Raw genomic sequence first — 115,343 nt, forward strand, 5'->3', positions numbered from 1 at the left:
GTATGCGGAAATGAAGACATAGAGAAAGGCAAAAGCAAAGCTGAACAGCCAGTGGTAAAGCATGACGGCGCCGGGGATTGTCACCCCCTGATAAACGTAGTCCAGCGAGTGTGAATTAATGCCAAGCCAGCCGAGCCAGGCGTCGATATGCGCCGCCGGGGGCGATATCTCGCCCGCCACGCGGGGCGGCATATTAGCTTCCGTTCCCGACTTCACCAGAGAGCTGATGAACCCTCCAATGAGCGTCGTCCAGATAATAACCTGAAGATTAATCCTGTTTTTCAACATAACAGCGTTCCTCTTAAATATCGCTTATACGATGGGTCACCTCAGTTTTTTCAACCAACAATCTCGCGGGAAATAGCATTTATAACGCATCCATTGCTAAGTATAGTTTGAAAAAATTTTGTTCACCCTAAGAGGGGAAAATCCCCGTATCGCCCTGATCGCAATAAACTTTCGCCTTTTCTCAACAATTAATAAACCACATGAATTATATGCTTGGTTAATCATCTCTCTTCGCGAATAATCAGGCCTCATTTAACGATCTCGTTATGGCGAGGCTCCTGCATAAACATAAGTTACCGCCCTGTTGGTATCGAGAGAGACCACTCAGGGAAATACAGGCTTCCATCGAATCAAGGTGTTGCCAAGGTAACTTCTGACGGCGTTCATGCCGGGCAGATACGTTGTGCAGTGCTAAAACCAGGACGTAGGGATCTGCCTGTGCTCATCCTGTCTTGTTCGCCCCTATGAGTGATTTTTTATAGGGAATTACACCATGTCTTCCATTCAACTGTGCGCCGCACATCAGGCTACCGCAGCGTTCGACGGCGACGCGATCGCCCAGTACATGCGTACCGATTTCATTACCCTGCCGGAACATTTCAGCGTTCATGAAGCGCGTGAGCTGTTCGTTTCTCAGCTGGCCAGCGATGAGATCCCCGGCCAGGTTTTTGTCGTCGCCGGGAAAAAACTGCGCGGCAGTTTATCGATTAAAAAGCTGCTGCAGGAGAGCGATACCGCCCAGTCCATTCGTTATTTAATGGATAGCTGCCTGTTTCGCGTCAGGCCTGACGACCCGCGGCCGCAGGTGGTCGCCGAGCTGGCCGAGCGCGGGCTCGACCTCGTGCCGGTGGTCGAAAAGGGCGAGCTGGTCGGCTGCCTGATGGAAAAAGAGATCGCGCATCTGCTGGAAGATGACGTGACCGAGGATGCTCAGCGTCAGGGCGCGACGCTGCCGCTGGAAAAGCCCTACCTGGAAACCAGCCCGTGGGCGCTGTGGAAAAAACGTTCGGTATGGCTGCTGCTGCTCTTTGTCGCCGAAGCCTATACCAGCAGCGTGTTACAGCATTTTGAGGAAGCGCTGGAGTCGGCGATTGCGCTGGCCTTTTTCATTCCGCTGTTGATTGGTACCGGCGGCAATAGCGGAACGCAGATCACCTCCACCCTCGTGCGTTCCATGGCGCTCGGCGAGGTGCGGCTGCGCGATATGGGGCGCGTAATCCGTAAAGAGGTCTCAACCTCACTGCTGATTGCCATTACGCTCGGCCTGGCGGGCTGCCTGCGCGCCTGGATGATGGGCATCGGCATGGAGATCACCCTGATTGTCAGCCTGACGCTGGTATGCATTACCCTGTGGAGCGCGGTGGTGTCTTCGGTGATCCCCCTGACGCTCAAACGCGTCGGCATCGACCCGGCTGTAGTTTCAGCGCCGTTTATCGCCACCCTTATCGACGGTACCGGACTGATTATCTACTTCAAAATTGCCCAGTATTTCCTGGGGCTGAACTGATTATTTTGCCCGGCGGGAAGGACTTGCCGGGCTGTTTTATTCCCGCCCGAATATCCGCAATCGCATTAAGCAATCTCAGTAACTCTGGAGCAAGCCGATAAAAAGCGTGTCCTTTTTCCGTTAAGATAACTTTTCTGATATTCCTGCCGCGCTTAATCAGGTTGAAACCCAGTTCATTTTCAAGCGCACATACGCTGGTTGTTATCAACGAAGGCGCAATACTCAGCCGCTGCGATACAAAATGAATACTCCCCTCCCGAACCATAAGCATGAATATCTCCACCTGTGATTTATTCATTGCCGAAACCTCTCCAGATTAACCTTTGGCTTACGTTTTAAGTTGTCCACCGGGCAATGTCAATCGCTACAAGAAAATGCTCTCCGCATATAAATAAAATAAAGTGTGAAGCTCACCATTCGCACATTTAATCATGCATTTCAGCCATTTCATAATTAAATAACCGGCCTCACTTCGGCGTTCAGGTATGTGAAGAACATCACCACAACTCGTTGACCACAAAAACAAAATACACATAAATATCAAAGCATTACAAAAAACATCCATCTTGCATGAATGTATGGCACACGCCATGCAATTACCTCCACGTGATCAACACTGGAGATAGTTAAATGACGTACAAAATTTTACTCCCGCAGGAAATCATGGCAGAAGGGAGAGAATATCTGGAAAGCCGCGGTTATCAACTGATTAACGGCTCAGGGATGGAAGAAGAAGATATCATTCGCGACATCGTCGATTGCGACGGTATTATCGTCCGCCTTTCAAAAATGTCCGACCGCGTATTTGAAGCGGCTAAAAAGCTGAAAGTCGTTGCGCGTCACGGTGCCGGTTACGATACGGTCGATCTGGCGTCGGCTAAACGTCACGGCGTCGTCGTATTAAATGCGCCAATTGCTAACAGCATGTCCGTTGCCGAACTGGCCATATTTTATATGCTGCACTGCTCGCGTAATTTCAAGCTGGTACAGGAAAAGATGCTTGAAGATTATTACTGGGCAAAACTGCGCACGCCAAAAGTGGAGCTGGATGGAAAAACGCTGGGTTTAATTGGCGTCGGGAATATCGGTTCACGCGTGGCAATCAAAGCGCTGCATGGCTTTAATATGAAAGTTATCGCCTATGACCCGTATAAAACCCAGCAGCAGATCCCCGAAGGCGTAGAGCTTACCAACGATTTTGACCGTATTTTCAAAGAGAGCGACTTCGTTTCTCTGCACTGTCCGACGACGGCGGAAACCACCGATTTTGTCGGAGAGAAACAGTTTTCCATGATGAAGCCTACCGCCTATTTCATTAATACCGCACGCGGAAAGCTGTTTGATGAAAAAGCGCTGTATCACGCCTTGAGCACCCACGCTATCGCCGGGGCGGGCGTGGATGTTTTAAAGAAAGAGCCGTTTGATGCCAACGACCCGATTTTCTCGCTAAGCAATATCGTGATTGCCCCGCATATTGGCGCCGCCACCATTGAAGCGACCGACAGAGCCTCGCTCCATTCCGCGATTGGCATTGATGAAGTCTTATCCGGTAAGAAACCGTCCTGGCCGGTCCCGGGTTTTTAAGGAGAAAAAAATGACTATTGGTAACCGTATTTTTTTAAAGCGTCCGACCTGCAGCGTCGATCTTCTTAAAGAATTTGAACAGCTCCCGGCGGCGAATATTGCTGACACCATGAACCGTATTGCCGTTCTGGGTAACGGCATTAAACGTATCTCTTCGCCGAAAAAGCCGATTATGGCGGGGTTCGCCATCACCGTGAAAGTCCGCGCGGGCGATAACCTGATGCTGCACGCCGCGCTGGATATGGCGGGTGAGAACGATGTGATTGTGGTCTCCAACGAAGGCGACCGTTCGCGGGCATTAATGGGCGAAATCATGGTGGCCTATGCCCACTGCATGAAAAAAATCGCCGGTATCGTGCTGGACGGGCCTATCCGCGATATCGATGCGCTGTCGGTTCTCGATTTTCCGCTGTTCGCTACCGGCTCTAACCCCGCAGGCCCGTTTAAACAAGGTCCAGGGGAGGTGAACACGCCGATCGCCGTTGGCGGCGTCGCGGTTTGTCCGGGCGACCTGATCGTCGGCGATGCGGATGGCGTGATTGTTATTCCCCTCGGCGACGCAGAAGCCGTACTGAATAAAGCCAAAGAGTATGCAAAATTCGATGCCAGCAAAGTAGAGGCCGCCAAAAACGGCACCGCGAATCGCCTTTGGGTCAAAAAATCACTGGATGAGACCGGCGTTGAGTTTATCGACGACATGTATCGTTAATTTGATTAAATAATATCAGGCCGCGGTGCCCTGACGGGCCGTGGCTTTAAAGCAAAGGTAATAAAAATGCTTTATTTAAAACTCTTGCCCATTATCTTTTTCCCCGTTTTATTTTGGATAATACCGCACCCGGAAGGCGTCTCCGCACCGACCTGGCATATGGTTGGCATCTATCTGGCGATGCTGTGCGGGCTGGTTTTGCGCCCGTTTACCGATGCGGTCATTATGCTGATTATTCTCGGGTTTGCCTCTCTGGTTCTCGACCCCGCTCCCCTGTTTGCCGGTTTTGGCAGCCCTATGGTCTGGTTTATTATCAGCGCCTTTATTATTTGCAAAGCGTTTGTTATTACCGGACTGGGTAAACGTATCGCCTATCTGCTGCTAAAACGCTATGGAAAAAATACCCTCACCCTGGGTTATCTGATGATGGTGACTGATACCGTACTGGCCCCGGCAACGGGTTCAAATATGTCCCGTTCGGGAGGCATTACCTATCCCATCTTCAGGAACATTGCCGAAGCGCTGGGCTCGAAGCCCGACGACGGTAGCCGCAAAATCGGCGCCTATCTGACCATCCTGATGTACGTCGTCTCAATGGGAACCTCCAGCCTGTTTCTGACCGGGATGGCGACCAACTCAATTACCGTCTCGCTGGCCAACGAGATCATGAAGGTGAATCTCGAATGGATGACCTGGTTTAAAGCCGCCGTGGTGCCAGCCGGACTGGTGCTGCTGCTCGCGCCGTGGATACTGTATAAAATCTACGCGCCGGAACTGAAAGTTATCGATAACGTCAATGAAATTGCCGAGAAGGGCCTGCGTGAGCTGGGTCCGGTAAAACGTGAAGAGAAGCTGCTGATCGTGTTCTTTGTCCTGGGCGTGCTCGGCTGGATGACGGGTTCCATCACCGGCATCGCCTTTATTCCCGTCGGCCTGGCGTTCCTCGCCTGTCTGCTGCTTTTCGGCGTGCTGAGCTGGAATGACGTGGTGAGCGAAAAATCGGCCTGGCAGACCTTCGTCTGGTATGGCGCGTTTTATGGCTGTGCGGTTGCCCTATCAAAAGGCGGGTTCTACGTCTTTCTGGTGGACGTTATCAAAAACTATCTCGACCTGTCGCATCTCAATGAAATCAGCGCGATTGCCGTGCTGGTCTTTATCAGCCTTGCCGTCCGCTATTTCTTTGTCTCGAACAGCGCGTTCGTCGTCTCTTTCTATCCGGTACTCTTTACCCTGGGAATGACGACCCAGGCGCACCCGATGTACGTGGCGCTTTCTCTGGCTTTCTCCGCAGGCTATGGCGCACTGCTGACGCACTACGGCAACGGCGCGGGCGTATTTACGTTCTCCAGCGGCTACGTCCCGCAAAAAACGTTCTGGATGTTGGGCACCATCATGGTGGTGGTCAACGTATTAATCTTCTTCCTGATCGGTATTCCTTACTGGAAGTTTATCGGCATTTAACAGGAGCATAAAATGAAACTGGATATTCTGATTAAAAACGGTCTGGTCGCCGATCCCGAAGGTCATGATTATATTAATCGTAATATTGGCGTTATCGGCAATCGCATCGTGGACTTAAATACCGTTGACGATTTGCAGGCCGAAACGGTGATTGATGCCGCGGGTTGTATCGTGCTGCCTGGCTTAATCGACTTCCATGGTCATGTTTTTCACGGCGGGACCGCCATCAGCGTCAACCCTGACATCGTATGCTTGCCCAACGGGGTCACCAGCATGGTCGATGCCGGCAGCAGCGGCTGGGTGAATTATCAGCTTTTTCGCAATAGCGTGATTCATCCTGCCATGGTGAAAATCAAAAGCTATTTGAACGTGGTCAACGTCGGGCTTTCCACCCTCGGGGGCGGGCCGACCGGGTATCTGGAAAATACCAATCCGGCGAATTACAACGAGGAGAAAATCGCCCAAACGCTGAATAGCAACAGAGACAATATTCTGGGATTGAAACTACGCTACAGCCAGGATATCGCCAAAGGGAAACAGTACGCCAGCGACCCTCTTCTCTCTACCGTCTCCCTGGCGCGTAAACTGGATACCACGATTTGCGTTCACGTCACGGACTCTCTTCTCTGCGCCGATGAACTGATCCGCTATTTTAATGCCGATGATATTTACGCCCACTGCTTCCACGGTACCGGTCACTCGATTCTCGATGAACAGGGCGAGGTCTATGCGGCAATAAAAGAGGCGCAGACCAGAGGGGTTATCTTCGACTGTTCAAACGGCGTGGCCCACTTTGATTTTCACGTTGCCAGAACCGCCATGGAGCAGGGATTTTATCCCGATATCATCAGCACCGATCTCACCCTGAGAAATAGCTTACGGACGGATAAGGTCTACAGTCTGCTCCACGTCATGTCGAAATATCTCAACATGGGAATGTCCTTCTTCGATATCGTTCGCGCGGTAACCGCCACGCCGGCCCGCCTGATGAAAATGCAGGGGCAAATTGGTACCCTGGCGCCCGGCGCCAGTGCTGATATTTCCATTGTTAAGCTGCGAAAAGAGAACGTCATTTTTGAAGATACCCACGGGGTCAAACTCGAAGGTGACCGTTATATCGATAACTGCGCTACCTTATGCAACGGTCAAATTGTCTACCGCCGCCTGCGTTTCTAATCACTAATGACATAGCCTTACGCATTTGCTATGCGTAAGGCTTTTATTCTTAATATCGTATTATATGACCACCCTCATTGATTCTCCCTGTGCTCGCCATATAATAAACATTGCAAACCCAGAACACCTGAGCGAATAATATATGAAGAATAATGAAATTGTCATTTTTTCAGTTTCCAAAACAATAACCCAACGCATCATGAATGTTCTTATTGAGAGGAAGCTCGATGTTCCGGTATATGAATTTCGTTATTCTGACGTTCTCGATAAAGCGAATGAGATGATCCAGTCCGGCGCTAAGATAATTATTAGCCGAGGCGGCACCGCCGCCCTCCTGCGTAACAATATTAGTATCCCGGTCATTGAGATCGCCCATGATTTTCACGGCGTTTATCGCATTTTACAACAGGCCAAAATCAAATCACAAAAAATCGCCGCGGTTGGTTTCCCCCAATTTTGTAATGCCTTACGTCATTATCAGAACATGACTAACGAAGAGTTTAAAATTTGCCAGGTATACAACCACAATGATATTGAAAACGTTATAAAAAATCTTTCAGAGAACGATTACCATACGGTCATCGGCGGCCTTACGGTTGCTGAAATGGCTAAAAAATATAATCTCAATGCTATTATGGGAGATACCGATAATATTTCGATTGAGCAGGCCATCAATGAAGCCTATAGCCTATTAAAATATCTCAACCGAGAAAATACCAAGCTCATCATGAGCCACGCCGCGCTGAATCAAGCACGTGAGGGCATCATGTGTATTGATCAGTTGGGTGAGATCATAAATATTAATGCTATCGGCCTGAGCTTATTCCAGTGTCATGTCGGAGATAAAATATTCAAAAAAGAGGCATTTAAAGATATTTACCCCAGTATTATTAACGAATTAGATATTAAAGAACAGGCCGTTGATATTAACGGCCAAACTATTTTTATTTCCATACGTCATTTTTCCAACCGCCAAACATCTTATAGCATTATTACAGGATTAAACCAAGAGAGTTCACTTTGGCAAAATAGTATCAGCAAAAAAAGTAAACTCCGCGGTTTTTCCACAACCTGGTCTTTCGACGACATTATTGGCCAGTCTCCGGCGATACGCGATGTAATAAAAAAAGCTAAACTGTGCGCCCGCCACGAACTTCCCATTCATATCTTGGGCGATACCGGCACAGGTAAAGAGCTTTTCGCTCAGAGTATTCATAACCATAGCGCCAGAAGCCACGGCCCTTTTATCGCGATTAACTGCGCGGCCATTCCCGAGAGCATTCTGGAAAGTGAACTCTTTGGCTATGCCGACGGCGCATTTACCAGCGCGCGCAAGGGCGGAAAACCGGGGGTGTTTGAAATGGCGATGAACGGCACGGTGTTTATCGATGAAATCAGCGAAGCGCCGTTATCGGTACAGGTTAAGCTGCTGCGCGTGTTACAAGAGAAGCAATTCTCTCGTCTCGGCGGCGATACGCTGATCACCGCCGATTTTCGCCTGATCACCGCCAGCAATAAAGATCTGCGCCAGCTCGTCGCCAGCGGTGAGTTCAGGCAGGATCTGTACTATAGAATCAATATTCTTGAGTTGAGTCTACCGGCCTTACGCCAACGACCGGGCGATATCATGTTGTTGATTCAGCACCTGCTTTATCAGCAAGGTAAGCAAATCACATTTACCCCCGACGCGGTGGATTTTTTGCATCGCTATAGCTGGCCTGGCAACATTCGTGAACTTCAGGCGGTTATCTACCGGCTCATCGTCCTGCTGGACATCGATCGAGTGAGCAAAGACGTTTTGCTGCAGATCGGTCAAATTTCACCGGATGACGCCAACGAGAGCTCTCACTTCCCGGCCGCGGGCGTGGCATCAGATGAAACCGATTTATTAAAGAAACAAGAGAAACGGCTGATTAGCCATGTCATAGAAAAAACCGACGGGGACAGAACCAAAGCGTCGGTGATGCTCGGCATCAGCCCCACGACCCTGTGGCGCAAATTAAAGCAGCACAATATCAGCGGATAAGGCGGAGCCGGGTCCGCTGATACAGAGCAGGCGGTTATTTCTGTTCCGCTAAAGCCTGCGCGCATGCCCAGGCTGACGCCCACGCCCACTGGAAGTTATAGCCTCCCAGCCAGCCGGTGACGTCCATCACTTCGCCGATAAAGTACAGACCGGGCACCTTGCGGGCCTCCATGGTGCGCGAAGAGAGTTCGTTGGTGTCGACACCGCCGAGGGTCACTTCCGCCGTGCGATAGCCTTCGGTGCCATTCGGCTGGACGCGCCACGCGGTCAGCGTCTCAACCAGCGCCTGCTGCTCGCGAACGTTTAGCTGTTTCAGGGTGACGTCCGGCAGCTGCCCCAGCTGCTGCAGGCACTCAACCAGCCGCTTTGGCAGCTGTATTGCCAGGGTGTTCTTCAGGCTCTGATTGGGATGCGCCGCGCGCTGCTCGTTAAGGAAGTCATCAAGATGGCAATCCGGCAGCAGATTGATGCTGACGAACTCTCCCGGCTGCCAGTAGCTGGAAATTTGCAGTACCGCCGGCCCGGACAGCCCGCGGTGGGTAAAGAGCAGATTTTCCCGGAAGACGGTCCCGTTTTCCGCCGTGATGGTGGACGGCACCGACACCCCGGAAAGCACCTGCAGCTGTTCGAGCAGCGGCTTATGCAAGGTAAACGGCACCAGGCCCGCGCGGGTCGGCAGCACCTTCAGGCCAAACTGCTCGGCGAGCTTATAGCCAAACGGCGAGGCGCCCAGGCCGGGCATGGATAATCCGCCGGAGGCAACCACCAGCTTTTTCGCCGCCACCGTCTCGCCGTTAAGCTGTAGCGTATAGCCCTCATCATCCCGCTCTACGCTGATAATTTCGCTACGCAGGCGAATGTGTACGCCGCCTTTTTCGCACTCGGCCAGCAGCAGGTTAACGATTTGCTCGGCGGAATCATCGCAGAAAAGCTGGCCCAGGGTTTTCTCATGCCAGGCGATACCGTGTTTGCTAACCAGATCGATAAAGTCCCACTGGGTGTAGCGCGCCAGCGCAGATTTGCAAAAATGCGGGTTTTGGCTGAGATATGCCGCGGGTTCGATATACATGTTAGTAAAGTTGCAGCGGCCACCGCCAGACATCAGGATCTTCCGCCCGGGCTTTTTGCCGTTATCGAGCAGCAGCACCCGACAGCCTGCCTGCCCCGCCTGCGCTGCACAAAACATTCCCGCCGCTCCGGCGCCGATTACGATGGCATCAAACCTTTCCACACAACATTCCTCATATCCCGATTGTCGGGAATTGTAAATTTTTCATTCTGGTCGCACCAGACTGAAAAAAACAGATTTGCGTACCTCATTGAAAGATATAGGAATACTCCCAACAAGGTAAAACTTAAACAGGAAGAAAATCAAAAAAAGTCTATATTTCACTTTGCCCGCGCCGCGAAAGTCACTGATAATGCGCCGCGTTCATGTCCTCAAAATGGCGTAACGTCCTATGGTACATTTATTTGCCGGTCTGGATTTACATACCGGGTTACTATTATTGCTTGCTCTGGCTTTCGTGCTTTTTTACGAAGCGATCAATGGTTTTCATGATACCGCAAACGCGGTTGCAACGGTGATTTACACTCGCGCAATGCGGTCGCAGCTTGCTGTGGCGATGGCGGCTCTTTTTAACTTCTTCGGCGTTCTGTTGGGCGGTCTCAGCGTAGCCTATGCCATCGTGCATATGTTGCCGACCGACCTGCTGCTTAACATGGGTTCAGCACATGGCCTCGCCATGGTCTTTTCCATGCTGCTGGCGGCAATTATCTGGAACCTCGGCACCTGGTACTTCGGCCTTCCGGCCTCCAGCTCGCACACCCTGATCGGCGCGATCATCGGTATTGGTTTAACCAATGCCCTGATGACCGGTACGTCGGTGGTGGACGCGCTGAACATCCCGAAAGTCATGGGTATTTTTGGCTCGCTGATCGTCTCGCCAATCGTTGGCCTGGTCGTAGCGGGCGGCCTGATTTTCATTCTGCGTCGCTACTGGAGCGGAACCAAAAAACGCGCCCGTATCCACCTGACTCCAGCCGAGCGTGAAAAGAAAGACGGCAAGAAAAAGCCGCCGTTCTGGACGCGTATTGCGCTGATTCTGTCCGCCATTGGCGTCGCGTTCTCCCACGGCGCGAACGATGGTCAGAAAGGCATTGGCCTGGTGATGCTGGTGCTGATCGGCGTGGCTCCGGCTGGCTTCGTGGTCAATATGAACGCTTCCGGCTACGAAATCACCCGTACCCGCGATGCGGTCAACAACGTGGAAACCTTCTTCCAGCAGCGTCCTGAGCTGTTGAAAAAAGCGACCGGCGCCGAGCAGCTCATCCCGTCTCCGGACGCAGGGGCTGCCGCAAACGGCGAGTTCCACTGCCACCCGGCAAACACCATCAACGCGCTTGACCGCGTGAAGACGATGCTGACCGGTACCGAAAGCTACGACACGCTCTCCGTGGAACAGCGTAGCCATCTGCGCCGTATTATGCTCTGCATCTCCGACACCACTGACAAAGTGGCTAAGCTGCCGGAAGTGAATGCTGACGATAAGCGTCTGCTGAAGAAGTTGAAAACCGACATGCTGAGCACCATCGAGTACGCGCCAATCTGGATTATTATGGCGGTTGCGCTGGCGCTGGGTATCGGCACCATGATCGGCTGGCGTCGCGTGGCGACCACCATCGGCGAGAAAATCGGTAAGAAAGGGATGACCTACGCACAAGGTATGTCAGCTCAGATGACCGCCGCCGTATCGATTGGTCTGGCGAGCTATACCGGTATGCCGGTTTCCACCACCCACGTGCTCTCCTCCTCGGTAGCGGGGACGATGCTCGTTGATGGCGGCGGTCTGCAGAAGAAAACCGTCACCAGCATCCTGATGGCCTGGGTACTGACCCTGCCCGCGGCGATTCTGCTGTCCGGCGCGCTGTACTGGCTCTCGCTGCAGATTATCTAAGCGAATATCAGAAACAAGAAAGATAAACGGGTCAGGAAACTGGCCCGTTTTTTTTGTATCGTGAAGCTAGTGCCAGATAGCCAGGGCAATCATGCTGACCACCACCAGGCCGCATAGCGCGCTGGTGAGAATAAACTGCCGACGAACCCGCTCGCAGCGGCGGATAAATTCATCGTCGTGGTGATCGCGGTAGCGCTGGGCGTAGATGTACCACACCAGGCGCACCTGTTTGCCGGGCTGCCCGTGCGACGTAAAAAAACCGCCGCCGTCGACATATTGATAGAGCAAAGGGTCACAACCACGTAGCACAACAAGTAATGCACGCAGCGACGAGAAGTAGCGTGCCATATTCACTACACATACGATACACAGGGCCCAAAACAGCGCAACAGTGCTGATCATACCTCCTCCCCGGCGACCCGTCCTCGGAGGCTCCCTCCGGGACTACCGCTCCCCAATATCAAACCGACTGTACTGTGAAAGAGTGCGATTCCGATCACGTTTATTTATCCGACCGGCTCATTAAATAGTGTAGGAGATCAGTTAATTTTTTTACCACAACGTTAATCATTATCAATGCATAAGTCGGATATATTTGTTTAACTATTCGCTGAACAAGGTGGATTGACGGATCGCGAGGGGCGCTATAAGGTAGAAATATCTTCTACAATTAGGTCCTTAAGGACTCCCCCCGCGAATGTAGCACGCAGGACGCGGGCGAAGCGGCAGCGCTGGCTGTCAGGTCCAACGGTCATCGACAACTTATGGAAGGAGTAACACCATGGCTTACAAACATATTCTTATTGCAGTAGACCTGTCCCCGGAAAGCAAAGTACTGGTAGAAAAAGCCGTTTCTATGGCCCGCCCCTACAATGCAAAAGTTTCCCTGATCCACGTGGATGTGAATTACTCCGATCTCTACACCGGCCTTATTGACGTCAATCTGGGCGACATGCAGAAACGCATCTCCGAAGAGACTCACCACGCGTTAAGCGAGCTGTCCACCAACGCTGGCTATCCGATCACTGAGACCCTGAGCGGCAGCGGCGATCTCGGCCAGGTGCTGGTTGATGCGATTAAAAAGTATGATATGGACCTCGTGGTTTGCGGTCACCATCAGGACTTCTGGAGCAAACTGATGTCCTCGGCTCGTCAGCTCATCAACACCGTTCACGTGGATATGCTGATTGTCCCGCTGCGCGACGAAGAAGACGAATAACAGGACGTTATTTCATTTCGCTGATGACCAACGCCCGCCAACGCGGGCGTTTTTATTTCCCCCACCCGCCGCAAAAAGCATATAAATCCAAATAATCGCCACAATGCCAGGTTGATCAACCATTTCAAAAGCAATATAGCCATATAATAATTCGCCAAAATAGATAAACATCATATCATTACGCAAAATTAACCTTTTTCAGCGCGTTTTGGCATACGCGTTCATACTTTTCCGGACAGGACTTAAAGGCGAAGAAAGATGAATTCAACCGCACCGACAGGCTTGCTGCAGCAACCTCGCCCATTCTTCATGATCTTCTTTGTGGAACTATGGGAGCGATTTGGCTATTACGGCGTTCAGGGGATCCTGGCCGTTTTCTTTGTTAAACAGCTCGGTTTTTCTCAGGAGCAGGCGTTTATTACCTTTGGCGCGTTTGCCGCGCTGGTATATGGCCTTATCTCCATCGGCGGCTATGTCGGCGATCACCTGCTGGGTACGAAACGTACGCTGGTTCTGGGCGCGATTGTGCTTGCCGCAGGCTACTTTATGACCGGCCTGTCGCTGCTCAAACCCAATCTGATTTTCATCGCGCTGGGGACCATTGCGGTGGGTAACGGCCTGTTTAAAGCTAACCCGGCGAGCCTGCTGTCCAAATGCTATCCGCCAAAAGATGCCCGCCTGGATGGCGCCTTCACGCTGTTTTATATGTCGATCAATATCGGTTCGCTGCTGTCGCTGTCGCTGGCGCCGGTGATTGCCGACAAGTTCGGCTACGCGGTAACCTACAACCTGTGCGGCGCCGGTCTGATCGTCGCCCTGCTGGTTTACTTCGCCTGTCGGGGTATGGTGAAAGATATCGGCTCTGAGCCGGACCACAAACCGCTGAGCCTGCGCAATTTACTGTACGTGCTGGCCGGTACGGTGGTCATGATATTTCTCTGCGCCTGGCTAATGCATAATGTCAAAATCGCCAATCTGGTGCTGATTATCCTCTCAGTGGTGGTGACGATTTTCTTCTTCCGCGAGGCCTTCAAGCTGGATAAAACCGGGCGCAATAAAATGTTCGTCGCCTTTATCCTGATGCTGGAAGCGGTGCTGTTTTATATTCTGTACGCGCAGATGCCCACCTCGCTCAACTTCTTTGCTATCAATAACGTTCACCATGAAATACTTGGTTTCGCGATTAACCCGGTGAGCTTTCAGGCGCTAAACCCGTTCTGGGTGGTGGTGGCCAGCCCGATCCTCGCCGCTATCTACACGCGTTTGGGCAATAAGGGCAAAGACCTGACTATGCCGATGAAGTTTACCCTTGGCATGTTCCTGTGCGCGCTGGGTTTTCTGACGGCTGCCGCGGCGGGAATGTGGTTTGCCGACGCCCAGGGGCTGACCTCGCCGTGGTTTATCGTGCTGGTCTATCTGTTCCAGAGTCTGGGGGAACTGCTGATTAGCGCCCTGGGGCTGGCGATGGTTGCCGCACTGGTGCCGCAGCATCTGATGGGCTTTATTCTTGGGATGTGGTTTTTAACCCAGGCGGCCGCGTTCCTGCTGGGCGGCTACGTGGCGACCTTTACCGCCGTACCGGATAATATTACCGACCCGCTACAGACGCTGCCGATTTATACCGATGTCTTCAGCAAAATTGGCCTGGTGACCCTGGGCGTAACGGTGGTCATGGCGATCATGGTGCCGTGGCTGAACAGGATGATTAATACAAAAAGCGCGTAAAAACGGAGTGGTCGACGAGGTTTCCCGGATTGCGGCTAACGCCTTATCCGGGCTACAGCCCCCCCAGATCGCAAGAACCCGTAGCCCGGGCAGGCGTATCGCGCCGCCCCGGGAACAGAGCGCAGAGTGGCAGAATTTCCCGGAGGCGATGCTGCGCATCTGTTCGGGCTACCAGACCCGCAGACGGCGGTGAACCCGTAGCCCGGGCAAGGCGCATCGCGCCGCCCCCGGGAGCAGAGTGCAGAGTGGCCGAATTTCCCGGAGGCGATGCTGCGCATCTGTCCGGGCTACCAGACCCGCAGACGGCGGTGAACCCGTAGCCCGGGCAAGGCGCATCGCGCCGCCCCCGGGGAAAGGGCCCTGACGCAGGTTGCTTACCCCTGCGGCTCAACCGCCGTTCCGGCATAGATATCAAACCGGTGGCCTTTGGTCACCACCGCGTTCGGCGTCGCGACATCCGCCAGCGGCGGCGCGTAGTCCGGGCGCTTAACCACCACCCGTTTGGTCGCCAGCTGACGCGCCGGCGCCAGCAGACCGTCGGCGTCTAAATCCGGCCCCACCAGCGACTGAAATACCCGCATCTCTTTCTTCACCAGCGCGCTTTTCTGCTTATGCGGAAACATCGGGTCGAGATAGACCACCTGCGGACGCGGAGTGATATCGGTCAGCGCCGTCAGGCTGGAAGCGTGAATCAGCCGCAGACGCTCCCGCAACCAGGGGCCGATTTCAGCGTCGGCGTAGCCGCGCGCCAGGCCATCGTCGAGCAGCGCGGCAACCACCGGGTTACGCTCCAGCATCCGCACGCGACAGCCCACGGAGGCAAGAACAAAGGCATCCCTTCCCAGACCGGCGGTCGCATCGACCACATCCGGCAGATAGTCGCCTTTGATTCCCACCGCTTTCGCCACCGCCTCGCCGCGGCCGCCGCCGAACCTGCGCCGATGGGCCATGGTCCCGCCGACAAAATCAACAAAGATGCCGCCAAGCTTCGGTTCATCGCGCTTGCGCAGCTCAAGATGCGCCGGGGTCATCACCAGCGCCATCGGGTTATCCTCATCCTGCTCCAGCCCCCAGCGGTCAGCCAGAACAGATAAGGCGCCGTCTCCGGCGCCCGTTTCATCAATTAAACAAATTTTCACAACAGGATTAACTCTTAATACCGTAATGCTCAAGCATCGCGTCCAGCTGCGGCTCGCGACCGCGGAAGCGTTTGAACAGGACCATTGGCTCTTCCGAACCGCCGCGGCTAAGGATGTTGTCGAGGAACGACTGGCCGGTTTCGCGATTGAAGATACCCTCCTCTTCGAAGCGCGAGAAGGCATCCGCCGCCAGGACGTCGGCCCACAGATAGCTGTAATAACCCGCTGCGTATCCGCCGGCGAAAATATGGCTGAAGGCGTGCGGGAAACGGCCCCACGACGGCCCGGGGATCAGCGCCACCTGCTGTTTAATTTCCGCCAGCGTTTCGAGGATTTTCGCGCCCTGCTGCGGGCTGAACTCCGCATGCAGGCGGAAGTCGAACAGGCCGAACTCCAGCTGGCGCAGAATAAACATCGCCGCCTGGTAGTTCTTCGCCGCCAGCATTTTCTCCAGCAATTCCTGCGGCAGCGGTTCGCCGGTTTCATAGTGGCCGGAGATAAAGGCCAGCGCTTCCGGCTCCCAGCACCAGTTTTCCATAAACTGGCTCGGCAGCTCGACCGCATCCCACGGTACCCCGCTGATGCCGGACACGCCGGCGGTGTCGATACGGGTCAGCATATGGTGCAGGCCGTGGCCAAACTCGTGGAACAGGGTGATCACTTCATCGTGGGTGAACAGCGCCGGCTTACCGTTGACGGGACGGTTAAAGTTACAGGTCAGATAAGCGACCGGCTTTTGCAGCGAGCCGTCAAGCTTGCGCATCTGACCAACGCAGTCATCCATCCATGCCCCGCCGCGTTTATGTTCGCGAGCGTAGAGATCGAGATAGAAGCTACCGCGTAGTTCATTTTTTTCATCGTACAGCTCGAAGAAGCGCACCTCCGGATGCCAGACGTCCACATCGGTACGCTCTTTCGCGGTAATACCGTAAATACGCTTAACCACCTCGAACAGGCCGTTAACCGCTTTGTTTTCCGGGAAGTAGGGGCGCAGCTGTTCATCGCTGATGCTGTAAAGATGCTGCTTCTGTTTTTCGCTGTAGTAAGCGATATCCCACGGCTGCAGTTCATCCACGCCGCATTCGGCTTTGGCGAAGGCGCGCAGCTGGGCCAGCTCTTTCTCACCCTGCGGACGGGCGCGTTTCGCCAGGTCGGTCAGGAAGTCGAGCACCTGCTGCGGATTTTCGGCCATTTTGGTCGCCAGCGACTTGTCGGCAAAGCTGTCAAAGCCCAGCAGCTGCGCCAGCTCGTGGCGCAGGGCGAGGATTTCCGCCATTACCGGGCTGTTGTCCCATTTTCCGGCGTTCGGCCCCTGGTCGGAGGCGCGGGTGGAATAGGCGCGATACAGCTCTTCACGCAGCGCCTGATTGTCGCAGTAGGTCATTACCGGCAGATAGCTCGGGATATCCAGGGTCAGCAGAAACCCTTCCTGCTCTTTGGCTTCAGCCTGGGCTTTCGCTGCGGCAAGCGCGCTTTCCGGCATGCCGGAGAGCTCAGATTCATCGGTGACCAGCTTGGTCCAGCCCATGGTCGCGTCGAGCACGTTGTTGCTGTACTGATTGCCCAGCTCGGAGAGGCGGGCGGCGATTTCGCCGTAGCGTTTCTGCTGCTCTTTCGCCAGGCCAATACCGGAGAGTTCAAAATCGCGCAGCGCGTTATCTACCGCTTTTTTCTGCGCGGTATTCAGGGTGGCGTAATGGTCGCCGTCGCGCAGGTCGCGGTACGCTTTGTACAGGCCTTCATGCTGCCCAACCCAGGTGCTGTACTCCGAAAGCAGCGGCAGGGTCTGCTCGTAGGCTTCGCGCAGCTCCGGACTGTTTTTGACCGAGTTCAGGTGGCTGACCGGGGAAAAAATACGCCCCAGCACGTCGTCTACTTCCGCCAGCGGCTGGCAAAGATTTTCCCAGGTATACGGCGCCCCTTGCGCCACCGCGCGCTCTACCGCCGCCCGGCAATCATCCAGCGCTTTAGTGACCGCGGGGACCACGTGCTCGGGTTTGATGGCAGAGAATGGCGGTAATGAAAAAGGCGTCAGTAATGGATTGGTCATATGCGCAGTCCTGTTGAATTGGGTGAATGAAGCGCGCGTCCGGCGCTATAGCATGAGATCTAGAATGGGGGATAGTTTGCTGAATTTCAATGTCAGGCGCCGCGCGCAGGCGGGTATTACTGCGATAAGTCTGGCCGTTGTGGCCAGAGCGCATAAAAAAGCCGGGTTCGCCTCGCGGCGACCCGGCTCGTTTTAGGCTGACAAGCAGCTTATACCACCATCCCCAGCAGCAGACAGCCTACCAGGCCGCACACTGAGATAATGGTTTCCAGCACCGACCACGACTTAATGGTCTCGCCGATGGTCAGGTTGAAGTATTCCTTAAACAGCCAGAAGCCCGGGTCGTTAACGTGGGAGAAGATAACGCTGCCGGAGCCAACGGCGATCACCATCAGTTCCGGGCTCACGCCGGTGGTGGCGATCAGCGGCGCGGCGATACCGCCCGCGGTGATCGCCGCAACGGTGGCGGAACCCAGCGCGATACGCAGTACCGCAGCAATCGACCATGCCATAAACAGCGGGGACATATTGGATTCATGCATGATAGAAGCAATGTATTTATCCATGCCGCTATCGACCAGCACCTGCTTGAAGGCGCCGCCGCCGCCGATGATCAGCAGCATCATGGCGATAATTTTGATCGAGGAGGTCAGCGTATCGTTAATCTGTTCCATGGAACGACCGCGGTTAAGACCGAAGGTGAACATGGCGATCAGTACCGCGATCAGCGTGGCCATGACCGGGTCGCCGAAGAATTCCGCGATCGGCAGGAAGGCATGACCTTTCGGCAGAACCATTTCGGCCACGGCGCGCATAGCCATCAGAATAACCGGTATCAGAGAGGTCCAGACGCTGACGCCGAAGCCCGGCATCTCTTCCTCAGTGAACGTTTTCGGGTTATGCAGGCCTTCCGGAATCGGCTTATCGATACCTTTCAGGAAGCGTGCGTAAACCGGCCCCGCAAGGATAACCGTCGGGATCGCCAGAATCGTACCGAACAGCAGGGTTTTACCCATGTCGGCATGGAAAATAGTGGCAATGGCCGTCGGGCCCGGGTGCGGAGGCAGGAAACCGTGCGTGACGGAGAGCGCGGCCGCCATCGGGACGCCGATATAGAGCAGCGGGATACCGGCGGATGCGGCGATGGTAAAGACCAGCGGCAGCATCAGTACGAAGCCCACTTCATAGAACAGGGCGAAGCCGACGGTAAAGCCGGTGAGCACAACCGCCCATTGAATATGTTGTTTACCAAATTTGGCAATCAGCGTGGTGGCGATACGCTGCGCGCCGCCGCAGTCCGCCAGCATTTTACCGAGCATCGCGCCGAAGCCCATGATCAGCGCGAGGCTGCCGAGGGTTCCCCCAACGCCGTTTTTGATGGAGACGATAACTTTATCCAGAGGCATACCCTGCATGAGCCCGACGGCAAGTGCCACCAGAACCAGAGCGATAAACCCGTTCAGCTTGAAACGGATCATCAGCAACAATAACAGGGCAACCCCGATAGCAACGATGACTAATGGCATGATTTACCTGGCCTTAATTTGTTATGGGTAACGTCATAGTTTCAACATTGACTTCATCCGTTCCGACCGGAACAAAAAATGTCTGACGCCGTAGAAGCTGGCTTTATCCTTACCCAGAGAAAGGATAGCTGGCTATTTTTTTATCTGTGGCGCCTGAAGTGAATGATACGGGTAACATATGAAGTTTGAGAATCACCTGGGCGGTGAAAATTTCAAATATGAGACTTAAGTCATACTCTTTCCCGGGTTTCTGCCGGGTCGCTTAGCGGGAAATGTTGCGCGGTAACATGAGGGGAGTCGCCCGGCCGCGAAAAGGCAGCCGGGCGGGGAAATCAGTAGTAGGAGTGCTCGCCGCGCTGGTGTTCAGTCAGATCGCGTACGCCTTTCAGTTCCGGGAACTCGTTCAGCATCTGCTTCTCGATCCCCTCTTTCAGCGTCACGTCAACCATCGAACAGCCGTTGCAGCCGCCGCCGAATTGCAGAATCGCCAGGCCATCGTCGGTGATTTCCATCAACGTGACGCGCCCGCCGTGGCCGGCCAGCTGCGGGTTAATCTGCGACTGCAGCAGGTACTCAACGCGCTCCATGAGCGGGGCATCGTCGGACACTTTGCGCATCTTGGCGTTTGGCGCTTTCAGCGTCAGCTGGGAGCCCAGCTGGTCGGTAACAAAATCGATTTCAGCGTCTTCCAGGTACGGCGCGCTAAGCTCATCGACGTAGGCGGTGAGTTGCTCAAACTTCAGCGCGGTATCGGAATCTTCCACCGCATCCGGTGGGCAGTAGGACACGCCGCACTCGGCGTTAGGGGTGCCGGGATTGATCACAAATACGCGAATTTGTGTCCCCTCTTCCTGATTTGCCAGCAGTTTGGCAAAGTGCGCTTGTGCAGCATCGGAAATACGGATCATAGCGTTGGCCTAATAGTTGACTATTTTACTGGGTTATTATACGCCCATCAGCAGGGGTCTACAAGGTACGGCATATACACCATACCTGAACCGTCGCGGCGCCGTTTCGCAAAAGCAGGCGGGATATCTCGGCGACGGTGCTTCCGGTTGTGACGACATCATCCACAATGGCGATATGGTGGCCCTGGAGCGACAATTCAAGCTGGAAGGCGTTTTTCAGGTTCCGTTTGCGCAATCTGGCGCTGAGCTGATGCTGGGTGGCGGTGCGGCGCCGGCGGGTTAGCGCATCGCTGCACCAGGCGCAGTCCAGCCAGCGGGAGAGCGGTCGGCACAGCAGATCGCTCTGATTAAATCCCCTCTTCCACTGGCGACGCTGCCAGAGCGGCACGCTAATTATTCGGTCCGGGCGGGGAAGATCCCGACGCTGGCGAATGCGCAACAGCAGCAGACGCGCCAGCGCCGGGGCCAGCTCGGGCCGCTTATTGAATTTCAGCTGGTGAATCAGGCCGCTCAGCGGCGGTCGATAGTCATTCACCGTCACCAGCCGCTGCCACGGCGGCGGTTTTTGCAGGCAGCGCCCGCAGGGCAGCGTGCTGGATTGGGCCGGCAGGCCGCACTGCGGGCACAGCGGTGCAGACGCCAGCAGCGCCGACGCGCATCGCGAGCAGATCCCCCAGCTGGCGATGGCCAGCGGCATTTGGCATAGCCAGCATAAGCTGTGTGCTGTTAGCATATTTCCCCCTCGTATTGGTGGAAAGAGAACAGTAACTGATGAAAACGATCGCGTGGCAGACCACGGGCGAAGGAAATTGTCATCTTGTGCTGCTGCACGGATGGGGGCTGAATGCCAAAGTGTGGGATTGCATCACGCCGCAGCTGGCTTCGCATTTTACGCTGCACCTCGTCGACCTGCCTGGCTATGGCCGCAGCGGCGGCTTTGGCGCGATGTCGCTGGAAGAGATGGCCCAGCGGGTGCTGGAAAACGCGCCAGAGCGCGCTATCTGGCTAGGCTGGAGCCTCGGCGGGCTGGTGGCCAGCCAGGTCGCGTTATCCCATCCCGATCGCGTGCAGGCGCTGGTCACCGTGGCCTCTTCCCCCTGCTTTAGCGCTCACGACAGCTGGCCCGGGATTAAGCCCGACGTGCTGAGCGGATTTCAGCAGCAGCTGAGCGAAGATTTTCAACGCACCGTCGAACGCTTTCTGGCGCTGCAAACCCTGGGTACCGAAAGCGCGCGTCAGGATGCGAGAGCGCTGAAGAGCACGGTGCTGTCGCTACCGATGCCGTCGCCGGACGTTTTAAACGGCGGGCTGGAGATCCTCAAAACCGCCGATTTACGCCAGCCGTTGACCGCCCTCGCCATGCCTTTTTTGCGCCTGTACGGTCGGCTGGACGGTCTGGTACCGCGTAAAATCATTCCGCTTCTCGATGCGCTGTGGCCCAAAAGCACGTCGATTGTCTTCGATAAAGCCGCCCATGCGCCGTTCATTTCACATCCGCAGGCGTTTTGCGCTCCGCTGATCGAACTGAAGCGTGAGATCGATAAATTTTTTTAGCGGGACGTGGTAAAAACGCAGGGTGCAGCAATACTTAGGTTGTTGCGGGGGTTGACTATTTCACGCTGGCCCCGTGACCTAAAAAAAACAACCTAATGGAGAGTAGAGGCTATGAAACTTGTTACAGGAATTGTTGCATCTCTGGTGATTGGCTCCCTGTCCTTCGGCGCGTTCGCCGCCAAGGAAATTCAAAAAGACGAAGTGGCTAAGTTGAACCTGACCAAAATCGGTTCGATTACCACCTCCAGAACAACCTCTCCGATGGATGCAAAGCGCGATCTGTCGAAAAAAGCGGATGAGCTGGGCGGCACCTATTTTGTGGTGATTGCAGGCGAGAAGAACGAGAAAACGGTTCACGCTAACGCGGACGTCTACAAGTAAGCCGGAAAGCGGGTCTCAGGACCCGCTTGCGGTATATGCCGCAGTCGGTTTCCGGAGGCAGCGCGTTGCGCCTGTCCGGGCTACTCACCCCAGAACCGTACAAATCTGTGGTCGAATCTCCCGGGTCGCGGCGTAAACGCCTTACCCGGGCTACCAAGCCCAAAACCGCACAAACTCGTAGCCCGGATAAGGCGTTAGCCGCAATCCGGGAAACCTGCCTTCACAACCCAATCAGCGCAGCGACCACCACTCCCGCAGGCAGGCTTTGCCTTCCGGGCAGCTTTTACAGCTGCCGGAGAGGCAGCCATCGGCATCTTCGGTCACTTTCACCGCTTTCCCCATCGCTTGCAGGCGGCCCAGCATGGCGTCAATCAGCGGCTGCGGCGTATTCAGGCGGACGCTGAGCTGCTTTGCCTCCATCCTCCCCTGCAGGGCCAGCATATCGCGGACTTCAATTAATGACGCCATCATCGCTCCTTAGTGGCAATCGCCCGCCGGACTCTGGCAACAGGTGGACGGCGTTTTGCGCGTCGCCAGCAGCGAGACGTCCACCCGGCTGCGCGCTCTGCGCAGCAGGCCAAAGACCACGATATTGAACAACACCACCGCCAGAATGCACACCAGGCTATAGCGCGGATGCTGGCTAAAGCTGACGGTCTGGTAGTACAGCGTAGAGAGCGAGTAAGCGATATTCAGCCCCCACAGGACGGAGAACATCATCCAGCCGCGACTCGACTCGCGGGCAATCGCCCCCATTACCGAGATGCAGGGAATATAGAGCAGGACAAAAATCAGGTAGCTGTACGCCGCAGCGGCGCTACCGAATTTGCTGCCCATGACGCCCATCGCGCCGGTTGCCATTTCGCCGTCGCCTTTACTGGCTTCGATAGGGTTGGCCAGCACGCTCAGGCTGAACGTATCTTTCAGGCTCTGCCAGGTCTCATCTACCGCGGCCAGCAGCTCGTCGCCGAGGCTAAACGTCTGCGGATTAAACGCTTCGTTCTGGATATCTTCGGCGGTGTAGAGGGTGTTCAGCGTCCCCACCACCACTTCCTTGGCCATCGCGCCGGTGAACAGCCCGACGGTCGCCTGCCAGTTATCCTCATGTACGCCAATCGGTTTAAATACCGGGGTAATCACCCGGCTGACCGACGCCAGCGCCGAGTCGTTGATGTTATCGACGATCTTACCGCTCAGCGAGAAGCTGTTCAGCGCGCTGAGGAAGATACTGACGATAACGATCACTTTACCCGCGCGCAGGACGAAGCCTTTCAGGCGCTGCCAGGTCTGGATAATCAGACTCTTCACGTGCGGAACGTGATACACCGGCAGCTCCATCACGAACGGCGACGCTTCGCCGCGCATAATGGTATGCTTCAGCATCAGTCCGGTCGCAATCGCCATCACGATCCCCAGTACGTACAGCGAGAAGACCGCCAGCGCGCCGTTCTGGCCGAAAAAGGCGGCGGCGAAGACGGCGAAAATCGCCAGCCGCGCGCCGCAGGACATAAACGGCGCCATCATAATGGTCATCAAACGTTCGCGCGGCGCATCAAGCGTACGCGCGCCCATCACCGACGGAACGTTGCAACCAAAACCGACGATTAACGGCACGAAGGATTTCCCCGGTAGCCCCAGCGCCTGCATCAGGCGGTCCATCACAAACGCCGCCCGCGCCATATAGCCAGAGTCTTCAAGGAAAGAGAGGAACAGGTACATCATGCCGATCTGCGGTACCAGCGGCAGTACGGTATTAATACCGCCGCCAATCCCCTGGGCGAGGAACACCGTCAGCCAGTCCGGGAAATGCAGGGTATAGCCAACCCACTGAATACCGTGGATAAAGATAGCCACGGAACCGGCATCAAAAATGGGCTGCAGCGCGCCGCCGATATTAATCGCCAGCAAGAACATCAGGTACATAACGAACAGGAAGACCGGCAGGCCGAGGAAGCGATTGAGGATCACTTTATCCATCGCCGCGGTAAAGCGGCTGGGCTCGGCGGTAAGGGTGTTACTGACCGCATCGCAAATGGCGGCAATGCTTTGGTAACGGGCATCGGCGATATGCAGCGCGGGGTCATCCATCTCTTCGCTCAGGTGCGCCAGGGACACGTCCAGCTTGTGGGCAGCGTCACCGGCGTAGGCGCGGCTGTAAATATCGCCTTCAAGCATCTGTAAACCCAGCCAGAGACGCTGGCGCTGCGGAATATCAGCGGCCATGGCCTGCGCCAGCTTGTCCGCCTCCCGCAGCAGCGGCTGCGGATAGTGCACCAGTTCAATAGCCTGGTTCTGCTGGTGGCGATCGATCGCCATTTTTAAGGCCTCGATACCGCGCCCGCGGGTGGAAACCAGCGGGATCACCGGGCACCCGAGACGCGCGGCCAGCGCGTCGACATCAATGCGGATCTTCTGTTTTTCCGCGATATCGAGCATATTCAGCGCGACCACGCAGGGGATGCCAAGCTCCAGCAGCTGCAGCGTCAGATAGAGGTTACGTTCCAGATTGGACGCATCGACCACGTTAATCAGCATGTCGGCGTCGCCGCTGAGAATATAGTGGCAGGCAATCTGCTCATCCAGCGAGGTTTGCGAGGAGATGGTGGTCAGGGAATACGTGCCCGGAAGGTCTACCAGCGTGACCTGATGATCGGTGGTGTTGAAACCACCCTCTTTGCGTTCAACGGTCACTCCCGCCCAGTTACCGACGCGCTGGCGCGCGCCGGTGAGCTGATTGAACAGCGTGGTTTTACCGGAATTAGGATTACCAATTAAGCCAAGGGTTAATTTTTTCATATTCATACTCTTAGTGCCGGTCAGGCATTATTGTGCAACCGCTTCCAGCTCAATTAACGCAAGATCCTTTTTACGTAATACCAGGCTAACGCGTCGGGTTTCAATATGAATAGGGTCGCCGAGCGGCGCCACGCGAACCACATTGAAAGAAGAACCCGGCAGCATCCCGAGGGACAGCAGCTTCTGCCGATACGCCGGACTAATATCGCGGGAGAAACCGGTGATTTTCCACGCACTATCAGGTGTAAATTGCATAGGACCTACTTGTTTATCGCCAACTGAAAAGAGAGTTTTCCGTATGCGCCGGAGACGCGGCGCCAGGGACCGTAGCTAACGAAGAAGAAAAAATACTCAATGCAAATAATGATAATGAGAATAGTTTTTATCATCAATACATATAATGCGGCCGTTTCGCTTTTTAAAGAGAAAATTGAGCTTTTGTTGATATTGAGCAAACTCTTTTTTCTCGCCGTCGCGGAGGTGATGATTATTCTTAATGACTAAATGTTTAATTAAAGTTTCGATAGTTAACGAAATGAAAATAATAATATCGCCGCCCGTAATTCGCGCTTATTACGACGTTATAAGAAAATACTGATGCTTGTTTGCACAATATGGCGAATGCCGGAAGAAATGCGGCCCCTTAGCAAAAGGGGCCGGAAAGAATTAACGTTTTTTACCCATTGCCGCCGCCAGCGCATCCATCATCGCGCTGTTGCCCGCAGGCTGCGCCTCGCGACCGCGAGGTTTAGCGGCCTTCGCCGCCGGGCGGTTGCCCTGAGGACGATCGTTACCGCCGCCGCGGCGCGCATTGCTGTCGCCTGGCTGTTCGTCCAGACGCATCGTCAGCGCGATGCGCTTACGCGGCAGGTCGACTTCCATCACTTTCACCTTCACGATATCGCCCGCTTTGACCACCGTGTGCGGATCTTCAACGAACTTATTCGACAGGGAAGAGATATGCACCAGACCGTCCTGGTGAACGCCGATATCAACAAACGCGCCGAAGTTGGTGACGTTGGTCACCGCGCCTTCGAGGATCATCCCCGGCAGCAGGTCGTTCATGGTCTCTACGCCATCGGCGAACTGGGCGGTTTTAAACTCAGGGCGCGGGTCGCGGCCCGGCTTCTCCAGCTCTTTGATGATGTCGGTCACCGTCGGCACGCCGAATTTCTCATCGGTGAAATCAGCGGCTTTCAGATGACGCAGTTCACTGCTGTTGCCCATTAAATCTTTCAGCGCCTGCTGAGTCGCCGCCAGAATGCGCTCCACCACCGGATACGCTTCCGGGTGCACGGTTGAAGCGTCCAGCGGGTTGTCGCCGTGGTTGATACGCAGGAAGCCCGCGCACTGTTCAAAGGCCTTCGGCCCCAGACGGCTGACCTTTAGCAGCTGCTGGCGATTCTGGAACTGGCCGTTCTCATCGCGCCAGGAGACGATATTCTGCGCCATCATGCGGGTCAGACCGGCGACGCGGGTAAGCAGCGGGACGGAAGCGGTATTCAGATCGACGCCGACGGCGTTTACGCAGTCTTCCACCACCGCGTCCAGCTTACGCGCCAGCTGGGTCTGGCTGACATCGTGCTGATACTGGCCGACGCCAATGGATTTCGGATCGATTTTCACCAGTTCGGCCAGCGGGTCCTGGAGACGACGGGCGATAGAGACCGCGCCGCGCAGGGAAACGTCGAGATCCGGGAACTCCAGCGCCGCCAGCTCGGAGGCGGAGTACACGGACGCGCCCGCTTCGCTGACGATGACCTTCTGCGCGGTCACTTTCGGGAACTGCTTCTGCACGTCGAGGAAGAAGCGCTCGGTTTCACGCGAGGCGGTACCGTTGCCGATCGCCACCAGCTCAACGTTGTACTTTTCACACAGCGCGGCAACCGCCACCGCCGCTTTTGCGGCCTGGCCGGTATGCGGGTAAATGGTATCGGTAGCCACCAGCTTGCCGGTACCGTCAACGACGGCGACTTTGACGCCGGTGCGCAGGCCCGGATCGAGGCCCATGGTGGCGCGCAGCCCGGCCGGCGCGGCCATCAGCAGGTCGTGCAGGTTGCGGGCAAAGACGTTAATGGCTTCATCTTCCGCGCGTTCGCGCACGGTCCCCATCAGCTCGGTTTCAAGGTGCATCAGCACCTTGATACGCCACGTCCAGCTCACCACGCCCTTACGCCAGCCGTCCGCCGGCGCGTTATTCAGGCGCAGACCGAGATGGTCGATAATGATTTGCTCACCGTGGCTCTCTTTCGGCGGCTCGTCGAACTGCGGGTCGGCGTTTAAAGAGAGCTGCAGCACGCCTTCGTTGCGGCCGCGGAACATCGCCAGCGCGCGGTGCGACGGAACGGTGGAGATCGGTTCATGGTGATCGAAGTAGTCACGGAATTTCGCCCCTTCCTCTTCTTTACCGCTGACGACGGTCGCCACCAGGTGGGCGTTTTTCCACAGATAGTCGCGCACTTTCGCCAGCAGGCCCGCGTCTTCAGCAAAGCGCTCCATCAGGATATAGCGCGCGCCGTCGAGAGCGGCTTTTGTGTCCGCTACGCCGTTGTCGGCGTCGATATATTTAGCGGCTTCGGTTTCCGGGTCGTGAGAGGGTTCGTTCCACAGCAGATCGGCCAGCGGTTCCAGCCCGGCCTCAATGGCGATCTGCCCGCGCGTGCGGCGCTTCGGCTTGTACGGCAGATAGAGATCTTCGAGCTCGGTTTTACTCAACGTCCCGTTAATGGCTTTTTCCAGCGTCTCGGTCAGCTTGCCCTGCTCGCCGATGGACTTCAGGATCGCCTGACGACGGTCTTCAAGTTCACGCAGATAGCCCAGGCGGGTTTCCAGATTACGCAGCTGCGTGTCATCCAGACCGCCGGTGACTTCTTTACGATAGCGTGCGATAAACGGCACAGTATTCCCTTCATCAAGCAGGCGAACGGCAGCTTCTACCTGTTCAGCCCTGGCCTGAAGTTCACCCGCAATAATGCGGCAGAGCGAATCATTCATCATCGGTTTAATTCATCTTTAGGATCAAAAATCAGGGGGATAGTTATACGGACTGGCACGCTAAAATGCCAGCCGCGACCCAAGCCTCTCGGAATGTTCCGGACCTATTTGGCTTTGACGTATTCAATTTCGTTCACGTACCAGGCCGCCTCGCCCGCGGGGGTGTTCACGATAGCTAAATCACCGACCTCTTTTTTCAGCAGCGCGCGCGCCATTGGCGAATCAATGGAGATGTAGTCGTTGCGGCCAAAGATTTCATCGTAGCCGACAATCCGGAAGCGCTTCGTCTCGCCCGCATCGTTTTCAATCTCCACCCACGCGCCGAAAAAGACCTTACCCTCCTGCTGCGGCGAATAATCGACGATTTTCAGCTGCTCAAGGCACTTGGTCAGGTAGCGCACCCGGCGGTCGATTTCACGCAGGCGCTTTTTATTGTATTGGTAATCGGCGTTTTCACTGCGGTCGCCGAGGCTCGCCGCCCAGGTCACCTTTTTGGTGACTTCCGGACGTTCTTCGCGCCACAGGGTATCCATCTCTTTCTTCAGTTTTTCATACCCTTCACGGGTGATCAGCGGCGTTTTCATCGAAGGTTCCGGCTCCTGATTACAGATCTTTGTGCAATGCTGCGCACAATTCGTCGCACGTCATCATACCAACAGGATAAATAATGTGTCTTATGCTTAAATGTATACTTAAGCTGCTGTTAAATATGCTTTGTAACAATTTAGCCTGGAATATATACCAGATTTCGCTGGTGGGCGACCCGGGCTTTTTTGAGAATACGTACTGACAATTGCAGTGAACCTTTGGGAGTATAAACAATGCAAGAGAATTATAAGATTCTGGTTGTCGATGACGACATGCGCCTGCGTGCGCTACTCGAACGTTATCTGACCGAGCAGGGCTTCCAGGTTCGTAGCGTGGCGAACGCTGAACAGATGGATCGCCTGCTGACCCGTGAATCCTTCCACCTGATGGTGCTGGATCTGATGCTGCCGGGCGAAGATGGCCTGTCCATTTGCCGCCGCCTGCGCAGCCAGAGCAACCCGATGCCGATCATTATGGTCACGGCGAAAGGGGAAGAAGTTGACCGTATCGTGGGCCTGGAAATCGGCGCCGACGACTACATCCCAAAACCGTTCAACCCGCGCGAGCTGCTGGCCCGTATCCGCGCCGTACTGCGCCGTCAGGCTAACGAACTGCCGGGCGCGCCTTCGCAGGAAGAAGCGGTTATCGCCTTTGGTAAGTTCAAGCTGAACCTCGGCACCCGCGAGATGTTCCGCGAAGATGAGCCTATGCCGCTGACCAGCGGTGAATTCGCGGTACTGAAAGCGCTGGTGAGCCATCCGCGCGAACCATTATCCCGCGATAAGCTGATGAACCTCGCTCGCGGTCGTGAATATTCGGCCATGGAGCGCTCCATCGACGTACAAATCTCCCGCCTGCGCCGCATGGTGGAAGAAGATCCGGCGCATCCGCGCTATATCCAGACCGTTTGGGGCCTGGGCTACGTTTTCGTCCCGGACGGCTCTAAGGCATGAAACGCGTGCGCTTTTCGCCGCGAAGCTCGTTTGCCCGCACCCTGTTACTGATCGTCACCCTGCTGTTCGCCAGCCTGGTGACGACCTATTTAGTGGTGCTGAATTTCGCGATCCTGCCCAGTCTTCAGCAGTTTAATAAGGTTCTGGCCTACGAAGTGCGTATGCTGATGACCGATAAACTCCAGCTGGAAGACGGCACTCAGCTGGTGGTGCCGCCGGCGTTTCGCCGCGAGATTTACCGCGAGCTGGGCATTTCGCTCTATTCCAACGAAGCGGCGGAAGACGCAGGCCTGCGCTGGGCGCAGCATTATGAATTCTTAAGTCAGCAGATGGCGCACCAGCTCGGCGGGCCGACCGAAGTGCGGGTCGAGGTAAACAAAAGCTCCCCCGTGGTGTGGCTGAAAACCTGGCTTTCTCCCAATATCTGGGTGCGCGTACCGCTGACCGAAATCCACCAGGGCGACTTCTCGCCGCTGTTCCGCTATACCCTGGCTATCATGCTGCTGGCGATTGGCGGCGCCTGGCTCTTTATTCGTATTCAGAACCGACCGCTGGTCGACCTGGAGCACGCGGCGCTTCAGGTCGGGCGAGGGATTATTCCCCCGCCGCTGCGCGAATACGGCGCATCGGAAGTGCGATCGGTGACCCGCGCCTTTAACCACATGGCGGCTGGCGTGAAGCAGCTGGCGGATGACCGCACGCTGCTGATGGCCGGGGTGAGCCATGATTTACGCACTCCCCTTACGCGTATCCGCCTGGCGACGGAGATGATGGGCGAAGAGGACGGCTACCTCGCCGAGTCGATTAATAAAGATATTGAAGAGTGTAACGCCATTATCGAGCAGTTTATCGACTACCTGCGCACCGGCCAGGAGATGCCGATGGAGCTGACGGACCTTAACGCGGTGCTGGGGGAAGTGATTGCGGCGGAGAGCGGCTACGAGCGAGAAATCGCCACCGACCTGCAGCCGGGCGAGATCCCGCTGCGCGTGCATCCTCTCTCCATCAAGCGCGCGCTGGCGAATATGGTGGTCAACGCCGCCCGCTACGGCAACGGCTGGATTAAAGTCAGCAGCGGCAGCGAGGGGAACCGGGCCTGGTTCCAGGTGGAAGATGACGGTCCGGGAATTAAACCGGAGCAGCGTGAGCATTTGTTCCAGCCGTTCGTGCGCGGCGATAGCGCCCGTACGATTAGCGGGACCGGCCTCGGCCTGGCTATCGTTCAGCGCATTATCGATAACCATAACGGTAAGCTGGAACTTGGCTCCAGCGAACGCGGCGGATTATTAATTCGCGCCTGGCTGCCGGTGCCGATGCAGCGCGCCCTGCCCGCGATAAAGCCCGCCAAAGAGATCTAATTCTGCCGGTACGCCCGCATTAAAACGCCCGGCGGCGCCACGCTGTACGCCGCCGCATTGCCCTTGTATTCCGGAGAGGTGCGCCAGCACCGCCTCCGGACTGCACCAGGTTTAATGCGCTTTATTCGCCATCGCATACGCCGCTGGCAAATTCAGCCGCTGCCAGAACTGCTGCGCGTCGTTATCACCGGAAAGCGGATACCCTGCGGGCAACGCCGTTTTGACCATCAGCGCCCGACGCTGCGCGGCAGACAGATTCGGCAGCGCAGCCTCCAGCAGCACTTCAGCCCCTTGCGGCACCTTCAGGCTCTGTTTTTCGCCCTTCTGCTGCGGCAGATCGTAGGTCATGGTAAAGCGATAAAACGCGACCATCGCCGGGTCGCGATACGGATCGTCTTTCGCAGGCACTTTCGCACACTCCGCCAGCGTCGTGCCGCACTCTTTCTCTAGCGCGGTACGCAGCTGGTCGCGGGCCTCATTAAACATCCCGCGATACTTCGCGTCATTCAGGTAGTGGGCGACATTGCGCTGCGCCACCATCCGCGAACCCATCACGTCCAGCGGATAGTGCACGCCCAGCACGATGCGCGAATAGCCATAGCGGGCGCCGCGCGTCACCAGCGCGTCGAAGCGCTCCGGGATCATCTCCGCCATCAGCAGAGCGTCGGTATAGCCGGTGTTGGTGTGCCCGCTCGGAAACGAGCCGCCGTCGGCGGTATAGGGCTTATTGTCCTTAACGACTACATCGTCCGGCACCAGATGAATGGTATTGCCCTGAATCAGGAACGGGCGCGGGTTATTGAAGTGCTTTTTCGCCGCCCCGGTACTCACTTCCGAAGCTTTGATCAGCGCCGCCGCCTTACCGAGCTCGCCTTTGTCGTAGGCGGCGAGGAACGCCTTGCCGAGGCGCGGCCCCAGCGCATCGCTGAGGAAATAGAGATAGCTGATGCCTTCGGCATCCGCCAGCGCCTGGTGGCGAGCGCTCTGTGCGGCATCGCGGTTAATGGCGGTGACGGTCGCCAGGTTTTGCTGTATGACCGCCTTCGGCAGCGCGCTGAACGCTGAGAGCAGCTCGATTCCCGCCTGCTGGTTGGCTTTTGTCTGGAAGTCATAACCGCTGGCCTTCAGCCACGCGGTATCCGCCTGTGTTTTATTCTGTCTGGCGTGTTCAAGCTGGTCGCGAGTCAGGGTTGCCGCATCGCCCTTCAGCGCGTTGCGCAGCTGCGACAGGCTTTGGCTCTCCAGAGCATCAAACCCCGGACTGGCGGCGGCTGGCGTCACGCCGTTGGCGATTGCCCCCGCCTGATTCAAAGGAACCTCTTTCGCCAATGCCGGCAGCGCCAGCATGAGCGCCGATGCGAGAAGCGTGATGTGCAGTTTCATTATTTTCCTTTTATACCCTAAATAATTCGAGTTGCTTAAAGGCGGCAAGGGAGTGAGTCCCCGGGAGCATAGATAACTATGTGACCGGGGTGAGCGAACGTAGCCAACACATAAGCAGCTTGAAGTATGACGGGTAAATTCAAACCATTACCTTGCCTTTACGTGACGCTAGCCCTTCTGTTTGACGCTTTTATGACACGGTTATGTTTTGCAACGCTTTAAGCGGAATGGAAACAGCGCGGCGGTAATCCAGGCCGATCTGCGGTAAACTATCGGTCATCTTGTCTCAATCCCGGAATCACCATATCCATGCTCAGTTATCGTCATAGCTTTCACGCAGGCAACCACGCCGACGTTCTTAAACACACCGTTCAGAGCCTGATCATTGAATCGCTCAAAGAGAAAGAAAAACCGTTTCTCTATCTGGACACCCACGCCGGCGCAGGCCGCTATCAGCTGAGCAGCGAACACGCCGAGCGTACCGGTGAATATCTCGAAGGCATCGCCCGCATCTGGCAGCAGGATGACCTGCCCGCCGAGCTGGAGCCGTATATCTCCGTCGTTCAGCACTTCAACCGTAGCGGCCAGCTGCGCTACTACCCCGGCTCGCCGTTGATTGCCCGCCAGCTGCTGCGCGAGCAGGACAGCCTGCAGATGACCGAACTGCATCCCAGCGATTTTCCGCTGCTGCGCGCCGAGTTTCAGAAAGACGACCGCGCCCGGGTTGAAAAAACCGATGGCTATCAGCAGCTGAAGTCGAAGCTGCCGCCGGTTTCTCGTCGTGGACTGGTGCTGATCGACCCGCCTTACGAAATCAAAAGCGACTACCAGGCGGTCGTGACCGGTATTCATGAAGGCTACAAACGCTTTGCTACCGGCACCTACGCGCTGTGGTATCCGGTGGTGTTACGGGCGCAGATTAAGCGCATGATCAAAGAGTTAGAGGCCACCGGCATTCGCAAAATTCTGCAAATCGAGCTGGCGGTGCGTCCGGACAGCGACCAGCGCGGGATGACCGCCTCCGGGATGATCGTCATCAACCCGCCGTGGAAGCTGGAGCAGCAGATGAACAACGTTCTGCCGTGGCTGCATAAAAAGCTGGTGCCGATCGGCATCGGCCATACCACCGTCAGCTGGATCGTGCCTGAGTAATCGCAGTCATCGGTGGAAACTATTGATTTCAGGTATACAATCGCGCCAATCAGACATTAAGGATAAGACTCATGAGCAAGCATTATGACTATATCGCCATTGGCGGCGGCAGCGGCGGTATCGCCTCCATTAACCGTGCCGCTATGTACGGCCAGAAGTGCGCGCTGATTGAAGCCAAAGACCTGGGCGGTACCTGCGTGAACGTCGGCTGCGTGCCGAAAAAAGTCATGTGGCATGCGGCGCAGATCCGTGAAGCCATCCATCTGTATGGTCCGGATTACGGTTTTGATACCACTATCAATCGCTTCGACTGGGACAAACTGGTCGCCAGCCGTAGCGCCTATATCGATCGTATCCACACCTCCTACGATAACGTGCTGGGCAAAAATAAGGTCGATGTGATTAAAGGCTTCGCCCGTTTTGTCGATGCGAAAACCATCGAAGTTAACGGCGAGACGATAACCGCCGATCATATTCTGATCGCCACCGGCGGCCGCCCGAGCCATCCGAATATCCCCGGCGTCGAATACGGCATTGATTCCGATGGTTTCTTCGAACTGCCGGCGCTGCCGAAACGCGTTGCGGTTGTCGGCGCGGGCTATATCGCCGTTGAGCTGGCGGGCGTAATTAACGGCCTGGGCGCGGAGACGCACCTGTTCGTGCGTAAACACGCGCCGCTGCGTAGCTTCGATCCGCTGATCGTGGAAACGCTGGTTGAGGTGATGAACGCCGAAGGCCCGCAGCTGCATACCCATGCCATTCCGAAAGCGGTAGTGAAGAACGCCGACGGCAGCCTGACCCTGGAACTAGAAGATGGCCGCAGCCAGACCGTGGACTGCCTGATTTGGGCGATCGGTCGCGAACCGGCAACCGATAACTTCAACCTCGCCGCGACCGGAGTGGAAACCAACGATAAAGGCTATATCGTCGTCGATAAATTCCAGAACACCAACGTTCCGGGTATTTACGCCGTCGGCGATAATACCGGCGCCGTCGAGCTGACCCCGGTCGCCGTTGCCGCAGGCCGTCGTCTCTCCGAGCGCCTGTTTAACAACAAGCCGGACGAACATCTGGACTACAGCAATATCCCGACCGTGGTGTTCAGCCATCCGCCTATCGGCACCGTCGGCTTAACCGAGCCGCAGGCGCGCGAGCAGTACGGCAATGAAGCGGTGAAAGTGTATAAATCCTCTTTCACCGCCATGTATACCGCCGTGACCTCACACCGCCAGCCGTGCCGCATGAAGCTGGTCTGCGTCGGCCCGGAAGAGAAGATTGTCGGTATTCACGGTATCGGCTTCGGGATGGACGAGATGCTGCAGGGCTTCGCGGTGGCGCTGAAGATGGGCGCAACCAAGAAAGACTTCGACAATACCGTGGCGATCCACCCAACCGCCGCGGAAGAGTTTGTGACGATGCGGTAAGACGCGCACCATGCCTGAAAAAGAAGCTCTCCGGAGCTTCTTTTTTTTCCTCTACGCCACGCCGTTATTCCCGTGACGTTTAAACGCCGGCCGCTGATTCAGCGCCATATACCAGCGCTCCACTTCCGCCATTTCAGGATGGGCGAACGGCGTCATTTTCCAGCGATGCACCGACAGGCCAAGGACAATATCCGCCAGCGTAAACTCTCTACCGGCGACCCATGCCCCGGTTTGCTGCAGCTGCGTATTGACGATCTGCACGCAGCGGGTCCAGGCGGCAATGCTCTCTTTGATAGCCGTCGGATCCTGAAAACGCGGGTCCTTGCGTACCAGTCCCATAAAGGCATAGCGCCAGGCAGTATTAAATTCCGTCGCCTGCCAGTCCATCCAGTGCTCAACCTCGGCGGCAGCCCGCGGCGCCGTAGGGAGCAGGTCTTCCCGCCCGGCTTTGCGCGCCAGATAGCGGCAGATGCTGTTCGACTCCCATAACACAAAGTCGTCATCCCGCAGCACGGGCACCAGGCTGTTCGGATTAAGGGCGCGAAACTCCGGGGTCTCAATCGACTGAAACCCGCTACCGTAATCCTCCTGCTGATATTCAAGCCCCGCCTCTTCGCAGGTCCACAGCACTTTGCGCACGTTAATTGATGAGCGTTTGCCCAGTATTTTTAGCATTGTCAGCAATTCCTCAATCAAAAGAGATGGTTGTTTCACAATACTGCATCGGCGGCGCATGTACAGCCGGATAATGTGTATAGTGGATTGCACGATTTTTCTCCAGGACAGGTTACCCGACATGTTGACCTCTTTTAACGTTTTAACACCGGGCAATATCCGCTTTGGACGCGGCCTTGCTCGCAGCGCCGCCCCCTGGCTCGCCGCCCGCTCCGCACAGATACTGCTGATTCACGGCGCCAGCCTGCAGCGCGCGGCGTTCTTATTAAGCGAACTCCACGCTCACCAGCTGAACGTCACCACGCTGTCTATCGCCCATGAACCCGACCTGCAGGATATTGAACGGGGCGTTCGTCTGGCGCGGGAAAAAGGCGTCGGCGCGGTGGTCAGCCTCGGCGGCGGCGCGGTGATAGATGCCGGCAAAGCGATTGCGGCGCTGGTTCCCGCGCAGGGACCCGCGATCGAGTATCTGGAAGTGGTGGGTACCGGGCGCCTGTTAGAAGCCAATCCGCTGCCGTTCGTCGCCATCCCCACCACGGCCGGTACCGGGGCGGAAGTCACAAAGAACGCGGTGATCAACGTCCCCGAGCAGCAGCGCAAGGTCAGCCTGCGCGACGACCGCATGCTGCCGGGCCTGGCGATTGTCGACCCGTCGCTCACCGACAACACCCCGCGCGCGGTGACCCTCGCTTCCGGCCTGGATGCCCTCACCCAGGTGATTGAGCCCTGGCTGTGCGCCCGGGCGAATCCTTTTACCGACGCTCTCTGCCGGGAGGCGATCCCGCGCGGCATCAAAGCGCTCAGAACGCTGATGGCCAAAGAGTGTCCGGATAGCCGCGATGAGATGGCATGGGTCAGCCTGTGCGGAGGGCTGGCGTTAGCCAACGCCGGTCTCGGCGTCATTCACGGTCTTGCGGGCCCATTAGGCGGTCTGAGCAACGCCCCCCACGGTGCGCTTTGCGGCAGCCTGCTTCCCTTCGGCCTGGCGCTCAATGAAACGCAAATTAGCGACGAACGCCTCCGCCAGCGTTTTGCCGACGTACGCCAGTGGCTGGCCGCCGGACTGGACGCCGATCCAAACAGCGCCTGGGAGAGCCTGCGCGAGTGGAGCCAGCGATCCGGTCTGGGCAATCTGCGCGAGCTCGGCGTCCCCCGCGAAGCGCTGGAACCCGCGGCCCTCGCCGCCAGCAGCTCATCCTCCATGAAGGCTAACCGGTTATGCTGACCAGCGAGCAGCTGCTGGAAATGCTGGAGGCCGCGTGGGAGTAATGGCTTAATCGCTAAAGCGCCTGGAAATTTAGATTTTGTTGCAAAACGAAATCTCCGAATTTTTCGACGCAATACGAAGCGGTTAAAACGGTTTTAATGCGCCAGGTCAACGAGTTGAAGCAGAAACCCCGGGCAGACGGTTTAGAACAAAGCGTGATCTACCGCACACTTCTCTTTTCGTTTCCCGCTGCGAATGTCTAAGCTTAATAGACAGGTCGGGCGCGCCCGGCATCCTCTACTGACGCAATCCGGAGGTCCGTACCACTATGTTCAGCCAGAAATTACGCAACGTTGATGACGATGAGCTCAGGATCGAAATCGATCCGTGCTACGAAGCCGATCCGTATGAGTTAAAGCTGGATGAAATGTTCGACGCCGAACCCGAACCGGAGATCATCGAAGGGCTGCCCGCCTCGGATGCCCTGACCCCTGCCGATCGCTATCTGGAACTGTTCGCTCACGTCCAGAAGTCGCGAATTTTCGCCGATAGCAAAACCTTCCCCGACTGCGCGCCGAAGCAGGACCCGCTGGATATTTTGATTCACTACCGTCGCGTCCGGCGCACCCCCGGATTCGATCTCCGCCAGTTTGTTGAAGACCACTTCTGGCTGCCGGAAAACCGCGCCGAGGATTACGTCTCCGATCCCACGCGATCGTTAAAGGAGCATATTGATAATCTGTGGCCCGTCCTGACCCGCGAGCCGCAGGATCATATTCCCTGGTCGTCGCTGCTGGCGCTGCCGCAGTCTTATATTGTCCCTGGCGGGCGGTTTAGCGAAACCTACTACTGGGATTCCTACTTCACCATGCTGGGGCTGGCGGAAAGCGGCCGCGAAGACCTGCTGAAATGCATGGCCGACAACTTCGCGTGGATGATTGAAATCTACGGCCATATTCCTAACGGCAACCGCACCTACTATCTCAGCCGCTCGCAGCCGCCAGTGTTTGCCCTGATGGTCGAACTGTTTGAAGAGGATGGGGTTCGCGGCGCCAAACGATACCTTGACCATCTGCGGATGGAGTACAGCTTCTGGATGGACGGCGCGGAATCGCTGATCCCCAATCAGGCCTACCGTCACGTGGTGCGGATGCCGGACGGCTCGCTGCTGAACCGCTACTGGGACGATCGCGATACGCCGCGCGATGAGTCATGGCGGGAAGATGTCGAAACGGCGAAGCACTCCGGGCGCCCGCCGAACGAGGTCTATCGCGACCTGCGCGCCGGGGCGGAGTCCGGCTGGGATTACTCCAGCCGCTGGCTGCGGGATATCACCCGGCTGGCGAGCATCCGTACCACCCAGTTTATCCCCATTGATTTGAACGCCTTCCTGTTCAAGCTGGAGAACACCATCGCCAATCTCTCCGGCCTGAAGGGCGACCGGGAAACAGAGGCCGCTTTTCGCCAGAAGGCCAGCGAGCGCAGGGCGGCGGTAACCCGCTATCTGTGGGATGACGAAAGCGGCTGTTTCCGCGATTACGACTGGCGCCGCGAGCAGCTGGCGCTGTTTTCCGCCGCCAGCCTCGTCGCGCTGTACGTCGGCATGGCGACCCATGAACAGGCCGACAGGCTCGCCGACGCGGTACGCGCCCGCCTGCTCACCCCCGGCGGTATTATGGCGACGGAATATCAAAGCGGTGAGCAGTGGGATAAGCCCAACGGCTGGGCGCCGCTGCAGTGGATGGCGGTACAGGGTTTTAAAATGTACGGCCAGGATCCGCTGGGCGATGAGATAGCCCAAAGCTGGCTGCAAACGGTGAATCATTTCTATAAACGGCACTATAAGCTGATTGAAAAGTACCATATCGCCAGCGCCACGCCCCATGAAGGCGGAGGCGGTGAATATCCGCTCCAGGATGGCTTTGGCTGGACGAATGGCGTGGTGCGCCGGCTTATCGGCCTGTACGGCGAACCGTTGTAAAAGCGGACTATTCCCGCGGTCGATGTCCTGCTATGTTCATGACATCGACTTTCGCCGGAAGCCCAGCTATGCCTGAACTGGTTACCCCACGTCTGCGCTGCTCGCCGCTGCAGCTTGACGACTGGCCCTTTTTTCTCAGCTTACAGCAAGACCCCCAGGTGATGCTTTACGTCGCGGATCCCCGCCCAGTAGCGGACATTCGCGACGCTTTTTATGCCCGGCTTCCCGCGTGGTCGCCGGGCGCGGCCCACTGGCTGTGCCTGGTAGTGCGCGACCGCTACACCCACGCTCCCCTGGGCCTCACCGGCTATCAGCATCACGCTCCCGATAGCGCTGAAGCGGGTTTTCTGTTTGCTCCCCGGGCGCAGGGCAAAGGTTACGGCTATGAGTCTCTGCGCGCACTGTGCGATTACGCTTTCTCCGCCGGCGGCATCCGGCGGCTGACGGCAACCGTCACCGCGGGCAATCTGGCGTCAAAAAATCTGCTGCAAAAGGTCGGTTTTCACCAGGAGGGCGAGCTGCGCGACTGCTACTGGCTCAACGGTCGCTGGCACAACGATTGGCTGTTTGGCCTGCTGCGCCGCGATTACCACCAGCCTGGGCCATCTGGCGAATAGGGCGCGACGCGCTTTTCCTCTACACTGCAGGCCGACAACAGAGGAAGCGATAAATGTCCCCAACCATACCGCCGCTAAGCCTGCACGGGCTGGAGTTTATTAAGCGAATGCAGGGGTTAGCGCTCGCCCCCTATCGGGACGAAAGCGGCCTGCGCGTGATTGGCTACGGCCACGTTCTCAATGATTACGAATCGTTCCCTCACTTCACGCGCGAGATCGCGGAGACTCTGCTTATTGTCGATCTTCTGCAGTGCCAGCGCGAACTTAAGCGCAGGCTCCGGGTCACGCTTAATCAAGCGCAATATGATGCGCTGGTCTCTTTAGCCTTTAGCTGCGGGGCGGCGTCTCCGGCGCTTGATACCGTCCTGACCCATCTTAACCATCAGCGGTTCGCTGACGCGCTGAGCGCATGGGAAAATATTTGCAGCGGCCGCGAACAGCGGCGCGAAGAGTGCGCAAGATTCAAAACCAGAGCCGATTAAGTTTCGCTGACGCGATGAAAGACCATCGCCGCCTGGGTACGATTCTTCACGTCCAGCCGACGGTACAGCGACTCAAGATGGGCCTTTACCGTGCCGGTGCTGATATTTAACGTCCGGCTAATCTGTTTATTAGAGTCACCGGCGGCCAGCAGCTGCAAAATCTCCCGCTGGCGCTGGCTCAAATGAACTCGTTTATTATCGCTCACCTCCGCCATTATTAATCCATTGTCCGGCAAGCAGGGCAGCCCCCGCCGGAGACGGTTGATGGTCTGAGCGAAAGTGGGCAAACTTTCCTCGCGCTGCACGATGGCCCGCACATTATAAGACAGCGCGCGCTGTAGCCAGCCCTTATTATCGTCAGAAACAATCAGCAGGACCTGAGCGTGCGGAAAGCGACGCTGTTTTTCCTCCAGCAGCCAACAGCAAAACTCACCGTGCATATCCCCGTCCAGCATGAGCAGCGCGTCAGGATGCGCCGTCAGCTTCTGCCAGAGCTGTTCAGCCTGACAGGTGCCAAAAATATCAATCTCTGGAATGTATTGCTGGAGGCCAATTTTCATTCCATGAATAAATATCGACTGCCTGTCAAACATGAGTATCTGCATGGGTTTCGCTCCAATAAATAAATGCCCGATGAAAAGGCAAACATCAGCCAAAATAAATAACAACTTGCCGTTTGGCCTGGGGCATTTTACCGATAGGGATGCGAAACTAAATATCATAACAATGAATAGTTACAGGGCTTATTGGCCCCATTACTTATCCACAATATTTATTACATTTGAATTAAGGAAATCCTTAATGAAACTGGCAAGAAAAAATAAAAATAATACTAATTTTCTAGTTTAAACGAAGCCGGAAACGCAGGCGATGGCGAAATGAGAAAAGTCTGTTACGAAATAAGAAGCGCATGAAATACGTTAGCCCCTCCATACTCTATGGAGGGGCGCGGGATTACAAGAACATCCCACCGGAGACTTCTACGCGCTGGGCGTTCATCCAGCGCAGGTCATCGCTAAGCAGCGCGGCGATGGCATCGCCAATATCATCCGGCAGCCCCACTCTTCCGAGCGCCGTTTGCGCGGCAATATGCTGATTCACCTGCGCGTTATCCCTGACCACACCGCCGCCAAAATCGGTTTCAATCGCGCCGGGCGCAATAATATTGACCGAAATTCCGCGTTCTCCCAGCTCCTTCGCCTGATAGCGCGTCAGCACCTCCATCGCGCCTTTCATTGAGGCGTAGGCCGCATAGCCCGGCAGCGCGAAACGCGCCAGTCCGCTGGAAACGTTGAGGATCCGCCCCCCGTCCTGCAATAACGGCAGCAGGCGTTGGGTAAGGAAAAACGGCCCCTTAAACTGGATGTTCATTAATTCATCAAACTGCGCCTCGCTGGTTTCAGCAAAGGGGATATTCAGGCCAATTCCGGCGTTGTTCAATAAATAATCGAAGGTCTCCCGCTGCCAGCGCTGCTGAAGCACTTCTCTTACCTTCTGAGCAAAACTGTCGAAACTGCCAACATCACCGACGTTTAGCGGTAATGCCGCGGCTTTCACGCCTTTTTGCTCAATTTCAGCCACCACGTCCAGCGCCGCCTGCGGGTTACTGTGCCAGGTCAGAATAATATCGGTTCCCTTTGCCGCCAGCTTTAATGCGGCGTTTTTTCCCAGTCCACGGCTACCGCCGGTGACTAAAGCGATACGTTGCGTCATCAGAAAACCCCTTCTTGGTTGCGTTTGCATCGTTGAAGAGCTTATTAGCTGCTATAAAAACAATAAATATGGCAAATTACGTTTTACTGTTTCATTAAAAACAACAATAGGCCGCCGGCATGGATAAAATTCACGCAATGCAGCTGTTCATCAGAGTCGCGGAGCTGGAAAGTTTTTCCCGCGCTGCGGATACGCTTGGCCTGCCGAAAGGAAGCGTCTCGCGCCAGATTCAGGCGCTGGAGAGCCACCTTGGGGTTCGTCTGCTGCATCGCACAACCCGCCGGGTACAGCTGACGCAGGATGGTATGGTTTATTACGAACGCGCCAGAGATCTGCTCAGCAATCTTGAAGAGCTGGACGGCATGTTTCAGCTCGACCCCTCCAGCATTAGCGGGCGTCTGCGGGTTGATATGCCCGTCGCCGTAGCGAAAAAGCTGGTCATTCCACAGCTGCCGGCATTTCTGCAGCAGTATCCCGGCATCGAACTGGAGCTCAGCAGCAGCGATCGGTTAGTCGACGTGGTTCGCGAGGGCTTTGACTGCGTGGTGCGCGTCGGTACGCTGAAAGATTCCGGGCTCATCGCGCGGCCGCTGGGCAAGCTAACGCAGATCAACTGCGCCAGCCCGCAGTACCTGACGCGCTTCGGCTATCCGCAATCGCTGGACGATCTCGCCGATCATGCGCTGATCCACTACGCAAGCAGCCTCGGGGTGCGCCCGCTGGGCTTCGAAGTGGTCAGCGAGGGCACCGTCCGCTGGATCAAAACCGGCGGCGTCTTGACGGTGAACAGCACCGAGACCTATCAGGCGTCGTGCCTGGCGGGGCTGGGCATTATTCAGGTGCCGCGGGTGGGGGTTCGGGAATGGCTGCGCACCGGCGAGCTGATAGAAATTCTGCCCCACTACCGCGCCGAGCCGCTGCCGGTGTCGCTCATTTATCCGCACCGGCGTAATCTCTCGCGCCGGGTACATCTGTTTATGGAGTGGCTGGGCGGCTTGATGAAAAACTACGTTGATTAGGCCGAATGATGAAAAATCTGTATTTGAGAACGTGCCGATATTCCCTGCCGGGTGCTGGCTGACGCTTTACATGACGTAAAAACCAACAATATCATGCTATTATCAAATTCTCCCAGGCCGATACAAACGCAGCGCAGCCGGGGAATAACACAAGAACGCGCTTCAGTGATTCGCAGATTCCGACGCCCGCTCCCCCCGATACGCCCCATCCGTGATTTTACGTATATAATTTTTGAAGAATATCGCTGTAAAAAAGGAAGAAATAATTTATGACGCCGGAAAACGACGCTCAACGCCCAACCGAGGATCCGGGCCAGCAGCCGGATAAAAACAAAAGCGCGATGGCTGCGATAAACGACTCTACCGTGGCGAAAAAAGCCAACCAGGCGCTGAAAAGCGTCACCGGAACGGCGGAAAAAGTGCAGCGTAACCATATGGTCGCCCATATCATCCGCGCCGCGGAGCGCTTCAACGACAGGCTGGGTAATCAGTTTGGCGCGGCAATCACCTACTTCTCGTTTTTATCGATGATCCCAATCCTGATGGTCTCTTTTGCGGCCGCCGGTTTTGTTCTCGCCTCGCATCCCACGCTGCTACAGGACATCTTCGATAAAATCCTGCTTAACGTGAGCGACCCGACGCTGGCGGCAACGCTGAAAAATACCATCAATACCGCCGTACAGCAGCGTACCGCCGTCGGTATCGTGGGTCTGCTGGTGGCGCTCTACTCCGGCATTAACTGGATGGGCAACCTGCGTGAGGCCATCCGTGCCCAGTCGCGCGACGTCTGGGAACGCACGCCGCAGGATCAGGAGAAAATTTGGGTTAAGTATTTCCGCGACTTTATCTCGCTGATCGGCCTGCTGGTTGCGCTGGTCATTACCTTATCGATCACCTCTATCGCCGGCTCGGCCCAGCAGATGATTATCTCGGCGCTTTATCTTGATTATATCGAGTGGCTGAAACCGGCGTGGCGGCTGATTGGCCTCGCGATTTCCATCTTCGCCAACTATCTGCTGTTTTTCTGGATTTTCTGGCGACTCCCGCGCCACCGCCCTCGCCGTAAGGCGCTGATTCGCGGCACCCTGATTGCGGCCGTCGGCTTTGAGATAATCAAAATCATCATGACCTGGACGCTACCGGCGCTGGTGAAATCCCCATCCGGGGCGGCATTCGGTTCGGTGTTGGGGATAATGGCCTTCTTCTATTTTTTCGCCCGCCTGACGCTGTTCTGCGCCGCATGGATTGCCACCGCCGAATATAAAGACGACCGCCGGATGCCGGGCAAAGCCCACGACTAAACCATCACTGGGCTGAATAAAAGACGCAAAATTCAGCCCAACCTGGCATTTCAGCATATAAATCCAACATGTAACTTTTATTTAACCTAAACCTGGTTTTATCGACCATTATTTTAATTTTGTGAAGCATTTCATAGAAGTTATTTTTCTGGCACAGAAATTATTCACTTTTTGCTTCTTTTTTCGCCTCTCCCGCCCCTTGTTACAGATTGAAATGTCCCCAAGGCTGTGGCTATATGGCCTTTCGTTCGCAAAAAATAAGAAAGATCTATGCAAGCCACAGCCACAACACTCGACAACGCGCAGGACACCGTTCCGGTTAACTCACGCAATACAGTCGTCGTCGCCTCACTCATTGGTACCGCCATCGAGTTCTTCGACTTCTACATCTATGCCACCGCGGCGGTTATCGTATTCCCGCACATTTTCTTCCCGCAGGGCGATCCCGCCGCCGCGACGCTACAATCGCTGGCGACCTTCGCTATCGCCTTTATTGCGCGCCCTATCGGTTCAGCGGTCTTTGGCCACTTCGGCGACCGCGTAGGCCGTAAAGCGACCCTCGTCGCCTCGCTGCTGACGATGGGGATCTCCACCGTGGTTATCGGCCTGCTGCCCGGCTATGAAACCATTGGCATTATGGCACCGGTGCTGCTGGCGCTGGCGCGCTTTGGTCAGGGGCTCGGCCTTGGCGGCGAATGGGGCGGCGCGGCGCTGCTGGCGACGGAAAACGCCCCGCCGCGCAAGCGCGCGCTGTATGGCTCATTCCCGCAGCTGGGCGCGCCTATCGGCTTCTTCTTCGCGAACGGCACCTTCCTGCTGCTCTCCTGGCTGCTGACCGACCAGCAGTTTATGGAATGGGGCTGGCGTATGCCGTTTATCTTCTCCGCCGTGCTGGTCATTATCGGCCTGTACGTCCGCGTTTCGCTGCACGAGTCGCCGGTGTTCGCTAAGGTAGCCGCCGCGAAAAAACAGGTCAAAATCCCGCTGGGCACGCTGCTGACCAAACACGTGCGCGTCACCGTTCTCGGCACCTTTATCATGCTGGCGACCTATACGCTGTTTTACATCATGACCGTCTACTCCATGACCTTCAGCACCGCCGCCGCGCCGATTGGCCTCGGCTTGCCGCGTAACGAAGTGCTGTGGATGCTGATGATGGCGGTTATCGGTTTTGGCGTGATGGTACCGGTGGCGGGCCTGCTGGCGGATGCATTCGGCCGTCGTAAGAGCATGGTCGTGATTACGACCCTGATCATCCTCTTCGCGCTGTTTGCCTTTAAACCGCTGCTCGGCTCCGGCAACCCGCTGCTGGTCTTTGCCTTCCTGCTGATTGGCCTGAGCCTGATGGGGCTGACCTTTGGCCCCATGGGCGCGCTGCTGCCGGAGCTGTTCCCGACGGAAGTTCGCTATACCGGCGCATCGTTCTCCTATAACGTCTCGTCGATCCTCGGGGCATCCGTGGCGCCGTACATCGCCGCCTGGCTGCAGGGCAACTACGGTCTGCCTGCGGTAGGGCTCTATCTGGCCGCCATGGCGGCGCTGACGATGATCGCGCTGCTGCTGACTCACGAAACGCGTCATCAATCGCTGTAACTCTCCCTCCACGCCCCTGGCCATCCGGCGAGGGGCGTCTCCTTGCCGACTATTTTTTCATCTGCGACAGGATTGCCCGACACTGGTTCGCCTCGCCTTCGGCGGGTGAGATCAGCGCCAGCAGCGCGGCGGCCGGCGTCACCAGGGTCGCCAGCGCTGCCGCTACCGCGCCGCGGGCAATCAGCGGCCCCGCCTTCACGCCCGCATTCGGCGACTTAAAGGTGCCGCGCACGTAGAGCGGTGAACGCAGGGTGATAATGCGAAAGCCTTTGCTTTCCGGATCGATAGTGAGGTCCAGCTGCTCTGAGGCAAAGCTGGCGGTACCGGTGACGTTGATCAACGCGTTTTCCGTATCAAAGGCAAACACCTGCGGCCGGGCGACGCCGTTGACCACGTCGATATTGGCCGCCGCGCAGTTCACCCGCACCTCATCATCGCCAAAGATCTGCCCGATGATAAAGTTACCGACGTTCAGACCGAGGATCTCCATCAGGTTGCGGCTAATTAAACCGTCGTTCATCAGCAGCTTCAGGTTACCGTTACTGTTGCCCAGCAGCGCGGCGACGGAGTTGCCGGTACCGCGAAGCTGTACATCGCCGTTCATTTCGCCGAGGGTTTTCTGCATCATCTCCACGTTTGGCATCAGCGCTTTCAGCTTCAGGCGGCGCGCCTGCAGGTTCGCCGTCCCCTGCAGCGGTTTTTTATCCCCTTCAAGATGAATGCTGCCGGCAATCGTGCCGTTGGCCAGCCCCAGACGCAGCGGCTGCAGGCGCAGGTCGCCCCGTTCGAGGATCACGTGGGTGGAGAGGTCGCTGATGGGGAGCGTGCCGCCGTGCTCAATACGGCGTCCTTTAAAGCGCACATCGGCATCCATCACCTGCCACTTATCGGTTTCAAAGCGGTCATACGGCAACACTTTTCCGGCCGGCTGCGGGGAGGCTTCGCCTTTGCGCCGTTCGGTCTGGCTGCCTTTACCGCCGGAGTCGACGCCAATCAGCGGCCCCAGATCCGCCAGCCTTAGCTGTCTGGACTCAAGGTCGCCCTCCAGCTTAGGCCGGGGTTTACCTGTGCTGTAGGTCAGCGATCCGTGGATATCGCTCTCGCCGATGCGGCCATTAAAATCCTGATAGGCGAAGCGTGAACCGTTTTTCTCCTTGAAGGTGGCCCGCAGATGCCCGTCGGTCGAAAAGGCCGGCGTATCCGGCAGCAGCACGCCGGTCAGGTCATAGAGATCGCCCAGCGAGTCCCCGGAAAACTTCAGCCGCAGATCGACGCCGCCGAGGTTAAGCGGATCGCTGACCGTGCCGGTAAACGCGACCCGGGTATTGCCGGAACGAAAATCCCCCTGCAGGGGGAACGGCGTCCCTTCGCTGCGCAGCGCCAGCATGCCGCCGATTTTGCCGCTACCGGAGAGCGGCTGTCCGTTGTAGCTCCCTTTCGCCTGCAGGCCGAAGACGTAATCGCCTACTTTCTGCGGCTGCCCTTTCCCCTTCTCGCCGGTCACTTCACTGAACGCCAGCGGCTTACCGAGCGGATCAACCACGATCGTCACGTCAGCGCGCGACACTTTGTCATCAACGGCAATCTTGCCGCGATCGAAAAGAATATTGTCGAGGCGGAAAGACCAGCTGGAAGGCGCCGCATCTTTCTCCGACGACCCCGCCGAAGCCAGGTCGAAAGTCCAGTTGTTGGTCTTCTCCGACAGTCGGATCAGCCGCGCGTCGGGCTGTTCAAGCTTAATCCACGGCAGATAGACCGTTTTGCTGAGCAGCGCCAGCGGGGCGAGAGTCGCCTCAACGCGCGGCAGGTGGACCATTGTGACCTGCGGGATATCAGGGGGGTTGCCAAGGACGATATCTTCGGCATGAACGTGCGGCCAGGGGATCCAGCTTCGCCAGCCGCTCTCGCCGGGCTGGCGTTCCCAGACGACGCCCAGATCGCCGCGAATCGCGAACGGGCGGTTCAGCTCGGCAGAGACTTTCTGGTTGATCGTCGGCTTCAGGCGGTTCCAGTCAAAGGTCGCCAGCACGATAAAAAACAGAACGATCAGTACGACAATCGTTCCCAGGATAATAGCCACGGTTTTTCGGGTTCTGCTCATCCCTTCTGCACTCCTTTTGCGTCTCGTCACTCCTGAATATAGTTGAGAAACGCCATTTGCTCCGCCGAATGAGGTTTTCGTCACATAATCCGCGTCAGGTCAAAAAAATAATGGAACGTTGTTTTAATATCATTGACCATCAAAGCGCCCCAGCGCACACTAGGGTTAATATTGATTTAATTTCAGGTCATCACTATGTCGAAGAAAATTGCCGTCATTGGCGAATGCATGATTGAGCTGTCAGAGAAAGGCGCAGCGGTTAATCGCGGCTTTGGCGGCGACACCTTAAACACTTCCGTCTACATCGCTCGCCAGACCGACACCAGCGCGCTGGGCGTGCACTACGTTACCGCCCTGGGCACGGACACCTTCAGCCAGCAGATGCTCGAATCCTGGCAGCGCGAGAACGTTCAGACTGACCTGATTCAGCGCATGGCCGACCGTTTACCGGGCCTCTACTACATCGAAACCGACGAGAGCGGCGAGCGCACCTTTTACTACTGGCGCAACGAAGCCGCGGCGAAGTTCTGGCTGGAGAGCGAGCAGTCTGCGACCATCTGCGAAGAGCTGGCGACCTTTGATTATCTGTATCTTAGCGGGATCAGCCTGGCGATCCTCAGCCCGACCAGCCGCGAGAAGCTGCTGACCCTGCTGCGGGAATGCCGGGCGAACGGCGGCAAGGTTATCTTTGATAATAACTATCGTCCGCGCCTGTGGAGCAGCAAAGAGGAGACGCAGCGGGTTTATCAGCAGATGCTGGCCTGCACCGACATCGCGTTCCTGACCCTCGATGACGAAGACGCGCTGTGGGGCGAGAAGCCGGTTGCGGAAGTGATTGCCCGCACCCACGCCGCCGGCGTTGAAGAAGTGGTGGTTAAGCGCGGCGCAGACTCCTGCCTGGTGGCGATTGCCGGCCAGCCGCTGCGGGAAGTCCCGGCCGTTAAGCTGCCGAAAGAGAAAGTGGTTGATACCACGGCGGCGGGCGATTCGTTCAGCGCCGGCTACCTGGCCGTACGCCTGACCGGCGGCGACGCCGAATCTGCGGCAAAACGCGGACACCTGACCGCCAGCACGGTGATCCAGTATCGCGGCGCGATTATCCCGCGCGAGGCGATGCCGCAGTAATTTTCGATTGCGTTACGCCCGCCTGCGAGAATCCCGGCTTGCGCTGCGCTTAGCCGGGCTACTGTCTGGCGCTGGCATTAGACCGGACAAGGCGCGCCAGCGCCGCCTCCGGGAAAATCACCGGGCCAACCCAGCAATACGTAAAACAGATTAGCCATAAACCTCACCAGATAGCCACGCTATCCGGTTTTGCTTTACTGCGCTGGCGGGATATCCGTCGCTTCGTTACGCCCTTCCGCAACATCACCGGCGCCGCTCGACGCCGCTGCGGCCGCTGGCGCGGGCGCCATCAGCTTTTCCCACGTCGCCTGCAGTTCCTTCATGTTGTATTCCGGCTCACCCTGCGGCTGCTGCAGCACCAGCGCCATATCCTGCGACAGCTGCTGACGCAGGTACTGATTCAGCATGTCGACCGTCAGCGAATTGAGAAACTCCTGGCGCAGTTTCTGATACTGCTCGGGCGCGATATCCACCACCTGATTTTGCAACGAACGCATCCGCTGGCTAATCAGGATGTACGTATCGGTGCGCGCATAGGTGGCAAACAGCTTCTGCAGTTCGAGGTTTTTCTGCGCGATCAGGGCATCAAACTCCTCCTGCGGCAGGCCGCGATCGCGGACTTTCGCCAGCTCGCGCGCCACGGTCGTTAAGTTGGCGTTCAGGCGCTCGCCCGGCGATTCGATATTGATCGCGCACTGGGCGCGCTGGTAGAGCACGCGGCAGTCAAAGCCAAGGCCGATATCCTTGATATTACTTTTGCTCAGATTCTGCTGTACGTGCCAGAACAGCGCTTCCCGGGCAAGATCGTCGCGCCAGTAGCGCTGCAGCGCTACCGAGTCGCGGATCGGCTGCCACGGCGCATCCCACATCAGCGACAGCTTATCCTGGCGCACCGCATCGGTCATGATGCTGACCGGCGTCGTCGGCAGCGGCGACAGCGTAGGAACCGCCACCGGCGTTTCGCGCTTGCCCTTCAGGCCGCCGAAAGTTTTGTTGATTTGTTCCGCGACGCTGCGGCTATCCACGTTGCCGACCACAATCAGGGTCATGGCATCCGGGGTGTACCACTTGTGGTAATACTCTTTTAGCTGAGCAATATCCACCGGCTGCTTCAGCGGCGCCGCCGGATCGTGCCCCAGCATGGTGGAGCCTTTTAGCCGATAGCGCCACCAGCCTTCTTTGGTATCCGCAGGCCAGGTCGCCACCATGTCTTCGCCCTGCAGCGCGTGGTTGACGGTTTCCGGGGAGATCGACATTTTACCGCTGGCGCTGGCCAGCCAGCTCAGCGCCTCTTTCAGCAGGTCGTTACGGTTATTCGGTATGCTCAGGTTAAACAAACTGTAGTCATAAGAGACGATGGCGGGCGGCAGAGGACGCTTCGGGTCAATACTCTGCTGCCATAGCGAACGGGCCTGCATGGTCGGGAGGCCACCGTTTTGCGTCAGCGCGAGGCGCGGGATAAAGTGGCTAAAGCCGCTCTGCTGAGTGCTTTCGCTCAGCGAGCCAATATTCACGGACAGGCGAACTTCGATACGATCGCTGGGACGCTGCGGGGTGGCTAAAACCTGCCACTGAAACCCATTCGCCAGTGTCCCCTGTTGCCAGGCCGGGTCCGGCTGGAGCGCTTCTGCCTGCACATAACCGACCGTCGCCATCATCAGCAAACCACCGGTTAAGAGTCGAATTTTTGTGCCCTGCATGTGAACCCCTGATGAACAATCCTGGTTACAACAGCGGCCCACGGGAGGGCCGCCGAAAAAATATGGTGAGTTAAGTACGTCGGTTAGACCACACGGAGATGAAAATGTCGCATGTTGACGTGAAATAAACATAAGGGTCACCGCCGCGCAAGCGACAGTGACCCCTAATTATGCGCAGGAGCCCGTAGTCCAGCAAGGGACAACGGGCCTAACAGATGGATTTATGAGGATAATTCGTGCGATTTGCTTACCGGAGTACGGTTGTTCAGCACATCATCCAGCTGTTTCGCGTCCAGCTCTTTGACCCATTTAGCGACAACGATGGTCGCGACGCCGTTACCCACCAGGTTGGTCAGCGCGCGCGCCTCGGACATAAAGCGGTCGATGCCAAGAATGAGCGCCAGACCGGCGACCGGCAGGTGCCCGACGGCGGAAATCGTCGCCGCAAGGACGATAAAGCCGCTGCCCGTCACCCCCGCCGCGCCTTTTGAGGAGAGCAGCAGCACCACCAGCAGGGTGATCTGATGGAAAATATCCATATGGCTGTTCGTCGCCTGGGCGATAAACACCGCCGCCATCGTCAGGTATATTGAGGTGCCATCGAGGTTAAAGGAGTACCCCGTCGGGATCACCAGCCCCACCACCGACTTGCGGCAGCCCAGCTTCTCCATCTTATCGAGCATACGCGGCAGCGCCGACTCGGATGAAGAGGTCCCCAGAACAATCAGCAGCTCTTCGCGGATATAGCGGATAAATTTAAAGATGCTGAAGCCGGTGGCTTTGGCGATCGACCCCAGCACTACCACCACAAACAGGATGCAGGTGATGTAGAAGCAGACGATCAGTTGGCCAAGCTGCACCAGCGTACCGACGCCGTATTTCCCAATGGTAAAGGCCATGGCCCCGAACGCGCCAATCGGCGCCAGGCGCATGATCATATTGATGATGCCGAAGATCACCTGCGAGAAGCTTTCGATAACGTTAAAAATCAGCTGGCCTTTGCTGCCGAGGCGATGCAGCGCGAAACCAAACAGCACCGCAAACATCAGCACCTGCAGAATGTTACCGCTGGCAAAAGCGCCAATCACGCTGCCGGGGATAATATCGAGCAGGAACGCTACGATGCCCTGATCTTTCGCCTGTTCGGCGTAAACCGCCACGGCCTTCGCGTCGAGGGTCGCCGGGTCAACGTTCATTCCCGCGCCGGGCTGCACCACGTTTACAATGATCAGGCCGATGATCAGCGCAATTGTGCTCACGATTTCAAAGTAGAGCAGCGCCACCGCCCCGGTGCGGCCGACGGCTTTCATGCTCTCCATCCCGGCAATCCCCGTCACGACGGTACAGAAGATAACCGGGGCAATAATCATTTTAATCAGCTTAACGAAGGCATCGCCGAGGGGTTTCATCTGCGCACCCAGTTCCGGGTAAAAATGGCCCAGCAGAATACCGATCGCTATGGCCGAGAGAACCTGGACATAGAGGCTTTTAAAGAAAGAGATTTTCATAGGGTGTCCTTTGGAGATAACCACAGACCTTGAGTGGGTATTGCGTCCGTGGCTTAAAAATAACACCCATGAAACATTTCAGAAATAACGAGTGATGAAATTGCAATGCAATTGTTAATTTATTTGAACTGACTCGCATAAGCTAACAATGTTGTTACAAACTTGCATCCTCAACATCACCGGGTAAAAAACGGGCCATAAAAGCCTCAGGTGGCATGGCGCAGCCAAAAAGATACCCTTGCACCGTCTCGACGCCCGCCTCCTGCAGCCAGCGATACTGGGTATCGGTTTCGACGCCCTCCGCGACAATGTGCAGATTCAGCCCCCGCGCCAGCTGGATAATCGCGGGCACCATGCTGATGTCATCGGGCAGCATATCGATAAAGACTTTATCGATTTTCAGGATGTCTACCGGCAGCGATTTAATATGCTGCAGCTGGCGCAAGCCCGCGTAGCCCATACCAAAGTCATCGAGGGCAATCCGCACGCCCGCTTCACGCAGCGGACGCAGCAGGGAAATAATCGCCTGCGGGTCGTCTATCCGACGGCTTTCAGTGACTTCCAGTACCAGCGTCCCCGGCGCGATACGATAGCGCGCGAGCAGCGCCAGCATCTCCTCGCCGCGATCGTGATGCAGCAGTTGCAGCAACGACACGTTGACCGACAGCGGCAACATGATCCCCTGATTTTGCCAGGCGGCAAGCTGCCGGCAGGCCTCTTCCATCACCCAGTAGCCGACCGGCACCATCAGCCCGCAGGCTTCGATACGCTCAATCAGATCGCCCGGCAGCGACCAGCTGCCGTCCGCCTGACGCTGACGCAGCAGCACTTCCGCACCGCACACCTCGCCGCTGTGGGTATCCACCTGCGGCTGCAGCCAGATGGCAAACTGCTGGTTATCAAGCGCCGTCAGAATATCGTGCTCTTCCATTAAGCGGCGCTGCGCTTTTTCCATCTGCTGCGGATCGAAGAACTCAATCTGGTTTTTCCCTTTACGACGCGCGGTTACGGCGGCGGAAAACGCCCGCCGGTAGAGCTGTTCGGCGTTAATTTCGCCGTTAAACATCGCGATACCGACGCTGGCGCAGGGGCGCAGCTGGATGCCGTGCAGAGGCAAACGTTCATTTAAGACAGTGAGTACTTGCTTACTTAACGTCACCGCCTGCCAGGGTTCGTCAATACCGTGGGCCAGAATCGCGAAGTCGTAGCCGCTCACCTGAGCCAGCACCATCTGCGCCGGGATAATCGCCCGCAGCTTTTCAACCAGGGTTAGCAGCAGCATTTCACGCTGCGTCTCTTTCAGTACGCCAGCGGTATCCTGTAGCGTTTCGCAGGCGATAATCAGCAGCGCCGAGGCCTGCGGTCGCGCGACGGTTTGCTCCAGCATGGCCATTAGAAAGGCTTTGTTCGGCAGCTCGGATACCGGAAAACGGGTCGATTGCAAAGAGAGTTCGTCGTGCAGGCGCAGCAGCGTCTGCTGATTACGGTTGTAGCTGCGCACCAGCATGCCGATTTCATCGTCATGATGGAGACGCGGCAGCGTGAGCTGATGGCCCAAACGCTCGTGCTGCGGGACATCGTTTAGCTCACGGGCGATTTTACGCAGCGGTCGTACCATCAGACGGTTGATGCACCAGGTGATCGCCACCGTCAGCATCAGCACCAGAAGCAAGTAAGCGGTCACTAACGTCGCCAGCGCGCTCATGACGAATTTATACATGCGGTATGAGTCGGCCTGGAGCACCAGATAGGCCAGCGGCTGTGGGTTAGCGGGCCGTTCAAGGGAGTAGATAGGCAGCGAAATCTGTACCGGCAGTTCAAACATACGGGTGATGGTTACCGGTACCGGGCGCTCGGGGATAAAGCGCATCCGCAGCGCCTGGAACTGATTGGGCAGGACAACATCCGCCCGGCTGACGATGCCTGCGGGTTGAATACGGCTCAGAATGGCTTCCGCCTCAGGGATATCGGCTTTCAGGATAGCCGCTGACAGCGGTTCGCGAACGGAGCGCGCGATGCTTTCTAACTGCGTGGCCGTGGTAAAGCGACTCTGCTGAACAAAGTGGAACAGCAGAATAGAACAGAAGACCAGTACAAACGCCATGGACACGCTCGCGACCATCGCCATCTGTTTAATTGTAAGTGAACGGCTGACGCGCAACGGGGTTCTCCACTGAAACTGAACGCATATCGGGTATAGGTCCCTCTCACCGATCGTTATCAGGCTGATTATATACTCAAATTGTTCGCTCACGCCCGCAAGGCGCGAAGCAATGCCATCAGGCCGCTTTCCCGGAGGCGGCGCAATGCGCCTGTCCGGGCTACAAAACCCGCAGGCGGCGCGGCCGGTAGCCCCGGTAAGCATAGCGCGACCGGGGAACATTCCCGGGTCGCGGCTGACGCCTTACCCGGGCTACGAAATTGCCCGGCCTACACGTTCACAGCCGCCATCGAGCCGCTTTCCCGGAGGCGGCGCAATGCGCCTGTCCGGGCTACAAAACCCGCAGGCGGCGCGGGCCGGTAGCCCCGGTAAACATAGCGCGACCGGGGAACATTCCCGGGTGGCGGCTGACGCCTTACCCGGGCTACAAAATTGCCCGGCCTACACGTTCACAGCCGCCATCGGGCCGCTTTCCCGGAGGCGGCGCAATGCGCCTGTCCGGGCTACAAAATCCGCAGGCGGCGCGGGCCGGTAGCCCCGGTAAGTATAGCGCGACCGGGGAACATTCCCGGGTGGCGGCTGACGCCTTACCCGGGCTACATGGTCACAACCACCATCGGGCCGGTAGCCCGGACAAGGCGCCCCTGGCGCCGCCTCCGGGATGCAGCGCGCTATGCAGCTTCCGCGCCACCGGAGGGGAAATCGGGCTGCCTGGCCGGAGGCAACGAGTATACGCGAAGAGCGCCGTGGAGTGGCGCCCTGTCGCATAATTCAGCCTAATCTGCTACCAGTCGGCATAAGGAACCAACGGCTGCGGCGGCATATCCATATCGCCCTGCCAGCCGGAAGCCGAATAGCGAACGTACAGCAGCGCATGGCTCGGGGTGTAATCCTTCGCCTGCTGGATATCCACCGCCGCCCCGACAAACCAGTTGCTGGTCACCCGTCGTTCGATCAGCGCCCGCGCGGTATAGCCGACGCCAGAACTGCTGCTGCCTTCTTCCGTGAGCTGGCTGGCATCATGACGATACTGCGAAGGGATCAAATTGAGCAGCGGATAGCGCGCCTCGGTTTTGGTGCGCGAGTGGGACCACGACACCGAGCCCCCCAGCTCCCATGACCAGTTCGCCGTCCGCTGACGCCAGGTGACCGGCACCGAGAAGGAGACATATTCCTGCGGACTGTAGTAACCGCCCTGACCCAGCGTATAGCCGCTGAGATCCTTATCGTAGTGCCAGAGCATATTGTTCAGGCCGACGGTGACCCGGCGGTTATTTTCGTTAATCACTTTATAGTAGTAGCCGGTCATCCAGCGCACGCGCCAGTTGTCGGCGACGTTTTTCCCGGTCAACTGGTCGACGCCCAGCGAAGACCAGACGCCGTTGGCCTCGCCTTTATCGTAGCTCAGACTCAGGCCGCCGCCGTCGGCGCGCACCCCGCCCCAGGTCTTGCCGGTATGGCCGTCGTTAGGGTTATCCTTCTGCCCGCCAAAGGCCAGCAGCGAGCTGGAGATGGGGCGTCGGTGGAGGTTCACGGTGTAGCCCAGCGGGCCAACGTCGCTGCTGTAGCTCAGGCCGCCCACCACATCAACGACGTTAAAGCCCATCGGCGTGGTGCCGATATCGCCGCTCCAGGTATCGTTCTTCCAGCCCACCGCGACGCTGGCGCCGCTATCGCTCTGATGTTTGCTGCCGCCGCTACAGGCGATTTCACCGCAGGTGCCCCAGCTCGGCGAATAGCTGCCGTCGCTGTTCGTCGAAAAACTCCCGGCATCCATATTAACCAGATCGGTACGGAAGAACATTCGCCCGTCGGCCAGCGGCGCATCCACATGCAGCATCGTGGTATGGGCTTTCAGGTCGGAATAGCCGCCGGTACCGCTGGAGCCCCAGTAATCATGTTCGAGGGTGACGTTAAGATCCTGCTGACGATAAAGATCGGCGGCGTCGCTGCGGATCCCGCGCTTCAGCCAGTCATCGCTGCTGTCGTTACGCGTCAGCCGCGTAAACGTGTCGTTATCCTGCGGGCGCTCGCGGGCGACGCCGGAGGCCACCATTGCATCTTTATAGCCTTCCAGCGCCTGCTGCGGCTCGCCGTTCTGCGCCTGGAAACGCGCGGCGTCGCGCAGCACCAGCGCGCTTTCCATTGACGGCGGCTGCGCTTTCGCCTGCGGAACGATGCGGGCGAAGGTTTGCTGCGCCTGAGCGCGATCGCCCAACCCGGCCTGCGCCTGGGCGATACGCCGCTGCATATTGATAGAATCGATGTCTTCGCCCTTGAGCTGCGCCACCTGGGCGCGGGCGGCGTTGTTATCGCCATCGGCAAGATACACTTCCGCCAGGCCCAGACGCGCATCGCCGTTATCAGGCTGCTGCCCCAGCGCCCGCTGATATTCAGCAATCGCCGTCTGGCTGTCGCCGCGCTGCTGCGCCCAGTCCGCCAGCGTGAGCGCGTAGCGCACCGACGTCGGCTGCTGGTTAATCAGGGCGATCGCCCGGGCTTCCTGGCCGCTATCGCGCAGCTGATTCGCCTGGCGCAACACGTTATCGCTTTGCAGGCGCGCCTCCAGCTCGCGAATATTGTCCGTCCACTGCCCGCGCGGCAGGGCGTTAATCTGCGCCAGCGCCATCTCATCCTGATTATTCCCGGATAGATAGAGGCCGTAGGCGTAAACCCGGTCGGCATCGCCGGGCTGGCGGTTGACCATCGCGCGCATGATGGCATCGGCTTCGCTGCGGCTGCCCGCGCTGACCAGATCCCGCGACAGGCGGTAGGCGATCCACACGCTATCCGGATCCAGCGCCAGCCGTCTGCGCTGCACTTCCGCCGCCTGCGCCCAGTTGCCCTGGCTCTCCAGCGCTTCGGCCTGTTTCTCCAGCCGATCGTTCGTCAGGCTGCGTTCAATATCATCAATGCTGCGCCGCTGGCCCGGCGACAGGCTGGCGATGTACGCGCTGGCTTTTTCCGGCGATTCGGCGCGATACAGATTCGCCAGACCGCGCACCGCCAGGGTGTTGCCGCGATCCATTCGCAGCGCGCGCTGGTAGTAGCGCTCCGCCGCCGCGTTTTCTTTACGCGCCGCCGCCACGTCCCCCAGCCCCAGCACCGCATAGCTGTCGGTATTGTCTATGCGCTGCGCCTGGGCGTAATGATTTTGCGCCTGCGCCAGCTGGCCGCTTTTGAGGGCGCTATCGCCCTGCTTAATCAGCAGCCAGTAGCGGTTAGTCTTGAGCAGGCTGTCCCACTTATCGCGGCTCGGGCTATCCGGGTCCATTTTGATGGCTTTACTCAACTGGGCAACCGCCCGCGCCCGATCGCCGCGCTGGGAGTACGCCTGCCCCAATGCGCCAACCGCGTCGCTGTCTTTGGCATCCGCCCGCACAGCCTGCTGCAAATCGGCCACGGCCACCGAACCTTTCCCGGCCTTCACCGCCGCCAGCCCCTCCGCGCGATCGCGGAACGTCGGGTCTTTTAGCTGCGTCTGCTGCTGAGCGAGCAGGACGCGGGCATTCGCCGAGGTGGAACCGGTGGGAAACTGCATGAGAAAGCGCTGCAGCGCCTGCACGCTGGCCCGGCTGACCGGCATACTTTTCACTTCGTTAAACCAGATGTCCGCCGCGATACCGCGGCCCGCCGCCGAGCGGGACATCTGCTCCAGATAAGCAAATCCCTCTTCCGGCTTATTATCGCCAAACATCTGTTTCGCCAGCGCCGTTTGCAGCGGGACGTTGCCCGGCAAGCGGGCGTTGAGTTTTTTCAGCTGATTGATGCCTTCGTTATGACGGGCGGGCAGCCGCGCCACCAGCGTCCAGTACTCAATCGCAGCGTCATCATCATCAGGAACGCCGTTAAACAGCTTCTCGTAAGCGGCAATGGCCTCATCAACCTTCCCGGCCACGCCCAGCAGACGAGCCTGCTGCAGCTCCTGGCGACCATCGCCGGTGCTGCTTTTCATTTCGTCACGCGAGGCTTTCAGCTCGGGCGATTCCGGCGCCAGCTTCGCCAGACGCTCCAGCTGCTGCTTCGCGCCGGCGGTATCGCCCTGGCGGAGAAGATAGCGCATCCGCGCGGCAACAACGTCCGGGTTATTCGGGTCGATCAATTCCAGGCGATAGAGCGACTGGCGCACCAAATCCTCACGTTTGCTGGCCTCGCCGAGGCGGACCTGCTCCAGTAGATGTTCCTGAACAGGCGTAGTCGCGGCGTGCGCCAGCGGCATCAGCGCGACGCCTAAGGTGAGGGTGAATAAGCTTAGTGAGAACTTGTGCATTCCTGGTTCCAGTCAGGCCGTAATTCGCCACCGGCGGTGAAGCGGAAACGGTGTTGATCCCATCCCTGGCCGAAAAGGGTCAGGACCGCGCTGTAGTAAGCATCCGCGCCGGGATAGTTATCGGCGACGCGCTGGCGCTGAATGGCGCGTGCATCTTCCTTCTGCAAGAAAGGCAGTAGCGCAGCGGAGAAGCCAACCGGACCGTTGCCGGTAGTTTTACCGGTCGCGATGTTGGTTTTTTCCGGCGGCACGCCCTGGTCAATCGTCCGGGTCGCCATCGGTTTAAAGCGCGCCAGCAGGCGAGCTTTTTGCTTATCGCCGTCATCGAGCATACCGACCCACAGATAGACGCGAATGGCGTCATAGCTGCCGATAATGGGTTTATCCGCTTTCAGCTGCCAGCCTTTGCTTTTTTCGTAACGCACCCAGTCAGGCGAAAAACCTTTCGGCGCGGTTTCCAGCAGCAGACGCAGATTGCCGTCGCGTATCTTCGGCCAGGGAGCGCCAAACGCGGCAAAATAGGTCGCCAGCTGCGGCGGCAGATAGCTGGGATTAAAACGCCAGCCGCGGTCATCGACGAAGCCGACTCTCCCCGGCAGAATCATCGGCCCCAGCCCCGGTACGGTGGCGACCTCTTCGTCGGCAATGCGCGCCAGCAGCGCCTTGCCCACCTCGGTGTACTGAGGCGTGTCCCACAGACGTCCGGCCTCCAGCAGCGCCCAGGCTATCCACAAATCGGAGTCCGAGGCTGAATTGTTGTCCAGCACCGTCCACTCGTCATCGCTCTTTTTCCCCCACAGCCAGCCCGGGAGATGCGCGCGCAAATCGCCCTCGGCAAGGTTGTTTTGCGTCCACTCGAACAGCTTGCGGAAGCCGTCGCGATCGTTAGCCGCCAGAGCAAAGAACAGCCCGTAGCTTTGCCCTTCCGAGGTGGTGATTTTTCGCGCATCGCTGGGGTCGATAATTCGCCCTTCGGCGCTGACATACTCTTTTTTAAACTGCTCCCAGGCCGGCCACTGGCAGGCGGCGCTCACCTGCGCCGCCGCCAGCATCAATACCGATAACACCACACCGCGCACCGCGTTCATCATCAATTACTCATCATCAAGGTCGAGGCGGCGACGGCTGATAATGCGCAGCATGCGCCATAGCACCCATGCCAGCAGGACGATGCTGACCGCGGCCAGAATAGCCAGCAGCACCGGATGGCTGGAGAGCGCAAACCAGATACGTTCGAACCACGGCAGGTGCCCGATATAGTAAATATCGCCCACCCTCAGGCTGTTGACGCCCGACTCACGAATCACCGCAACGGAACCAAACATCGCCGCGCGTTTACCGCTGTCGTTAAGCGCCTGGGTCAGCAGTTCGTTGCCGCGCGGGCTGTCGGCCAGCAGCGCCACGACGCTGCGCTGATCGTTGTACGGCGACTGGAAGCCAATAATCGCCGCCATCGGCCCGGTGGACGTGACGTCGGTGCGGGTATTCGGCGTTCTGGCCTCGGTATCGGGATAGATGCTGGCCAGATCGTAGTGGCGCATCGGCGTTTTCACCCAGCTTTTGGTCGCTTCAACCAGCAGGTTGATTTTCGTGTCGTCCTTCAGCGCCTGCGGAATGGAGCCAATCAGCAGCAGGTCGGCGTCTTTGTCCTTAATCTGGCTGCCGTCGTCGGTCATGCGCAGGTTAATGGCCGCCAGGCCGGTTTGCGCGCCAATGCCGCCGGCCGTCTCCAGCAGCGTGGCAACCTGGCCCTCGGTCGGCGATTTGGGCACCACGACCAGGGTATCGGCGAGATCGGCCATCCGGCTGTACGGGAAGCCCGCGTTAGCAAATACGCGCAGATCCGGCATCGCCATAAAGTGATAGTACTTCGAGAAATCGATGGTCGAGTCGTCGCCTATCACCACGTGGTTCTGCACCGGCTGGAAGGTAATACAGTTATCGATAGAACCGCCCGGCATCGGGTTCATATACTGAAAGTCAAAGCGCAGCTGATTCATGGCGCCGAGGCGCAATGCCGGGATCGTCACTTCCGTTTTGCCGTCCAGCAGCCCCTGCAGCACCGGCAGGCGTAGTATCAGCTTATTCACATCCTGCGAGCTGTTGAGGCTGAAGGACTGTAAGAACCGATCGTTCAGGCTGATATCCATGCGCGAGCTGTCCTTGATAGGCGGCATGGTGTAGCGATAGTTCAGGTTCATATCGATGCCGTTGGCGCGCAGCAGGTAGAGGTCCGGCGGCAGGTTCAGCGCTACGTTGATGGAGTCCGGCACCAGGCCGCTGGATTGCAGCTGCTGTTCGTAGGTTTTCAGCTCGGCAAAGGTCACCGCCCGATCGGTACGCACCCAGTTCGGCGCATCGTAGGGTTTACGCGCCTGCAGCTGTTTGACATCGTCAACCGTCACGCTGCTGCCGCGGAACAGAATATTGCCCTGGGCTATCCCCTTCGCTGCCTGCAGCAGGTCGTTGTCATCCCGTCCAAAGACCACCAGCAGCTTGACGTACGGATTATCCGGGTGGTCGATCATTTCAATCGTCGGCGCCTTAACCGGCGGATGCTCGCGCAGGAAGTCAGGGCGCTTATCGTTGGTCGCAAACACAATGGCGTTACGGTCCGGCAGCGCGTTGAACTGCACCGGGAACTGCTGGCCGCGCCAGCCCGCCTTGCTGCCGAACCAGGAGGCGACGATGGCCGCTGCCTGCTGCTGCAGGACACCCGGCGCGGAGGCGAAGACCATCGGTAGCGTCAGCTGGCGGTTATCGCGCGAATCGTAGAACGGTATCGGGAAATGCGAAAGATCGTTGCGCACGTTCAGCGACTGGTAGGTTAAATCCAGATAGCTTTCGCGACCGACGTCCAGCCACAAGGTGCTGCTGGCCGGGTTTTCACAGACATCGCGATAGTGGCCGACAAACTCAAGGCGCACGCGGTTAAAGTCGGTGATATAGAGCGGATCGATAGGGATCTGCGCGCTGACTTTTTTACCCAACTGCTCTTTGGTGACCGGCAGCACGCCCATCAGCTCATCGTTAAGATACACCTTCAGCTGCGACTGCACCGGCAGCAGCGACGGAGAGGGCGTGTAGTCGAGATTCAGCAGCGCTTTTGCCACCACTTCATCGCTGCGCATACCGAACTCTACCGACCCCTCAGGGCGCGCGCCGCGCAGCACCATGCTGCCCGGAGGCGGGGCGATTTTGGCGAAGGTCAGCTTCACGTCGCGGGTCGGAGCGTTATCCAGCACCACCACCGGCGCTGCCGGATTGGCAAGCGTCGCCGTGGGCTGGCTGTCCCCCACCGTACCAGCGATACCGGGGACCGTCGTCGTCGGCGCGGCCTGAGTCGCCGCCGCCGTCGGTTCCGCATACGAAGCGAAGGGAGACCATCCGCTAATACCCACCGCTACTGCACAAATCAAAGAGAGTTTTCTGTTCATCGCATTATCATCATTGTTGAGCCATCGCCGGTTCTGCCGAGAGTGTCGCCGCTGCGCGTTCCGGACGGCGCGGAATAAACGAGACAAACCAGGCCACCAGCATGGTGAGCGAGCGGAAAATAACCTTCACCGACGGCGGAGAAAACTCCGCCAGGTGACGATATCCACGGAACCCCAGCTTCAGGATATCCAGCAGGCTTTCCATCGGCTTATCTTCCGGGAAGCTATCCTGCCAAAGCGCCCACGTATCTGCGCGGGCAAACGTACACTGTACAAAATCAATATGCTGTTGATTGCTTAACGGCAGCAGCTGTAGCCCGACCTCGCTGCCGTTGACCCGCGCGACCCGCACCGGGAAGGCGTACTCCTGCTGCCCGCGTTTCAGCAACAGCTTGACGTGCTGGCTTTCCAGCACCTGCGCCTCGCCGTGAATCTTGACCCCAAGGCCCCCGTCTGAGTAATCATGGACGGTACAGGAGAACAGGTGCCCGTCATCGCGGGCAATCGCCGCCGGCATCGACATCTCCACGCGGTGCGATCGCCGCACCTGCTTGCTTTCAACCGAGACCGCCACCGCGCCGCCGAGAATAATCAGGTTATAGAACACCCAGATAATGCTCACCCAGACGGTCAGAATTTCGTTTTCCGGGCCGTACATAAAGCGCCAGATCCCCACCCCGACGCCGACCAGGTTCAGCAGCACGAGATAGATATAGGGACGAGAGATTACCCAGTCGACGTACTCGTCCTCCACCAGTCCGCCTTTTGCCGTCACGTTGAATTTGCCCTTATGCGGGTTAATCAACGCGACAAAGGTCGGCGGCGCGATATACCACGCCAGCACCGTTTCATAGATCTCGCTCCAGAAAGAGTGGCGGTATTTGCCCTGAATCTTCGAGTTGGTCAGGCTGGCGTGAATCATATGCGGTAGCACGAACAGGGCGATCATCAGCGCTGGCGCATAGATGATATAGGCGTGCAGCAGCAGAAACGCCAGCGGCGCGGTCAGGAAGATCAGCCGCGGAATACCGGACAGAAAGTGCAGCATCGCGTTGACGTAGCAGATGCGCTGCGCCAGCTTCAGCCCTTTGCCAAACAAGGGGTTATCAAGGCGGAAAATTTGTACCATCCCGCGGGCCCAGCGGATGCGCTGGCCAATATGCGCCGACAGGCTCTCCGTCGCCAGACCGGCCGCCTGCGGGATACGCATGTAGGCTGAAGTGTGCCCGCGACGGTGCAGGCGCAGAGAGGTGTGGGCGTCTTCAGTCACCGTTTCCACGGCAATGCCGCCGATTTCATCCAGCGGGCCGCGGCGGATCACCGCGCAGGAGCCGCAGAAGAAGGTCGCGTCCCACATGTCGTTCCCGTCCTGCACCAGGCCATAAAACAGCGTGCCTTCGTTCGGGGTTTTGCGGAATCGTCCCAGGTTGCGCTCAAACGGGTCCGGGGAGAAGAAGTGGTGCGGCGTCTGCATCATCGCCAACTCTTTCTCTTTCAGGAACCAGCCCATGGTCATCTGCAGGAACGAGCGGGTCGGCACGTGGTCGCAGTCAAAAATCGACACGAACTCGCCCTTGGCGTACTTCAGGGCGTTGTTGATATTCCCGGCTTTCGCGTGTTCGTGGGTGGTGCGGGCGATGTAGTGCACCCCGACGTCTTTGGCGAACTGGCGGAACTCTTCGCGCCCGCCGTCGTCGAGGATCCAGATATTGAGCTTGTCCTTCGGCCAGTCGATCCCCTGGGAAGCGTAAATGGTGTTTTTCACCACGTTGAGGTCTTCGTTGTAGGTCGGCACGAAAATATCGACCGTCGGCCACTGCGCCATATCCTCCGGCAGCGGGACCGGCTGACGGTTCAGCGGCCAGACGACCTGGAAATACCCCAGCACCAGCACCACCCAGGCGTAGGTTTCGGCGAACAGCAGAATTATCCCGCACACGAGGCTCACGGGATCATCCCAGTTGAGCGTCGAGGTGTAGCGCCACCAGATGTAGCGGCAGGAGACGGTCAGCGACAGCACAATCAGCATCAGGGCCGAAAAGCGTCCCGGAATGCGGCGCACCAGCAGCGCCACGCCCCACAGCAGCAGCAGGAAAATAAACTGCGAGAGCGGGTTAAACGGCTGGGTAATACAGAGCAGCGCGAGGATTAGCGAGAAAAAGGTTATCGTGCCCAGAATAAACCGCCGCAGCTTTGGCGACAGGTGAGCCAGCTCTTTATGCTTATCCAGGTGACCGGTGCGGGCGTTAACCTTTTCCGGCAGCTTTTCCAGCCACTGGGCATAGCGCCCCTGGACGCCTTCCAGCGCCGCCAGCGAACGCCAGTTGATCTTTTTATCCGGCTCCGGCACCCGCGTCGCCAGCAGCCACACGCACTGCAGCAGGTAGCGAATCGGGTCCAGCGGGCGCGGCCGATGCGGATTAATATGCGGGAAAAACTCGCCGTGACGTTCGCGAATAGCCTGCCAGCGCGGCGTTTCCAGCGGCATAAACGCCCATGCCAGAGATGCCCACAGGCAGCCCAGCGCGGCCGACAGCCACGACGCGCCGTGCTGGCGATAGTCGCGATAGCGCTCGTTCAGCCGTTTCCCGACCGGCGGCGCCAGCAGTAAGGTGCTCAGGCGAATCATTCCGCCCCCTTCCCGGCGTAGTGCAGCAGACACCAGTTGGCCAGCGTCAGTATCTCCTCCGCCGCCAGAGAGTCCTGCCGGTACTCGCCGAGCGGCTGCTTCGCCGCCAGACACTCCGCCATCGCCTCATCACGATGGATAGTCACCGGCAGAATGCGGCGCTGGCTCTCCAGCCACAGCTGATACAAATCCTCCTGCAGCTGGCTGCCGACGCGCAGATCGTTAATCAAAATATCGCTATTGACCGGCAGCGCCTGCTGATGCAGGCGAATATGGCTGTTGCCGTCCGGATGCACGATGACCAGCGTGCGGTCGCAGACGTTAATGAGGGAGCGGGTCAGCGGCGAGTAACCGTCCGGCAGGTCAATCAGCAGCCAGCGGTGATCGCCCTGCTGATGGAGCTTCTGCACCATCCCAGCCATCGGCGCCAGCGTCGGCTGAAGCTGGTCAATGTTCGCGCGCTCGCCCGGCGTCAGCTGACCAAAGGGCAAAAGATCGATATGCGAGGTGTAGCGCAGACCGGCGTCGCGCCAGTCGCTGCCGTCGATCGTGGCGCGCGCCCAGCCCGCTTTGTGGCTGAAATCGACGTTGAAAAAAAAGCGCAACATGTTGTCCGGGCTGGCGTCCACCACCAGTACGGTTTCACCGAGTAATTGCAGCGCCCAGGCCAGCGCAGCGGTAATCGACGTGGTGCCGGTACCGCCGCGCACGCCCTGTAATCCCAGAATCGCCATCGACGGCTTCCTTACTTTTTCTCTGCTAATTCAGCCAGTAATGGCCAGCGTTTTAGCGCCGCGGTTAACTGCTCGCGTCGGGAAATATCGTGGTAGTGAATATCAGGCAGGGAAAATGCCCGGCTTAACGCCAGGAAATCATTTTGAAACGTGTAGCCCAAAGTCGCATCGGTGGGTACAGCAGGCTCTTTTGCTGGCATTTCTCTGTCCGTTGGAAAATACAATAAATTAAACCGAGAGGCGTAAGATCATCCTTAAAATATGTTTACATGCTAAAACTGATGTCCTTTAATTTCAATGTTAGGTTTACTCTGACGCTTTCGCTAGTAAACTAATCAAGTGTAAATCAAGTCTCACGAGGGACGCCGTGGATATCGTATATTCTTTGGGTATTTCATCATTATGGGACGAAGTACGCCATATGCCCGTGGGTGGAGTATGGTGGCTGAATGTCGACCGCTATGCCGACGCGGTAAGCCTGCTCAACCATACGCTGGCGGCCCAGGATAAACAGAGCCAGGTTGCGGCGATAGTCATGGGTGATAACCCAAATAAAATCATTGAACTAGAGAAAAATTGCGGGCCAGAAAAGGTGGCGTTATTTAGCATGCCGAACCGTGCTGAGGGGCTGCAAGAAATGCACCGCGATTTAGTTTGTTCCCTCGAACCTGGCAATTATTTGTTTATTCTGCTATGCGCTGAAAATGCCTGGCAGAATATAAAAAGCGATGATTTATGCAATTGGGTTGAGAAATCGTATCGATGGACTAATTATCATCGTTGTTCATTACTAGTACTTAATTCCGGGCACGATATCGATAAGCAACTCTCCCCTTTATTACGCGAGTACCGTTCGCTTTCCGGCCTGGCAAGTATTCGTTACCAGGGGGATAACCACCTGTTCGATATCGCCTGGTGGGGGAGTGAAAAAGGCATCAGCGCCCGGCAGCAGCTCATTGTTCTTCAGGATGAAAACGGCTGGCGGCTGGCACAGGATGAAGAAACGGTGGTGCAACCGCGCAGCGACGAAAAAGTCATTCTTAGCAATCTGCGCGTACTGGAAGGTGCCCCCGCGCTATCCGAATACTGGACGCTGTTCGATACCAACGACGCCGTTTTCAACGCCGGGAGGATGGCGCAGGCGGCAACGCTGATCTTCTCCATTACCCAGAACGAACAGATTGAACAGCTGGGACGCTATATCCATACCCTGCGCCGCCAGCGCGGCAGCGCGTTAAAAATCGTCGTCCGCGAGCAAACGCCGAGCCTGCGCGCCACCGATGAACGCCTGCTGCTGAGCAGCGGCGCCAATATGGTTATTCCCAGCGGCGCGCCGTTATCCCGCTGCCTCACGCTTATAGAAAGCGTTCAAAAACAGCAGTTTACTCGCCATATCCCGGAAGATTTTAATACTCTGCTGACCTGGAGCCAGCCGCTAAAACTGCGCGGCTACCAGAAATGGGGGGACTTCTGCGAAGCGGTGCACAATATTATGGCCAACACCATGCTGCCCGCCGATGGCAAAGGCGTAATGGTGGCGCTGCGCCCGGCGCCCGGCCTGCGCGTAGAGCAGGCGCTGACGCTGTGTAAGCCCAACCGTATGGGCGACATTATGACCATCGGCAACAACCGCCTGGTGCTGTTTCTGTCATTTTGCCGGGTGAACGACCTGGATACCGCGTTAAACCATATTTTCCCTTTACCAACCGGCGATATTTTTTCTAACCGTATGATTTGGTTTGAAGATAAGCAAATAACGGCTGAAATCATGCAGATGCGCGGGATTCTGCCGGAGAACTGGAACACGCCGCTGCCCATTTCGCTTGGCAAAAATGAAACCATCAACGCCACCCATGACGGGCGAAGCTGGCGGCGCAACCCCGAGGCGCACCGTCTGTCCATTGATGGGGAGCCAACCTTATGATGTCTATCGCCGATATTATTCAGCTGGTCGTCCTGTGCGCCCTGCTGTTCTTCCCGCTGGGATACCTGACGCGCCACTACCAGCGGCGTATTCGCACCACATTAAGACTGATGTTCTTTAAACCCCGTTATGTCAAACCGGCTGGCGTGCTGCGCCGGGAAGCGACATCCAGGCAAGGCAAATCAACGAAATGACCAAACCCAAAACACCCACCGCGTCGCTTCCGCTCTGGCGGTACTGGCGAGGCTTATCTGGCTGGAACTTCTACTTTCTGGTGAAGTTCGCATTGCTATGGGGCGGATACCTCAATTTTCATCCCATGTTAAACCTGGTGTTTCTGGCCTTCCTGCTGGTGCCAATTCCACAGTATAAGCTGCACCGTATCCGCCACTGGATAGCAATCCCGCTGGGTTTTATGTTGTTCTGGCACGACACCTGGCTGCCCGGCCCGGAAAGCATTGCCAGCCAGGGCTCGCAGATTGCCGGCTTCAGCGCCGACTATATCTGGGATCTGGTGACCCGCTTTATTAACTGGAATATGGTCGGCGCGTTCTTCGTGCTGCTGGTCCTGTGGCTGTTTATCAGCCAGTGGCTACGAGTGACGGTTTTCGTCTCGGCGATCGTGGTCTGGCTGGTGGTCAGTCCGCTGCTGCCCTCTTTCAGCCTTTGGCCGGCAGGTCAGCCGACGACCGCGGCGGCGAACACCGCCGTTAATACGGCCGGCGGAACGGCCATCGCGACCAATACTGCGCCGGCGAATAACGATATTCCGCCGCAGACCGAGCCGCCGACGTCGGCCAATCTCACCAACTGGCTGAATGCCTTTTACGCTTCTGAGCAAAAACGTAAAACCACTTTCCCGGATGCGCTTCCGGCCGATGCCCAGCCGTTTGATGTGCTGATAATCAACATCTGCTCGCTCTCATGGTCGGATATTGAAGCGGCCGGGCTGATGGATCATCCGCTGTGGAAGCATTTCGACCTGCTGTTCAAAAACTTTAACTCGGCGACCTCTTACAGCGGGCCGGCGGCGGCGCGTCTGCTGCGCGCCAGCTGCGGCCAGCTCTCTCATGCGAACCTTTATCAGCCATCGGGCAGCGAATGCTATCTGTTTGAAAACCTGGCGAAGCTGGGCTTCACCCAGCAGCTGATGCTCGGCCACAACGGTATCTTCGGCGACTTCCTGAAGGAGCTTCGCTCGCTGGGCGGGATCCAGAGCCCGCTGATGGATCAAAGCGGCCTGCCGGTCATTCTGCAGGGCTTTGACGGCTCTCCGGTCTATGACGACCAGGCGACGCTGAACCGCTGGCTGCAGTCGCTGGATAAGCTGAATACGCCGCGCACGGCGACCTTCTACAACACGCTGCCGCTGCATGACGGTAACCACTATCCGGGCCAGAGCAAAACCGCGGACTATAAAGCCCGTGCGCAGAAGTTCTTCGATGAGCTGGATAATTTCTTCACCGAACTGGAGAGATCGGGGCGTAAGGTGCTGGTCATCGTCGTACCGGAACACGGTGCGGCATTGAAAGGCGACAAAATGCAGGTTTCCGGCCTGCGCGATATTCCCAGCCCATCCATTACTAACGTACCGGCGGCGGTGAAATTTTTCGGCATTAAGGCAAGACACCCCGATGCGCCGATTATCATCAACCAGCCAAGCAGCTACCTGGCGATTTCTGAGCTGGTGGTCCGCGCCCTCGACGGCAAGATGTTTGACGAAAACGACATCAACTGGCAGCAGTATATTGCCAACCTGCCGCAGAGCGCGGCGGTGTCGGAAAACTCCAACGCCATCGTCATTCAATACCAGGGGAAACCGTATGTTCAGCTGAACGGCGGCAGTTGGGTCCCTTATCCGCAATAAACGAAAAAGGCCGCAGGATGTTATCCCTGCGGCCCCGTTCGGGCGCATGCTGCCACTAAGGTAGGCAGATACCCACCGGCCGGCTACTTCCGGTTATCCATCCGGCTCACGATAATGCTGACCAGAATGCCAGCAATCACCGGAGCCGCCAGATCGTCCCACAGCAGCAGGCCCAACTGAGCGAGCGTCATACAGCCGCCTTGTTGCAATGGCAACCGTTCGCGGCTATTCTCGAATTGTTGAGGTTCGAGATTAGCCCCCGATACGTTGCCAGGTTGATACCAAACAACGTGCGGGGGATTTCTCTTTCCAGCAACCCATCCATCGATGCCGCCGGGGTTCAAGCCCCCGCAACATTGCGCCTCACCGGGCGAGCCCGGCTTGCTGACGATTCTACTGGCCCGATCGGGTACCCGCACTCCGCCATTACGCGCGGTGCGAGACGCATTCCAGGAAACTTTTTTGTTGCAGCAATACAACGAAAAAGGCCGCAGGTTGTTACCCCTGCGGCCCCGTTCGGGCGCATGCTGCCACTAAGGCAGGCAGATACCCACCGGCCGGCTACTTCCGGTTATCCATCCGGCTCACGATAATGCTGACCAGAATGCCAGCAATCACCGGAGCCGCCAGATCGTCCCACAGCACCAGGCCCAACTGAGCGAGCGTCATACAGCCGCCTTGTTGCAATGGCAACCGTTCGCGGCTATCCTCGAATGGTCTAGATGCGAGGTTAGCCCCCGATACGTTGCCAGGTTTATACCAACAACGTGCGGGGGTTTTCTCTTTCCAGCAACCATCTCTCTATGCCGCCGGGGTTCAAGCCCCCGCAACATTGCGCCTCACCGGGCGAGCCCGGCTTGCTGACGATTCTACTGGCCCGATCGGGTACCCGCACTCCGCCATTACGCGCGGTGCGAGACGCATTCCAGGAAACTTTTTTGTTGCAGCAATACAACGAAAAAGGCCGCAGGTTGTTACCCCTGCGGCCCCGTTCGGGCGCATGCTGCCACTAAGGCAGGCAGATACCCACCGCCCGGCTACTTCCGGTTATCCATCCGGCTCACGATAATGCTGACCAGAATGCCAGCAATCACCGGAGCCGCCAGATCGTCCCACAGCACCAGGCCCAACTGAGCGAGCGTCATACAGCCGCCTTGTTGCAATGGCAACCGTTCGCGGCTATCCTCAAATTGTTCAGGTTTGAGAGTAGCCCCCGATACGTTGCCAGGTTGATACCAAACAACGTGCGGGGGTTTTCTCTTTCCAGCAACCAATTCATCTCTGCCGCCGGGGTTCAAGCCCCCGCAACATTGCGCCTCACCGGGCAAGCCCGGCTTGCCGACGATTCTACGGCGCCCTTCAGATTTCAGCACCCGGCTCGACTGCGTTATTCGAGGCGCATTCCATAGTTTACGCCTGGTCTTTATTTGCCAGCCATACCAGCAGCTTCAGGCTGGCGGAGTAATAGTCGTCCTGGGGCGTAATCTGCGGATCGGCCTGCGCTTCGCCAAGGGTTAAATCGCGTACCGCCAGCAGCCCGCCGGTCATAAACCACGGCGCCACTTCATCGGTATTCACGTTTATCCACGCCGGCGTCTGCGGACGCGGATAGCGCTGGAACCAGTTTTTCCACGGCGTCAGCAGGCTGCTTTTCGAGTCACTCCAGTAGACATACAGCGGAATACGGATCGCATCGAAGCTCATTCGCGTCGGCCACTCTTTTGCCGGCTCCATCTTACCGTCCGCTCTTAAGGCCACCCAGTCGCTGGGAAGCTGCGATTTCCCCCACGCCATGTTTCCCAGCAGCGCCTGGCCATCGCTCTGCAGCTTTCTCCAGGCGGTTAGATGCGTACGCGCGGCGAAGGCCTGCCACGCCGGAAAGATAAAGTAGGAGGGGTTAAGATTCAGGTGGTCGTTGAGATAGAATCCCTTTGCGCCCGGAAGCATCACCTGACGACCGGCAAACGTGACCACCGTAGACTTCAGGAGCGAAGCGGTTATCGCATCCGACGCGCTGCCGTAGGATTTTTCATGCCACTGCTGCTGCGCGCGCAGCAGCGCCCAGGCAATCAGGGTATCACCATCGGTGGCATCGTTTTTGTCCGCCACCGGATTGGGCGCCACCGGGTTATAGCGCCAGTAAAACAACCCGTTATCTTTGTTACGTAGGGTTTTATCGGTCCACTGCCATAGCTTGTCAAAGGCGGGGCGATCGTTATTAGCCACCGCTAACAGCATGGCAAAACCTTGCCCTTCGGTATGGGAGACGTTGCCGTTGCCGGTATCAATAATGCGTCCGTCCGGCATCATAAAACGCGATTTATAGCTTTCCCACGCCGTATCGGCCCACGCGTGGGGAAGCATCATCACCGTCGTCACCACGACTGTCGCTAAAGCACGCAAGGACATAAATTCACCCTTCAGGGATGGAAGTAAAGAAACTGAACGTCAGAGACCGAAAACAGCCGCTCGCGCTGTAACACCACGTGCGCCGCGCCGCCCTGTCCCTGTAGCCAGCGGGAATAAAGCCCCTCGAGTATGGCACAAAACGCATTACACCAGCGGACGCGGCGCGCTTCATCGCGGCTCACCGGCAGCGCCTGATGGCGTAACCGCAGGCCGTCATCGCTAACCTCAACGCTCACTACGCCCCACTGAAACCGGCTTAGCTGCGCATTCATATTGGCTTCCAGCTCACCGAGCGTTTCCGACTCCGGTAGCGGATGCTCATCGGCCAGCGCCTCGCCCATTTGCCGCAGAAAGGGCTGGCTCTCCAGCTCGCCCGCGTTATTGACCATGCCATCAACCATAATCAGCAGCAGATCGAACCACCCGGCAGGGGTTTGCTGCTGCTGAAACCAGGCCATTACCAGCGCATTATTATTGTCCGTCACGATCAGCGATCTCCCAGCATGTAGCGGATATAGAGGCCGGCGGTGCTCTCGTTGTAATCGCCGAAGGTGTCATAACCCACCTGGCCGCCGAGCGTCATCTGTTTATTGACTTTGTAATCCGCGCCGGCGCGCAGGGTATAGCCGATGCCGCTCTTCGAGGTGGCTGAATAGTAGGCCTCTTTGGCAAAACCGTTGCTCACAGCGGTCTCGAGCGTTTGCTGCCACTCGGCGTTGGTCGGGAAATAGGCGCTCTTATCCTGGCTGTAAGATTGATACCCCACCGAACCGCCAAGCTTCATCGTCCAGTTATCATATTTCTCCGTCAGGCTTACCGGCAGCGACACGCTGACGTAGTTCTGCGGGCTGAAGTAGCCCCCTTGTCCGTAGGTGAAGTAGCTCAGGTTTTTCGAGTAATCCATGTAGCTCATACTCAGCCCGGTCTGCAGCTGACGATACTCATCGTGGTAAGGCCGCAGATAAACCCCGGCGTTGGCGTTGATGCTGGTATTGCTGGCGACGTTTTGTCCCAGGTAGCTATAGCCCCCGCCGCCGACGTAGAAACCGGCATCGCCGTCGTCATAGCTGAGCTGCAGGGTACCGCCGTTTTTGGTCACCTGACCCCAGGTTTTGCCGGAGTAGGAATCCTTCAGCCCCACCCAGGAGAGCAGGCTGTCGGTCAGCGAACGACGCTCGCCGGTAAAAATCAGCGACAGATAGTTAGTCAGCTTCGGCGACCACTTCACGCCGCCCACAACGGTATTCAGATCCTGACCCAGCGGCGTGCTGCCGATATCGACGCGATATTCGTCGCCGCTCAGCGCCAGCGCCAGCGCCACGCCGTTGGCTTTTTGCGAATCGGTTGAGCCGCTGGCCCGATCAACGTTAGGTTTCAGATTTGAAGAAGCCAGATAGCTGGCGACCTGCCCGGAATCGTAAGCGCCCAGCTTCGCCAGATTCTCCATGCCGCTGCTGGTGGTGGCGTTAAAGTCTGAAGCATTCAGCGTGCCGAGACCGCTCAAGGTCTCCGCCCCCGGATTGTTGGCAAAGTACGTCGTGCGCTCGGTATCGGTCATCGCCGCAATCGCCGCCTGCTCGCTGGTGGCGGTGGAGATCATATTGGAGACCGCGTTTGATAGCGGATTCGCGCCATAGCGCCGCCAGGCGTCCCCGGTTGCCGTCCCTGCGTTCAACGTAATCGGCGTCACGGTAAAGTCGAAACGCGAATCACCGAACGGCGAGGAGGACCAGGTCAGCGGGGTTTTGATTTCGGTCAGCTTACTGGTGCCGGATTCGCCATCGCGGCCGCGAACCTCCATGCCCCCCTGCAGCCAGGTGCCGGTTTTTTCCTGCAACGTCTCCATCATGGTATCCACCTGGCGCAGCATCCGGGTCTGCGCGGTTTCGACCGGCAGATCGGTGCGCTGGATCCCCGGCAGCGTACTGCCATCGCCCGTCGATACCTGTGAAACCTGCCACGGCATATATTGCCCGTAGCTGGAGGCGGTACGCGTCGCCGCCGGCGTGCGCGAGACGCCGACGAACGGATTATCCGCCGCCAGCACGCCGCCCACGGTCGGCGTTTGCGTGCCGTTGCTGCTCTGTAACCCCAGCAGCCTGCCGCGAGCGCTGCGCAGATAGGTCATCGCCTGCTGATGATGGCCCTGCGATTCGGCCACGCGCGCCAGCAGCAGCAAACGGTCCGGCGAATTATCCGGGCGCAGCCCGCTTGCCAGCTGCGCCGCCCGGTCGTTATCGCCCGCCGACAGCGCGACATCAATAGCCCCGCTGCGCGCGTCCTGGGTCGGCGTATCGCGGGTCATCAGGTAGTCATAGACGACCCCGGCCTCTTTATTCATTTTGCCGCTCTGATAGAGACGCGCCATGGCGAACATCAGGTCGGTATTTTGCGGGTCGCTCTGCATGGCGCCCATCAGCTTGTCATACGCCGCCGCGTAGTTACCCTGCTCGCGCAGGCGATCCGCGTCGTTAATCACATAGCCGTTGCGAATGCTGGCCAGCTGCGTCGGCGTACTGCTTGCCTGCAGCTGCGGGTTGGTGAGCAGCCTCTGCGCTTCGTTGGTCAGGCCAGCCTGGTTAAGCACCGTCACCTGATCGGCGTAATCCCCGGCGTTGCCGGAGATGCCGCCGTTAATATTGTTACGCACCAGCGATACCGCGGTAGTGACATCGCCGCTCTGGGCCAGCAGGCGCGCCAGTTTACCGACATCCGCCGGGGCTTTTGGCGGCGTCGCGGCCATCGCCCTCAGCGTATTGGACGCCGCGACGGAATTACCCTGCGCCAGATACCCCTCGGCCGTCGCCAGCTGCAGGTTGTAGTTCACCCGCTGGTGCAAATCGCGCATCTGGCTGGTCTGGCTGGCGGGGGGAATTCTTGCCAGCAGCGTTTGCGCCTGCTGCCAGCCGCCGTTCTCGCTGGCGAAAAGGGCGGCGGCGTACAGCGAGCTGCTGCTGGCGCCGGGACGATACGCGGCGCCCATAATCGCATTCGCCTCGCCGTCGTTGCCGGATTTTTGCAGCAGTCGGGCCAGATCGAGGCGCATCCACGCATCGTCCGGATAGCGAGAAACGCCCTGGCGCAGCGTGGCGATCGCCCCGGACACGTTACCGCCGCTGGCCTGCTCCTGGGCCTGTCGACGCAGGGAGTCTCCCGGCGTCCCGGTGACCACGCGCGGCTGCAGCTTTTGCTGCAGGCTTTCCGGCAGCGTTCGCAGCATCGACTGGGCTTCTGCGGTTTTATTCTGTTCACGCAGAACGTAATAGAGATTCTCCCGGGCGGGGCCATTTTGCGGCTGCTCGTTGAGCAGCGCCCGCAGCGTTTGTTCGGCCTGGGGCAGGTCTTTGTTGTGGCGCAGAACGTCGGCGCGGAACAGCTTCGCCGCCGAGCCCTGCGTCCCGCTCTGCTGCGCCAGCGGCGCGGAGAGCGCCAGCGCCTGGCTAATGTTGCCTTGCTTATAGGCCTGCTGCGCCTGAGCAAGCTGGCCGTAAAACAGCGCATCCCCTGCCTGCTGACGCCGGGTTTCAGAGCCCTCGCCGCCGAGATCCGCCGCCCGGCCCAAATACTGAGAGGCCGCCTGAAAATCGCCGCTGCGCTGGGCGATATAGCCCATCCCGGCAAGCGCGTCAGCATCCTGCGGATTGGTTTGCAGGACCTGTTCAAACTGCTGCTTCGCCGCGGCGGTATTGCCGCTGTTCAGGTCAGCGTAACCCTGACCGCGCGCCTGGCCGCTGCGCCGTTCGCGGAAGTAGTTCTGCACTTCGCTATCCTGCGGGTGGCGCTGCATCCAGGTATCGTAAAACGGCTCATCTCCCGGCTGCGGCCCCATCCACAGCAGCGCCTGACGCAGTCCCGCATCGGCTTCTTTGCTGCCGCTGGCCATCGGCTCCAGCATGGCGATCCCTTCCCGGCGGGTCTCTTCGCGCCATGTCAGCGCCTTACCCAGGGCCACGCGCGGCCCGTTCTCCTGCGGATGCTGAGCGACGTACTGACGCAGTTCGCTCAACGCCTGCGGATAGAGCGATTTGTCGCTGGCCATCGTCATGTAGTATTCCGCCGCCAGTCCGGAAGGCGGAACGCTTCCGTTGAACATACTCCGCCAGGTCGCCAGCGCGGCGGGCACGTTGCCGCTGCGCGCCTGCTGTCTGGCCAGGTTGAGCTGCCCCTGCGGGACCTGCGCCATTTTTTTGGCGCTATCCAGATCCTGCAGGCCGGGACTGTTGGGCGCCGCTTTCTCCAGTCGCGCCCGCCACTGGGCCGCGGCCTGCAGGTTGCCCCCCTGCTGCGCCCACAGTGCCATCAGGTACAGCGCCTGAGCGTTGTTGGCATCCACCGATAACACTTTTTGCAGCGATTCCATCGCCAGCTCGTCGTGCGATTTTTCGTGCCAGTAGTTGGCCTGCGCAAACAGCGCCTGCAGCGCCGCATCGTTACCCGCCGCCTGCGCCTCGCCGAAGGCGCCAAGCGTCAGCGCGCCGGACAGGCACAGCGTGGAAAATTGACGGGCCGCCTTCGTATTCATTTTACTGACTCTTTTCATTGGCTATCTCCCGACTCCAGGCGCTTGCGGGCATGACGTTTGAACATCGCGGTCAGCGCCAGACCCAGAATGGACGTGGCGATTAACCCCAGCACCGCCAGCAGGCCGGAGTGCTGGTTGGCATACCACACCGCCATCATGTACCACGGCATCTGGCCGCTGGGGAACGGCGTACTGACCTGGAAGCTACGCACGCCGTTATCGCTGGTAATCACCGCCGTATCGCCGCGAATACCGGCATTGATGCGCGGTGAATTAAGATCGTCTTCCAGTTTCGCCAGCTGATCGTCGCTGCTGGCCATCGCCACCACGACCACCCGCTGCGGGTTCCACGGCGAGCGATAGCTAATAAACCCGCGCCAGGCGCTGCTGGAAGAGAAATAGCGATCGGCATCCACGCCGTCGGAGGCCCAGTCGCCGCTCAGCCTGCGCTGAATTTTTGTCCATAGCGCCGGTTCACGTACGCTCAGCAGGTTATCGACCGGTTGATAGGGAGAATCGGCCAGCAGGCGCTGATTAAACGCTTTCTGATCGAGGGCGCTCACCGCCAGGACATCGCGAGCGCGCAGGAACAGCGCATTCGCGCCGTCGTCAGGAACGCCCAGCATCACGCGGTTATTGGCCAGCGCTTTACCGGTCGAATTACCCGAACGGGCGGCCAGATTCAGCATCGTCGCGACCTGCGTTTCCGAAGGCTGTTCCGGCAGCAGCAGCGTGGTTTGCGAATAATCCGCCAACCGGGAGAACGGGAACGACGCGCCGACAAAATAGGAAAGATTCGGCAACAGCGAGAAGTGCCGCGTACCGCTCAAATCGATCCACGAGTCGTCGGTGATGCGGCTTTTAATCGTGCTGTTCAGCAGAACCGAACAGGGCGCGCTGTCCTTCGGCACCAGATTGAAATAGAGCGAGAGCTGGTTATCGCCGTAAATCAGATACGGCGCCAGCGGGATAGTGAAACGCTCCTGACGCGCGTCGCCGCCCAGGTGACGCCAGAGCTTCTCCAGCGGACCCTGTTTATTCATCGGCAGGTTGTTGAGGAAGGTGTTGTTGAGCGTCACGCTCAACAGCGACTTATCCTCGTTAATCCAGCTCTCCGACGGGAAACGGTAGCCGATCTGCAGGGGAATGGTTTCGCCATCCCACAGGTAGAGGTCCGGCGCGGCGCGGAAGGCCACGCGTAGCGGTTCATGCCATACGCCGCTGACGGTCATACTTTGATCCTGGCGGATCAGCTCGCTGATTTTTACCGGCCGATCGGTGGCGATCCAGCGCGGGGCGTCGTACGGCTTGCTGACGGCTATCGTCTGCGGATCAACATCCATGCTGGCCGTCTGCGGGGCGAAATCGCCGCGGGTCAGTCGCCAGGCGGCCATCCGCAGCGCCGCGTCGTTCTGGCCGACGATGAGCAGCAGCTTATAGGCCGGATTGCCGGGGTTCTCAACGATCCGCAGCAGCGGCCTGTCGGTTTGCGGCAGCGTCAGGCCGCCCACCCGATCGCCGGGGTGGCCGATGATAATACCGTGCTTCTCGGGCAGGCGATCGCGCAGCGCGTCAAAAGCGATACCGCGATAATCGGCCTGAATACCCAGCCATGACGATACCAGCACCGCAGCGCTGAAAATATCCGCCGTTGGTTTCTCCGGATACGCGATAGCGATATCAGCCGGCGTCATCTGCATGCTGTCGAAAAACGGGCGCGGGAAATGGCCTAAATCGTTGCTGATATTAAGCTGCTGGCTCTCCCAGCTAAAGTGGGAGGCGGGCAAAATGGTCACCCGCGAGGTGTCGTGAATATCGAGCCGGCACTGCATTGCATCGCCGTCGTTAATCTTAAAGCTCAGGTTGTTGCTGGAGACCATCAGCGCCGCCGGAATATCCAGCTGATAGTGCGAGATCTCCTCGCCGTCCGCGCCCAGCGGTAGCGTGCCGAGCGGCTGGCCGTTGAGCATTAACTGCAGCGTGGCGTTGCGGGACGCCATCTCCGGCGAGACCTTAACATCCAGCATCAGCTGGGCATGGGTGACCACCTGATCGGAGGGCAGCGTAAAGCTGGCGCCGCCCTGGTTTTGTCCACCGCTAAGGATGATGCCGTCCGGCATGCCCATCTGCATGAGGTTCAGGTCTCCACCGACAATCGGCGTTAGCGGCACCGTATCAGCGACCCCAGAGGCAACCGGCGACGGCATCGCGGGTAGCGAAGCCGGCTGAGGGACGTTTGCCGGCGCGGGCTCCGTCGTGGCGGGCGAATTCGACTCGCTGGCAGGCGCCGACGCGCCGCTGGCTTGCGCATCAGGTAGCGGAAAATTAAGCGGCGGCAATGCGTCAGAGGGCGTTTCCTCGCTATGCAGCGCTGGCGCAGAGAGCATACCGGCCAGCAGCGCAAGCGTCGTTAAACGTTTCATAGGCTGCCGTCCTCCTGCGCGGGATTCGCCGCAGGCGGCTGACGACGCTGGCTACGGCGCGTCTTCCACGTCAGCCAGAACAGTTCGAATACGCAGCGCAAAATGGTGGCAAAAGAGCGGAACGGGTTGTCCTGCGGGCGCGGCGGGTTAATCCACGCATCGGCGCGGGCCAGCACCACGCGCACCAGCTCGCGGCGGCGGGAGAGCTGAATGTTTTCATCAAATTGCAGACGAATAAACTGGTCGTCAGCGGTAACCTGGCGCACCGGGATCGAAATCGCGCCGGACTGGAGAATCAGCTCAATCTCTTCGATTTCATCCTGCAGGTGACGCTTATCCGGCGCGCTTACGCGGCAGCCGCCCATGGACAGGTCCGCAGTGTGGCTGCGGGAGACAATGCCGCTGGTGTAGTGGATCAGTACCGGAATATCGACATCAATACGAATCGTTTTTCGCACCTGACGGGTTTCGCGCGCCACGGCAATGGCGGCCAGCAGGAAGATCAGGCTGTAAATCCCCCAGCCGACGTTCAGCGCGATAACGTTCGGGTCTGAGCCAAAGTAGTCGTGACCGATAGCGCGGACGATACCGACCACCACCCCCAGGCCCAGCAGACAGGCGACGACCAGGTGCGGTCTGACGACGGTAAAGTCGAAGTAGCCCACGTCCAGCAGGCCGCCTTTATCGGTCACGTTGAATTTCCCGCGTTTGGGGAAAATCATGGTCACCAGCGTCGGCAGCACCAGGTGGAACGCCAGCACGATATCGTAGATTTCGCCCCAGAAGCTGTAACGATAGCGGCCGTTCATGCGCGAGCCGACATAGATCGCGAGGAACAGATGCGGCAGCGCGTAGGAGACAATCAGGCTGGCCGAGGAGTAGATGATATTCAGGTTGAACAGCAGGTAGGCCAGCGGTGCGGTGACAAAGACCACCCGCGGCAGGGCGAACTGATAATAGAGCATGGCGCTGAGATAGCACAGGCGCTGCTGGAACGTCAGCCCACGGCCCAGTAGCGGGTTATCCAGACGGAATATTTGCGTCATCCCGCGCGCCCAGCGGGTACGCTGAATCACGTGCACTACCAGACGTTCGGTAGCTAAGCCGGCCGCCAGAGGAATATCCAGGAACGCCGACTTCCAGCCCAGGCGCTGGAACTTCAGCGCGGTATGGGCATCTTCGGTCACGGTCTCTACCGCAAAGCCGCCGATCTGTTCCAGCGCGGCGCGGCGAATGACGGCGCAGGAGCCGCAGAAAAAGGTCGCGTTCCAGTTGTCGTTCCCCTGCTGAATCGGGCCATAAAACAGCATCCCTTCGTTAGGAATATTGCGGCCCACGGAGAGGTTGCGCTCAAAAGGGTCCGGCGAATAGAAGTAGTGCGGCGTCTGCACCAGCGCCAGCATCGGATCGTTGAGGAATCCGCCCACCGTCGCCTGCAAAAAGACGCGGGTTGCCACGTGGTCGCAATCAAAAACGCAGATAAGCTCGCCGTGGGTCAACGTCATCGCGTGGTTGAGGTTGCCCGCCTTGGCGTGTTTGTTATCGTTACGGGTGATATACCCAACCCCAACGTCGGCGGCGAATACCGCGAATTCATTGCGCTTACCGTCATCCAGCAAATAGATTTTTAATTTATCTTTTGGATAATCAATACACTGCGCAGCCAGCACCGTATCACGCACCACCTCAAGCGGTTCGTTATAGCTGGGAATATAGATATCCACCGTCGGCCATTTGCTCATATCATCCGGCAGCGGGACAATTTCACGCTTTAGCGGCCAGACCGTTTGCAGGTAGTTAAGCAGCAGCATCACCCAGATATAGACTTCCGCCAGAAACAGCCCCATCCCCAGAATCGCTTCGATGGTGGAGTTAAAATGCAGGGTCTGCGTTAAACGGAAATACATATAACGGGTCGACATCAGCAGCGATGTCACCACCATGATGACGGAAACGCTGCGGTTTTTACTGAACCCCATCACAAAGAGAATACCGATGCTCAGGAGGCCAAAAATATACTGCTTTTGGCTGTCCATCGGCGTGATCACCACCAGCACGGCAATGGGCGAAAGTACCAGTACCAGCAACCAGAAAAGCGTCTTTTTCATTCAGCAGCCCTGCAATTAAATTAAAGCCCTGACCTGCGAGGCTGGCTATGCACCTTGCCGTCACCAATATTGATACCCAACTGCGCAGAGATTTTTTTGGCAATAATTTCAATATCAAAGGCGGCTGCGGAGGAGGAGTTAAAGTCCAGGATCGACTTCTGGGAAGCATTAGCTTCCACCACGCTTTCATCACGATGGATGATGCCCAGCAGACGATCGCCCAGCTTTTCTTCCATTAACGCCGTAACATCGCGACTGACCTGGCGACGGTTATCGCTCTGGTTAATCACAAAATAGTGTCCGAGTTTATGGTTGAGTTCGCCCCCGGTCAGACGCTGCTTTTCGACGTGCGCCAGCGCGGACGTCGAGGCGGTATCCGCCAGCAGCGGTACCAGATGCATATCGGCAAGCGAAGTGAGCGCCTTTAGCGCGGGCGAAGGGCCCGGCGGCAGGTCGGCAATCGTAATCAGCCCCGGATAATTGAGTAATGCCGCCAGGCCACGGGTCAGGAAATGCTCGTCATGGCTCAGGCGTTCATCGAAGGCCTGCCGCTGCGCGTCGCTCACGTCGCCGTAGGGCAAGACGAAGATATTGCTGCCGGCGCTTAATACGCACTGGCTCCAGTCATGGAGCTCCAGCGCTTTCGCGACATAGCCGCGCTCGTCGCTGAGGGGGACGCCAAAATGCAGGCGCAGGGCGTTCTGCACATCAAAATCGAGGGCCAGAACTTTACTGCCTGCGCGGGCCAGCGCCCAGGCCAGATTTGCCGCCAGGGTCGTTTTTCCTACGCCGCCTTTCGGTGAACACACGCAGATCAACGGCATGTCGCAATCCTCTCCAGGAGTGATTTCAGTGACTGATCTTTATCTTTTGCTACCGGCTCCGCGGTTTTGGCCGCAAAAAGATGGGCAAAACCCTCCGTCGTCGGCGCGGCCGCCGGACGAGGCCTGACTGCCGGAGCAGGGACGCTGACCGGTACCGGCTGCGCAGCAGCCTGAGAAACCGCCGGCTGGGGGGCGGGCGCAGCCGCTGCCAGGCTTTGCGGCAGCGCAGGCTCTACGGCCGCCGCAGCAGCAATGTCCGTCAGGGGGGCGGGCTGCGGCGCGGAGGGCGGGATAATCAGGGACGGTGCAGCCAAAGAGGGCCCCGGGGGAGCCTGAACGGCCGCAGGCTCCACCTTGTGAAACATATCGGCAGGAACCCGCTGCGGCAGAGGTAAGGAAACTGACCCACCCATGGCCAAAGAAGACGCTTCCTCCGCCGGAATAAGTTGATTGAGAATAACCCAATCCCCTTTTTCACCGGCGGCGGCTTCTGATGAGAGGTCCTTAAATTTTAGACTGTGTGTCCGCGTCTTTTCCTTGAAGCGCTGCAAATCATCATAATGGTTCATAGATAACCTCATGATTTAAATACGTCATATTTAATCTGTTTTAATTGTCATCCCACGCCACTAAAGCGTAGTTTAATTTGTTGTTTTTTGGGCATTTACCCGGCGTTACGGCCGTCACAATACGCTAACTTTAGTCGCGTTTTGATTATTTTGGATAGGTCAGGCTGGTGTAATTCCATAGTGGTAGTGCGGTTACACTAACAGTTCTTTTTCAAAATGATAGCCCCATTTTTTGGGCGGCTGCGCCGTCAATCCCCCCGCAGCCTGCCAGGCTATTAGCAGATCGTAGTTTTTTATACTGTCTGAATTTTAAAAAACGGCGTAATACACGCCAGGGGAAGGCTAAAGAGAATACATTTTAATATTTTTTAAGGCGTTTAGAAATCACTTACCGCGCTTAATTAAAATAATAAAATATTGTTCCCGTCCAAAATAAATAGCTCAGGATGTTAGCCAAAAACCAGGAATATAAAGCGTTGACCGAACAACAAGGAACAGTTTTATGCATCGCTTTTGCTGTTAATTTGCTCCGGCTAAAGAAACAATCAAGATAAAGTAAAATACATTCATGTAGTTATCCCGGACTCCCGAGATAGCAATGGTTGTGGCGTAAAATGCCAGTATTGTTCGTTGTCGGTTGTTCCAACAGTGCTGAGTTATGGTTAAAAAAAAGCCGAAGCACAGGCTTCGGCTTTGATTATCGATTGCCTGAATCAGCTCAGGGGCTTCTCGCCGTTCTGATCCTGGTCGACCGCAAAGCAGGCTACCAGCTGGCCGCCGTAGTCCTTCAGCTGCGGCTGAAGCTGGGTGCACGGGCCGAAACGGCGACGGCAGCGGGCGTTAAACGCGCAGCCCGGCGGCGGATTCAGCGGGCTCGGCAGCTCGCCGGTGAGCTTGATGCGCTCGCGGCGGTCATCCGGATTCAGACGCGGCGTTGCCGACAGCAGCGCCTGCGTGTACGGATGCTGCGGGTTGTTGAAGATTTGATCTTTCGTCCCTTTCTCCACGCAGCGGCCTAAATACATCACCATCACTTCATCAGCGATATGCTCCACGACCGACAGATCGTGGGAGATAAAGACGTAAGAAAGCCCCAGATCCTGCTGTAAATCCATCATCAGGTTCAGCACCTGCGCGCGCACCGAAACGTCCAGCGCGGAAACCGGTTCGTCGGCGATCACCACGTCCGGGTCAAGCATCAGACCGCGGGCAATGGCGATACGCTGACGCTGGCCGCCGGAGAACATATGCGGATAGCGGTCGTAGTGCTCGGTTTTCAGGCCCACTTTGGCCATCATCGCCAGCGCCTTCTCCCGGCGCTGCTCTTTGCTCAAGCTGGTGTTGATCTGCAGCGGCTCTTCCAGAATCTGCCCCACCTTTTTACGCGGGTTCAGCGAACCGTAGGGGTTCTGGAACACAATCTGGATTTTCTGCCGGCGCAGCTTCTGCGCCTGCGGATCGTGCTTAAGCAGGTCCTGTCCCTGGTAATAGAGCTCGCCGCCGGTGGGGATTTCAATCATCGTCAGCAGACGACCGAGCGTGGATTTACCGCAGCCGGACTCCCCCACTACCGCCAGCGTTTTACCGCGTTCAAGGGTAAACGAGACGCCGTCCAGCGCCTTGACCAGGCGTTCCGGCGTGAAGAGCCCCTTCTTCACCGGATAGTATTTTTTCAAATCGGTGGCCAGCAACAGAGGCTGTTGCGTGGTGGCCTCATGCGTACTCATAGCCCAGGCCTCCCGGCATCATCAAGTGGGTAATGACATTTCGACTGGCGACCGCCGTTAAGCAGGTTCAGCTCAGGTTCTTCGCTGCGGCATTTGTCGGTCGCATAGGGGCAGCGCGGGTTGAGCAGACAGCCGCTCGGACGGTCGTATTTGCCCGGCACCACGCCCGGCAGCGAGGCAAGACGCGCTTTATCCTGAGCGAACTCCGGCAGCGCGCGCAGCAGCGCCTGCGTATAGGGGTGGCGAGGCGCGCGGAAGATATCCTTCGCGTCGCCGGTTTCCACCACCTGCCCCGCGTACATGACGATGATTTTGTGCGCCGCTTCGGCCACCAGCGCCAGATCGTGGGTAATCAGGATCAGCGCCATATTCTCTTTCTGCTGCAGCTCCAGCAGCAGCTCGATGATCTGCGCCTGGATGGTCACATCCAGCGCCGTCGTGGGCTCATCGGCAATCAGCAGCTTTGGCCGACAGGCGATGGCCATCGCGATCATCACGCGCTGGCTCATACCGCCGGAAAGCTGGTGCGGATAGACGTCAAGACGCGAAGCCGGATCGGGGATCCCCACCAGCGTCAGCAGGTCAATCGCCCGCTGCACGCGGGTTTTCTTGTTGCCGCCCTGGTGCACCTTAATGGCTTCCATAATCTGGTAACCGACGGTATAGCACGGATTCAGGCTGGTCATCGGGTCCTGGAAGATCATCGCCACTTCCGCGCCCACCAGTTGGCGGCGCTCTTTTTCGGAAATGCGCTTCAGGTCGCGACCGTTAAATTCCAGCTTTTCAGCCATCACCCGGCCGGGATAGTCAATCAGCCCCATAATCGCCAGCGAGCTGACCGATTTACCCGAGCCGGACTCGCCGACGATACCGACCACTTCGCCCTGATTTACGCTGTAGCTTACGCGATCTACGGCGCGGAACGGCGTCCCTTCGTCGCCGAAGTGCACCGAGAGTTTATCTACATTTAATAACGCCATCTCGAACCTCTTACTGCTTCAGTTTGGGATCGAGCGCGTCACGCAGACCGTCACCCATCAGGTTAAATGCCAGCACCGTCAGCAGGATAGCGACACCCGGAAAGGTGACGACCCACCAGGCGCTCTGCGCGAACTGCAGCACGTCGGAGAGCATCGTGCCCCACTCCGGTGTCGGCGGCTGCGCACCCATGCCAAGGAAGCCAAGAGCGGCCATATCGAGAATGGCGTTAGAGAAGCCCAGCGACGCCTGAACAATCAGCGGCGCAAGACAGTTAGGAAGAATGTTGATGAACATCTGACGCATCGCGCCTGCCCCCGCCACGCGGGAAGCGGTCACGTAGTCGCGGTTTACCTCTACCAGCACCGCCGCGCGGGTCAGACGCACATAGTGCGGCAGGGCGACAAAGGTCAGCGCTATTGAGGCATTGACGATCGACGGACCGAAGATGGCCACCAGCACCAGCGCCAGCAGCAGGCTCGGCAGCGCCAGCATAATATCGACAACGCGCATAATGACCGAGTCAACCACGCCGCCAAAGTAGCCCGAGACAAGACCGAGCACCACGCCGAGGATCAGCGACAGTACCACCACCAGACAGCCGACCAGCAGCGACAGGCGCGCGCCGTACATCAGGCGCGACAGGATATCGCGGCCGACGTCATCGGTGCCGAGCAGGTGGCTCACGCTGCCCCCCTCCTGCCAGAACGGCGGAGCCAGCAGCGCATCGCGGAACTGATCCGCCGGATTATAGGGCGCGAGGAAGTTGGCGAAGATGGCGATGATAATCATCACCACGACATAGGCCAGCCCCACGACGGCGCCTTTGTTGCGTTTAAAATAGTGCCAGAACTCCTGCAGAGGGGTCATTGGCACCGGCGCGGCGACAACTTTATTTTCAGTAATTTGTGACATGATGGCCCCTTACTTCTTATGCCGGATACGCGGGTTCACCACGCCGTACAACAGGTCGACCAGCAGGTTGACAAGAATAATCATCGTCGCCACCAGCAGCACCCCGCCCTGCACCACCGGATAGTCGCGGCGCTGCAGCGCGTCAATCAGCCAGCGGCCAAGGCCCGGCCAGGAGAAGATGGTTTCGGTCAGGATGGCCCCCGCCAGCAGCGTACCGACCTGCAGACCGATCACCGTGACCACCGGCAGCATCGCGTTACGCAACGCATGAACGATGATCACCCGCATCCGCGTCAGGCCTTTCGCGCGCGCGGTACGGATATAATCCTCGCCCAGCACTTCCAGCATCGACGAACGGGTCATACGCACAATCACCGCCAGGGGAATCGTCCCCAGCACCACGGCGGGCAGGATCATATGCATTACCGCATCAATAAAGTCGCCCGGCTCGCCCCAAATCGCGGTATCGATCAGCATAAATCCGGTCAGCGGCAGGGTATCGTCAAGGAAGACGGTATCGCTGATGCGCCCGGAAACCGGCGTCAGGTTAAGCTGTACCGACACCAGCATGATCAGCATCATGCCCCACCAGAAGATGGGCATAGAGTAGCCTGTCAGCGCGAGGCCCACGGAGGTGTGGTCGAAGATAGAGCCGCGTTTAACCGCCGCCAGCACGCCCACCGGGATCCCGAGATGACGGCAAAAATCATCGCGCAGACGCCCAGCTCCATCGTGGCCTTAAAGCGCGGTACAAACTCTTGCCAAACGGGAATACGGCTTTTCAGCGAGATGCCCAAATCGCCGTGCATCACGCCCCAAATATAGTTGACGTACTGCTGCCACATCGGTTTATCGAGGCCCATTTCGGCCAGCAGCTGCGCGTGACGTTCAGGGGAAATACCACGTTCGCCCGCCATAATCATCACCGGGTCGCCGGGGATCATATGAACGAAGGCAAAAGTGAGAAGGGTAATACCGATAAATGTTGGGATGACAAGTCCCAAACGTCGGAGAATGAACTGCAACATAACCCGGATTCTCTCTGGAGACGGCCCGCCTGGTGACAGGACGTCTGTATTGCTCACAAATGTCAATTCCCTCTCCCCAAGGCGGGGAGAGGGGAAACACGCTGTTATTATTCGATAGAGACGTTATCGAAGTGGTGTTTACCTAATGGATCGACCACGTAGCCTTTGACCTCTTTACGCACCGGCTCATAGACGGTGGAGTGGGCGACGATCAGCGCCGGAGCCTGATCGTGCATCACGACCTGAGCCTGCTTATACAGCTCAATGCGTTTGTTGTGGTCATCCGTGGCGCGAGCCGGCTGAATCAGGTCTTCAAACGGCTTGTAGCACCAGCGGGAGTAGTTCGAACCGTCTTTTGCCGCCGCGCAGCTGAACAGGGTGGCGAAGAAGTTATCCGGATCCCCGTTGTCGCCGGTCCAGCCCATCATGACGGTCTGATGCTCGCCCGCTTTCGCGCGCTTGAGGTATTCACCCCACTCGTAGGTCACGATCTTGGCCTGGACGCCGACTTTCGCCCAGTCGGCCTGAATCATCTCAGCCATACGGCGCGCGTTCGGGTTATACGGACGCTGTACCGGCATCGCCCACAGGTCGATGGTGAAGCCTTTTTCCAGGCCTGCTTCTTTCAGCAGCGCTTTCGCTTTCTCTGGATCGTAGGTGTAGTCTTTAACGTCGTCGTTATAGCCCCACATGGTCGGCGGGATCAGGTTCTTCGCGGCCTGGCCTGCGCCCTGGTAAACGGCCTTGATAATCGCTTCTTTGTTGACCGCGTAGGTCAGCGCCTGGCGAACTTTGACATCATCCAGCGGCTTCTTCTCGGTGTTGAAAGAGAGGTAGCCGACGTTCAGGCCCGGCTGTTCCAGCAGCGTGATGTTTTTGTCTTCCTTCATGCGCGCGATATCTGCCGGGTTCGGGTACGGCATAATCTGGCATTCGTTTTTCTGCAGCTTAGCGTAGCGCACGGAAGCATCAGGGGTAATGGAGAAGACCAGGCGATCGATTTTCGGCTTGGTACCCCAGTAGCCCGGGAAGGCTTTATAGAGAATACGGGAGTCTTTCTGGTACTGCAGCAGCTGGAACGGGCCGGTACCGATTGGGTTGAGGTCCACTTTCTCCGGCGTACCGGCTTTCAGCATGTTGTCGGCATACTCTTTTGACAGAATAGAGGCGAAGTCCATGGCGAGATCGGCAAGGAACGGCGATTCCGGACGGGTCAGCACGAACTGGACGGTGTTATCGTCCACTTTCTTCACTTCGCTAATCAGGTCAGGTAATCCCATCCCTTCAAAGTATTCATAGCTGCCGCCAGACACTTTATGGTACGGGTTATTGGTATTTTTTTGTCTGTCGAAGGAGAAGACAACGTCATCGGCGTTCAGCGTGCGGGTCGGTTTAAAATCTTTATTATCCTGCCACTTCACGTCTTTACGCAGATGGAAGGTATAGGTTTTCCCGTCTTCGCTAACTTCCCATTTTTCAGCCAGGCCCGGGATGACTTCCGTGGTGCCGGTTTTGAATTCCACCAGGCGGTTATAAATCGGCACTGAGCTGGCGTCATAGGTGGTACCAGAGGTGAAGAGCTGCGGGTTAAAGCCTTCCGGCGAACCTTCTGAACAATAAACCAGGGTCTTCGCTTGTACGCTTGCTGCGACGGTCATGGCAACCAGGCTCAGACCAAGCTTCAGCATCCCTGATTTCTTCAAGGAAATACTCATTATTCTGCTCCAAATGTGATGTTGTTTGCATATATCCGCCAGACCTTTATTTATTTTTATTCGTCATATTGCGAACTACGGATGCGTTGGCTGCGCTCGATAACCCCGGTCACATAGTCATCTATGCTCCTTGGGATTCTCACGCTTGCCGCCTTCCCGCAGCTCGAACTATTTAGAATATACCCGGTCCGGTCGGTGGTGCCCGAAAGCGTTGAGAGAGATGGGGATTCCTTTCACAAAAACGACTGAGTTGCAGTACGGATTCTCCATGAAATGCCCCTCATGCCCTACAATCTGTCAACAGAATGGGGAAACGTCAATACAGCCAACCTGGTTTTACATCCGGTGTGAGAATTGGCGGGCAAAGATTAAAAAAAGTGCAAAGCGCTATTTCCAGCAGAGAAATTTATGCTAGCGGCCAATAGACAGAATAAACGCCTTAATATTTTCCAGCAGCCAGTGATAAGCAATTATGGTAAATGGTAAAAATTTCTTGCGATGTGACCAATATGTGAGCGATAAATAGCGTGAACGTTAAAACGCACAGCGGAAAATGCTGAAGTTATCCATAAGCTTCGCGAAAAAAGATCGGAGTATATATAAAAAAATACAATGGAAGATGTCACAAAATAGGGAATTGGCGCCAGGAAATGAGGGTGGAGGCGTTTTCTTACACTCTTAGCAAGCAGCGTATTTTCCCGGAGGCGATGCTGGCGCATCTGTCCGGGCTACCGGCCCATAGACAACGCTGAACCCGTAGCCCGGGCAAGGCGCTTTGCGCCGCCCCCGGGAGCGGTGTGCGGTGCGGCTGGATTTCCCGGAGGCGATGCTGGCGCATCTGTCCGGGTTACCGGCCCGTAGACAACGCTGAACCCGTAGCCCGGGCAAGGCGCTTTGCGCCGCCCCCGGGAGCGGTGTGCAGTACGGCAGCATTTCCCGGAGGCGATGCTACGCATCTGTCCGGGCTACCGGCCCGTAGACAACGCTGAACCCGTAGCCCGGGCAAGGCGCTTTGCGCCGCCCCCGGGAGCGGTGTGCGGTGCGGCTGGATTTCCCGGAGGCGATGCTACGCATCTGTCCGGGCTACCGGCCCGCAGACAACGCTGACCCCGTAGCCCGGGCAAGGCGCTTTGCGCCGCCCCCGGGAGCGGTGTGCAGTACGGCTGGATTTCCCGGAGGCGATGCTGCATATCAGTAAGGACGACAGAAACAAAAAAGCCTGCTCGTTGAGCAGGCTTTTCGAATTTGGTCGGTGATAGAGGATAACTCGCCACTACGTGGCTCGCCCTGCGGGCCGTTGCTGACGCAACGTTCTCTCGCTCCGCTCGAGTCGAACCTCTACCCCCGGAGGTTCTCATCCTCACAAACCTCAGATGCAAAAAAGCCTGCTCGTTGAGCAGGCTTTTCGAATTTGGTCGGTGATAGAGGATAACTCGCCACTACGTGACTCGCCCTGCGGGCCGTTGCTGTCGCAACGTTCTCTCGCTCCGCTCGAGTCGAACCTCTACCCCCGGAGGTTCTCATCCTCACAAACCTCAGATGCAAAAAAGCCTGCTCGTTGAGCAGGCTTTTCGAATTTGGTCGGTGATAGAGGATTCGAACCTCCGACCCCTTCGTCCCGAACGAAGTGCGCTACCAGGCTGCGCCAATCACCGAATGCGGGCGCATCTTACTGCTGCGATACACACCCGTCAATGCCTTATTATGAAAAAGTCGCTCAAGCGGCGAGAAACTCGCCACTCTGCTACTCCTTCTTCGCCGCAGCGTCAGGAACGTGGCACCAGTTGTTATATTGGTTAATCCCGCCGTCCGGCGAAGTATAGCCAAGACAGCCCATAATGGTGTCATAAAGCTCTACGTGACGACGCGGTACCTTCATGGCCGCCTGCTGCTTCAGACGCGCAAAAGAAGCTGCGTGGTCGGGCGACGCCAGATACTTATCCGACATCCACACCAGCATCGGCACGCGGAACTGCTCCGGCGGCGCCATCTTGCGCGGCGTACCGTGCAGGTGTTCGCGCTCGTTGATGGACTCGCCGTGATCGGCCGCATAGAAAACAATCGCCTTCTTGTCCCGCAGCTGATCCAGCACGCTGACGATAAAGTGATCGACGTAGGTCACGCTGTTATCGTACGAGTTAATCAGCTCAGCCTTCGAGCATTTATTATCGACGCCGACGCACTCCGGCTTCCACTGCGCAAAGCTGCGCGGATAGCGCTGGGTATAGTTAAAGTGCGATCCTTTGGTATGCAGAATAATCAGGTGCTTACCATTGGGATTCTTCGCCAGACCGCGCTTCATTTCATCCACCAGCAGCATGTCGTCAACGCTCTTGCCGCGGTTACTCGGCTCAGCGCCAATCTGCTCGCGATAGGCGATATTGTTCGCCATCGTGTTGCTGTAGAACCACATCTCGCTCTGCATGGCGTACAGGTTGCCGGTAAAGCCGAGCTGGTGCAGGACGGCAAAGACGTTCTGTTCTTTCAGCGTCCGCTGCGGGTTATCATCCGCCCCGCCCTGACGAACGAACATACAGCGCAGCGACAGCTTCGTGGCGGTATCGCAGGAGTATCCGCGGAAAGCGACCAGGTTTTTTTCCTGCGCCAGCTTAGGCGTGGTATTGCGGCTATAGCCCAGGATGCCCATATGGTCCCAGCGGGTGGTTTCGCCGATGATAAACACCACGTAAGTATCATCCAGCCCTTGCGGCTCAACGTAGGTGAATTTTTTCGCCGGATTGATCAGGGATTTATTATCGGAAGACTCGTCCACCTGCGCCCACGCGTAAAGCCCCAGCGCTGATAGCCAGTTAGACGGCAGATAGGAGTTAGCCACCACCCCGCCATAGCTTGGCAGATCGACTTCGGAACTGCGCTCAAAGTTCTTCTGACGAACCTCCAGCAAGCGAATAGGGCCCCAGACCATCAGGCCAGCCAGCAGCACGATAGTAATATTCTTCATCCGCTGGCCGGGCGTACGAATTTGACGCAGCAGGGTGAAGCGACAGCGGTTGCTCCAGATAAGCACCAGCGGCAGCGCGCTCATCAGCACCAGCCAGAGAATCAGGTGCCAGCCGATAACCTCTCTGGACAAGTCGATGTCAGTGGTCATCACCGAGGCAATAATCCCGTAGCCGATCACCACATTCAGGAAGGTCATGTAATAGCTGGCGGCGGCGGAGAAGAGTACGACGATGGTCGCGAGAATACGCCAGACCCGGCGGCCAAACAGCGACAAAATACGCAGCAGAAAGAAGGTGACCAGAAAGGTCCCTATCAGCTCAACTGCACCTGAGAGTCCTTTCCAGATGGTAAACTCCTGAGCGTACCCCTCGAAGCGGCGGAAGAATACGGCGGCGTTCATAAACCAGCCGATGTACAGCGCCAGCCAGATACTGAGCTTCAGCTGCGTCATCGTTTTAATGTATTTCATGCAAAAAACCTGGAAAACGAAGAGATAAAACCGCCCGACTTAAGCGATATAAGTAAGCAGGTTAATAAAGTGCGTTTAGCTTGGTTATAAGAAACCTCTACAAAGCGCGATAAGTAGACCACAGCGGAAGGAAAAAGTATCAGGAGGGAATGTGATCCAACCAAACATTTACAAAACATTTGGTTGGATTGGCACTATTAGCTTAGGGAATTAATCATCGGGGCCGGGATAACACCCGGTTTCAGGCGTGAGCCTGGTGGTAAATTTCACTTTTCGGCTGACGAATCGTTGTCGAAAGCGCCAGAGAGAGAATCAGCAGCGCAAAGATGACGCAGAAGGTCACGTAGAAACCGCCGAACAGGGAAGCAATCAGCGAACCGCAGATGCTGCCGATACCAAAGCCGAGATAAATCACGCCGTAGTTTTTCGCCAGGTTATTGAGGCCAAAGAACTCGCTGACCAGCGACGGGAAGACGGTAATCGTACCGCCGAAGTTAAAGGCCACGCAGGCGATAGCGGCGAAGAACGTCATGGCGTTCAGCGGAGCGAACAGCAGCGCCGCCATACCGATAAGCGAGACAACCTGTCCGATGGTAATCACCCGGATGCGGGACATTTTATCGGACAGAATGCCCAGAACCAGGCGCCCGCTCAGGTTAGCGATAGAGATCACCGTCACCGCGTTGGCGGCCGTCGCAACATCGAGGTGCACCATCCCCTGGGCGATGTCTTTCGCCACACCAATCACGTACAGGCCGCTCATGCAGGCGGTCAGGAACATCACCGCCAGCATCCAGTACTGAGGTTTACGCATCGATTCGGCGAGGGTGAAGTCGTTTTCGACGACGCCGTTGTTGGCGGTAGCGGTGTGGTTCGGCGCGTCTGTCATCAGCGTCGCGCCAAAAACGATCATCACCAGCACGATAGTGCCCCAGATAATAAAGGTTTTTTCCAGGCCGACCGTCGCCAGCAGATGGGAGTCAATAAATTTAAAACCCAGGCTGCCAAGCCCGTAAGCACCGATGGAAAAAGCCGAAATCAGTCCCTTACGTTCCGGGAACCATTTGACGCAGTTCGACAGCGTCAGCAAATAGCCAGCACCGTCGGCCAGCCCAACCAGCAGACCCGCGCTCAGCCACAGCATCATCAGGCTGTTTGAATGCGCGGTAAGGAAGAATCCGAGGCCCAGCAGGACGCCGGAAGCCATGGTGACGCGTTTAACGCCGAAACGTTCCTGTAATTTACCTGCCACGGATGAAGAGAGCGCCAGGCCGAGGCTTAACAGGCCGAATGAAAACGCCACCTGGCTTACCGGTTCGTCCAGCTTGGCGGAAAGCGAACTATTGAACAAACTCCATGTATAAACCGATCCCAGCGCAAATTGCGTAATGATAGTGCCGAGCAGCGTAAGCCAGCGGGTGTATTGACGGTTTGCAGCGTTCATAGCAGTTGTCCTGAATAATTAACTGCCGCCACCATAACGAAGTCCCCTGTAAGTCTGGGGAAAAAAGGCATGAGCTGCCGCTACCGCGGAATGAAATGCATTAAAGGCGGAATGAATGACATTGCAAAACATTCCCGCCTTAACGATTTATCGGAAAGTTAGTGCCCGCTACCGCTGGAAGATGCGTCATTACTGTAATGATAAAGTAAATTAAACGTATCAACTATGCTACATATTTAGCCTGAATAACTCGAGTGGCAAATGGCGGCATGCCGCAGCCCCATCCGGGTGAGGCTCAGGGATGAGCCGAATCACAAGCGCCGCCAGCGTATCCGCAATAAATTAAAAATTGGCGCTCACGCCCATTAAATAGAGATAGTTTGCCCCGGTGGGTAAATTGTCCGCCTGGGATAGCGCCGCCCAGGCGGCAAGATGAGAGTTGAGCGACATATCTGCGCCCAGCGTCACGTCCCGCCAGGCACCGTCCTGCGCGCGGTTCGCCCCGCCGAAATCCGTCGTCAACTCCTGGTTATAGCTCACCTGAGCCCACGGATGTACGCCCCATAGCTTCTGATAATCGACCCGCCAGCCCAGCGTATTCACATAGCCGGTTCCGGCCGCATTGCGGGTAAGCGGCGGCGACGTCAGATCGGAATGTAAACTGGCGACCGGGCCGGACGTCATCCCCTCGGTCAGAGAGAAATTCCAGCCGACGCTCATACCGCGTGCGCTATCCACCGGAGAGACCGCCTGATTAAACGCCAGTCCGGAAGGATCGTCGGACGCATTTATCCGCTCCGCGAGAATATCTTCATAGCGCGGTTGGTGATCGCTGTCCCATGTATAGCGTTCCGCAGTATTACTTTTTGTATCGATAGCGATATATTCCTGTTGCCAGGCATTCGCCCCGGCAACACACGACGCCCAGACGGATACGCACGCCGGGACCAGGAATACCCGGAGGCCATTGCATTTCTTTATTATCATTAATGCGACTCCAAAAAGAGCCGAAACGGCAAGGTTGCTGTGTTTTTTTTATGGGTGTCCTATCCCTGCTTGGGGAATAATAACCCTGTATTAACTATTATCTTTATCTTTCAGCCGTCAAGTTGAACGACTGAGTTTTTATCACAAAAGGGAGAGACAGATGCAACGTTGCGGATGGGTCAGTCAGGATCCTTTATACATTGAGTACCACGATAAGGAGTGGGGCGTTGCTGAAAAGAATCCCCGCAAGCTGTTTGAGATGATTTGTCTCGAAGGCCAGCAGGCCGGACTGTCGTGGATCACCGTGCTGAAAAAGCGTGAAAACTACCGCCGCGCTTTTCACCAGTTTGATCCGGTTCGCGTCGCGGCAATGGACGAAGAAGACATTGAACGTCTGGTTCTCGACGCCGGTATTATTCGCCATCGCGGTAAAATTCAGGCCATCATCGGCAACGCCCGCGCCTTCCTGGCGATGGAAAAAAATGGCGAACCTTTCGCAGATTTCGTCTGGTCATTCGTCGATAATCACCCCCAGGTGACGGCCGCCGCCACGCTGGCGGAGATCCCGACAACCACCCCGGCTTCTGACGCATTGTCGAAAGCGCTGAAAAAACGGGGCTTTAAGTTTGTCGGCTCCACTATCTGCTACTCCTTTATGCAGGCCTGCGGTCTGGTCAACGACCACGTCATCGACTGTTTCTGTCGCTCAGGAGGCCAGGATGATTCGTAACTGGGACGCTAACGAAACCGGCCCGCTGCTCGAGCTGTGGCTTGAGAGTACGATCCACGCGCATCCGTTTATCGCCGAAAGCTACTGGCATGACAGCCTGGCGATAGTGCGCGACGTTTACCTGCCCTCCGCGCAAACCTGGGTATGGGAGCAGGACGGCGTGCTGAAGGGTTTTATCAGCGTGATGGATTCCCGCTTCATCGGCGCGCTGTTCGTCGCGCCGGATGCCGCCAGGCAGGGTATCGGCAGCGCGCTGATCGGCGAAGTCAAAAAACACTACGGTTGGCTAACCCTTGAGGTATACCAGAAAAACGTTCAGGCGGTGAATTTCTACCATGCGCAGGGCTTCCGCATTGAAGACTGCGCATGGCAGGATGAAACCCAGCATCCGACCTGGATTATGCATTGGTCGGCGGATCAAATGCCGTCAGCGTAAGCTCGGGCCCGGTATACTTTTCCAGCCAGGCCAGCGCCGTATTTCCGGCGCAGCCGTTACCCAGCCGCGATGTCGGAATATCTTTGGTCAGCACGTTCACCGCACCGTTTTTGCAGATCCCCGCCTGAGGGTCGAGATCGGGCCACGCCCCTTCATGCAAGCAGATAACCCCGGGACGAATGCCGTCGGTCACTACCGCGCCGGCCAGCACCTGGCCGCGTGAATTCCATACCCGCACCAGATCGCCATCGGCGATATTGCGCGCCTGCGCATCGCGCGGATGAAGGGTTAACGGTTCACGGCCCGCCACCGCGTACTGTTCGCGCAGCGGCGTATGGTTGAGCTGGCTGTGGAGGCGGTGCGCCGGATGCGCTGACAGCACCTGGAGCTGGCCTTCCTGCGCATTGCCGTGCCATTCGTCCGGCTCCAGCCACATCGGGTGCGGCGGGCAATCCGGATAAGCAAACCCGGCGATGGTCGGCGAGTGAATTTCAATTTTACCGCTGGCGGTTTTCAGCGGATTCGCCTGCGGATCGGCCCTGAAGGCGGCAAAGCGGGCGAAGCGCGCGTTTTCAGGGTTCTCCGGCATTTCAATCAGCTGATTATCCTGCCAGAACCGGGCGAACGGCGGCAGCGTAACCTGCTGCGCCGCCCCGCGCTGGGCGGCAATCTGGTAAAACGTCTCCAGCCACTGCAGATCGTTTTTACCCTCGGTGAAGCGCTCCCGCCCGCCCGCTTCCCAGCGCTCGCTGAGGTCGGCGAAGACCTCGAAATCATCGCGCGCTTCATCGCGCGGCGCGACCACCCGCTTCATCGGCACCAGATGCTGGTTGCTGTAGTCGCCGGTCATGGTCATATCGTTGCGTTCAAATGAGGTCGTCGCGGGCAGCACGATATCGGCATGGCGCGCCGCGGCGGTCCAGAAGCATTCGGAAATGACGATAAGCTCCGGTTTTTGCCAGGCGCGGATCAGCCGGTTGGTATCCTGATGGTGGGTAAAGTTGGCGCCGCCCGCCCACCAGATAAAGCGGATATCCGGGAAGCGGCGTTCCATACCGTTATGTTGATAAGACGCCCCGGGGTTTTCCAGCGCTTCAACGATACGCGCGACCGGGATTTTTTCCACTGCATCGGTCCCGCCCGCCACGCTGCCCTGCATTGAGGCCAGCACCGCCGCGCGGCGCGTAGGGTTGCCGCCGTTGGCAAAGTGATAGGAAAGGCCAAAGCCCCCGCCCCGGGTGCCTATCTGGCCGAGCATGGCGGCGAGGGTCACCAGCATCCAGTGTTTTTGTTCGCCAAACTGCTGGCGCTGCATTCCCCAGCCGGACATCAACATGGTGGTGTTTTCGTGGAAAAGTTGTGCCAGTTCGCGAATTTTCTCCGCGCTAATGCCGCAGATCGCCGCCGCCCATTCCGCCGTTTTTGCCGTTCCGTCGCTCTCCCCGGTCAGATAGCGGGCGAAAACGTCATAGCCGCTGGTGCAGCGGGCCAAAAACGCGTCATCCTGCCAGCCGTTTTCCACCAGCGTATGGGCGATACCGAGCATCAGCGCCACGTCGGTGCCCATATGCGGGGCGATCCACTCCGCCGCGTCGCCAAAGAATTCCGCCGTTTCCGATCGCATGGGATCGATGCAGATCACCCGCTTCCCACTCTGACGCAGACGATCGAACCACGGGATGCCCTGCTCATCGGAAGCGTTCCAGGCAATTTTTAGCGTATTTAATGGGTTAGCGCTCCACAGCACCACGACATCGCTATGTTCCAACACCATTGGCCAGCTGGTCTGCTGCTGATAAACCTCATTACCGCCAACCACGTACGGCATGATCGCCTGGGCCGCGCCGGTGGAATAATCGCCCAGATGCCCGGTATAGCCGCCCGCCAGGCTCATATAGCGCTGGAGCAGCGTCGCCGCTTTGTGCAACACGCCATTTGAGCGCCAGCCGTAGGAGCCCGCAAAAATCGACGCCGGGCCGTAGCTTTCGCGAATGCGCCGGTGCTGGGCGTGAATCAGATCCAGCGCCTGCTCCCAGCTCACCCGCACAAACTCATCCTGCCCGCGCACGCCTTGTGGGCTTTCTGGCGAGGCGAGAAATCCCTTACGCACCATCGGATAACGTACGCGGGTTTTGCTATGCACCTGATCGCGCACTGCGGTTTGCAGCGAGTTGGGGAAAGGGGTATCAAGCGCCCCGCGCGAAGAGATGACGTTCTCGCCATCGGTTTCGACCAGCATTGGCCCCCAATGGGCTGCGGTCAGGATAGTTTTGGTAGCAGATGAGGTTGGCAATGCGGGCTCCTGGTCAGCGATAGCAGGTGTGGTGACGGCACGTTATTCAGCCGTTCAATGTTATTTACAAATTGAGATGCTCTCTGCGGAATTTTCTCCGGTTTCGGGCGTCATAATCAACCGTCACGGTCGCTGTGGCAAAGAATAAAAAGGATTAAGGAAATAAGATGAAAAAACGCGTACTCATGATTGCGGCTGTCGTTAGCGGCGCACTGGCCATTTCTGGCTGTACCACCAATCCCTATACCGGGGAGCGCGAAGCGGGTAAATCCGGGATCGGCGCGGGCATTGGTTCGTTAGTCGGCGCAGGCGTTGGGGCGCTCTCCTCTTCCAAACATGACCGCGGCAAAGGCGCGCTGATCGGCGCGGCGGCCGGCGCGGCGCTGGGCGGCGGCATCGGTTACTATATGGACGTGCAGGAAGCGAAGCTGCGCGAGAAAATGCAGGGAACCGGCGTAAGCGTGACGCGAAACGGCGACAATATCGTGCTGAACATGCCGAACAATGTGACCTTCGACAGCAGCAGCGCCAACCTGAAACCCGCGGGCGCCAATACCCTCACCGGCGTGGCGATGGTGCTGAAAGAGTATGAGAAAACCGCCGTTAACGTAGTGGGTTATACCGACAGCACCGGCAGCCAGGATCTGAACATGCGCCTCTCTCAGCAGCGCGCGGAGAGCGTCGCCAGCGCGCTTATTACCCAGGGCGTGGCGGCTAATCGCATCCGCACAACCGGTATGGGCCCGGCGAACCCGATCGCCAGCAACAGCACGGCGGAAGGCAAAGCGCAGAACCGCCGCGTTGAAATTACCCTCAGCCCGCTGCAGTAATGCCCTCTTTGCCCGGCGACTCGCCGGGCAAAATGCTTGATATAGAGAATTTTCGCGCTAAGGTGTGTGCAGATTTCAGCAAAGGAAGCCACCATGGCGAAAGCGGCGCGAGCAACCATTAGCGATGTGGCGAAAGCCGCAAAGACCGGCAAAACCAGCATTTCACGCTATCTGAACGGCGAGAAGCATCTGCTTTCCGACGATCTGCTGGGGCGCATTGAAAAAGCCATTGCCGAGCTCGACTATCGTCCCAGCCTGATGGCCCGCGGCCTGAAGCATGGCCGCACCCGGCTGATCGGCCTGATCATCGCCGATATCACCAACCCCTACTCCGTCAACGTGCTCAGCGGCATTGAAGCCGCCTGTCGCGAAAAAAGATTTACCCTTCTGGTATGTAATACCAACAATGAGCTGGACCAGGAGCTGCACTATCTCGACCTGCTGCGCAGCTATCAGGTGGAGGGGATCGTGGTCAACGCGGTCGGGATGCGCGAGGACGGCCTCAACCGCCTGCAGCAGTCGGCGCTGCCGATGGTGCTTATCGACCGCAAAATTCCGGAATTCGCCTGCGATGTCGTCGGCCTCGATAATACCCAGGCCGCCACCACCGCCACCGAACACCTGGTGGAAAAGGGCTTCGAAGCCCTGCTGTTCCTTAGCGAACCCCTCGGCTCGGTCAATAACCGCCGCGAGCGCCTGAGCGCGTTTCGCCAGACCCTCCTGCGCCATACCGGTATTGTCGCGGAAAACGCCGAAGTACCGTTGAACGATGGCGCGATGCTGGATAACGTCCTGCGTCACTTCCACTCCCACCATCGCGGCATGCGCAAGGCGGTGATTTCCGCCAACGGCGCGCTGACCCTGCAAGTGGCACGCTCCCTTAAACGCGTTGGCCTGATTTGGGGCAGCGATATCGGCCTGCTGGGCTTCGATGAACTGGAGTGGGCCGAGCTGGCGGGCGTGGGGATCACCACGCTCAAACAGCCGACCTGGCAGATTGGCTTCGCCGCCGTCGAGCAGGTGGTGCGTCGGATTGAAGGCAGCAACGACCCGGTCTGCGAACGGGTGTTTTCCGGCGAGCTGATCGTCAGAGGCTCCACCTCCCGCTAACGATCCTTCGTGATGGCGATCATAAATTAGACATCCTGGCCTTTGCTTTGGAACCGATACCATCTAGCGTAATAAACAACGCATCAGATTATCGTCGGGAGTATTGGGATGGCCAGAAAGATTATTGTCGTTACCGCCGCGTACGGGAATGACCATGTTAAAGCGCTGGGCGGGCAGTCCGCCGTCCTGCCATTTATCGCCGGCTCCGGCGCCGACGGCGTAGAGATCCGCCGGGAACTGTTCAGCGCGGATGAGCTGAACCGCCTGCCGGAACTGGCCGCCGATATTGAGCGCCGCGGCCTGCTGGTTTGCTATTCCGCACCGGAAGCCCTGTTTACCGCTGACGGCTCGCTCAACCCGCGCCTCGCCGACTTTTTGCAGGAAGCGCAAACCCTTAACGCGCTGTGGCTGAAGCTCTCGCTGGGCCGCTTTACCCACCAAAACGATCTGGACACCCTGCGCGATATCCTGCGCGAGAGCGGCATGGCGCTGGTGGTGGAAAACGATCAAACCGACTGCGGCCAGCTGGCGCCGATGCAGCGCTTCAAGGCCGCCTGTCGGGTTAACCAGCTGCCGATCACCCTCACCTTTGATATGGGCAACTGGCTGTGGGTTGGCGACTCGCCGGAAGAGGCCGCGCGCCACCTGGCGCCTGCCGTCAGCTATATTCATGTAAAGGCGGCTGAGCCGCACCATTCGCAGTTTCGCGCCGTACCGCCGGATGAAGCGTCCGGGCGCTGGCTGGCGCTGCTCGACAATCTGCCCGCAGACGCCCCGCGCGGGATCGAATTTCCGCTGACTGGCCATGACCTGACGGCCGTGACCCGCCGCTACGTCAACCTGTTACGCGAGGATTAAGTTATGCAAAAAGCGTTAGATGTCATCACGATAGGCGAAGCCATGGCGATGTTTGTCGCCACCGAAACCGGCGAACTGGCTGAAGTAGAACATTTTATGAAGCGCGTGGCGGGCGCGGAACTGAACGTCGCGACCGGGCTGGCCCGCCTCGGCTTAAGCGTCGGCTGGGTAAGCCGCGTCGGCGCGGACAGCTTTGGCCGCTTCGTCCTCACCGCGCTGGCGAAAGAGGGGATCGACGCCCGCGGCGTGAGCACCGATGGCCGCTACGCTACCGGCTTTCAGCTGAAATCTAAAGTCGAAAATGGAACCGATCCCATCGTGGAATATTTTCGCAAAGGCTCTGCCGCCAGCCATCTGTCGCCGGATGATTTTAACGAATCATACTTCGCCAGCGCCCGTCACCTGCACTTAAGCGGCGTGGCCGCCGCGCTGTCGGAAAGCTCATACGCCCTGCTGGACCGCGCGGCGCGCACCATGAAAGCGCAGGGAAAAACGATTTCGTTCGACCCCAACCTGCGGCCCACGCTGTGGAAAAGCGAAGCCGAGATGGTCGAGAAGCTTAACCGCCTTGCGTTTCAGGCCGACTGGGTTCTGCCGGGGTTGAAAGAAGGCATGATTCTGACCGGCCAGCAAACGCCGGAAGCCATTGCGGACTTTTATCTCAGCCACGGCGTTCGCGCGGTCATCATAAAAACCGGCTCCGACGGCGCCTGGTATAAAACCGCCGATGGCGAACAGGGGGCCGTTGCGGCGATAAAAGTGGATAACGTCGTCGATACCGTTGGCGCCGGCGATGGCTTTGCCGTCGGGGTGATTAGCGCCCTGCTGGAAGGAAAACCGCTGCCGCAGGCGGTGAAACGCGGAAACAAAATCGGCTCACTGGCCATTCAGGTCCAGGGCGATAGCGAAGGCTTACCCACGCGTGAGGCGCTGGGCGAGTAAGCAGATTCAGCACAACGTCAGGCCGTTCTGTACCCTACATGCAGCGCGGCGTAACGGATCTTTTCTATGATGAGCGTCACCTCACTCACAGAGGCAAACCTATGAATAGTTCGACGAATGCAACAAAACGCTGGTGGTACATCATGCCTATCGTGTTTATCACGTATAGCCTGGCATATCTTGACCGCGCTAACTTCAGCTTCGCTTCGGCGGCCGGTATTACTGAAGATCTGGGGATCACCAAAGGTATCTCCTCCCTGCTGGGGGCGCTGTTCTTCCTCGGCTACTTCTTCTTTCAGATCCCCGGCGCGATTTACGCCGAACGCCGCAGCGTACGCAAACTCATTTTTATCTGCCTGATCCTGTGGGGCGCCTGCGCCTCTCTGACCGGGATGGTGCACAATATTCCCGCGCTGGCGGCGATTCGCTTTATTCTCGGCGTCGTCGAGGCCGCGGTCATGCCGGCGATGCTGATTTACATCAGCAACTGGTTTACTAAATCTGAACGCTCTCGCGCCAATACCTTCCTGATCCTCGGCAACCCGGTGACGGTGCTGTGGATGTCGGTGGTGTCCGGTTACCTGATTCAGGCCTTCGGCTGGCGGGAAATGTTTATTATCGAAGGCGTTCCGGCGGTGATTTGGGCCTTCTGCTGGTGGGTGCTGGTAAAAGACAAACCTTCGCAGGTCAACTGGCTGGCGGAAAGCGAAAAAGCCGCGTTGCAGGAGCAGCTGGAGCGTGAACAGCAGGGAATCAAACCGGTGCGCAACTACGGCGAAGCCTTCCGCTCCCGCAACGTTGTCCTGCTGTGCATGCAGTATTTCGCCTGGAGCATCGGGGTTTACGGTTTCGTTCTGTGGCTGCCGTCAATTATCCGCAGCGGCGGCGAGAATATGGGCATGGTCGAGGTCGGCTGGCTCTCATCCGTCCCCTATCTGGCGGCGACCATCGCGATGATCGTGGTCTCCTGGGCCTCCGATAAAATGCAGAACCGCAAGCTGTTTGTCTGGCCGCTGCTGCTGATTGCCGCCTTCGCCTTTATTGGTTCCTGGGCCGTTGGCGCCAACCATTTCTGGGTCTCTTATACCCTGCTGGTGATTGCCGGCGCGGCGATGTACGCCCCCTACGGACCGTTCTTCGCCATCATTCCTGAGATGCTGCCGCGCAACGTCGCCGGAGGCGCCATGGCCCTGATTAACAGCATGGGCGCGCTGGGTTCGTTCTTCGGCTCATGGTTTGTCGGTTACCTGAACGGTACCACCGGCAGCCCCGCAGCCTCGTACATTTTCATGGGAGTGGCGCTTTTCGTCTCGGTATGGCTTACTTTGATTGTTAAGCCTGCTAATAATCAAAAACTTCCGCTCGGCGCACGTCACGCCTGAAACCTTAACGCAACGGAGAACCGCATGAAGCCGTCAGTCATTCTCTACAAAACGCTTCCCGACGACCTGCAACAGCGTCTGGAACAACACTTTACCGTCACCCAGGTGAAAAACCTGCGTCCGGAGACCGTTTCACAGCACGCCGACGCGTTCGCTGAAGCGGTAGGTCTGCTGGGTTCCAGCGAAAAAGTCGATACCGCGTTACTGGAGAAAATGCCCAAGCTTCGTGCGACCTCGACCATCTCCGTCGGCTATGACAACTTCGACGTCGATGCGCTGAATGCGCGTAAAGTGCTGCTGATGCACACCCCGACGGTACTGACCGAGACCGTCGCCGATACCGTGATGGCGCTGGTATTGAGCACCGCGCGTCGGGTGGTTGAGGTGGCTAACCGCGTGAAGGCCGGCGAGTGGACCAAAAGCATCGGTCCGGACTGGTTTGGCAACGATGTGCACCATAAAACCCTCGGTATCGTCGGGATGGGGCGTATCGGAATGGCGCTTGCCCAGCGCGCCCACGCGGGCTTTGGTATGCCGATCCTCTACAACGCCCGCCGCCAGCACCCTCAGGCAGAGGAGCGCTTTAACGCCCGCTACTGCGATCTCGATACCCTGCTGGAGGAAGCGGATTTTGTCTGTCTGATCCTGCCGCTGACCGACGAGACTCATCATCTGTTCGGCAAAGCGCAGTTTGCCAAAATGAAGTCCTCCGCCATCTTTATTAACGCCGGGCGCGGCCCGGTGGTGGATGAGAAAGCGCTGATTGCCGCACTGCAGGAAGGTGAAATTCATGCCGCCGGCCTCGACGTTTTCGAACAAGAGCCGCTGGCGAAAGACTCCCCGCTGCTGAATATGCCAAACGTGGTCGCCGTGCCGCATATTGGCTCAGCCACGCATGAAACCCGCTATAACATGGCGGCCTGCGCGGTGGATAATCTGATTGATGCCCTGAACGGCAACGTTGAGAAGAACTGCGTGAATCCGCAGGTGAAGTGAGAAGTGAAAAAAGAAAACCCGGGCTAAGGTGAAGCCTTGCCCGGGCTGTCAGAGCCGTTAACGCGTCGCGTTAACTGCCGCGGTCCACGCCTGATTAAAGGCCTGGTGCTGAGCGGCCAGCGGCCCAATCAGCGTATTGTACTGACTGGCCTGCTGCGAAGTCGGGAACTGAATACCGTTCGCCACGAAGCTGACCTGGGTTTCTTGCTGAGCGATAAAATCACCCACCTGCACCAGCTGTTGGGTAAATACCTGCGCTGCCGGAATTAACGGCTGTAGCGCATTCGCCGGCGCCGTCACGACTTTGTTATAGACCTGGTCGAAGACCGGCTTGAGATCGTCGCCCTGTTTCAGCGCGCCGTGGGCGGCATCCGCCTGTATTTTTGCGTTCTCCAGCTGCTGGCTCAGTACGCCCAAAGCGCCGTTTGCCTGACGCAGCGGCTCGCGTTGGGTAACATAATCCTGCGGTACGCGGATCGCGTTCACGCTATCAACCACCGGACGTAAACCCGCATCCATCGCCTGGCTTACCTGCTGTGAATAGCCGTAAATCACCGCGTAATCGGAAACGAAAGGCCCGAACTGTTTTTTCTGATCGGCGGTCAGCGTCGGCAGACGTTCGCCGCTACGCATTGCCGTATTTTGCAGGAAGTCGATAAACGCTTTGCGCTGATCGCCTTCTTTATCAAAACACCCACTCAGGCTAACCACCATTAACAGGGCCGCAATAGCCGCAAACCAGCGAGAGCAGGACTTTCCTGTCGCCATTTTTTTACTCCTTTCAGCCAAAAAAAGCGCAAACAGACACACACGTGCCAGACGCTGACAAGGATAGTCCAGGTCGGCCTTGCAGGATACCTTTTCCTGACAATCTTCCTCCCTGAAAGCCGGTTTTTTAGCGTTTTAGCGACCAGTCGCGTCGGCTGTTAAGTTCATCACAATTACCGCTATCATCCGGCATTCGGCTGAAACGCTTAACAAATTGATTTTGTTATTATTAATTTATTCTCTCTTCTGCACGGGTCGCAAAGTGGACGATAATCGCACGCTTCCCTTTTCGCCTGCATTGCCTGAACCGCCGTTCGATGATTTTATTAAATGAGCGATTAACGGCTTTTTGTTCGATAATCGCACAAACAACATCAACGACCGCGAGGGAGATAACAATAATCTATCTCTGTCCCCCGCTCTGCCTGCCAGGAATGCCGCATGAAGAAAACAACCATCGATATTCAGGCTTTTATCAATGAACATCCCTTCACGAAATACCAGTGGATGATTCTGGCCTTATGTTTTATCACCGTCGCGATGGACGGATTCGATACCGCGATAATCGGCTTTATCGCCTCTGACCTGGTGCAGGAATGGGGCGTCGAAAAATCGGCGTTAGGCCCGGTTATGAGCGCCGCCTTAGTCGGGCTCGCGGTCGGTGCGCTGACCGCCGGACCGCTCGCCGACCGCGTTGGGCGGAAAAAAGTTCTGATTATGTCCATCGTGGTTTTCGGTGGCTTCAGCCTGCTGACCGCCTTTGCTACCAGCCTTAACCAGCTGACGTTGCTGCGTTTTCTTACCGGCCTTGGCCTGGGCGCCGCCATGCCGAACGCCGCGACGCTGATGAGCGAATACGCCCCAGAGCGGCGTAGGGCGCTGATGGTTAACCTGATGTTCGTCGGCTTTCCGATGGGCTCCTCGCTGGGCGGCTTCCTCTCCGCCTGGATGATCCCCCATTACGGCTGGCAAAGCGTGCTGGTGCTTGGCGGCGTGATGCCGCTGCTGCTGGCGGTAGTGCTGATCTTTCTTCTGCCGGAATCCGCGCGCTATATGGTGGTCAAACGCCAGCCTGCCCAGCGTATCGCCGCGATCCTGCGCCGCATCGCGCCTGTTCCCGAGCAGGCGGAATTTGAACTACGCGAAGCGGGCCAGGTAAAGGAGAAATCGTCCATCGGCGTGATTTTCTCACCGCGCTACGCCGTCGGCACCGTCATGCTGTGCCTGACCTACTTTATGGGCCTGCTGATCTTCTATTTGCTGACCAGCTGGCTGCCGCTGCTCATCCGCGAAACCGGCGCGACGATGAGCCAGGCCTCTATTATCACCGCGCTGTTCCCGCTGGGTGGCGGGATTGGCGTGCTTATCCTCGGCGCGCTGATGGATAAGCTCAACCCAAACAAAGTGGTGGCCGTGGGCTGGCTGCTGACCGGCGTGTTCGTTTGTCTGGTTGGTTTCTCGACCCATAACCTGCTGCTGATGGGGATAATGGTATTTATCGCCGGCAGCATTATGAACGGCGCGCAATCATCAATGCCTGCGCTGGCCGCCGGTTTCTATCCCACCCAGGGACGCGCGACCGGCGTGGCCTGGATGTTAGGGATTGGTCGATTTGGTGGCATTCTCGGCGCCTTTAGCGGTGCGTTCCTGATGCAGGCCCAGCTCTCTTTCGAAACAATTTTCTCCTTGCTGGCAATCCCGGCCTTCCTGTCGGCCACCGCGCTGCTGGTCAAATATAAGCTTGGCCAACGGCAACCTCCGGCGGCCCAGGGTGAAGTGGAGAAGCTCCAAAAGGCGTAACTCACCGGCCAGCGGGCGCGCGCTGGCCTTTTCCGCTTTTCTTCTTATCTGTTTACAATAATTTGCTTATCGGCTCTCTCTATTACTTTTCAGCATGTTATATCGTCCGACGCGGCGCGAAAGAACCTCGGGTGATAAATAATTACCAGGGTAAGCATTCCTGGCCTTTTTTTCCGACTATTCTTAAGAGGCTCTACATAATTCACCCTCCGCCGTATGAAAGAGAGGAGTTCTCAATGGAATATAAAGATCCTGCATTTGAACTGCTGAGCAACCTTGAACAAATTATTTTTAAAGATCAGGCTCAGGCGGCCTCGCTGACGCGTAAGCCCGCCGCATGCATTGAATTTGACCAGCTACGCAAAGGTACCGGGCTGAAAATAGATGATTTTGCCAACGCCATGGGCGTCAGCGTAGCAATGGTACAAGAGTGGGAATCGAGACGCGTAAGGCCTTCTCCCACAGAGCTTAAGCTGATGCGCCTGATCCAGGCGAATCCGCAGCTTTCAAGACAGCTTATTGATTCATAATTTTAGCGTTTATGGGTTTCGGCTAGCGGTCCTGCCAAAGGACCGTTTTCATGCCAACGAAAAAAAAGTTTGCTATCACAACGTGAACATGCGTTAATGCTCGCAGGTTTGAAGTAAAGACCACAGAGCATTCGAATAGAGCAGTCCTTCAAAGGTTATCCGTTGATACCCCGGTAGTGAACTTTCCCTTTATCGCTTTAAATCTGTAGTCCAGACCGTAACGCCGCAAGGCTCATTTATTTTTTTAAAGGTAATTCACTATGTCCGGTAAAATGACTGGTATCGTAAAATGGTTCAACGCTGACAAAGGCTTTGGCTTCATCACTCCTGACGATGGTTCTAAAGACGTGTTCGTACACTTCTCTGCTATCCAGAACGAAGGCTACAAATCTCTGGACGAAGGTCAGAAAGTTTCCTTCACCATCGAAAGCGGCGCTAAAGGCCCGGCAGCTGGCAACGTAACCAGCCTGTAAGCTTAAAAAGCTCAAAATTATTAAGTCCCTGCCAAACGGCGGGGATTTTTTTATTTGCGCCTTAAGTCACCGCCATCCATCGATGGCGGTTTTTTGCATTTATAGCCTCTCAACGCTCCAGCCCTCTTCCCGCCATGCCAGGCAATGGGTCAGCTTCAGCGCCCGTAAAAAAGCTTCATCATGCGACACCACCAGCATCGCGCCGGGAAACTGTGCCAGCGCTTTTTCAATCGCCAGAGTGGACGCCAGGTCCAGATGGTTAGTGGGCTCATCCAACAGCAGCAGCTGCGTAGCCTCCCGTCGCCAGAGCACGCAGGCCAGCGCCGCTTTTAATCTTTCGCCTCCGCTCAGAACCGATAGCGGTAGATGGACTTTGTCCGCCCCCAGCTGTAGCTGCGCCAGCTGGCTGCGCAGCACACCTTCTTCTAAGGGCGTATCACCGAGATTCAGGTGCGCCATGATGGACAATGACAGGTCCAGCTGGCTCAGATGCTGATCCAGATACGCCGCGTTGACCGATAAGCGGCAGCTTCCTGAGAGCGGCGGCTGCAGGCCCAGCAGCGTTTTAAGCAACGTTGTTTTACCGCAGCCGTTAGGGCCGCGCAGCGCCACGCGCATCGGCCCATCTATACGCCAGTCCAGCGCTGCCATCGGTGAATGGGTCAGCCGCAACGCGTCCAGCTCCAGCACCTGCTTTCCCGCAGCGACCTGGCTACCGGGCAGAGTAAACATCACCGGGTTGTCTTCCTCTACCCGCTCACGCGCCTGCTCTATCGCATCGTTGAGGATGCTGCTTTGTTCACGATGCTGGCGCTTAAGGGTGCCGGGACGCTCTTTTGCCGCCCCTTTCCAGGCAACACGCTCAAATGAAGCGATATTGAGCGTGTCGATAGTGCGCAATGTCTGCGCCGAGCGGCGCCGGCAGGCATCGTGCTCTTTTTGCATCCGCGCCCGGGTTCGTCGCCTTTCAGTAACCGCATGCTCCAGCGCGGCGCGAGCCGCCTGCTGCTCCAGCTCACGCTGCTGCTGATAATCCACATAATTGCCGCCGTAGCTGCGCAAAGCCGCGGATGCCAGCTCGAGGATGCGCGGCATTTGGGTCAGTAGCTCCCGATCGTGGCTGGCGATCAACGCCCCTCCGCGCCATTGCTCAAGCTGCTGATATAGCCACGCGCGGCCTTGTCGGTCGAGATGGTTGGTGGGTTCGTCAAGCAGGAGGAAATCCGCGTCGGACAGGAACGCTCCGCACAGCTGCGCCTTCACTCTTTCCCCGCCGCTCAGCGAAGAGGCGAGCCGTCCGGGGGAAAATTCTCCTAAGCCAGCGGCCTGGAATCCTGCATTCAGGCGCTCCGGGAGATCCCAAAAGCCATCAAGATGTTCAAGATCGTCGGCTCGCCCTTCGCCCCGTTCAAGACGAGCCAGAGCAGAAAAAACGAATTCGACACCAAGCCATTCCGCCAGCGTCGTATCAGGAAACATGACATGCTGCTGAGCAACGTAGCTCACCGAAGCCACACGTTCGATATGGCCGCTCGACGGCGAGTCCAGGCCCGCCAGCAAACGCAATAATCGGGTTTTACCGACGCCATTGCGCCCGACAAGCCCGCAGAGGGTGCCTTCCAGCGATAAATTCAGCGGACCAAAAAGCGTATCTCCCGTCGCTAACTGACAGGTGACCTGATGCAAAAGAAAAGAGGGGGACCGGGCACAATGAGCCATAAGCACTCCTGAATGAAATCAATACCTCCCCTGCTCGCAAATAGCGCGAAGCAAGGCGTGAAATTCATCAGTCGTGTTTGTTCATTTGGCGCGTGCTCTCCGGTGAGACGAGGGATTCGTCGGGCCATAGGATAGCCATACCCCGGTATACATTTCAAGCCTGTTTTTTCGACAGGCCGTGAATCCGGAAAAAAAGCCTCCTGGTTTCAGGAGGCGAAATAATGATTTCATGAAAAAAACAGGGTGCTATAAGAATGCTTAACGCCGTAAGAATGGCGGAGATCGCTCTCCGCCACCGTCTCTTACGTTTTAATCCCACAGGCTAAGAACGCCACCAGCTCAATATTCCCCTGCCTGAGCTGTAATTCACACAGCGAATCACGCACCATCCAGGTAAATAATAAAATAGTGAAGCAAATCACTATTAAGCTAAACAACAGATACTTTTGCGGCATTCCTCGCCTCCCGTGTTGATTTTCAACAGGTAAGAGGCTACTCTTATGGTGTTCATGCATAGGGGAGCCTCACTTTGATTTATCATCAGGTGGGGCTTTTCTCTGTTTGTCTCCCGCTGAACGCCTGAGACAAACAGTCTCAAGCACCCGTCAGCATTCTACCGTAAATATCTGACCAGACTACGTTGGCATATTCCTAAAATAATTCCCGGCAATCAATGAAAATAACGAAAATATCAATCAGCGAATTATTAATGGTTCGCTTACTTATATTTTTAGTATAAAAAAACCTGCCCGCAGGCAGGTTTTTTATTATTACCCATTCACTTACTGCAGCAGAGAAATATCCGCTACCTGCAGGAACAGATCGCGCAGCTTGGACAGCAGCGTCAGTCGGTTTACGCGCACATCCTGGTCTTCTGCGTTCACCATCACGTTCTCGAAGAACTCATCCACCGGCTCGCGCAGGGACGCCAGCTCAATCAGCGCATCCTGGTAACGCCCTTCGGCGAAGTACGGCTGCAGCTTATCGCGCAGCACGACTAAATTGCCTGCCAGCTTGATTTCAGCCGCTTCTTTCAGTACGGAGGCGTGAACGATATCGTTCAGCGTCACGTCTGATTTCGCCAGAATGTTGGATACACGCTTGTTCGCCGCCGCCAGGGCGGAGGACTCTTCGAGGGTACGGAAGTGGGAAACCGCCTTCATACGCGCATCGAAGTCTGCCGGACGGGTTGGACGACGCGCCAGTACCGCCTGAATCGTGTCGACGGTATAGCCTTCATCCTGATACCAGGCGCGGAAGCGTCCCAGCATGAAGTCGATAACATCGTCAACCACGTTGCCATTCGTCAGCTTGTCGCCGTACAGACGCACCGCTTCTTCAGTCAGCGTTTGCAGATCCAGATTCAGGTTCTTCTCAACGATGATACGCAGCACGCCCAGCGCGGCACGACGCAGCGCAAACGGGTCTTTATCGCCTTTCGGGTGCTGGCCGATACCGAAGATACCCGCCAGGGTGTCCATCTTATCGGCAATCGCCACGGCGCAGGCCACCGGGTTAGACGGCAGGTCATCGCCGGCAAAGCGCGGCTGATACTGCTCGTTCAGGGCAACGGCAACGTCTTCCGCTTCGCCATCATGGCGCGCGTAGTGCATCCCCATCACGCCCTGCGTGTCGGTGAACTCGAAGACCATGTTGGTCATCAGATCGCACTTGGAGAGCAGGCCCGCGCGGGTAGCATGATTGACGTCCGCGCCAATCTGCTCAGCGATCCAGCCGGCCAGCGCCTGAATACGATCGGTCTTATCGCGCAGCGTACCCAGCTGCTGCTGGAACAGCACGGTTTGCAGACGCGGAAGGTTATCTTCCAGACGTTTTTTACGGTCGGTATTGAAGAAGAACTCAGCGTCCGCCAGACGCGGACGCACCACTTTTTCGTTACCGGAAATAATCTGGGTCGGATCTTTCGATTCGATGTTGGCGACGAAGATAAAATTCGGCAGCAGCTTGCCCGCGTTGTCGTAAACCGGGAAGTACTTCTGGTCCCCTTTCATGGTGTAAACCAGCGCTTCGGCAGGCACCGCAAGGAATTTTTCTTCGAACTTCGCGGTGAGGACCACCGGCCATTCAACCAGTGAAGTCACCTCTTCCAGCAGGCTTTCGCTCAGATCGGCGTTGCCGCCAATTTTACGCGCCGCTTCTTCCGCATCGGCTTTAATTTTGGCTTTACGCTGTTCGTAATCGGCGATGACTTTACCGCGCTCCAGCAGGATCTGCGGATACTGATCGGCATTGTCGATAGTGAACTCCGCCTCACCCATAAAGCGGTGGCCGCGAATAACGCGATCGGACTGCACGCCCAGAATGGTGGCCGGGATCACTTTGTCGCCCAGCAGCAGGGTCACGGTATGAACCGGACGCACGAAGTGGACGTCGGACGCGCCCCAACGCATCAGTTTCGGGATCGGCAGCTTCGCCAGCGAGGTCGCGATCATGTTCGGCAGCAGCGCTTCGGTGCTCTCGCCTTTCACGTGGGCACGATACAGCAGCCATTCGCCTTTATCGGTCGTCAGACGTTCAGCCTGATCGACGGTGATACCGCAGCCGCGCGCCCAGCCTTCGGCCGCTTTGCTCGGGTGGCCGCTGGCGTCAAACGCCTGGGCAATCGCCGGGCCGCGTTTTTCAACTTCACGGTCTGCCTGCGCAGCCGCCAGATTCGCCACTTTCAGCGCCAGACGGCGCGGTGCGGCAAACCATTCAACTTTACCGTGCGCGAGGCCAGCGTTATCCAGCTCTGCGGTCACGTTCGCAGCAAAGGATTCAGCCAGGCTGCGCAGTGCTTTTGGTGGCAGCTCTTCAGTGCCGATTTCCACCAGGAAAGTTTTCTCAGACATGGCCGCCTCTTATTTATTCTTGTTGCACATCGGGAAGCCCAGGGCTTCACGGGAAGCATAGTAAGCTTCAGCCACTGCTTTGGTCAGGGTGCGAATGCGCAGGATATAGCGCTGACGCTCGGTGACGGAGATGGCTTTACGCGCGTCCAGCAGGTTAAAGCTATGGGCGGCTTTCAGAATGCGCTCGTAGGCAGGCAGCGGCAGCGGGTTTTCCAGCGCCAGCAGCTGCTGGGCTTCTTTCTCATACTGCTCGAAGCAGGAGAACAGGAAGTCCACGTCGGCATATTCGAAGTTATAGGTGGATTGCTCCACTTCGTTCTGATGGAACACGTCGCCGTAGGTCGTTTTACCCAGCGGGCCATCGCTCCAGACCAGATCGTAAACGCTGTCGACACCCTGGATATACATCGCCAGACGTTCCAGACCGTAGGTGATCTCGCCGGTGACCGGCTTACACTCCAGACCGCCAACCTGCTGGAAGTAGGTGAACTGCGTGACTTCCATACCGTTCAGCCACACTTCCCAACCCAGACCCCAGGCGCCCAGCGTCGGGTTTTCCCAGTTGTCTTCGACGAAGCGAATGTCGTGGATGGTCGGATCCATACCCAGCTCTTTCAGAGACCCAAGGTACAGCTCCTGGATATTATCCGGAGAGGGTTTTATCACCACCTGGAACTGATAGTAGTGCTGTAAACGGTTCGGGTTTTCACCGTAGCGACCATCGGTCGGACGGCGGGAAGGCTGCACGTAGGCGGTCGCCATCGGCTCGGGACCCAATGCGCGTAAGCAGGTCATCGGGTGAGAGGTGCCTGCGCCGACTTCCATGTCCAGTGGTTGAACAATGGTGCAGCCCTGGCGAGCCCAGTAATCCTGTAAGGTCAGGATCAGGCCCTGGAAGGTCCTGGTATCAAACTTTTGCATATGATTTCGTGCTGGATACGTGTGGATTTAAAGGAAGGAGCCAGTATACCCGCTGGCTGCGAGATATACAGTATGAAACGGGATTGTTTAGGGAAAATTGCGGAAATAAGCGCCACCGTGGGCGCGTTTAGCGCATGGAAAGATGCAAAAACTGTCCGTCCGGGTCAAAAGAACAGATAAAACGTTCATTCCGCGCAGTCTTGCCCGAAAGCTCGTAGCTCCCCTGAAACTGCTCGAAATGGCTGATGTCAACCTGGCGCACGCCTGTACTATAACGAACGGCGGCATTATCCTTGCAAAGCTGCGCCATATTGAGGGTAGCCTGCGGCGTTATCCGTGCTTTCTGCGCCTTCTGCACTGGCGGAGACGGCGTCGCGCTACAGCCCGCCAGCAGGCACAGCAGTAGTCCAGAAAACACATATTTCATCACCATTTTTTCTCGACCGCCTTGTTAGTAAATTGTTATCGTGCAGGTTACGTTAAATAATCGGCACATTGTGCGAATTGGGCCACACCTCGACAAGTCTATGCCGAAAAACTCGGATTATTCCACTGCGATACCAGCGTATAAGGGCGGTCAGACCCTTTCTGAGAAGGAGAAACAGAGGCACTGATGCAGGAAAAAATTCACTGGATTACCCATTTGCGCGGCATTGCCTGCATGATGGTGGTCATGATTCATAGTACCACCTGGTATATCACGCATCCGCACACCATCAGCCTGCTGGAGTGGGATCTCGCCAATATCCTCAACTCGGCATCTCGCGTCAGCGTCCCCCTGTTTTTCATGATTTCAGGCTATCTGTTTTTCGGCGAGCGCAGCGCCCAGCCCCGCCATTTTCGGCGTATCGCGCTGTGCATTCTCTTTTATAGTGCGCTGTCGCTGCTCTATATCACCTTGTTTACCCACATCAACGTTGAACTGTCGCTGAGAAATTTGCTGCAGAAACCGGTGTTCTACCATCTGTGGTTCTTCTTCGCTATCGTGGTCATTTACCTGCTTTCTCCGCTGGTGCAGGTTAAGCAGGTGAGCGGCAGGATGCTGCTGGCGCTGATGCTGGTGCTGGGTATTCTGGCAAACCCCAATATGGTCCCGGTGAAAGCCGCAGGCGTTGAATGGCTGCCGCTCAATCTCTATATCAACGGCGATACGTTCTACTACGTGATGTACGGCGTATTAGGGCGGGCAATCGGCACGCTGGATACCGATAAAAAATGGCTGACTGCGCTCTGCGCTGGGCTATTCATCACGGGAGTATGGGTAATATCACGCGGCACGCTGCACGAACTGCGCTGGCGCGGCGATTTTGGTGATACCTGGTATTTATACTGCGGCCCCGCGGTTTTTGTCTGCGCGCTCGCCCTGCTGACGCTGGTAAAAAATACGCTCAATACGCGTCAGCTGCCGTTTATTGCGCTTATTGCGCGCCATTCGTTAGGCATTTACGGATTTCATGCGCTGATTATTCACGCGCTGCGCGCCAGCGGACTGGAGCTGACCCGCTGGCCAATGTTGGATATTGCCTGGATATTCAGCGCTGCGCTGCTGGGTAGCCTGGCGCTATCAATGTTGGTACAGCGCATTGACAGCCGACGACTGGTGAGCTGAAAAACGGCGCCTGCGGTTCAACGCCGGCGCCGTCGTTTACTCAGCGGGCTCTTCCGTGACTGCGCCGACCTCGCTTAGAGAAGAACGATCCCAGACATCACGTATATTCTTCTGCACCGCCACGGCGCCGAAAAGGCTTAAAAAGAACGCCAGGCCATAAAAGCCTTTCTCACTGAGCATCAGCGTTGCGTTCCACAATCCCACCGCCAGCAGACCCACAGCAATCGCAAAGGCGATCAGGCAGGACAAGTAATACATCGTAGTGGTTGGGATCTTTTCGTATTTATCACGCACCGTCTTTTGATAAGAGGCGGCGGAAAAAAGCCCCAGAATCAGTACGGCAAAATAGTAGCCCTTTTCATTGAGCTCCATCTGCGCATTCCACAGGCCAATCAGATACGTCAGGATGCCGCCAACCAGCGCAATCCATGAGATCAGATGAAACGCGGGTGAATATGTCGTCGCTTTCGTTTCCATTTGTAACTACCTCTCTTCGCTGTCCGCTGACAGCTTATTCCACTGAGTTATTGCGAGCTTTATCCGTGACTTTAGCGGGATAAGGCGTTGCCGACGCACCGTACATACAGACAAACCACGCCATCACGTAAATACTTTTTTCACGCCACGGAGCCGGGACAAACCAGGCGCCGACCAGCAGCAATCCCGCCGACAACAGCACCACCAGCCGGCACAGCGAGATAAAATCGCCGTCTCGCTGTGCTTCCTGCGCCGTTCGCTGATGCGTGAGCACAGCAAACATCCCCATGACCAGAACGCCCAGAAAATAGCCTTTACCGCTAAATAATGGGCAGGTTCGCCAGATTCCCACCAGATAAACCAGTGCGCCAATAGACATCAACAGCCTTGCAATAAGATTGTTTTTCATGGTGCCTCCCTGGCATAAGACAGGCCCCATTGTGGACTGGCAGGATGCGTTTATCCGTACTTTTCGTCCCTGAAACGACAAATTCGGAATATATAAATACACTCGATAACTACATGAATTTAAAAACATTCAAGAGATGAATTCGCCCCATCGACAGGGGCGAAAGAATCAGGACATCAGCGGTAAAAGCTGCTGATAAATCTGGCGGAAGGTTTCCCGGCGAG

92 protein-coding genes, 1 tRNA gene, 2 other RNA genes, 3 pseudogenes and 1 riboswitch (2 of these 99 running past the window's edge) are annotated in these 115,343 nt (G+C 57.3%); of the genes and pseudogenes, 38 read left to right on the forward strand and 60 right to left on the reverse strand.

Features of this window, described 5'->3' with window-relative positions; translation table 11 throughout:
* Positions 1 to 288, reverse strand: the 5' portion of a protein-coding gene (locus MKleb_RS26055; RefSeq protein WP_025106835.1) for a YagU family protein. It extends 270 nt beyond the left edge of the window; the window shows 288 of its 558 coding nt (coding positions 1-288); the start codon lies at positions 286 to 288; its stop codon lies beyond the left edge, outside the window.
* 253 nt (positions 289 to 541) lie between these two features.
* Positions 542 to 725: riboswitch (M-box (ykoK) riboswitch) on the forward strand.
* Positions 726 to 781: 56 nt separating this feature from the next.
* On the opposite strand from MKleb_RS26055, the gene MKleb_RS26060 reads away from it, so the two are divergent.
* Positions 782 to 1,795, forward strand: a complete 1,014-nt coding sequence (locus MKleb_RS26060) for a magnesium transporter (protein ID WP_004855147.1) — start codon at positions 782 to 784, stop codon at positions 1,793 to 1,795.
* Here the strand turns inward: MKleb_RS26060 and MKleb_RS26065 are convergent.
* On the reverse strand, positions 1,761 to 2,093 hold the full coding sequence (locus MKleb_RS26065) for a LysR family transcriptional regulator (protein WP_025106834.1): 333 nt from the start codon (positions 2,091 to 2,093) through the stop codon (positions 1,761 to 1,763). The two genes, MKleb_RS26060 and MKleb_RS26065, sit on opposite strands and share 35 nt — an antisense overlap.
* Positions 2,094 to 2,425: 332 nt before the next feature.
* On the opposite strand from MKleb_RS26065, the gene MKleb_RS26070 reads away from it, so the two are divergent.
* From MKleb_RS26070 to MKleb_RS26090, 5 genes are all read left to right on the forward strand, one after another.
* The gene (locus MKleb_RS26070; protein ID WP_217076361.1) at positions 2,426 to 3,379 is read left to right on the forward strand and encodes a hydroxyacid dehydrogenase; all 954 of its coding nucleotides are present in this window, start codon (positions 2,426 to 2,428) and stop codon (positions 3,377 to 3,379) included.
* A gap of 10 nt (positions 3,380 to 3,389) precedes the next feature.
* On the forward strand, positions 3,390 to 4,088 hold the full coding sequence (locus MKleb_RS26075) for an RraA family protein (protein ID WP_047722841.1): 699 nt from the start codon (positions 3,390 to 3,392) through the stop codon (positions 4,086 to 4,088).
* Between the two features lie 66 nt (positions 4,089 to 4,154).
* Positions 4,155 to 5,549, forward strand: coding sequence for a DASS family sodium-coupled anion symporter (locus MKleb_RS26080; protein WP_004126262.1), 1,395 nt, complete (start codon positions 4,155 to 4,157; stop codon positions 5,547 to 5,549).
* Between the two features lie 12 nt (positions 5,550 to 5,561).
* Positions 5,562 to 6,725, forward strand: a complete 1,164-nt coding sequence (locus tag MKleb_RS26085; protein ID WP_025106831.1) for a metallo-dependent hydrolase — start codon at positions 5,562 to 5,564, stop codon at positions 6,723 to 6,725.
* Between the two features lie 142 nt (positions 6,726 to 6,867).
* Complete coding sequence (locus MKleb_RS26090; RefSeq protein WP_025106830.1) at positions 6,868 to 8,751, forward strand: sigma-54-dependent Fis family transcriptional regulator; 1,884 nt, start codon at positions 6,868 to 6,870, stop codon at positions 8,749 to 8,751.
* A gap of 34 nt (positions 8,752 to 8,785) precedes the next feature.
* On the opposite strand, the gene MKleb_RS26095 is transcribed toward MKleb_RS26090, so the two are convergent.
* Positions 8,786 to 9,982 (reverse strand): BaiN/RdsA family NAD(P)/FAD-dependent oxidoreductase, encoded by a 1,197-nt coding sequence (locus MKleb_RS26095; RefSeq protein ID WP_025106829.1) that lies wholly within the window; start codon positions 9,980 to 9,982, stop codon positions 8,786 to 8,788.
* A gap of 229 nt (positions 9,983 to 10,211) precedes the next feature.
* On the opposite strand from MKleb_RS26095, the gene pitA reads away from it, so the two are divergent.
* Positions 10,212 to 11,708, forward strand: coding sequence for an inorganic phosphate transporter PitA (gene pitA, locus MKleb_RS26100; protein WP_014227140.1), 1,497 nt, complete (start codon positions 10,212 to 10,214; stop codon positions 11,706 to 11,708).
* A 66-nt stretch (positions 11,709 to 11,774) separates the two neighbouring features.
* Here the strand turns inward: pitA and uspB are convergent, their stop codons facing one another.
* Positions 11,775 to 12,110 carry a universal stress protein UspB gene (gene uspB, locus MKleb_RS26105; protein ID WP_004855171.1) on the reverse strand — a complete coding sequence of 112 codons (336 nt, stop codon included), beginning with the start codon at positions 12,108 to 12,110 and terminating at the stop codon, positions 11,775 to 11,777.
* Between the two features lie 379 nt (positions 12,111 to 12,489).
* On the opposite strand from uspB, the gene uspA reads away from it, so the two are divergent.
* The gene (uspA, locus tag MKleb_RS26110; RefSeq protein WP_004126268.1) at positions 12,490 to 12,927 is read left to right on the forward strand and encodes a universal stress protein UspA; all 438 of its coding nucleotides are present in this window, start codon (positions 12,490 to 12,492) and stop codon (positions 12,925 to 12,927) included.
* Between the two features lie 12 nt (positions 12,928 to 12,939).
* Here the strand turns inward: uspA and MKleb_RS26115 are convergent, their stop codons facing one another.
* Positions 12,940 to 13,113, reverse strand: a complete 174-nt coding sequence (locus tag MKleb_RS26115; protein ID WP_155774232.1) for a hypothetical protein — start codon at positions 13,111 to 13,113, stop codon at positions 12,940 to 12,942.
* Between the two features lie 72 nt (positions 13,114 to 13,185).
* Here MKleb_RS26115 and dtpB point away from each other — a divergent pair, with 72 nt between their 5' ends.
* Positions 13,186 to 14,652, forward strand: a complete 1,467-nt coding sequence (gene dtpB, locus MKleb_RS26120) for a dipeptide/tripeptide permease DtpB (RefSeq protein ID WP_025106828.1) — start codon at positions 13,186 to 13,188, stop codon at positions 14,650 to 14,652.
* Between the two features lie 374 nt (positions 14,653 to 15,026).
* On the opposite strand, the gene rsmJ is transcribed toward dtpB, so the two are convergent.
* The 5 genes from rsmJ to gntX form a co-directional block, all read right to left on the reverse strand.
* Positions 15,027 to 15,791, reverse strand: coding sequence for a 16S rRNA (guanine(1516)-N(2))-methyltransferase RsmJ (gene rsmJ, locus MKleb_RS26125; protein WP_025106827.1), 765 nt, complete (start codon positions 15,789 to 15,791; stop codon positions 15,027 to 15,029).
* Positions 15,792 to 15,798: 7 nt separating this feature from the next.
* Positions 15,799 to 17,841, reverse strand: a complete 2,043-nt coding sequence (gene prlC / locus MKleb_RS26130; protein WP_025106826.1) for an oligopeptidase A — start codon at positions 17,839 to 17,841, stop codon at positions 15,799 to 15,801.
* A 209-nt stretch (positions 17,842 to 18,050) separates the two neighbouring features.
* Positions 18,051 to 19,367: a gluconate transporter gene (gntT, locus tag MKleb_RS26135; protein ID WP_217076362.1), complete on the reverse strand. Its 1,317-nt coding sequence runs from the start codon at positions 19,365 to 19,367 to the stop codon at positions 18,051 to 18,053.
* 332 nt (positions 19,368 to 19,699) lie between these two features.
* Positions 19,700 to 20,275, reverse strand: a complete 576-nt coding sequence (gene nfuA, locus MKleb_RS26140; RefSeq protein WP_004106660.1) for a Fe-S biogenesis protein NfuA — start codon at positions 20,273 to 20,275, stop codon at positions 19,700 to 19,702.
* 58 nt (positions 20,276 to 20,333) lie between these two features.
* On the reverse strand, positions 20,334 to 21,008 hold the full coding sequence (gene gntX, locus MKleb_RS26145) for a DNA utilization protein GntX (protein WP_025106825.1): 675 nt from the start codon (positions 21,006 to 21,008) through the stop codon (positions 20,334 to 20,336).
* Positions 21,009 to 21,046: 38 nt separating this feature from the next.
* Here gntX and bioH point away from each other — a divergent pair, with 38 nt between their 5' ends.
* A complete protein-coding gene (bioH, locus tag MKleb_RS26150; RefSeq protein WP_014227146.1) occupies positions 21,047 to 21,829 on the forward strand; it encodes a pimeloyl-ACP methyl ester esterase BioH in 783 nt (260 codons plus the stop codon).
* Between the two features lie 111 nt (positions 21,830 to 21,940).
* Positions 21,941 to 22,210: a YdgH/BhsA/McbA-like domain containing protein gene (locus MKleb_RS26155; protein WP_014227147.1), complete on the forward strand. Its 270-nt coding sequence runs from the start codon at positions 21,941 to 21,943 to the stop codon at positions 22,208 to 22,210.
* Positions 22,211 to 22,441: 231 nt separating this feature from the next.
* Here the strand turns inward: MKleb_RS26155 and feoC are convergent, their stop codons facing one another.
* From feoC to greB, 5 genes are all read right to left on the reverse strand, one after another.
* Positions 22,442 to 22,678: a [Fe-S]-dependent transcriptional repressor FeoC gene (feoC, locus tag MKleb_RS26160; protein WP_014227148.1), complete on the reverse strand. Its 237-nt coding sequence runs from the start codon at positions 22,676 to 22,678 to the stop codon at positions 22,442 to 22,444.
* A 9-nt stretch (positions 22,679 to 22,687) separates the two neighbouring features.
* Positions 22,688 to 25,006: a Fe(2+) transporter permease subunit FeoB gene (feoB, locus tag MKleb_RS26165; RefSeq protein ID WP_025106824.1), complete on the reverse strand. Its 2,319-nt coding sequence runs from the start codon at positions 25,004 to 25,006 to the stop codon at positions 22,688 to 22,690.
* A gap of 27 nt (positions 25,007 to 25,033) precedes the next feature.
* The gene (gene feoA / locus MKleb_RS26170) at positions 25,034 to 25,261 is read right to left on the reverse strand and encodes a ferrous iron transporter A (protein WP_004126281.1); all 228 of its coding nucleotides are present in this window, start codon (positions 25,259 to 25,261) and stop codon (positions 25,034 to 25,036) included.
* A gap of 411 nt (positions 25,262 to 25,672) precedes the next feature.
* On the reverse strand, positions 25,673 to 28,003 hold the full coding sequence (locus MKleb_RS26175) for a Tex family protein (protein ID WP_163586421.1): 2,331 nt from the start codon (positions 28,001 to 28,003) through the stop codon (positions 25,673 to 25,675).
* Between the two features lie 101 nt (positions 28,004 to 28,104).
* Positions 28,105 to 28,584, reverse strand: coding sequence for a transcription elongation factor GreB (gene greB, locus MKleb_RS26180; protein WP_004106676.1), 480 nt, complete (start codon positions 28,582 to 28,584; stop codon positions 28,105 to 28,107).
* 237 nt (positions 28,585 to 28,821) lie between these two features.
* Here greB and ompR point away from each other — a divergent pair, with 237 nt between their 5' ends.
* On the forward strand, positions 28,822 to 29,541 hold the full coding sequence (gene ompR, locus MKleb_RS26185) for an osmolarity response regulator transcription factor OmpR (RefSeq protein ID WP_001157751.1): 720 nt from the start codon (positions 28,822 to 28,824) through the stop codon (positions 29,539 to 29,541).
* Positions 29,538 to 30,899: a two-component system sensor histidine kinase EnvZ gene (gene envZ / locus MKleb_RS26190; RefSeq protein WP_014227153.1), complete on the forward strand. Its 1,362-nt coding sequence runs from the start codon at positions 29,538 to 29,540 to the stop codon at positions 30,897 to 30,899. Before ompR ends, envZ begins: the two co-directional genes overlap by 4 nt.
* Positions 30,900 to 31,010: 111 nt before the next feature.
* On the opposite strand, the gene MKleb_RS26195 is transcribed toward envZ, so the two are convergent.
* On the reverse strand, positions 31,011 to 32,282 hold the full coding sequence (locus MKleb_RS26195; protein WP_109241405.1) for an acid phosphatase: 1,272 nt from the start codon (positions 32,280 to 32,282) through the stop codon (positions 31,011 to 31,013).
* 309 nt (positions 32,283 to 32,591) lie between these two features.
* On the opposite strand from MKleb_RS26195, the gene MKleb_RS26200 reads away from it, so the two are divergent.
* Together MKleb_RS26200 and gorA are read left to right on the forward strand one after the other, a co-directional pair.
* Positions 32,592 to 33,434 (forward strand): 23S rRNA (adenine(2030)-N(6))-methyltransferase RlmJ, encoded by an 843-nt coding sequence (locus tag MKleb_RS26200; protein WP_109241404.1) that lies wholly within the window; start codon positions 32,592 to 32,594, stop codon positions 33,432 to 33,434.
* 71 nt (positions 33,435 to 33,505) lie between these two features.
* The gene (gene gorA / locus MKleb_RS26205) at positions 33,506 to 34,858 is read left to right on the forward strand and encodes a glutathione-disulfide reductase (protein ID WP_109241403.1); all 1,353 of its coding nucleotides are present in this window, start codon (positions 33,506 to 33,508) and stop codon (positions 34,856 to 34,858) included.
* 51 nt (positions 34,859 to 34,909) lie between these two features.
* Here gorA and MKleb_RS26210 read toward each other — a convergent pair whose 3' ends face one another.
* Positions 34,910 to 35,533 (reverse strand): glutathione S-transferase family protein, encoded by a 624-nt coding sequence (locus tag MKleb_RS26210; protein ID WP_025106820.1) that lies wholly within the window; start codon positions 35,531 to 35,533, stop codon positions 34,910 to 34,912.
* Positions 35,534 to 35,654: 121 nt separating this feature from the next.
* On the opposite strand from MKleb_RS26210, the pseudogene MKleb_RS26215 reads away from it, so the two are divergent.
* The 4 genes and pseudogenes from MKleb_RS26215 (at position 35,655) to MKleb_RS26230 (ending at position 39,820) form a co-directional block, all read left to right on the forward strand.
* Positions 35,655 to 36,802 (forward strand): annotated as a pseudogene (locus MKleb_RS26215) (iron-containing alcohol dehydrogenase).
* 266 nt (positions 36,803 to 37,068) lie between these two features.
* Positions 37,069 to 38,721, forward strand: coding sequence for an alpha,alpha-trehalase (locus MKleb_RS26220; protein ID WP_163586422.1), 1,653 nt, complete (start codon positions 37,069 to 37,071; stop codon positions 38,719 to 38,721).
* A gap of 68 nt (positions 38,722 to 38,789) precedes the next feature.
* Positions 38,790 to 39,338: a GNAT family N-acetyltransferase gene (locus MKleb_RS26225; RefSeq protein ID WP_048263479.1), complete on the forward strand. Its 549-nt coding sequence runs from the start codon at positions 38,790 to 38,792 to the stop codon at positions 39,336 to 39,338.
* 53 nt (positions 39,339 to 39,391) lie between these two features.
* Positions 39,392 to 39,820: a lysozyme gene (locus MKleb_RS26230; RefSeq protein ID WP_048263478.1), complete on the forward strand. Its 429-nt coding sequence runs from the start codon at positions 39,392 to 39,394 to the stop codon at positions 39,818 to 39,820.
* On the opposite strand, the gene MKleb_RS26235 is transcribed toward MKleb_RS26230, so the two are convergent.
* On the reverse strand, positions 39,817 to 40,425 hold the full coding sequence (locus tag MKleb_RS26235; RefSeq protein ID WP_033836812.1) for a response regulator transcription factor: 609 nt from the start codon (positions 40,423 to 40,425) through the stop codon (positions 39,817 to 39,819). The genes MKleb_RS26230 and MKleb_RS26235 overlap by 4 nt on opposite strands.
* Positions 40,426 to 40,774: 349 nt before the next feature.
* Positions 40,775 to 41,533: an SDR family NAD(P)-dependent oxidoreductase gene (locus MKleb_RS26240; RefSeq protein ID WP_032719951.1), complete on the reverse strand. Its 759-nt coding sequence runs from the start codon at positions 41,531 to 41,533 to the stop codon at positions 40,775 to 40,777.
* Positions 41,534 to 41,652: 119 nt separating this feature from the next.
* Here MKleb_RS26240 and MKleb_RS26245 point away from each other — a divergent pair, with 119 nt between their 5' ends.
* From MKleb_RS26245 to MKleb_RS26255, 3 genes are all read left to right on the forward strand, one after another.
* Positions 41,653 to 42,552 carry a LysR family transcriptional regulator gene (locus tag MKleb_RS26245; RefSeq protein ID WP_048263473.1) on the forward strand — a complete coding sequence of 300 codons (900 nt, stop codon included), beginning with the start codon at positions 41,653 to 41,655 and terminating at the stop codon, positions 42,550 to 42,552.
* Between the two features lie 269 nt (positions 42,553 to 42,821).
* Positions 42,822 to 43,853, forward strand: a complete 1,032-nt coding sequence (gene yhjD / locus MKleb_RS26250) for an inner membrane protein YhjD (protein WP_004134249.1) — start codon at positions 42,822 to 42,824, stop codon at positions 43,851 to 43,853.
* A gap of 270 nt (positions 43,854 to 44,123) precedes the next feature.
* Positions 44,124 to 45,446 (forward strand): MFS transporter, encoded by a 1,323-nt coding sequence (locus MKleb_RS26255; RefSeq protein WP_217076363.1) that lies wholly within the window; start codon positions 44,124 to 44,126, stop codon positions 45,444 to 45,446.
* Positions 45,447 to 45,495: 49 nt separating this feature from the next.
* On the opposite strand, the gene MKleb_RS26260 is transcribed toward MKleb_RS26255, so the two are convergent.
* Positions 45,496 to 47,547, reverse strand: coding sequence for an AsmA family protein (locus MKleb_RS26260; protein ID WP_025106813.1), 2,052 nt, complete (start codon positions 47,545 to 47,547; stop codon positions 45,496 to 45,498).
* 195 nt (positions 47,548 to 47,742) lie between these two features.
* Here MKleb_RS26260 and MKleb_RS26265 point away from each other — a divergent pair, with 195 nt between their 5' ends.
* Entirely contained in the window at positions 47,743 to 48,672 is a 930-nt protein-coding gene (locus MKleb_RS26265) for a 2-dehydro-3-deoxygluconokinase (protein ID WP_025106812.1), read from the forward strand.
* A 194-nt stretch (positions 48,673 to 48,866) separates the two neighbouring features.
* Here MKleb_RS26265 and MKleb_RS26270 read toward each other — a convergent pair whose 3' ends face one another.
* The 9 genes from MKleb_RS26270 to bcsR all read right to left on the reverse strand — a co-directional run bounded on the left by MKleb_RS26270 (position 48,867) and on the right by bcsR (position 65,311).
* A complete protein-coding gene (locus MKleb_RS26270) occupies positions 48,867 to 50,372 on the reverse strand; it encodes a M16 family metallopeptidase (protein WP_025106811.1) in 1,506 nt (501 codons plus the stop codon).
* Positions 50,373 to 50,593: 221 nt separating this feature from the next.
* Complete coding sequence (gene dctA, locus MKleb_RS26275) at positions 50,594 to 51,880, reverse strand: C4-dicarboxylate transporter DctC (protein ID WP_014227166.1); 1,287 nt, start codon at positions 51,878 to 51,880, stop codon at positions 50,594 to 50,596.
* Between the two features lie 154 nt (positions 51,881 to 52,034).
* Positions 52,035 to 54,041 carry a biofilm formation regulator HmsP gene (gene hmsP / locus MKleb_RS26280; protein WP_025106810.1) on the reverse strand — a complete coding sequence of 669 codons (2,007 nt, stop codon included), beginning with the start codon at positions 54,039 to 54,041 and terminating at the stop codon, positions 52,035 to 52,037.
* A 784-nt stretch (positions 54,042 to 54,825) separates the two neighbouring features.
* Complete coding sequence (gene bcsC, locus MKleb_RS26285) at positions 54,826 to 58,311, reverse strand: cellulose synthase complex outer membrane protein BcsC (protein WP_025106809.1); 3,486 nt, start codon at positions 58,309 to 58,311, stop codon at positions 54,826 to 54,828.
* A complete protein-coding gene (gene bcsZ, locus MKleb_RS26290) occupies positions 58,293 to 59,402 on the reverse strand; it encodes a cellulose synthase complex periplasmic endoglucanase BcsZ (protein WP_025106808.1) in 1,110 nt (369 codons plus the stop codon). The genes bcsC and bcsZ overlap by 19 nt, the downstream gene beginning before the upstream one ends.
* Before the next feature lie 3 nt (positions 59,403 to 59,405).
* Positions 59,406 to 61,748 (reverse strand): cellulose biosynthesis cyclic di-GMP-binding regulatory protein BcsB, encoded by a 2,343-nt coding sequence (gene bcsB / locus MKleb_RS26295; RefSeq protein WP_025106807.1) that lies wholly within the window; start codon positions 61,746 to 61,748, stop codon positions 59,406 to 59,408.
* 10 nt (positions 61,749 to 61,758) lie between these two features.
* Positions 61,759 to 64,377 carry a UDP-forming cellulose synthase catalytic subunit gene (bcsA, locus tag MKleb_RS26300; RefSeq protein ID WP_025106806.1) on the reverse strand — a complete coding sequence of 873 codons (2,619 nt, stop codon included), beginning with the start codon at positions 64,375 to 64,377 and terminating at the stop codon, positions 61,759 to 61,761.
* Positions 64,374 to 65,111, reverse strand: coding sequence for a cellulose biosynthesis protein BcsQ (gene bcsQ / locus MKleb_RS26305; protein ID WP_025106805.1), 738 nt, complete (start codon positions 65,109 to 65,111; stop codon positions 64,374 to 64,376). The genes bcsA (MKleb_RS26300) and bcsQ (MKleb_RS26305) overlap by 4 nt, the downstream gene beginning before the upstream one ends.
* Positions 65,112 to 65,122: 11 nt before the next feature.
* Positions 65,123 to 65,311, reverse strand: a complete 189-nt coding sequence (gene bcsR, locus MKleb_RS26310; RefSeq protein WP_004855289.1) for a cellulose biosynthesis protein BcsR — start codon at positions 65,309 to 65,311, stop codon at positions 65,123 to 65,125.
* Between the two features lie 167 nt (positions 65,312 to 65,478).
* Here bcsR and bcsE point away from each other — a divergent pair, with 167 nt between their 5' ends.
* From bcsE to bcsG, 3 genes are read left to right on the forward strand one after another with little or no spacing between them, the layout of a single operon-like run.
* Positions 65,479 to 67,035 (forward strand): cellulose biosynthesis protein BcsE, encoded by a 1,557-nt coding sequence (bcsE, locus tag MKleb_RS26315; RefSeq protein WP_025106804.1) that lies wholly within the window; start codon positions 65,479 to 65,481, stop codon positions 67,033 to 67,035.
* Positions 67,032 to 67,229: a cellulose biosynthesis protein BcsF gene (gene bcsF, locus MKleb_RS26320; RefSeq protein ID WP_014227175.1), complete on the forward strand. Its 198-nt coding sequence runs from the start codon at positions 67,032 to 67,034 to the stop codon at positions 67,227 to 67,229. Before bcsE ends, bcsF begins: the two co-directional genes overlap by 4 nt.
* Positions 67,226 to 68,902, forward strand: coding sequence for a cellulose biosynthesis protein BcsG (gene bcsG / locus MKleb_RS26325; RefSeq protein WP_025106803.1), 1,677 nt, complete (start codon positions 67,226 to 67,228; stop codon positions 68,900 to 68,902). Before bcsF ends, bcsG begins: the two co-directional genes overlap by 4 nt.
* 83 nt (positions 68,903 to 68,985) lie before the next feature.
* Here bcsG and MKleb_RS26330 read toward each other — a convergent pair whose 3' ends face one another.
* The 21 genes and pseudogenes from MKleb_RS26330 to MKleb_RS26430 form a co-directional block, all read right to left on the reverse strand.
* The gene (locus tag MKleb_RS26330; RefSeq protein ID WP_014227177.1) at positions 68,986 to 69,093 is read right to left on the reverse strand and encodes a type I toxin-antitoxin system toxin Ldr family protein; all 108 of its coding nucleotides are present in this window, start codon (positions 69,091 to 69,093) and stop codon (positions 68,986 to 68,988) included.
* 370 nt (positions 69,094 to 69,463) lie between these two features.
* Positions 69,464 to 69,571, reverse strand: a complete 108-nt coding sequence (locus MKleb_RS26335; protein WP_004855299.1) for a type I toxin-antitoxin system toxin Ldr family protein — start codon at positions 69,569 to 69,571, stop codon at positions 69,464 to 69,466.
* Between the two features lie 368 nt (positions 69,572 to 69,939).
* Positions 69,940 to 70,047, reverse strand: a complete 108-nt coding sequence (locus tag MKleb_RS26340; protein ID WP_004855299.1) for a type I toxin-antitoxin system toxin Ldr family protein — start codon at positions 70,045 to 70,047, stop codon at positions 69,940 to 69,942.
* A gap of 265 nt (positions 70,048 to 70,312) precedes the next feature.
* On the reverse strand, positions 70,313 to 71,311 hold the full coding sequence (locus tag MKleb_RS26345; RefSeq protein ID WP_025106802.1) for a glycosyl hydrolase family 8: 999 nt from the start codon (positions 71,309 to 71,311) through the stop codon (positions 70,313 to 70,315).
* Positions 71,312 to 71,322: 11 nt separating this feature from the next.
* On the reverse strand, positions 71,323 to 71,799 hold the full coding sequence (gene bcsD / locus MKleb_RS26350) for a cellulose biosynthesis protein BcsD (protein WP_025106801.1): 477 nt from the start codon (positions 71,797 to 71,799) through the stop codon (positions 71,323 to 71,325).
* Positions 71,799 to 75,851, reverse strand: a complete 4,053-nt coding sequence (locus MKleb_RS26355) for a cellulose biosynthesis protein BcsC (protein WP_025106800.1) — start codon at positions 75,849 to 75,851, stop codon at positions 71,799 to 71,801. The genes bcsD and MKleb_RS26355 overlap by 1 nt, the downstream gene beginning before the upstream one ends.
* Positions 75,848 to 78,256: a cellulose biosynthesis cyclic di-GMP-binding regulatory protein BcsB gene (bcsB, locus tag MKleb_RS26360; RefSeq protein WP_025106799.1), complete on the reverse strand. Its 2,409-nt coding sequence runs from the start codon at positions 78,254 to 78,256 to the stop codon at positions 75,848 to 75,850. The genes MKleb_RS26355 and bcsB (MKleb_RS26360) overlap by 4 nt, the downstream gene beginning before the upstream one ends.
* Positions 78,253 to 80,364: a UDP-forming cellulose synthase catalytic subunit gene (gene bcsA / locus MKleb_RS26365; RefSeq protein ID WP_014227182.1), complete on the reverse strand. Its 2,112-nt coding sequence runs from the start codon at positions 80,362 to 80,364 to the stop codon at positions 78,253 to 78,255. Before bcsA (MKleb_RS26365) ends, bcsB (MKleb_RS26360) begins: the two co-directional genes overlap by 4 nt.
* A 20-nt stretch (positions 80,365 to 80,384) precedes the next feature.
* A pseudogene (bcsQ, locus tag MKleb_RS26370) lies at positions 80,385 to 81,177 on the reverse strand (cellulose biosynthesis protein BcsQ).
* A gap of 1 nt (position 81,178) precedes the next feature.
* Entirely contained in the window at positions 81,179 to 81,757 is a 579-nt protein-coding gene (gene bcsO, locus MKleb_RS26375; RefSeq protein ID WP_025106798.1) for a cellulose biosynthesis protein BcsO, read from the reverse strand.
* Between the two features lie 713 nt (positions 81,758 to 82,470).
* Complete coding sequence (dppF, locus tag MKleb_RS26380) at positions 82,471 to 83,484, reverse strand: dipeptide ABC transporter ATP-binding subunit DppF (protein WP_014227185.1); 1,014 nt, start codon at positions 83,482 to 83,484, stop codon at positions 82,471 to 82,473.
* Positions 83,481 to 84,464 (reverse strand): dipeptide ABC transporter ATP-binding protein, encoded by a 984-nt coding sequence (dppD, locus tag MKleb_RS26385; protein WP_004855320.1) that lies wholly within the window; start codon positions 84,462 to 84,464, stop codon positions 83,481 to 83,483. The genes dppF and dppD overlap by 4 nt, the downstream gene beginning before the upstream one ends.
* A gap of 10 nt (positions 84,465 to 84,474) precedes the next feature.
* Entirely contained in the window at positions 84,475 to 85,377 is a 903-nt protein-coding gene (gene dppC / locus MKleb_RS26390) for a dipeptide ABC transporter permease DppC (protein WP_025106797.1), read from the reverse strand.
* Between the two features lie 9 nt (positions 85,378 to 85,386).
* Positions 85,387 to 86,405: pseudogene (gene dppB / locus MKleb_RS26395) on the reverse strand (dipeptide ABC transporter permease DppB).
* 107 nt (positions 86,406 to 86,512) lie between these two features.
* Complete coding sequence (gene dppA / locus MKleb_RS26400; protein ID WP_004855324.1) at positions 86,513 to 88,120, reverse strand: dipeptide ABC transporter periplasmic-binding protein DppA; 1,608 nt, start codon at positions 88,118 to 88,120, stop codon at positions 86,513 to 86,515.
* 1,246 nt (positions 88,121 to 89,366) lie between these two features.
* Positions 89,367 to 89,498, reverse strand: a non-coding RNA gene (locus MKleb_RS26405) — RtT sRNA.
* 34 nt (positions 89,499 to 89,532) lie between these two features.
* A non-coding RNA gene (locus MKleb_RS26410) (RtT sRNA) lies at positions 89,533 to 89,664 on the reverse strand.
* 34 nt (positions 89,665 to 89,698) lie between these two features.
* Positions 89,699 to 89,775, reverse strand: a tRNA-Pro gene (locus MKleb_RS26415).
* Between the two features lie 89 nt (positions 89,776 to 89,864).
* On the reverse strand, positions 89,865 to 91,553 hold the full coding sequence (eptB, locus tag MKleb_RS26420; protein WP_004855325.1) for a kdo(2)-lipid A phosphoethanolamine 7''-transferase: 1,689 nt from the start codon (positions 91,551 to 91,553) through the stop codon (positions 89,865 to 89,867).
* 241 nt (positions 91,554 to 91,794) lie between these two features.
* Positions 91,795 to 92,997, reverse strand: coding sequence for an L-lactate MFS transporter (locus tag MKleb_RS26425; protein ID WP_025106796.1), 1,203 nt, complete (start codon positions 92,995 to 92,997; stop codon positions 91,795 to 91,797).
* Between the two features lie 342 nt (positions 92,998 to 93,339).
* Positions 93,340 to 93,984 carry a lipase gene (locus tag MKleb_RS26430; RefSeq protein WP_014227192.1) on the reverse strand — a complete coding sequence of 215 codons (645 nt, stop codon included), beginning with the start codon at positions 93,982 to 93,984 and terminating at the stop codon, positions 93,340 to 93,342.
* A 160-nt stretch (positions 93,985 to 94,144) separates the two neighbouring features.
* Between MKleb_RS26430 and tag the strand changes: the two genes are divergently transcribed.
* Together tag and MKleb_RS26440 are read left to right on the forward strand one after the other, a co-directional pair.
* Positions 94,145 to 94,714 carry a DNA-3-methyladenine glycosylase I gene (tag, locus tag MKleb_RS26435; RefSeq protein ID WP_025106795.1) on the forward strand — a complete coding sequence of 190 codons (570 nt, stop codon included), beginning with the start codon at positions 94,145 to 94,147 and terminating at the stop codon, positions 94,712 to 94,714.
* Positions 94,704 to 95,150, forward strand: a complete 447-nt coding sequence (locus MKleb_RS26440) for an N-acetyltransferase (protein WP_025106794.1) — start codon at positions 94,704 to 94,706, stop codon at positions 95,148 to 95,150. The genes tag and MKleb_RS26440 overlap by 11 nt, the downstream gene beginning before the upstream one ends.
* Here MKleb_RS26440 and MKleb_RS26445 read toward each other — a convergent pair.
* Positions 95,113 to 97,443 carry a molybdopterin guanine dinucleotide-containing S/N-oxide reductase gene (locus MKleb_RS26445; protein WP_025106793.1) on the reverse strand — a complete coding sequence of 777 codons (2,331 nt, stop codon included), beginning with the start codon at positions 97,441 to 97,443 and terminating at the stop codon, positions 95,113 to 95,115. The genes MKleb_RS26440 and MKleb_RS26445 overlap by 38 nt on opposite strands.
* A 167-nt stretch (positions 97,444 to 97,610) precedes the next feature.
* Between MKleb_RS26445 and MKleb_RS26450 the strand changes: the two genes are divergently transcribed.
* From MKleb_RS26450 to ghrB, 6 genes are all read left to right on the forward strand, one after another.
* Complete coding sequence (locus MKleb_RS26450) at positions 97,611 to 98,273, forward strand: OmpA family lipoprotein (RefSeq protein WP_004855336.1); 663 nt, start codon at positions 97,611 to 97,613, stop codon at positions 98,271 to 98,273.
* Between the two features lie 93 nt (positions 98,274 to 98,366).
* Positions 98,367 to 99,383: a LacI family DNA-binding transcriptional regulator gene (locus MKleb_RS26455; protein ID WP_217076364.1), complete on the forward strand. Its 1,017-nt coding sequence runs from the start codon at positions 98,367 to 98,369 to the stop codon at positions 99,381 to 99,383.
* Positions 99,384 to 99,491: 108 nt separating this feature from the next.
* Entirely contained in the window at positions 99,492 to 100,241 is a 750-nt protein-coding gene (locus MKleb_RS26460) for a sugar phosphate isomerase/epimerase family protein (RefSeq protein WP_004855342.1), read from the forward strand.
* A 3-nt stretch (positions 100,242 to 100,244) separates the two neighbouring features.
* Positions 100,245 to 101,183, forward strand: a complete 939-nt coding sequence (locus MKleb_RS26465) for a sugar kinase (RefSeq protein ID WP_004855344.1) — start codon at positions 100,245 to 100,247, stop codon at positions 101,181 to 101,183.
* A gap of 101 nt (positions 101,184 to 101,284) precedes the next feature.
* Positions 101,285 to 102,565, forward strand: a complete 1,281-nt coding sequence (locus MKleb_RS26470; RefSeq protein ID WP_004855346.1) for an MFS transporter — start codon at positions 101,285 to 101,287, stop codon at positions 102,563 to 102,565.
* Between the two features lie 24 nt (positions 102,566 to 102,589).
* Positions 102,590 to 103,561, forward strand: coding sequence for a glyoxylate/hydroxypyruvate reductase GhrB (ghrB, locus tag MKleb_RS26475; RefSeq protein WP_025106791.1), 972 nt, complete (start codon positions 102,590 to 102,592; stop codon positions 103,559 to 103,561).
* A 57-nt stretch (positions 103,562 to 103,618) separates the two neighbouring features.
* On the opposite strand, the gene MKleb_RS26480 is transcribed toward ghrB, so the two are convergent.
* The gene (locus tag MKleb_RS26480; protein WP_004126443.1) at positions 103,619 to 104,329 is read right to left on the reverse strand and encodes a DUF3053 domain-containing protein; all 711 of its coding nucleotides are present in this window, start codon (positions 104,327 to 104,329) and stop codon (positions 103,619 to 103,621) included.
* A gap of 441 nt (positions 104,330 to 104,770) precedes the next feature.
* Between MKleb_RS26480 and MKleb_RS26485 the strand changes: the two genes are divergently transcribed.
* The 3 genes from MKleb_RS26485 (at position 104,771) to cspA (ending at position 107,132) form a co-directional block, all read left to right on the forward strand.
* Positions 104,771 to 106,129, forward strand: coding sequence for an MFS transporter (locus MKleb_RS26485; RefSeq protein ID WP_004855352.1), 1,359 nt, complete (start codon positions 104,771 to 104,773; stop codon positions 106,127 to 106,129).
* Between the two features lie 236 nt (positions 106,130 to 106,365).
* On the forward strand, positions 106,366 to 106,659 hold the full coding sequence (locus tag MKleb_RS26490) for an HTH-type transcriptional regulator (RefSeq protein WP_004106774.1): 294 nt from the start codon (positions 106,366 to 106,368) through the stop codon (positions 106,657 to 106,659).
* 260 nt (positions 106,660 to 106,919) lie between these two features.
* Positions 106,920 to 107,132: a transcription antiterminator/RNA stability regulator CspE gene (cspA, locus tag MKleb_RS26495; protein WP_004126446.1), complete on the forward strand. Its 213-nt coding sequence runs from the start codon at positions 106,920 to 106,922 to the stop codon at positions 107,130 to 107,132.
* Between the two features lie 99 nt (positions 107,133 to 107,231).
* Here the strand turns inward: cspA and MKleb_RS26500 are convergent, their stop codons facing one another.
* From MKleb_RS26500 to MKleb_RS26520, 5 genes are all read right to left on the reverse strand, one after another.
* Complete coding sequence (locus MKleb_RS26500) at positions 107,232 to 108,851, reverse strand: ATP-binding cassette domain-containing protein (RefSeq protein ID WP_025106789.1); 1,620 nt, start codon at positions 108,849 to 108,851, stop codon at positions 107,232 to 107,234.
* Positions 108,852 to 109,153: 302 nt separating this feature from the next.
* Positions 109,154 to 109,306, reverse strand: a complete 153-nt coding sequence (hokA, locus tag MKleb_RS26505) for a type I toxin-antitoxin system toxin HokA (RefSeq protein ID WP_004106778.1) — start codon at positions 109,304 to 109,306, stop codon at positions 109,154 to 109,156.
* Positions 109,307 to 109,633: 327 nt separating this feature from the next.
* The gene (gene glyS, locus MKleb_RS26510) at positions 109,634 to 111,703 is read right to left on the reverse strand and encodes a glycine--tRNA ligase subunit beta (protein WP_025106788.1); all 2,070 of its coding nucleotides are present in this window, start codon (positions 111,701 to 111,703) and stop codon (positions 109,634 to 109,636) included.
* Between the two features lie 9 nt (positions 111,704 to 111,712).
* The gene (gene glyQ / locus MKleb_RS26515; RefSeq protein ID WP_004126458.1) at positions 111,713 to 112,624 is read right to left on the reverse strand and encodes a glycine--tRNA ligase subunit alpha; all 912 of its coding nucleotides are present in this window, start codon (positions 112,622 to 112,624) and stop codon (positions 111,713 to 111,715) included.
* Between the two features lie 127 nt (positions 112,625 to 112,751).
* Entirely contained in the window at positions 112,752 to 113,057 is a 306-nt protein-coding gene (locus MKleb_RS26520) for a YsaB family lipoprotein (protein ID WP_014227200.1), read from the reverse strand.
* Positions 113,058 to 113,237: 180 nt separating this feature from the next.
* Here MKleb_RS26520 and MKleb_RS26525 point away from each other — a divergent pair, with 180 nt between their 5' ends.
* Positions 113,238 to 114,233 (forward strand): acyltransferase, encoded by a 996-nt coding sequence (locus MKleb_RS26525; RefSeq protein ID WP_025106787.1) that lies wholly within the window; start codon positions 113,238 to 113,240, stop codon positions 114,231 to 114,233.
* Positions 114,234 to 114,269: 36 nt separating this feature from the next.
* Here MKleb_RS26525 and yiaA read toward each other — a convergent pair whose 3' ends face one another.
* From yiaA to xylB, 3 genes are all read right to left on the reverse strand, one after another.
* Positions 114,270 to 114,710: an inner membrane protein YiaA gene (gene yiaA, locus MKleb_RS26530; protein ID WP_025106786.1), complete on the reverse strand. Its 441-nt coding sequence runs from the start codon at positions 114,708 to 114,710 to the stop codon at positions 114,270 to 114,272.
* Between the two features lie 34 nt (positions 114,711 to 114,744).
* The gene (gene yiaB / locus MKleb_RS26535) at positions 114,745 to 115,119 is read right to left on the reverse strand and encodes an inner membrane protein YiaB (RefSeq protein ID WP_025106785.1); all 375 of its coding nucleotides are present in this window, start codon (positions 115,117 to 115,119) and stop codon (positions 114,745 to 114,747) included.
* 168 nt (positions 115,120 to 115,287) lie between these two features.
* A protein-coding gene (gene xylB / locus MKleb_RS26540) for a xylulokinase (RefSeq protein ID WP_025106784.1) crosses the window boundary here: on the reverse strand, positions 115,288 to 115,343 show its end. Its footprint extends 1,399 nt past the window's final position; only the last 56 of its 1,455 coding nucleotides appear in the window; its start codon lies off the right edge, out of view — the gene reads right to left on this strand; its stop codon occupies positions 115,288 to 115,290.

Source organism: Klebsiella sp. PL-2018 (assembly GCF_019048985.1).
GTDB classification, from domain to species: Bacteria; Pseudomonadota; Gammaproteobacteria; order Enterobacterales; family Enterobacteriaceae; genus Klebsiella; species Klebsiella michiganensis.

Coding starts and splice junctions, on each gene's coding strand:
- MKleb_RS26085 (WP_025106831.1), top strand. CDS start 5,562: ATGAAACTGGATATTCTGATTAAAAACGGTCTGGTCGCCGATCCCGAA.
- bcsF (WP_014227175.1), top strand. CDS start 67,032: ATGATGTCTATCGCCGATATTATTCAGCTGGTCGTCCTGTGCGCCCTG.
- MKleb_RS26345 (WP_025106802.1), bottom strand. CDS start 71,311: ATGTCCTTGCGTGCTTTAGCGACAGTCGTGGTGACGACGGTGATGATG.
- MKleb_RS26070 (WP_217076361.1), top strand. CDS start 2,426: ATGACGTACAAAATTTTACTCCCGCAGGAAATCATGGCAGAAGGGAGA.
- MKleb_RS26335 (WP_004855299.1), bottom strand. CDS start 69,571: ATGACGCTCGCTCAGTTGGGCCTGGTGCTGTGGGACGATCTGGCGGCT.
- MKleb_RS26500 (WP_025106789.1), bottom strand. CDS start 108,851: ATGGCTCATTGTGCCCGGTCCCCCTCTTTTCTTTTGCATCAGGTCACC.
- MKleb_RS26210 (WP_025106820.1), bottom strand. CDS start 35,533: ATGCTAAAAATACTGGGCAAACGCTCATCAATTAACGTGCGCAAAGTG.
- MKleb_RS26330 (WP_014227177.1), bottom strand. CDS start 69,093: ATGACGCTCGCTCAGTTGGGCCTGCTGCTGTGGGACGATCTGGCGGCT.
- MKleb_RS26485 (WP_004855352.1), top strand. CDS start 104,771: ATGAAGAAAACAACCATCGATATTCAGGCTTTTATCAATGAACATCCC.
- MKleb_RS26480 (WP_004126443.1), bottom strand. CDS start 104,329: ATGGCGACAGGAAAGTCCTGCTCTCGCTGGTTTGCGGCTATTGCGGCC.
- uspA (WP_004126268.1), top strand. CDS start 12,490: ATGGCTTACAAACATATTCTTATTGCAGTAGACCTGTCCCCGGAAAGC.
- MKleb_RS26270 (WP_025106811.1), bottom strand. CDS start 50,372: ATGCAGGGCACAAAAATTCGACTCTTAACCGGTGGTTTGCTGATGATG.
- dctA (WP_014227166.1), bottom strand. CDS start 51,880: ATGAAAATCTCTTTCTTTAAAAGCCTCTATGTCCAGGTTCTCTCGGCC.
- uspB (WP_004855171.1), bottom strand. CDS start 12,110: ATGATCAGCACTGTTGCGCTGTTTTGGGCCCTGTGTATCGTATGTGTA.
- MKleb_RS26465 (WP_004855344.1), top strand. CDS start 100,245: ATGCAAAAAGCGTTAGATGTCATCACGATAGGCGAAGCCATGGCGATG.
- gorA (WP_109241403.1), top strand. CDS start 33,506: ATGAGCAAGCATTATGACTATATCGCCATTGGCGGCGGCAGCGGCGGT.
- dtpB (WP_025106828.1), top strand. CDS start 13,186: ATGAATTCAACCGCACCGACAGGCTTGCTGCAGCAACCTCGCCCATTC.
- MKleb_RS26080 (WP_004126262.1), top strand. CDS start 4,155: ATGCTTTATTTAAAACTCTTGCCCATTATCTTTTTCCCCGTTTTATTT.
- bioH (WP_014227146.1), top strand. CDS start 21,047: ATGAAAACGATCGCGTGGCAGACCACGGGCGAAGGAAATTGTCATCTT.
- MKleb_RS26490 (WP_004106774.1), top strand. CDS start 106,366: ATGGAATATAAAGATCCTGCATTTGAACTGCTGAGCAACCTTGAACAA.
- feoB (WP_025106824.1), bottom strand. CDS start 25,006: ATGAAAAAATTAACCCTTGGCTTAATTGGTAATCCTAATTCCGGTAAA.
- MKleb_RS26260 (WP_025106813.1), bottom strand. CDS start 47,547: ATGAGCAGAACCCGAAAAACCGTGGCTATTATCCTGGGAACGATTGTC.
- dppD (WP_004855320.1), bottom strand. CDS start 84,464: ATGGCGTTATTAAATGTAGATAAACTCTCGGTGCACTTCGGCGACGAA.
- eptB (WP_004855325.1), bottom strand. CDS start 91,553: ATGAAATACATTAAAACGATGACGCAGCTGAAGCTCAGTATCTGGCTG.
- dppF (WP_014227185.1), bottom strand. CDS start 83,484: ATGAGTACGCATGAGGCCACCACGCAACAGCCTCTGTTGCTGGCCACC.
- bcsG (WP_025106803.1), top strand. CDS start 67,226: ATGACCAAACCCAAAACACCCACCGCGTCGCTTCCGCTCTGGCGGTAC.
- MKleb_RS26155 (WP_014227147.1), top strand. CDS start 21,941: ATGAAACTTGTTACAGGAATTGTTGCATCTCTGGTGATTGGCTCCCTG.
- MKleb_RS26240 (WP_032719951.1), bottom strand. CDS start 41,533: ATGACGCAACGTATCGCTTTAGTCACCGGCGGTAGCCGTGGACTGGGA.
- feoA (WP_004126281.1), bottom strand. CDS start 25,261: ATGCAATTTACACCTGATAGTGCGTGGAAAATCACCGGTTTCTCCCGC.
- yhjD (WP_004134249.1), top strand. CDS start 42,822: ATGACGCCGGAAAACGACGCTCAACGCCCAACCGAGGATCCGGGCCAG.
- yiaA (WP_025106786.1), bottom strand. CDS start 114,710: ATGGAAACGAAAGCGACGACATATTCACCCGCGTTTCATCTGATCTCA.
- MKleb_RS26220 (WP_163586422.1), top strand. CDS start 37,069: ATGTTCAGCCAGAAATTACGCAACGTTGATGACGATGAGCTCAGGATC.
- glyQ (WP_004126458.1), bottom strand. CDS start 112,624: ATGCAAAAGTTTGATACCAGGACCTTCCAGGGCCTGATCCTGACCTTA.
- greB (WP_004106676.1), bottom strand. CDS start 28,584: ATGAAAACGCCGCTGATCACCCGTGAAGGGTATGAAAAACTGAAGAAA.
- glyS (WP_025106788.1), bottom strand. CDS start 111,703: ATGTCTGAGAAAACTTTCCTGGTGGAAATCGGCACTGAAGAGCTGCCA.
- MKleb_RS26175 (WP_163586421.1), bottom strand. CDS start 28,003: ATGATGAATGATTCGCTCTGCCGCATTATTGCGGGTGAACTTCAGGCC.
- MKleb_RS26450 (WP_004855336.1), top strand. CDS start 97,611: ATGAAAAAACGCGTACTCATGATTGCGGCTGTCGTTAGCGGCGCACTG.
- ghrB (WP_025106791.1), top strand. CDS start 102,590: ATGAAGCCGTCAGTCATTCTCTACAAAACGCTTCCCGACGACCTGCAA.
- bcsB (WP_025106799.1), bottom strand. CDS start 78,256: ATGAAACGTTTAACGACGCTTGCGCTGCTGGCCGGTATGCTCTCTGCG.
- MKleb_RS26430 (WP_014227192.1), bottom strand. CDS start 93,984: ATGATAATAAAGAAATGCAATGGCCTCCGGGTATTCCTGGTCCCGGCG.
- envZ (WP_014227153.1), top strand. CDS start 29,538: ATGAAACGCGTGCGCTTTTCGCCGCGAAGCTCGTTTGCCCGCACCCTG.
- MKleb_RS26060 (WP_004855147.1), top strand. CDS start 782: ATGTCTTCCATTCAACTGTGCGCCGCACATCAGGCTACCGCAGCGTTC.
- bcsA (WP_025106806.1), bottom strand. CDS start 64,377: ATGATTCGCCTGAGCACCTTACTGCTGGCGCCGCCGGTCGGGAAACGG.
- MKleb_RS26525 (WP_025106787.1), top strand. CDS start 113,238: ATGCAGGAAAAAATTCACTGGATTACCCATTTGCGCGGCATTGCCTGC.
- MKleb_RS26355 (WP_025106800.1), bottom strand. CDS start 75,851: ATGAAAAGAGTCAGTAAAATGAATACGAAGGCGGCCCGTCAATTTTCC.
- MKleb_RS26470 (WP_004855346.1), top strand. CDS start 101,285: ATGAATAGTTCGACGAATGCAACAAAACGCTGGTGGTACATCATGCCT.
- MKleb_RS26230 (WP_048263478.1), top strand. CDS start 39,392: ATGTCCCCAACCATACCGCCGCTAAGCCTGCACGGGCTGGAGTTTATT.
- nfuA (WP_004106660.1), bottom strand. CDS start 20,275: ATGATCCGTATTTCCGATGCTGCACAAGCGCACTTTGCCAAACTGCTG.
- bcsQ (WP_025106805.1), bottom strand. CDS start 65,111: ATGGCGATTCTGGGATTACAGGGCGTGCGCGGCGGTACCGGCACCACG.
- dppA (WP_004855324.1), bottom strand. CDS start 88,120: ATGAGTATTTCCTTGAAGAAATCAGGGATGCTGAAGCTTGGTCTGAGC.
- MKleb_RS26265 (WP_025106812.1), top strand. CDS start 47,743: ATGTCGAAGAAAATTGCCGTCATTGGCGAATGCATGATTGAGCTGTCA.
- dppC (WP_025106797.1), bottom strand. CDS start 85,377: ATGTCACAAATTACTGAAAATAAAGTTGTCGCCGCGCCGGTGCCAATG.
- ompR (WP_001157751.1), top strand. CDS start 28,822: ATGCAAGAGAATTATAAGATTCTGGTTGTCGATGACGACATGCGCCTG.
- MKleb_RS26225 (WP_048263479.1), top strand. CDS start 38,790: ATGCCTGAACTGGTTACCCCACGTCTGCGCTGCTCGCCGCTGCAGCTT.
- MKleb_RS26200 (WP_109241404.1), top strand. CDS start 32,592: ATGCTCAGTTATCGTCATAGCTTTCACGCAGGCAACCACGCCGACGTT.
- hokA (WP_004106778.1), bottom strand. CDS start 109,306: ATGCCGCAAAAGTATCTGTTGTTTAGCTTAATAGTGATTTGCTTCACT.
- bcsB (WP_025106807.1), bottom strand. CDS start 61,748: ATGAACAGAAAACTCTCTTTGATTTGTGCAGTAGCGGTGGGTATTAGC.
- MKleb_RS26340 (WP_004855299.1), bottom strand. CDS start 70,047: ATGACGCTCGCTCAGTTGGGCCTGGTGCTGTGGGACGATCTGGCGGCT.
- bcsC (WP_025106809.1), bottom strand. CDS start 58,311: ATGCACAAGTTCTCACTAAGCTTATTCACCCTCACCTTAGGCGTCGCG.
- pitA (WP_014227140.1), top strand. CDS start 10,212: ATGGTACATTTATTTGCCGGTCTGGATTTACATACCGGGTTACTATTA.
- MKleb_RS26425 (WP_025106796.1), bottom strand. CDS start 92,997: ATGAACGCTGCAAACCGTCAATACACCCGCTGGCTTACGCTGCTCGGC.
- bcsZ (WP_025106808.1), bottom strand. CDS start 59,402: ATGATGAACGCGGTGCGCGGTGTGGTGTTATCGGTATTGATGCTGGCG.
- MKleb_RS26065 (WP_025106834.1), bottom strand. CDS start 2,093: ATGAATAAATCACAGGTGGAGATATTCATGCTTATGGTTCGGGAGGGG.
- MKleb_RS26235 (WP_033836812.1), bottom strand. CDS start 40,425: ATGCAGATACTCATGTTTGACAGGCAGTCGATATTTATTCATGGAATG.
- MKleb_RS26090 (WP_025106830.1), top strand. CDS start 6,868: ATGAAGAATAATGAAATTGTCATTTTTTCAGTTTCCAAAACAATAACC.
- MKleb_RS26455 (WP_217076364.1), top strand. CDS start 98,367: ATGGCGAAAGCGGCGCGAGCAACCATTAGCGATGTGGCGAAAGCCGCA.
- feoC (WP_014227148.1), bottom strand. CDS start 22,678: ATGGCGTCATTAATTGAAGTCCGCGATATGCTGGCCCTGCAGGGGAGG.
- gntX (WP_025106825.1), bottom strand. CDS start 21,008: ATGCTAACAGCACACAGCTTATGCTGGCTATGCCAAATGCCGCTGGCC.
- yiaB (WP_025106785.1), bottom strand. CDS start 115,119: ATGAAAAACAATCTTATTGCAAGGCTGTTGATGTCTATTGGCGCACTG.
- MKleb_RS26075 (WP_047722841.1), top strand. CDS start 3,390: ATGACTATTGGTAACCGTATTTTTTTAAAGCGTCCGACCTGCAGCGTC.
- MKleb_RS26460 (WP_004855342.1), top strand. CDS start 99,492: ATGGCCAGAAAGATTATTGTCGTTACCGCCGCGTACGGGAATGACCAT.
- MKleb_RS26440 (WP_025106794.1), top strand. CDS start 94,704: ATGATTCGTAACTGGGACGCTAACGAAACCGGCCCGCTGCTCGAGCTG.
- cspA (WP_004126446.1), top strand. CDS start 106,920: ATGTCCGGTAAAATGACTGGTATCGTAAAATGGTTCAACGCTGACAAA.
- MKleb_RS26255 (WP_217076363.1), top strand. CDS start 44,124: ATGCAAGCCACAGCCACAACACTCGACAACGCGCAGGACACCGTTCCG.
- tag (WP_025106795.1), top strand. CDS start 94,145: ATGCAACGTTGCGGATGGGTCAGTCAGGATCCTTTATACATTGAGTAC.
- bcsR (WP_004855289.1), bottom strand. CDS start 65,311: ATGCCAGCAAAAGAGCCTGCTGTACCCACCGATGCGACTTTGGGCTAC.
- MKleb_RS26520 (WP_014227200.1), bottom strand. CDS start 113,057: ATGGTGATGAAATATGTGTTTTCTGGACTACTGCTGTGCCTGCTGGCG.
- gntT (WP_217076362.1), bottom strand. CDS start 19,367: ATGCCATTAGTCATCGTTGCTATCGGGGTTGCCCTGTTATTGTTGCTG.
- prlC (WP_025106826.1), bottom strand. CDS start 17,841: ATGACCAATCCATTACTGACGCCTTTTTCATTACCGCCATTCTCTGCC.
- bcsO (WP_025106798.1), bottom strand. CDS start 81,757: ATGAACCATTATGATGATTTGCAGCGCTTCAAGGAAAAGACGCGGACA.
- MKleb_RS26245 (WP_048263473.1), top strand. CDS start 41,653: ATGGATAAAATTCACGCAATGCAGCTGTTCATCAGAGTCGCGGAGCTG.
- MKleb_RS26195 (WP_109241405.1), bottom strand. CDS start 32,282: ATGAAACTGCACATCACGCTTCTCGCATCGGCGCTCATGCTGGCGCTG.
- bcsA (WP_014227182.1), bottom strand. CDS start 80,364: ATGAAAAAGACGCTTTTCTGGTTGCTGGTACTGGTACTTTCGCCCATT.